At 71.1% G+C, this 113030-nt stretch carries 103 protein-coding genes, 2 tRNA genes and 1 pseudogene (2 of these 106 cut by a window edge); 43 read left to right on the plus strand and 63 right to left on the minus strand.

The window, feature by feature from the left end; genetic code table 11:
• A protein-coding gene (gene rimO, locus K3N28_RS04175; RefSeq protein WP_374209697.1) for a 30S ribosomal protein S12 methylthiotransferase RimO crosses the window boundary here: on the minus strand, positions 1 to 1225 show its 5' portion. The gene continues 257 nt to the left of window position 1, outside the view; only the first 1225 of its 1482 coding nucleotides appear in the window; its start codon is at positions 1223 to 1225; its stop codon lies off the left edge, out of view.
• A gap of 187 nt (positions 1226 to 1412) precedes the next feature.
• Here rimO and K3N28_RS04180 point away from each other — a divergent pair, with 187 nt between their 5' ends.
• Positions 1413 to 2510 (plus strand): hypothetical protein, encoded by a 1098-nt coding sequence (locus K3N28_RS04180; protein ID WP_228091212.1) that lies wholly within the window; start codon positions 1413 to 1415, stop codon positions 2508 to 2510.
• Between the two features lie 39 nt (positions 2511 to 2549).
• Here the strand turns inward: K3N28_RS04180 and K3N28_RS04185 are convergent, their stop codons facing one another.
• Positions 2550 to 5108, minus strand: coding sequence for a DNA translocase FtsK (locus K3N28_RS04185; protein ID WP_228091213.1), 2559 nt, complete (start codon positions 5106 to 5108; stop codon positions 2550 to 2552).
• A gap of 74 nt (positions 5109 to 5182) precedes the next feature.
• On the opposite strand from K3N28_RS04185, the gene K3N28_RS04190 reads away from it, so the two are divergent.
• The 3 genes from K3N28_RS04190 (at position 5183) to K3N28_RS04200 (ending at position 7600) form a co-directional block, all read left to right on the plus strand.
• Positions 5183 to 5881 carry an SDR family oxidoreductase gene (locus K3N28_RS04190; protein ID WP_228091214.1) on the plus strand — a complete coding sequence of 233 codons (699 nt, stop codon included), beginning with the start codon at positions 5183 to 5185 and terminating at the stop codon, positions 5879 to 5881.
• Positions 5882 to 6070: 189 nt separating this feature from the next.
• Positions 6071 to 6754, plus strand: a complete 684-nt coding sequence (locus K3N28_RS04195) for a hypothetical protein (RefSeq protein ID WP_228091215.1) — start codon at positions 6071 to 6073, stop codon at positions 6752 to 6754.
• Positions 6755 to 6820: 66 nt separating this feature from the next.
• Entirely contained in the window at positions 6821 to 7600 is a 780-nt protein-coding gene (locus K3N28_RS04200) for a hypothetical protein (RefSeq protein WP_228091216.1), read from the plus strand.
• A 159-nt stretch (positions 7601 to 7759) separates the two neighbouring features.
• Here K3N28_RS04200 and K3N28_RS04205 read toward each other — a convergent pair whose 3' ends face one another.
• The 3 genes from K3N28_RS04205 to thyX form a co-directional block, all read right to left on the minus strand.
• Positions 7760 to 9451, minus strand: coding sequence for a ribonuclease J (locus tag K3N28_RS04205; protein ID WP_228091217.1), 1692 nt, complete (start codon positions 9449 to 9451; stop codon positions 7760 to 7762).
• Positions 9451 to 10344: a 4-hydroxy-tetrahydrodipicolinate synthase gene (gene dapA / locus K3N28_RS04210; RefSeq protein ID WP_228091218.1), complete on the minus strand. Its 894-nt coding sequence runs from the start codon at positions 10342 to 10344 to the stop codon at positions 9451 to 9453. The genes K3N28_RS04205 and dapA overlap by 1 nt, the downstream gene beginning before the upstream one ends.
• A 168-nt stretch (positions 10345 to 10512) precedes the next feature.
• Positions 10513 to 11265, minus strand: a complete 753-nt coding sequence (thyX, locus tag K3N28_RS04215) for an FAD-dependent thymidylate synthase (protein WP_228091219.1) — start codon at positions 11263 to 11265, stop codon at positions 10513 to 10515.
• A 205-nt stretch (positions 11266 to 11470) separates the two neighbouring features.
• Here thyX and K3N28_RS04220 point away from each other — a divergent pair, with 205 nt between their 5' ends.
• Positions 11471 to 11962 (plus strand): hypothetical protein, encoded by a 492-nt coding sequence (locus tag K3N28_RS04220; RefSeq protein WP_228091220.1) that lies wholly within the window; start codon positions 11471 to 11473, stop codon positions 11960 to 11962.
• 12 nt (positions 11963 to 11974) lie between these two features.
• Complete coding sequence (locus K3N28_RS04225; RefSeq protein ID WP_228091221.1) at positions 11975 to 12796, plus strand: DUF4097 family beta strand repeat-containing protein; 822 nt, start codon at positions 11975 to 11977, stop codon at positions 12794 to 12796.
• A gap of 65 nt (positions 12797 to 12861) precedes the next feature.
• On the opposite strand, the gene K3N28_RS04230 is transcribed toward K3N28_RS04225, so the two are convergent.
• The gene (locus tag K3N28_RS04230) at positions 12862 to 13380 is read right to left on the minus strand and encodes a DUF2752 domain-containing protein (RefSeq protein ID WP_228091222.1); all 519 of its coding nucleotides are present in this window, start codon (positions 13378 to 13380) and stop codon (positions 12862 to 12864) included.
• A 326-nt stretch (positions 13381 to 13706) separates the two neighbouring features.
• Between K3N28_RS04230 and K3N28_RS04235 the strand changes: the two genes are divergently transcribed.
• Both K3N28_RS04235 and K3N28_RS04240 read left to right on the plus strand, forming a co-directional pair.
• The gene (locus K3N28_RS04235; RefSeq protein WP_228091223.1) at positions 13707 to 14402 is read left to right on the plus strand and encodes a hypothetical protein; all 696 of its coding nucleotides are present in this window, start codon (positions 13707 to 13709) and stop codon (positions 14400 to 14402) included.
• Positions 14403 to 14501: 99 nt separating this feature from the next.
• Complete coding sequence (locus K3N28_RS04240; RefSeq protein ID WP_228091224.1) at positions 14502 to 15326, plus strand: hypothetical protein; 825 nt, start codon at positions 14502 to 14504, stop codon at positions 15324 to 15326.
• Between the two features lie 107 nt (positions 15327 to 15433).
• Here the strand turns inward: K3N28_RS04240 and dapB are convergent, their stop codons facing one another.
• The 6 genes from dapB to K3N28_RS04270 all read right to left on the minus strand — a co-directional run bounded on the left by dapB (position 15434) and on the right by K3N28_RS04270 (position 21948).
• Positions 15434 to 16168 carry a 4-hydroxy-tetrahydrodipicolinate reductase gene (gene dapB / locus K3N28_RS04245; RefSeq protein ID WP_228091225.1) on the minus strand — a complete coding sequence of 245 codons (735 nt, stop codon included), beginning with the start codon at positions 16166 to 16168 and terminating at the stop codon, positions 15434 to 15436.
• Entirely contained in the window at positions 16165 to 17463 is a 1299-nt protein-coding gene (locus K3N28_RS04250) for a pitrilysin family protein (RefSeq protein WP_228091226.1), read from the minus strand. The genes dapB and K3N28_RS04250 overlap by 4 nt, the downstream gene beginning before the upstream one ends.
• Positions 17464 to 19914, minus strand: a complete 2451-nt coding sequence (locus tag K3N28_RS04255) for a polyribonucleotide nucleotidyltransferase (RefSeq protein WP_228091227.1) — start codon at positions 19912 to 19914, stop codon at positions 17464 to 17466. It lies immediately after the preceding gene.
• A gap of 350 nt (positions 19915 to 20264) precedes the next feature.
• The gene (rpsO, locus tag K3N28_RS04260) at positions 20265 to 20540 is read right to left on the minus strand and encodes a 30S ribosomal protein S15 (RefSeq protein WP_228091228.1); all 276 of its coding nucleotides are present in this window, start codon (positions 20538 to 20540) and stop codon (positions 20265 to 20267) included.
• An 86-nt stretch (positions 20541 to 20626) separates the two neighbouring features.
• Positions 20627 to 21589: a bifunctional riboflavin kinase/FAD synthetase gene (locus K3N28_RS04265; protein WP_228091229.1), complete on the minus strand. Its 963-nt coding sequence runs from the start codon at positions 21587 to 21589 to the stop codon at positions 20627 to 20629.
• Between the two features lie 110 nt (positions 21590 to 21699).
• A complete protein-coding gene (locus K3N28_RS04270) occupies positions 21700 to 21948 on the minus strand; it encodes a hypothetical protein (RefSeq protein WP_228091230.1) in 249 nt (82 codons plus the stop codon).
• 235 nt (positions 21949 to 22183) lie between these two features.
• Here K3N28_RS04270 and K3N28_RS04275 point away from each other — a divergent pair, with 235 nt between their 5' ends.
• Positions 22184 to 23296, plus strand: coding sequence for a phosphatidylserine/phosphatidylglycerophosphate/cardiolipin synthase family protein (locus K3N28_RS04275; protein WP_228091231.1), 1113 nt, complete (start codon positions 22184 to 22186; stop codon positions 23294 to 23296).
• 55 nt (positions 23297 to 23351) lie between these two features.
• Here K3N28_RS04275 and K3N28_RS04280 read toward each other — a convergent pair whose 3' ends face one another.
• From K3N28_RS04280 to K3N28_RS04290, 3 genes are all read right to left on the minus strand, one after another.
• Entirely contained in the window at positions 23352 to 24296 is a 945-nt protein-coding gene (locus K3N28_RS04280) for a carbohydrate ABC transporter permease (RefSeq protein WP_228091232.1), read from the minus strand.
• Positions 24293 to 25270: a carbohydrate ABC transporter permease gene (locus tag K3N28_RS04285; protein ID WP_228091233.1), complete on the minus strand. Its 978-nt coding sequence runs from the start codon at positions 25268 to 25270 to the stop codon at positions 24293 to 24295. The genes K3N28_RS04280 and K3N28_RS04285 overlap by 4 nt, the downstream gene beginning before the upstream one ends.
• Before the next feature lie 134 nt (positions 25271 to 25404).
• Positions 25405 to 26736 carry an ABC transporter substrate-binding protein gene (locus K3N28_RS04290; protein WP_228091234.1) on the minus strand — a complete coding sequence of 444 codons (1332 nt, stop codon included), beginning with the start codon at positions 26734 to 26736 and terminating at the stop codon, positions 25405 to 25407.
• A 330-nt stretch (positions 26737 to 27066) separates the two neighbouring features.
• Here K3N28_RS04290 and K3N28_RS04295 point away from each other — a divergent pair, with 330 nt between their 5' ends.
• On the plus strand, positions 27067 to 28413 hold the full coding sequence (locus K3N28_RS04295; RefSeq protein ID WP_228091235.1) for a GH1 family beta-glucosidase: 1347 nt from the start codon (positions 27067 to 27069) through the stop codon (positions 28411 to 28413).
• A 66-nt stretch (positions 28414 to 28479) separates the two neighbouring features.
• On the opposite strand, the pseudogene K3N28_RS23475 reads toward K3N28_RS04295, so the two are convergent.
• Positions 28480 to 28980, minus strand: a pseudogene (locus K3N28_RS23475) (thiamine phosphate synthase); the annotation flags it as partial.
• Between the two features lie 142 nt (positions 28981 to 29122).
• Between K3N28_RS23475 and K3N28_RS04300 the strand changes: the two are divergent.
• Both K3N28_RS04300 and K3N28_RS04305 read left to right on the plus strand, forming a co-directional pair.
• Entirely contained in the window at positions 29123 to 29905 is a 783-nt protein-coding gene (locus tag K3N28_RS04300; protein WP_228091236.1) for a maleylpyruvate isomerase family mycothiol-dependent enzyme, read from the plus strand.
• A gap of 191 nt (positions 29906 to 30096) precedes the next feature.
• Positions 30097 to 31377: a YibE/F family protein gene (locus K3N28_RS04305; protein ID WP_228091237.1), complete on the plus strand. Its 1281-nt coding sequence runs from the start codon at positions 30097 to 30099 to the stop codon at positions 31375 to 31377.
• Here K3N28_RS04305 and K3N28_RS04310 read toward each other — a convergent pair.
• Positions 31374 to 32294 carry a LysR family transcriptional regulator gene (locus K3N28_RS04310; RefSeq protein WP_228091238.1) on the minus strand — a complete coding sequence of 307 codons (921 nt, stop codon included), beginning with the start codon at positions 32292 to 32294 and terminating at the stop codon, positions 31374 to 31376. The genes K3N28_RS04305 and K3N28_RS04310 overlap by 4 nt on opposite strands.
• 98 nt (positions 32295 to 32392) lie before the next feature.
• Between K3N28_RS04310 and K3N28_RS04315 the strand changes: the two genes are divergently transcribed.
• The gene (locus K3N28_RS04315; protein ID WP_228091239.1) at positions 32393 to 33646 is read left to right on the plus strand and encodes a pyridoxal phosphate-dependent aminotransferase; all 1254 of its coding nucleotides are present in this window, start codon (positions 32393 to 32395) and stop codon (positions 33644 to 33646) included.
• A 48-nt stretch (positions 33647 to 33694) separates the two neighbouring features.
• On the opposite strand, the gene K3N28_RS04320 is transcribed toward K3N28_RS04315, so the two are convergent.
• From K3N28_RS04320 to K3N28_RS04330, 3 genes are all read right to left on the minus strand, one after another.
• Positions 33695 to 34042, minus strand: coding sequence for a DUF1707 domain-containing protein (locus K3N28_RS04320; RefSeq protein ID WP_228091240.1), 348 nt, complete (start codon positions 34040 to 34042; stop codon positions 33695 to 33697).
• A 177-nt stretch (positions 34043 to 34219) separates the two neighbouring features.
• Positions 34220 to 34513, minus strand: coding sequence for a 4a-hydroxytetrahydrobiopterin dehydratase (locus tag K3N28_RS04325; protein ID WP_228091241.1), 294 nt, complete (start codon positions 34511 to 34513; stop codon positions 34220 to 34222).
• 44 nt (positions 34514 to 34557) lie between these two features.
• Positions 34558 to 35163 carry a carbonic anhydrase gene (locus K3N28_RS04330; protein ID WP_228091242.1) on the minus strand — a complete coding sequence of 202 codons (606 nt, stop codon included), beginning with the start codon at positions 35161 to 35163 and terminating at the stop codon, positions 34558 to 34560.
• Between the two features lie 284 nt (positions 35164 to 35447).
• Here K3N28_RS04330 and K3N28_RS04335 point away from each other — a divergent pair, with 284 nt between their 5' ends.
• Positions 35448 to 36128, plus strand: coding sequence for a helix-turn-helix domain-containing protein (locus K3N28_RS04335; RefSeq protein ID WP_228091243.1), 681 nt, complete (start codon positions 35448 to 35450; stop codon positions 36126 to 36128).
• A gap of 17 nt (positions 36129 to 36145) precedes the next feature.
• On the opposite strand, the gene K3N28_RS04340 is transcribed toward K3N28_RS04335, so the two are convergent.
• The gene (locus tag K3N28_RS04340; RefSeq protein WP_228091244.1) at positions 36146 to 36403 is read right to left on the minus strand and encodes a D-glutamate cyclase family protein; all 258 of its coding nucleotides are present in this window, start codon (positions 36401 to 36403) and stop codon (positions 36146 to 36148) included.
• A gap of 43 nt (positions 36404 to 36446) precedes the next feature.
• On the opposite strand from K3N28_RS04340, the gene K3N28_RS04345 reads away from it, so the two are divergent.
• Positions 36447 to 37427, plus strand: a complete 981-nt coding sequence (locus tag K3N28_RS04345) for a zinc-binding dehydrogenase (protein WP_228091245.1) — start codon at positions 36447 to 36449, stop codon at positions 37425 to 37427.
• On the opposite strand, the gene K3N28_RS04350 is transcribed toward K3N28_RS04345, so the two are convergent.
• Positions 37424 to 38617 (minus strand): MFS transporter, encoded by a 1194-nt coding sequence (locus tag K3N28_RS04350; RefSeq protein ID WP_228091246.1) that lies wholly within the window; start codon positions 38615 to 38617, stop codon positions 37424 to 37426. The two genes, K3N28_RS04345 and K3N28_RS04350, sit on opposite strands and share 4 nt — an antisense overlap.
• A gap of 185 nt (positions 38618 to 38802) precedes the next feature.
• Positions 38803 to 39651, minus strand: coding sequence for a helix-turn-helix transcriptional regulator (locus K3N28_RS04355; protein ID WP_228091247.1), 849 nt, complete (start codon positions 39649 to 39651; stop codon positions 38803 to 38805).
• A 102-nt stretch (positions 39652 to 39753) separates the two neighbouring features.
• Here K3N28_RS04355 and K3N28_RS04360 point away from each other — a divergent pair, with 102 nt between their 5' ends.
• Positions 39754 to 40500, plus strand: a complete 747-nt coding sequence (locus K3N28_RS04360; RefSeq protein WP_228091248.1) for an SDR family oxidoreductase — start codon at positions 39754 to 39756, stop codon at positions 40498 to 40500.
• Positions 40501 to 40773: 273 nt separating this feature from the next.
• Here K3N28_RS04360 and K3N28_RS04365 read toward each other — a convergent pair.
• Positions 40774 to 40847, minus strand: a tRNA-Ile gene (locus K3N28_RS04365).
• 331 nt (positions 40848 to 41178) lie between these two features.
• On the opposite strand from K3N28_RS04365, the gene K3N28_RS04370 reads away from it, so the two are divergent.
• Together K3N28_RS04370 and K3N28_RS04375 are read left to right on the plus strand one after the other, a co-directional pair.
• Positions 41179 to 42303, plus strand: a complete 1125-nt coding sequence (locus K3N28_RS04370) for a hypothetical protein (RefSeq protein WP_228091249.1) — start codon at positions 41179 to 41181, stop codon at positions 42301 to 42303.
• A 175-nt stretch (positions 42304 to 42478) separates the two neighbouring features.
• A complete protein-coding gene (locus tag K3N28_RS04375; RefSeq protein WP_228091250.1) occupies positions 42479 to 43408 on the plus strand; it encodes a carbohydrate kinase family protein in 930 nt (309 codons plus the stop codon).
• 21 nt (positions 43409 to 43429) lie between these two features.
• On the opposite strand, the gene K3N28_RS04380 is transcribed toward K3N28_RS04375, so the two are convergent.
• The 5 genes from K3N28_RS04380 to K3N28_RS04400 all read right to left on the minus strand — a co-directional run bounded on the left by K3N28_RS04380 (position 43430) and on the right by K3N28_RS04400 (position 47685).
• Entirely contained in the window at positions 43430 to 44584 is a 1155-nt protein-coding gene (locus K3N28_RS04380) for a hypothetical protein (protein ID WP_228091251.1), read from the minus strand.
• Between the two features lie 85 nt (positions 44585 to 44669).
• On the minus strand, positions 44670 to 45179 hold the full coding sequence (locus K3N28_RS04385; protein ID WP_228091252.1) for a GNAT family N-acetyltransferase: 510 nt from the start codon (positions 45177 to 45179) through the stop codon (positions 44670 to 44672).
• Between the two features lie 42 nt (positions 45180 to 45221).
• Complete coding sequence (locus K3N28_RS04390; protein WP_374209648.1) at positions 45222 to 46067, minus strand: glutaminyl-peptide cyclotransferase; 846 nt, start codon at positions 46065 to 46067, stop codon at positions 45222 to 45224.
• Between the two features lie 134 nt (positions 46068 to 46201).
• A complete protein-coding gene (locus tag K3N28_RS04395) occupies positions 46202 to 47092 on the minus strand; it encodes a putative RNA methyltransferase (protein WP_228091254.1) in 891 nt (296 codons plus the stop codon).
• Positions 47089 to 47685: a TetR/AcrR family transcriptional regulator gene (locus tag K3N28_RS04400; protein ID WP_228091255.1), complete on the minus strand. Its 597-nt coding sequence runs from the start codon at positions 47683 to 47685 to the stop codon at positions 47089 to 47091. Before K3N28_RS04400 ends, K3N28_RS04395 begins: the two co-directional genes overlap by 4 nt.
• A 192-nt stretch (positions 47686 to 47877) precedes the next feature.
• On the opposite strand from K3N28_RS04400, the gene K3N28_RS04405 reads away from it, so the two are divergent.
• Positions 47878 to 50343, plus strand: coding sequence for a glycoside hydrolase family 3 protein (locus tag K3N28_RS04405; protein ID WP_228091256.1), 2466 nt, complete (start codon positions 47878 to 47880; stop codon positions 50341 to 50343).
• 56 nt (positions 50344 to 50399) lie between these two features.
• On the opposite strand, the gene K3N28_RS04410 is transcribed toward K3N28_RS04405, so the two are convergent.
• Positions 50400 to 50732, minus strand: coding sequence for a YtxH domain-containing protein (locus tag K3N28_RS04410; protein WP_228091257.1), 333 nt, complete (start codon positions 50730 to 50732; stop codon positions 50400 to 50402).
• Between the two features lie 306 nt (positions 50733 to 51038).
• Here K3N28_RS04410 and K3N28_RS04415 point away from each other — a divergent pair.
• Positions 51039 to 51114 (plus strand) — tRNA-Asn (locus K3N28_RS04415).
• Positions 51115 to 51290: 176 nt separating this feature from the next.
• Here the strand turns inward: K3N28_RS04415 and K3N28_RS04420 are convergent.
• Positions 51291 to 52793: a family 43 glycosylhydrolase gene (locus K3N28_RS04420; protein WP_374209649.1), complete on the minus strand. Its 1503-nt coding sequence runs from the start codon at positions 52791 to 52793 to the stop codon at positions 51291 to 51293.
• A 149-nt stretch (positions 52794 to 52942) separates the two neighbouring features.
• Between K3N28_RS04420 and K3N28_RS04425 the strand changes: the two genes are divergently transcribed.
• The 9 genes from K3N28_RS04425 to K3N28_RS04465 all read left to right on the plus strand — a co-directional run bounded on the left by K3N28_RS04425 (position 52943) and on the right by K3N28_RS04465 (position 65218).
• Positions 52943 to 54619 carry a DUF885 family protein gene (locus tag K3N28_RS04425; protein ID WP_228091259.1) on the plus strand — a complete coding sequence of 559 codons (1677 nt, stop codon included), beginning with the start codon at positions 52943 to 52945 and terminating at the stop codon, positions 54617 to 54619.
• A 183-nt stretch (positions 54620 to 54802) separates the two neighbouring features.
• Positions 54803 to 56365: a DASS family sodium-coupled anion symporter gene (locus tag K3N28_RS04430; RefSeq protein WP_228091260.1), complete on the plus strand. Its 1563-nt coding sequence runs from the start codon at positions 54803 to 54805 to the stop codon at positions 56363 to 56365.
• Positions 56366 to 56393: 28 nt separating this feature from the next.
• On the plus strand, positions 56394 to 57992 hold the full coding sequence (locus tag K3N28_RS04435) for a sensor histidine kinase (protein ID WP_228091261.1): 1599 nt from the start codon (positions 56394 to 56396) through the stop codon (positions 57990 to 57992).
• Positions 57989 to 58660 carry a response regulator gene (locus K3N28_RS04440; protein ID WP_228091262.1) on the plus strand — a complete coding sequence of 224 codons (672 nt, stop codon included), beginning with the start codon at positions 57989 to 57991 and terminating at the stop codon, positions 58658 to 58660. The genes K3N28_RS04435 and K3N28_RS04440 overlap by 4 nt, the downstream gene beginning before the upstream one ends.
• 360 nt (positions 58661 to 59020) lie before the next feature.
• On the plus strand, positions 59021 to 60601 hold the full coding sequence (locus tag K3N28_RS04445; protein ID WP_374209698.1) for an aspartate aminotransferase family protein: 1581 nt from the start codon (positions 59021 to 59023) through the stop codon (positions 60599 to 60601).
• On the plus strand, positions 60598 to 61875 hold the full coding sequence (locus tag K3N28_RS04450) for a lysine N(6)-hydroxylase/L-ornithine N(5)-oxygenase family protein (protein ID WP_228091263.1): 1278 nt from the start codon (positions 60598 to 60600) through the stop codon (positions 61873 to 61875). Before K3N28_RS04445 ends, K3N28_RS04450 begins: the two co-directional genes overlap by 4 nt.
• On the plus strand, positions 61872 to 62456 hold the full coding sequence (locus tag K3N28_RS04455) for a GNAT family N-acetyltransferase (RefSeq protein ID WP_228091264.1): 585 nt from the start codon (positions 61872 to 61874) through the stop codon (positions 62454 to 62456). The genes K3N28_RS04450 and K3N28_RS04455 overlap by 4 nt, the downstream gene beginning before the upstream one ends.
• A complete protein-coding gene (locus tag K3N28_RS04460) occupies positions 62453 to 64213 on the plus strand; it encodes an IucA/IucC family siderophore biosynthesis protein (protein WP_228091265.1) in 1761 nt (586 codons plus the stop codon). The genes K3N28_RS04455 and K3N28_RS04460 overlap by 4 nt, the downstream gene beginning before the upstream one ends.
• 237 nt (positions 64214 to 64450) lie before the next feature.
• Positions 64451 to 65218 carry an SDR family NAD(P)-dependent oxidoreductase gene (locus K3N28_RS04465; protein WP_228091266.1) on the plus strand — a complete coding sequence of 256 codons (768 nt, stop codon included), beginning with the start codon at positions 64451 to 64453 and terminating at the stop codon, positions 65216 to 65218.
• Here the strand turns inward: K3N28_RS04465 and K3N28_RS04470 are convergent.
• Positions 65215 to 66495: an MFS transporter gene (locus K3N28_RS04470; RefSeq protein WP_228091267.1), complete on the minus strand. Its 1281-nt coding sequence runs from the start codon at positions 66493 to 66495 to the stop codon at positions 65215 to 65217. The two genes, K3N28_RS04465 and K3N28_RS04470, sit on opposite strands and share 4 nt — an antisense overlap.
• Before the next feature lie 37 nt (positions 66496 to 66532).
• Complete coding sequence (locus tag K3N28_RS04475) at positions 66533 to 67843, minus strand: aminotransferase class I/II-fold pyridoxal phosphate-dependent enzyme (RefSeq protein ID WP_374209650.1); 1311 nt, start codon at positions 67841 to 67843, stop codon at positions 66533 to 66535.
• Between the two features lie 49 nt (positions 67844 to 67892).
• Between K3N28_RS04475 and K3N28_RS04485 the strand changes: the two genes are divergently transcribed.
• A complete protein-coding gene (locus K3N28_RS04485) occupies positions 67893 to 68507 on the plus strand; it encodes a pyridoxamine 5'-phosphate oxidase family protein (protein WP_228091268.1) in 615 nt (204 codons plus the stop codon).
• Between the two features lie 212 nt (positions 68508 to 68719).
• On the opposite strand, the gene K3N28_RS04490 is transcribed toward K3N28_RS04485, so the two are convergent.
• The 5 genes from K3N28_RS04490 to K3N28_RS04510 form a co-directional block, all read right to left on the minus strand.
• On the minus strand, positions 68720 to 69580 hold the full coding sequence (locus K3N28_RS04490; protein ID WP_228091269.1) for a ThuA domain-containing protein: 861 nt from the start codon (positions 69578 to 69580) through the stop codon (positions 68720 to 68722).
• 22 nt (positions 69581 to 69602) lie between these two features.
• The gene (locus tag K3N28_RS04495) at positions 69603 to 70505 is read right to left on the minus strand and encodes a M23 family metallopeptidase (protein WP_228091270.1); all 903 of its coding nucleotides are present in this window, start codon (positions 70503 to 70505) and stop codon (positions 69603 to 69605) included.
• 119 nt (positions 70506 to 70624) lie between these two features.
• Positions 70625 to 71422, minus strand: coding sequence for an ABC transporter permease (locus K3N28_RS04500; RefSeq protein ID WP_228091271.1), 798 nt, complete (start codon positions 71420 to 71422; stop codon positions 70625 to 70627).
• 8 nt (positions 71423 to 71430) lie between these two features.
• Positions 71431 to 72237 carry an ABC transporter permease gene (locus K3N28_RS04505; protein ID WP_228091272.1) on the minus strand — a complete coding sequence of 269 codons (807 nt, stop codon included), beginning with the start codon at positions 72235 to 72237 and terminating at the stop codon, positions 71431 to 71433.
• Positions 72234 to 73184, minus strand: a complete 951-nt coding sequence (locus K3N28_RS04510; protein WP_228091273.1) for an ABC transporter ATP-binding protein — start codon at positions 73182 to 73184, stop codon at positions 72234 to 72236. The genes K3N28_RS04505 and K3N28_RS04510 overlap by 4 nt, the downstream gene beginning before the upstream one ends.
• Positions 73185 to 73385: 201 nt before the next feature.
• Here K3N28_RS04510 and K3N28_RS04515 point away from each other — a divergent pair, with 201 nt between their 5' ends.
• On the plus strand, positions 73386 to 74429 hold the full coding sequence (locus tag K3N28_RS04515) for a fatty acid desaturase (RefSeq protein ID WP_374209651.1): 1044 nt from the start codon (positions 73386 to 73388) through the stop codon (positions 74427 to 74429).
• A gap of 180 nt (positions 74430 to 74609) precedes the next feature.
• Here K3N28_RS04515 and dnaG read toward each other — a convergent pair whose 3' ends face one another.
• Positions 74610 to 76472 (minus strand): DNA primase, encoded by a 1863-nt coding sequence (gene dnaG, locus K3N28_RS04520; RefSeq protein ID WP_228091275.1) that lies wholly within the window; start codon positions 76470 to 76472, stop codon positions 74610 to 74612.
• Positions 76473 to 77092: 620 nt separating this feature from the next.
• Between dnaG and K3N28_RS04525 the strand changes: the two genes are divergently transcribed.
• The 3 genes from K3N28_RS04525 to dusB all read left to right on the plus strand — a co-directional run bounded on the left by K3N28_RS04525 (position 77093) and on the right by dusB (position 82998).
• Positions 77093 to 80086 (plus strand): hypothetical protein, encoded by a 2994-nt coding sequence (locus K3N28_RS04525; protein ID WP_228091276.1) that lies wholly within the window; start codon positions 77093 to 77095, stop codon positions 80084 to 80086.
• A gap of 407 nt (positions 80087 to 80493) precedes the next feature.
• Complete coding sequence (locus tag K3N28_RS04530) at positions 80494 to 81774, plus strand: hemolysin family protein (RefSeq protein ID WP_228091277.1); 1281 nt, start codon at positions 80494 to 80496, stop codon at positions 81772 to 81774.
• A gap of 60 nt (positions 81775 to 81834) precedes the next feature.
• A complete protein-coding gene (gene dusB / locus K3N28_RS04535; protein WP_228091278.1) occupies positions 81835 to 82998 on the plus strand; it encodes a tRNA dihydrouridine synthase DusB in 1164 nt (387 codons plus the stop codon).
• 353 nt (positions 82999 to 83351) lie between these two features.
• On the opposite strand, the gene K3N28_RS04540 is transcribed toward dusB, so the two are convergent.
• Both K3N28_RS04540 and K3N28_RS04545 read right to left on the minus strand, forming a co-directional pair.
• Positions 83352 to 83603: a type B 50S ribosomal protein L31 gene (locus K3N28_RS04540; protein ID WP_228091279.1), complete on the minus strand. Its 252-nt coding sequence runs from the start codon at positions 83601 to 83603 to the stop codon at positions 83352 to 83354.
• Positions 83600 to 84871, minus strand: coding sequence for a GTP-binding protein (locus K3N28_RS04545; RefSeq protein ID WP_228091280.1), 1272 nt, complete (start codon positions 84869 to 84871; stop codon positions 83600 to 83602). Before K3N28_RS04545 ends, K3N28_RS04540 begins: the two co-directional genes overlap by 4 nt.
• Before the next feature lie 71 nt (positions 84872 to 84942).
• Here K3N28_RS04545 and rpmB point away from each other — a divergent pair, with 71 nt between their 5' ends.
• The 4 genes from rpmB (at position 84943) to K3N28_RS04565 (ending at position 86200) form a co-directional block, all read left to right on the plus strand.
• Positions 84943 to 85179: a 50S ribosomal protein L28 gene (gene rpmB, locus K3N28_RS04550; RefSeq protein WP_228091281.1), complete on the plus strand. Its 237-nt coding sequence runs from the start codon at positions 84943 to 84945 to the stop codon at positions 85177 to 85179.
• Between the two features lie 154 nt (positions 85180 to 85333).
• The gene (gene rpmG / locus K3N28_RS04555) at positions 85334 to 85504 is read left to right on the plus strand and encodes a 50S ribosomal protein L33 (RefSeq protein WP_228091282.1); all 171 of its coding nucleotides are present in this window, start codon (positions 85334 to 85336) and stop codon (positions 85502 to 85504) included.
• Positions 85505 to 85506: 2 nt separating this feature from the next.
• Positions 85507 to 85812 carry a 30S ribosomal protein S14 gene (gene rpsN, locus K3N28_RS04560; RefSeq protein WP_228091283.1) on the plus strand — a complete coding sequence of 102 codons (306 nt, stop codon included), beginning with the start codon at positions 85507 to 85509 and terminating at the stop codon, positions 85810 to 85812.
• 187 nt (positions 85813 to 85999) lie between these two features.
• Positions 86000 to 86200, plus strand: coding sequence for a hypothetical protein (locus K3N28_RS04565; RefSeq protein ID WP_228091284.1), 201 nt, complete (start codon positions 86000 to 86002; stop codon positions 86198 to 86200).
• Between the two features lie 72 nt (positions 86201 to 86272).
• Here K3N28_RS04565 and K3N28_RS04570 read toward each other — a convergent pair whose 3' ends face one another.
• The gene (locus K3N28_RS04570; protein WP_228091285.1) at positions 86273 to 87484 is read right to left on the minus strand and encodes a hypothetical protein; all 1212 of its coding nucleotides are present in this window, start codon (positions 87482 to 87484) and stop codon (positions 86273 to 86275) included.
• A gap of 207 nt (positions 87485 to 87691) precedes the next feature.
• On the opposite strand from K3N28_RS04570, the gene K3N28_RS04575 reads away from it, so the two are divergent.
• A complete protein-coding gene (locus K3N28_RS04575; protein ID WP_228091286.1) occupies positions 87692 to 88570 on the plus strand; it encodes a hypothetical protein in 879 nt (292 codons plus the stop codon).
• A 52-nt stretch (positions 88571 to 88622) separates the two neighbouring features.
• On the opposite strand, the gene K3N28_RS04580 is transcribed toward K3N28_RS04575, so the two are convergent.
• The 3 genes from K3N28_RS04580 to K3N28_RS04590 form a co-directional block, all read right to left on the minus strand.
• Entirely contained in the window at positions 88623 to 89999 is a 1377-nt protein-coding gene (locus tag K3N28_RS04580) for a glycine--tRNA ligase (protein WP_228091287.1), read from the minus strand.
• 264 nt (positions 90000 to 90263) lie between these two features.
• Entirely contained in the window at positions 90264 to 93365 is a 3102-nt protein-coding gene (locus K3N28_RS04585) for a tetratricopeptide repeat protein (RefSeq protein ID WP_228091288.1), read from the minus strand.
• An 85-nt stretch (positions 93366 to 93450) separates the two neighbouring features.
• Entirely contained in the window at positions 93451 to 95322 is a 1872-nt protein-coding gene (locus tag K3N28_RS04590) for an HSP90 family protein (RefSeq protein WP_228091289.1), read from the minus strand.
• A gap of 278 nt (positions 95323 to 95600) precedes the next feature.
• Here K3N28_RS04590 and K3N28_RS04595 point away from each other — a divergent pair, with 278 nt between their 5' ends.
• Positions 95601 to 96488 (plus strand): hypothetical protein, encoded by an 888-nt coding sequence (locus K3N28_RS04595; protein WP_228091290.1) that lies wholly within the window; start codon positions 95601 to 95603, stop codon positions 96486 to 96488.
• Here the strand turns inward: K3N28_RS04595 and K3N28_RS04600 are convergent.
• The 9 genes from K3N28_RS04600 to K3N28_RS04640 form a co-directional block, all read right to left on the minus strand.
• Positions 96482 to 97540: a hypothetical protein gene (locus tag K3N28_RS04600; RefSeq protein ID WP_228091291.1), complete on the minus strand. Its 1059-nt coding sequence runs from the start codon at positions 97538 to 97540 to the stop codon at positions 96482 to 96484. The genes K3N28_RS04595 and K3N28_RS04600 overlap by 7 nt on opposite strands.
• The gene (locus K3N28_RS04605) at positions 97537 to 97908 is read right to left on the minus strand and encodes an antibiotic biosynthesis monooxygenase (RefSeq protein ID WP_228091292.1); all 372 of its coding nucleotides are present in this window, start codon (positions 97906 to 97908) and stop codon (positions 97537 to 97539) included. The genes K3N28_RS04600 and K3N28_RS04605 overlap by 4 nt, the downstream gene beginning before the upstream one ends.
• Before the next feature lie 10 nt (positions 97909 to 97918).
• A complete protein-coding gene (locus K3N28_RS04610; protein WP_228091390.1) occupies positions 97919 to 98302 on the minus strand; it encodes a Fur family transcriptional regulator in 384 nt (127 codons plus the stop codon).
• Between the two features lie 26 nt (positions 98303 to 98328).
• Positions 98329 to 98646, minus strand: a complete 318-nt coding sequence (locus K3N28_RS04615; protein ID WP_228091293.1) for a helix-turn-helix transcriptional regulator — start codon at positions 98644 to 98646, stop codon at positions 98329 to 98331.
• A gap of 62 nt (positions 98647 to 98708) precedes the next feature.
• A complete protein-coding gene (locus K3N28_RS04620) occupies positions 98709 to 99608 on the minus strand; it encodes a metal ABC transporter permease (RefSeq protein ID WP_374209699.1) in 900 nt (299 codons plus the stop codon).
• Between the two features lie 157 nt (positions 99609 to 99765).
• Positions 99766 to 100581: a metal ABC transporter ATP-binding protein gene (locus tag K3N28_RS04625; RefSeq protein WP_228091295.1), complete on the minus strand. Its 816-nt coding sequence runs from the start codon at positions 100579 to 100581 to the stop codon at positions 99766 to 99768.
• A gap of 15 nt (positions 100582 to 100596) precedes the next feature.
• The gene (locus K3N28_RS04630; protein ID WP_228091296.1) at positions 100597 to 101691 is read right to left on the minus strand and encodes a metal ABC transporter solute-binding protein, Zn/Mn family; all 1095 of its coding nucleotides are present in this window, start codon (positions 101689 to 101691) and stop codon (positions 100597 to 100599) included.
• 436 nt (positions 101692 to 102127) lie between these two features.
• Positions 102128 to 102847: a TIGR03943 family protein gene (locus K3N28_RS04635; RefSeq protein ID WP_228091297.1), complete on the minus strand. Its 720-nt coding sequence runs from the start codon at positions 102845 to 102847 to the stop codon at positions 102128 to 102130.
• The gene (locus K3N28_RS04640) at positions 102844 to 103875 is read right to left on the minus strand and encodes a permease (RefSeq protein WP_374209700.1); all 1032 of its coding nucleotides are present in this window, start codon (positions 103873 to 103875) and stop codon (positions 102844 to 102846) included. The genes K3N28_RS04635 and K3N28_RS04640 overlap by 4 nt, the downstream gene beginning before the upstream one ends.
• 185 nt (positions 103876 to 104060) lie before the next feature.
• Here K3N28_RS04640 and K3N28_RS04645 point away from each other — a divergent pair, with 185 nt between their 5' ends.
• Positions 104061 to 104915 carry an ion transporter gene (locus K3N28_RS04645; RefSeq protein ID WP_228091299.1) on the plus strand — a complete coding sequence of 285 codons (855 nt, stop codon included), beginning with the start codon at positions 104061 to 104063 and terminating at the stop codon, positions 104913 to 104915.
• Positions 104916 to 104949: 34 nt separating this feature from the next.
• On the opposite strand, the gene K3N28_RS04650 is transcribed toward K3N28_RS04645, so the two are convergent.
• Positions 104950 to 105735: an isoprenyl transferase gene (locus K3N28_RS04650; protein ID WP_228091300.1), complete on the minus strand. Its 786-nt coding sequence runs from the start codon at positions 105733 to 105735 to the stop codon at positions 104950 to 104952.
• Between the two features lie 127 nt (positions 105736 to 105862).
• The gene (recO, locus tag K3N28_RS04655) at positions 105863 to 106609 is read right to left on the minus strand and encodes a DNA repair protein RecO (protein ID WP_228091301.1); all 747 of its coding nucleotides are present in this window, start codon (positions 106607 to 106609) and stop codon (positions 105863 to 105865) included.
• A gap of 82 nt (positions 106610 to 106691) precedes the next feature.
• On the opposite strand from recO, the gene K3N28_RS04660 reads away from it, so the two are divergent.
• Entirely contained in the window at positions 106692 to 107345 is a 654-nt protein-coding gene (locus K3N28_RS04660; protein ID WP_228091302.1) for an MOSC domain-containing protein, read from the plus strand.
• A gap of 138 nt (positions 107346 to 107483) precedes the next feature.
• Here the strand turns inward: K3N28_RS04660 and K3N28_RS04665 are convergent, their stop codons facing one another.
• The 3 genes from K3N28_RS04665 to K3N28_RS04675 all read right to left on the minus strand — a co-directional run bounded on the left by K3N28_RS04665 (position 107484) and on the right by K3N28_RS04675 (position 109205).
• On the minus strand, positions 107484 to 107933 hold the full coding sequence (locus tag K3N28_RS04665) for a hypothetical protein (RefSeq protein WP_228091303.1): 450 nt from the start codon (positions 107931 to 107933) through the stop codon (positions 107484 to 107486).
• A gap of 110 nt (positions 107934 to 108043) precedes the next feature.
• Positions 108044 to 108733 (minus strand): endonuclease V, encoded by a 690-nt coding sequence (locus tag K3N28_RS04670; RefSeq protein ID WP_228091304.1) that lies wholly within the window; start codon positions 108731 to 108733, stop codon positions 108044 to 108046.
• Between the two features lie 199 nt (positions 108734 to 108932).
• Complete coding sequence (locus tag K3N28_RS04675; RefSeq protein ID WP_228091305.1) at positions 108933 to 109205, minus strand: hypothetical protein; 273 nt, start codon at positions 109203 to 109205, stop codon at positions 108933 to 108935.
• 144 nt (positions 109206 to 109349) lie between these two features.
• Between K3N28_RS04675 and K3N28_RS04680 the strand changes: the two genes are divergently transcribed.
• Positions 109350 to 110453: an NAD-dependent epimerase/dehydratase family protein gene (locus K3N28_RS04680; RefSeq protein ID WP_228091306.1), complete on the plus strand. Its 1104-nt coding sequence runs from the start codon at positions 109350 to 109352 to the stop codon at positions 110451 to 110453.
• Positions 110454 to 110507: 54 nt separating this feature from the next.
• Here the strand turns inward: K3N28_RS04680 and K3N28_RS04685 are convergent, their stop codons facing one another.
• The 4 genes from K3N28_RS04685 to nirB all read right to left on the minus strand — a co-directional run.
• Positions 110508 to 111251 carry a hypothetical protein gene (locus K3N28_RS04685; protein WP_228091307.1) on the minus strand — a complete coding sequence of 248 codons (744 nt, stop codon included), beginning with the start codon at positions 111249 to 111251 and terminating at the stop codon, positions 110508 to 110510.
• 245 nt (positions 111252 to 111496) lie between these two features.
• A complete protein-coding gene (locus tag K3N28_RS04690; RefSeq protein WP_228091308.1) occupies positions 111497 to 112651 on the minus strand; it encodes a uroporphyrinogen-III synthase in 1155 nt (384 codons plus the stop codon).
• Positions 112651 to 113007: a nitrite reductase small subunit NirD gene (gene nirD / locus K3N28_RS04695; RefSeq protein ID WP_228091309.1), complete on the minus strand. Its 357-nt coding sequence runs from the start codon at positions 113005 to 113007 to the stop codon at positions 112651 to 112653. The genes K3N28_RS04690 and nirD overlap by 1 nt, the downstream gene beginning before the upstream one ends.
• Before the next feature lie 2 nt (positions 113008 to 113009).
• On the minus strand, positions 113010 to 113030 hold the 3' end of the coding sequence (nirB, locus tag K3N28_RS04700) for a nitrite reductase large subunit NirB (RefSeq protein ID WP_228091310.1). Its footprint extends 2472 nt past the window's final position; only the last 21 of its 2493 coding nucleotides appear in the window; its start codon lies beyond the right edge, outside the window; the stop codon is at positions 113010 to 113012.

Genomic DNA, 113030 nt, shown 5'->3' on the forward strand with positions numbered 1-113030 from the left:
GCGTGTGCCGCTCGGAGACGACGTCCTCGTCCACGTGCCCGTCGAGGTGCACCGCCTCGGTGCCGTCCTCGTCGGAGTAGGCGAACACGCCCGTCGAGTCCAGCCGGGCCTCCTCCAGGAAGCCCATGAGCTCCTCGACGTCCTCCTCGGTCTCGCCGGGGAAGCCGACGATGACGTTGGTGCGGGCCCCGGCCAGCGGCGCGCGCTCGCGGATCTGGGCCAGCAGCGCCAGGAAGTTCTCGGTCGACCCGAAGCGGCGCATCCGCCGCAGCACCTTCGCCGAAGAGTGCTGGAACGAGAGGTCGAAGTACGGCACCACCTTGTCGGTGCGCAGCATCGCCTCGATGAGGCTGGGCCGCAGCTCGGCCGGCTGCAGGTACGACAGGCGGATCCACTCGACGCCGTCGATCGCCGCCATGCCCTCCAGCAGGTGCTCCAGCGCCTGGGAGTCGGCGAGGTCCTTGCCGTAGGAGGTGGTGTTCTCCGAGACGAGGTTGAGCTCCTTCACGCCCTCGGAGGCGAGCCACGCGGCCTCGGCCAGGATCTCCTCGGGAGTCCGGGACACGAACGAGCCGCGGAAGGACGGGATCGCGCAGAACGTGCAGCGACGGTCGCATCCGGAGGCGAGCTTCAAGTTCGCGACGGGGCCGTCCGACAGGCGCTTGCGCACCACCGCGAGGTGCTGCGGGGCGCCCTCGGCCACGCCCGCGGCGTCGGCCTGCTCGATGCGCGTGTGCCCCGGCACGACGGCCGCGGCGCTCTGGCGCGCGGCCGGGGCCAGCGGCAGGAGCTTGCGGCGGTCCGACGGCTGGTGGGACTCCACGGCGCGGCCGGCGAGGATGTCGTCGAGCCGCGCGGCCATGTCCGGGTAGTGGTCGAACCCGAGCACCGCGTCGGCCTCGGGGAGGCTCTCGGCGAGCTCTTTGCCGTACCGCTCGGCCATGCAGCCGGTCGCGACCACCTTCGCACCGGTCGCGGAGGCGTCCAGGAGCACGTCTATCGACTCGGCCTTGGCCTGCTCGATGAAACCGCAGGTGTTGACCATCACGACGTCGGCGTTCTCGCCGTCGTCGCTGACGCGCCAGCCGCCGGCGGCCAAGCGGGCCGCCAGCTCCTCGGAATCGGTCTCGTTGCGGGCGCAACCGAGCGTCAGGAGCGCGACGCTCTTGGAGCGGTCGACGTCGTGGGATTCCTGAGAACGGGTCGAATGAGCTGCAGACACCAGGAAAGCGTACCCACCGGTGCATCGCGAACGCCCGCGCGGCGGGCAGGGCCACACCGATACCCGGCGGTACAGTGACGGACCTAACGGGCCGGGGCCCCCGGAGGGTCGATTCGGACCGTTCCCGACCCCTTTGCGCAGGGGCAACAGCGGATCACCGCCCGTTGCGCCGATACCTTAGGCTTGCCGCATGTCCCCCAAAGGCATCGCCCAAGCCGCTCCGCCCACCCCACGTATCGCGACCCGACGAACCGCCTTCGCGGTGCTCGCCATCGCCGCCGCGCTGCCCCTGTCCGCCTGCGGCGAGGTGCCCACGGGCACGCTCCACACCCGCGCCGGATACACCGTCGCCAGCGAGGAGGTCCCCGTCTCGGTCTGCCCGGCCGAAGACGAGTCCCGGTTCGCCGGCGACGAGGGCCTGCTCATCGGCCCGCACTTCGCGCTCCGCGTCGAGTGCGTGGCCTCGTTCGACGCGATCCCGGAGGGCTTCCAGCTCGAGTACCTGCTCGGCGAGGACACGAGCCTGTACTCCCCCGAGCCCGGCCACGAGTTCACGCTCGTCCAGTTCGCGCCCGACCCCGGCGTCGAGGTCCCGTACCCGAACGACGACCTTTCCGGCCTGTCCGCGACCCTCTCGATCGGGGACCGGACCTGGGACTTCGAAGGCGAGGCGCCCGTGCCGGGCGCGGTGTACTTCACCGTCGCCGAGAAGGACGCGGCCGTGACGCTCGAAGTGGTCGACAACGAGCGGACCCAGACGATGGACCTGCGCGCCCGCACCAAGGAGGGCCTGATCCAGGCGCTCTACCACGGCTCCACGTTCGAGGTGAACACCGATCCGGCGACCGGCTCCGTCGACGGCTACACCACCTCCGGCAGCTACGAGTACTGGTTCGACGACTGGAAGTACTCGACGCAGTTCACCGTCACCCGCGAGGTGTTCGAGCCGGGCACGGGCTGGGTCGCCGAGCCCGACCGGGCCGTCCTCGGCGTCGAGTTCGGGTGGCTGCATTCGGGCAGCGGCCTGGAGTGGGCCATCGACCCGCAGGAGGCCCTCAAGGTCACCGGTCCCGAAGGCGACTTGACGGCGCTCACCGCCGAGCACGTGGACGAGGAGTGGAACGGCGGCGTCTGGCGCACGTTCACCCTCAAGTACGACGTTCCCGCCGACGCGCTGGCGTTCACGTTGAACTTCCACCCCGAAGGGCCGGTCAAGTGGCCCGAGGAGGACATCTCGCTGCCGATCACCGGCGACAAGAACCACGAGATCGCCGTCAGTTTCGAATAGGCCGAGCGGGCCGGTCCGGATGGACCGGCCCGTCTCGTCTCAGCCCTGGAGCGAGGCGATGACCTCGTCGAGCTCTTCGGGTTTGACGAGCACGTCGCGGGCCTTGGTCCCTTCGGAGGGGCCGACGACGCCGCGGGTCTCCATGAGGTCCATGAGCCGCCCGGCCTTCGCGAAGCCGACGCGGAGCTTGCGCTGCAGCATCGAGGTCGAGCCGAACTGGGTGGTGACGACCTGCTCGATCGCCTGGATGAGCAGTTCGAGGTCGTCGCCGATGTCGGGGTCGATGTCGCGCTTGGAGCCCGGCGGCGCGGTGACCTCGTCGATGAACTGCGGCTCCATCTGCGACTTCACGTGGGCGACGACCGCCTCGATCTCATCGTCGCCGACCCAGGCGCCCTGGATGCGTTCGGGTTTGGACGCGCCCATGGGCAGGAAGAGCCCGTCGCCGCGGCCGACGAGCTTCTCGGCGCCCGGCTGGTCGAGGATGACCCGCGAGTCGGCGAGCGACGAGGTCGAGAACGCCAGCCGGGACGGCACGTTGGCCTTGATCAGGCCGGTCACGACGTCCACCGACGGCCGCTGCGTCGCGAGCACCAAGTGGATGCCCGCCGCGCGCGCCAGCTGCGTGATGCGGACGACCGACTCCTCGACGTCCCGGGCCGCGACCATCATGAGGTCGGCCAGCTCGTCCACGATGACGAGCAGGTACGGGTGCGGCCGCAGCTCGCGGCCGGACGCGGGATCGGTCTTGAGTTCGCCCGAACGGACTTTGCGGTTGAAATCGTCCACATGCCGCACTCCCGCTTTGGCGAGGTCCTCATAGCGCATGTCCATCTCCTTGACGACCCACTGGAGCGCGTCGGAGGCCTTCTTCGGGTTCGTGACGATGGGATGGACGAGGTGCGGCACGCCTTCGTACGTGGTGAGCTCGACCCGCTTGGGGTCGATGAGCAGCAACCGGACCTGCTCGGGAGTCGCCCGGACCAGCAGCGACACCAAGAGTGTGTTGATACAGCTCGATTTACCCGAACCCGTGGCGCCGGCGATGAGCAGATGCGGCGTCTTCGTCAGGTTCGTGAGGATGTAGCCGCCCTCGATGTCCTTGCCGAGGGCGACGATCATCGGGTGGTCGTCCGACCGGGCCAGCGGCGACCGCAGGACGTCGCCGAGGGACACGTCGTCGCGGTCGACGTTCGGGATCTCGACGCCGATCGCGCTCTTGCCCGGGATCGGGTTGATGATCCGGATGTCGGAGCTCTTGACGGCGTAGGCGATGTTCTTCGACAGCTGGATGATCCGCTCGACCTTCACGGCCGGGCCGAGCTCCACCTCGTAGCGGGTCACCGTGGGACCGCGGGTGAAACCGGTGACGGCTGCGTCCACGTTGAACTGCTGGAACACCTCTTGCAGCGCGGCGATGACCTCTTCGTTGGCTTTGGACCGCTTCTTGGCGGCCGGGCCGGTCGGGAGGAGATCCATCGACGGGAGGCGATAGTCGCCGTCCACCGCCGCACCGCCGTCGGAGAGCGTCGGCTGCTCGACGCGCTGGGGCGGCGGCGAGTGCTTCGGCGGCTCGCGCACGGGCTCCGGCTCCGGTTCGGGCTCCGCCTCGGGCTTCACGGTCTCGCCGTTGAGCTCGGGGACCTCTTCGGGCGAGAGGCGCGGCAGGACCGTGGTCGGGCGGTGGATGCGGCGGGACTCCTCATCCTTGAGGCGCTTGGCTTCGCGGCTCTCGGCGCGCGTCATGCGCGGCTCGGCGCCGCCCTCGTCCTCGTCCTCGTAGGCCTCGACCTTGCCGGTGGCCAGGCCCCACAGGAGCGCGAGCTTCATCGGCACCTGGTTGAGCGGCGTCGCCGTCGCGACCAGGACGCCGAAGAGGAGCAGCAGCACCAGGAGCGGGAACGCCACGTACGCCGAGACGCCCATGGCCAGGCCGCCGCCGACGAGCCAGCCGATCTGGCCGCCCGCGACCATGCGCTCGTCCATGTCGGACGGCAGGCCCGACATGAGGTGCAGCAGACCGAGGCTGGCGAGCCAGATGCCGCCCCAGCCGACCAGCGACCGGCCGTGCGCCTCCTCCGGCGGCTCCTGCCGCATCACGCGCAGGCCCCACAGGACGAGGAGGACCGGGAGGGCGCGGGTGGCGAGGCCGAGGAGCCAGTCGAGGATGAACGCGAGCCGCTCGCCGACGGGGCCGGCCACGTCGAACCAGACCGCGCAGGCGAGGACGATCGCGAGGGCGATGAGGAGGAGCCCCAGGCCGTCGCGGCGATGCGCGGGATCGAGCTCGCGGGCGGTGGCGGCCTCCTTGCCGACCGAGCGGGCCATCCAGCCGGTGGTGCGGGCGGTGCCGACCCACAGGCCCCGTATGCCCATGCCGAGGGCTTCGAGCGGTCCGGGGACCGCGTCGAGGCGGCCGCGCTTGGCGGGCGCGGCCTTCTTGGCGGTCCGCTTGGCCGCCTTCTTCGCGGTCTTCTTGGCGGGAGGCTTGCTCGCGGCGGCGGCGGGCTTGCGGCGCGCCGCGGGCGCGCCGCTCTTGCGAGCCGTGCCGCCCTTGCGGCCGTTGCCGCCGGATCTGCCGCTCGTCCTGGCCATCATGCCCCATACGTTACCGCCCTCATGCCGAGCCGAGTCGGCCCGAAGGCGACCGCGGATGCGACTAATGTGACGGCATGTCGAAAACGATTCTGGTGACCGGCGCAGGCCGCGGGCTCGGGCGAACCCTGGCCGCGGAGCTGACCGCACGCGGCGACAGGGTGATCGCCCACGCTCGAAGCGAGTCCGCTCTGGAGGGTGTGCCGCACGAGGCGAAGCTGATCCTCGACCTGGCCGAACCCGCCGCGATCGCGGACGCGGTGCGGGGCATCGGCCGCCTCGACGCGATCATCCACAATGCCGGGATCGCGCACATCGCGCCCGTGGCGGAGCAGCGCCTGGAGTGGTGGGAGCGGACGCTCACGGTGAACGTGACGGCCCCGGCCGAGCTGACGCGGGCGCTCCTGCCCGCGCTGCGGGCCGCGCGCGGCCACGTCGTGTTCGTGAACTCCGGGGCCGGGCTCACCGCCGGACCGAAGTGGAGCTCCTATGCGGCCAGCAAGCACGCCCTGAAGGCCCTGGCGAACGCCCTGCGCGGCGAGGAGCAGGGCAACGGGGTGCGGGTGACCAGCGTGTACCCCTCGCATTTCGACACCGACATGCAGCGCAGCGTGCGCGAGCAGTACGGCTCGGACTACGACCGGACCCGCGCGACGAGCCCCGAATCGATCGCGAAGACCATCGCGGACCTCCTCCACGCCCCGGAGGACATGGTGGTCAACGAACTGCGGATCGAACCGCCGAACCCGCTGCCGATCCAGGCGAGAAGCCAGTGAATCCGCATCGCTCGTGAGGGAGCCGGTCTCGGCGGAGCCCGCGAGCAGGTCCCGAGCACCGCGCGGGGTGCGGCACTGCGTCGCGCCCCGCGACCGCGAAGCGCGCTCACTGTGGCATGGACCTCTTAGGATTCGGAGGCGGAATCCCCTGTCCCCGAAACCGACGCAGAGTTAGGTGTGATCCCTCCCTTGAGCGACAACGCCGCGCAGCAGCCGCAGTACTCGCCTCATCCCCAGCCCGGCCCTCCCGTGCAACCCGGTCCGGCCGCCCAGCCCGCCCACAGCCGGCTCCTCCCGAGCGGCCCCGACCGCCCCACGCCCATCGGGCTCGGCCTCGCCGGGGCCGGCCTGCTCCTCCTCGCGATCGGCTCCCTGATCCCGCAGGTCTCCCTCAGCGGCGACGACGCCGAAGAGGCGGGCGTGCTGTTCGTCGTGTTCGCCGGGGTCCCCCTTCCCGGGCTCGCGCCCGCGCTGATCCTCCTGGTCCTCGTCGGTTGGGCCGCCGCCGGCGTCAAGCCCGGCCTCCAATGGGCCGCCAAGCTCGGCGGCATCGGCCTGGCCGCGCTCACCGCGGCCGCCGCGCTTCACCCGGTCATCGAAATCAGCAGCGCCTTGGACGCCGAGGCGTTGGAGGACGCCGACATCGAAGCGAGCGCGGGCGGCGGGATCTGGCTCTACATCCTCGCCGCGGCCCTGCTCGCCGCCAGCATCTTCCTGATGCGCTGGGCGCCGCCGCAGCAGCCCGCGGCCCCGCAGTACGCCCAGCAGCCGTACCAGCAGCCGCCGCCGCAGCAGGGCCAGCCCGTCCAGCCGACCGCGCAGCAGCCCGCGCAGCAGCCGGACAACGGCTGGCCCGGCCACTCGCAGCCGTAACGCCCGCAACGGCACCGGGGCCGCGTCCGATCGGGCGCGGCCCCGTTCGTCCATCGGCCCAGGCCGATGCGCAGCGGACACTACCTGCGGTACCGGGCCAGTAGCATGGCGCTGGTGTACGCCGACGCTCCGCAGGAGCCTTCCGTCCCATCGGTTCCGCCCGGGCAGCCGCAGATGGCGCCGCCGCCCGAACCCGGTCCGCCGCCCCAGACGGGTTCGCCGCAGATGAGCCACCCGCAGATGGCCCCGCCCCAGTACGCCGCTCCCCGGCCGATGCCGCCGCCCCCGCCCTCCGACAGGCCCTCGCCCGTCGGCCTGGCCGTGGCCGGAGTGGGCCTGGCACTGCTGTGCGTCTCGATGCTGCTCCCCCGCATCAAGATCGACGACGTCGAGGGTGACTTCGGCTTCTACTCCCTCTCCGGGATCAACGGCACCAACGGGTTCGGCATCGACGCGTCCAGCGTCGTCCTGTCGATCGCACTGCTCGCGGCGGTCGGCGTGAGCGCCCACCGCAACCCCGCGCTGCGCTGGCCGGCCCGCCTCAGCGCCATCGGCACCGCTGCGCTGCTGGCGGCCTTCGCCTACCACCCGGTCACGGTGCTGCGCCAGCTCATGGCGACCTTGGAGGGGGACAACGACGAGTTCGACGACGGCTCCTCGTCCGTCTCGCAGATCGACGTCAGCGCCGACAGCGGCGTCTACCTCGCCTTGGTCGGTGCGCTGCTCCTGGCGGTGAGCACGTTTCTCATGCAGACGAACCCGCGCAGGAACCAGTCCTTCCTGTCGGCCCAGGACATGCAGCCGCCGCCGGGCGGCAACCCGACGGTCACCGTCCACCCCGGCTGACGACCGCAGCGCGGTGGGGCCGCGCCCGATCGGGCGCGGCCCCACCGCGTTCCACGTGACTGATCGGCCTTCGCGGCCGAGTCGCACGCCTGCCTGCAGACTCCGAGGCGGCGCTTCCCGCGTCCTCTCAGACTTCGAGGCGGCGCTTCCCGCGTCCTCTCAGACTTCGAGGACGTGCGGCACGATCATCGGGCGGCGGCGGTAGGTGTCGTTGACCCACTTGCCGACCGTGCGCCGCAGGATCTGCTGGAGCTGGTGCGCCTCGGTGATGCCGTCCTGGGCCGCGCGCTCCATCGCGTCGTCGATGAGCGGCAGGACCCCGTCGAAGGCCTTCGGGTCCTCCGAGAAGCCGCGCGCGGAGACCGTGGGGCCGCCGACGACCTTGCCGTTCTCGGAGTCGATGACGACCGTCGCGGCGATGAAGCCGCCGTCGCCGAGCATCCGGCGCTCGCTGAGCACCGGCTCGCCGACGTCGCCCACGGAGAGCCCGTCGACGTAGACCAGGTTGTTCGGGACGTGCCCGACCAGCCGCGCCCGGCCGTCGATCAGGTCCACCACGTCGCCGTTCTCGATGACGATGACCTGGTCTTCCGGAACGCCGGACTCGACGGCGAGCCGCGCGTGCGCCTGGAGGTGCCGCGCCTCGCCGTGGACGGGGATCATGTTGGACGGCTTGACGACGTTGAGCACGTACAGCAGCTCGCCCGCGGGGGCGTGGCCGGAGACGTGGACCTTCGCGACGTCCTTGTGGATGACGGTGGCCCCGGTCCGCGCCAGGCGGTTGATGACGCCGTACACGGCGGTCTCGTTGCCGGGCACCAGCGACGACGCGAGGATGACGGTGTCCTCGGCCTCGACGGTGATGTGCCGGTGGTCGCCGGAGGCCATGCGGCCCAAGGCGCTCATCGGCTCGCCCTGCGAACCGGTGGACATGTACACGATCTCGCCGGCGGGCAGGCGCACCGCCTCGTCCATGCTCACCAGGAGCCCGTCGGGCACCTGCATGAGCCCGAGGTCCCGGGCGATCGCCATGTTGCGGACCATCGAGCGGCCCACGAAGGCGACCTTCCGCCCGTGCGCGTGCGCGGCGTCCATGACCTGCTGCACGCGGTGCACGTGGCTCGCGAACGAGGCGACGATGATGCGGCCCTTGACGTCCTGGAAGAGCTTGTCCAGGACCGGTCCGATCTCGCGCTCGGAGGTCACGAAGCCGGGGATCTCGGCGTTCGTGGAGTCCGAGAGCAGCAGGTCGACGCCCTGGTCGCCGAGCCGGGCGAACCCGGCGAGGTCGGTGATGCGGCCGTCGAGCGGCAGCTGGTCCATCTTGAAGTCGCCGGTGTGGAGCACCAGGCCGGCCTCGGTGCGGACCGCGACGGCCAGCGCGTCGGGGATCGAGTGGTTGACGGCGAGGAACTCGCAGCCGAACGGGCCGAGCTGCAGGGTCTCGTTCTCGGCGACGACGATCCCGGCGGGCTTGATGCGGCGTTCGCGCAGCTTGGCCTCGACGAGGGCGACGGAGAAGCGGGATCCGACGACGGGGATGTCGTGCTTGTGCTCCAGGAGGAACGGGATCGCGCCGATGTGGTCCTCGTGGCCGTGGGTGACGACGATGGCCTCGATGTCGTCGAGGCGGTCGAGGATCGGCGTGAAGTCCGGCAGGATGAGGTCGACGCCGGGCTGGTCGACGTCGGGGAAGAGCACGCCGCAGTCGACGATGAGCAGTCGCCCGTCGTACTCGAACAGGGTCATGTTGCGACCGATGGCGCCGAGCCCGCCGAGCGGGACGACGCGGAGCGCGCCCTCGGGAAGTGCTCCCGGGGCGCCGAGGTTCTTGGGTCGAGTCAGGGCCATCAGGCCTCCTTCAGATCGGCGAGGGCGGTGGCGATGTCGGCGGTGAGCGCTTGGTCCCCGGGCAGGATCGGCAGGCGCGGGTCGCCGGCGGGCAGGCCCAGGCCCTTGAGGCCGGCCTTGACGGCGGCGAGGCCGGGGCCGCGTGTCATGAGGTTGGTGACGGCGGGGAGGATCCGGTCGTTGATCGCCGACGCCTGGGCGGTGTCGCCGGCGTCGTACGCGTCGAACATGGCGTTGATCTGCTTGCCGAGGAGGTGCGCGACGACGGAGACGACGCCGACCTGGCCGGTGGCGTAGGCGGCGAGGTTGAGCTCGTCGACGCCGCAGTAGAAGGCCAGGCCGGTGGCGACGCGGACGCGGTGGGCCTTGGCGAGGTCGCAGGTGGCGTCCTTGACGGCGATGATGCGCGGGTGCTGGGCGAGGCGGTCGAAGGTGGCCTCGGCGATGCCGACGACCGAGCGCGGCGGGATGTCGTAGAGCATCACGGGCAGCTCGGCGGCGTCGGCGATGGTCGTGAAGTGGGCGGCGATGCCGTCTTGGGTGGGCTTGTTGTAGTACGGGGTCACGAGGAGCAGCCCGTGCGCGCCGGCCTTCTCGGCCGCTTGGGCGAGGCGGACGGAGTGGCGGGTGTCGTAGGTGGAGGCCCCGGCGATGACGTGGGCGCGGTCACCGACGGCTTCGATGACGGTCTCGATGACCTGGGCCTTCTCGGCGTCGGTGGTGGTGGGCGATTCGCCGGTGGTGCCGTTGACGACGAGGCCGTCGAGGCCCTGCTCGTCGACGAGGTGTCGGGCGAGGGCCGCGGTGCCGGGGACGTCGAGCTCCCCGGAGGGCGTGAACGGCGTGATCATGGCCGCGAGTGTCCGCCCGAAGGGGCGCGTTGCGTTGCGCATGTGCTTTCACCAATGCTGGTTCCGGCGGCCGGGGCGCCTGCGCCCGGCCGCTCGCTGTGTGTAACTGTCTCAAGTCTCCCGCCACGGCGACGCGTGCGAGCCGTGAATCGGCGGAGTCGCGCGCGGCCCGTCGGGCCGTGTCGCTCGGGCGGTTCGGTGCCTGCGGCTCTATCCCTCGGTGACGTAGGGGCTGGAGGCGACCTCGGTGCCGTCGTCGAGCTTCGTGATCTGGAAGTCGGCGAAGACGTTCGCGGCCTTCTCTTTGAGCTGCTTGAGGCACTCGACTGCCAGTGCCCGGATCTCGACGTCGGCGTGCTCGGAGGCGCGCATGGCGATGAAGTGGCGCCAGGCGCGGTAGTTGCCGGTCACGACGATGCGGGTCTCGGTGGCGTTGGGGAGTACCGATCGCGCCGCTTGGCGCGCCTGCTTTCGGCGCAGCGTGGGGTTCGCGACGTCGGCGAACTTCTTCTCGAGTCCTTCGAGGAGGTCGTCGTAGGCGCTCTGGGCGGCTTCGGCGGCGGCGAGGAAGCGCGCGTGCAGTTCGGGGTCGCCGGCGATCACTTCGGGCTCCACCATGTGCGCGTCGCGCTCGGGGACGTAGCGCTGCGACAGCTGGGAGTAGGAGAAGTGCCGGTGGCGGATCAGCTCGTGGGTGAGCGAGCGGGAGATGCCGCTGAGGTAGAAGCTGACCGAGCCGTGTTCGAGCACGGAGAGGTGTCCGACTTGGAGGATGTGGTCGAGGTACCCGGCATTGGTGGCGGTCTTGGGGTTGGGCTTGGTCCAGGACTGGTAGCAGGCGCGTCCGGCGAATTCGGCGAGGGCCTGACCGCCGTCGGCGTCGGTGTCCCAGGGGACGTCGGCCGGCGCCTCGAAGTGCGTCCAGGCGATGAGTCGGACGTCCATCGGTACGATTTCGGGCATCCCCGCTCCCCCTCGTTCGTGTTCGGTGCCTGCTAGTGCTGGTGCTCGACTCCCTGAGGGTACTCGGCAGCGGACTGTGGCCCTGCACGCGCCCGGCCGCGGGCGGCGGCGCGGCGGGCGGTATGCGGCGGTGGCGGTTCGGCTCGCACAGTCTGGATTCAGAACGCCGCTTGACAGACGTCAGAAATGATGTCATCATGGTGTCATGGACTTGACGCCGTATATCGAATCGCTCCGCCGGAGCCTCACCGCCGCCGCAGCGCCCGGTGGCGAGGACGCCGCGCGGACCGCTGAACTGCTGTCGGAGGCGCTGGACGCGGGGGCTCGCCTGGCGTTGATGGAGGCCCTCTCCGAAGCCGCCGCCGAGATCACCGCCGGCCTCGACCAGGCCGGCTCCCCGGCGTCGGTCGACCTGCGCGTGCGCGGCCGGGAAGTGGACCTGCGGGTCAGCGGCGGCGAGACCGCCGAGGTCGCGCCGCCTCCGGCCCCGCCCGTGGACGACGACGTCGCCCGCATCACGCTGCGCCTGCCCGAGTCGCTGAAGGAGGACGTCGAGAAGGCGGCCTCCGCGGACGGCGCCTCGGTCAACGCCTGGCTGGTGCGCGCGATCAACAACGCCGTCCACGCCTCGCGGACCTCGGGTCCCACCGGCGGCGCGAAGTACAGCCAGCGCATCACCGGCTACGCCAGGGCTTAGAGGAGCACCGAGATGAACGAGTACACCGAATTCACCCATGACGGGCCGATCACGGCGGCGATCACGCTGGCCGACGGCTCGGTCACCGTCACCGCCCACGAGTCGGACACGGTGCTGGTGGAGATCAAGCCCGCGCAGCGCCGCTCCGAGGGCGACGCCGACGCCGCCGACCTCGCGCGCGTCGAGTTCGAGAACGGGCACCTGCGCGTGGTGGCCCCGGAGAAGCCGCAGAACTGGTTCTTCCGCAAGGAGATCGGGGTGCACCTCGCGGTGAAGGTCCCGGTCGGCTCCGAAGTCTCGGTGAAGACCACCGCGGCGCCGATCAGCCTGCACGGCAAGCTGGGCGCCGTCTCGATCAACACGGTCGCCGGATCGGCCACGGTGGAGAGCGCCACCTCGGTGCGCGCCAACACCGTCTCGGGTTCGATCAACGTCATCGACGCGACCGACGACTTCCGCGCCAACACCGCCTCGGGCCAGGTCCGGGTCGACCACGTCGGCGGGGAGTTCTCCGCCAAGACGGTGGCCGGCTCGATCGCGGCCGAACGGCTCGACGGCTCGGCGAATGTGAACACCCTCTCGGGCGGGATCGAGCTGAGCGCGGTCAAGTCCGGCAGCGTCAAGGCCAACACCGTGTCGGGGCGCATCAGCCTCGGCGTGGTGCCCGGCACCGACGTGTGGGTGGACCTGGACGCGAAGGCCGGAACGGTGACCTCGGAACTGGCCACGGGCGACACGTCGCCCGCGCCGGCCGGAGGCGGCACCAGCCTGGAGGTGCGGGCCCGCTCAGTCTCGGGCGACATCTACCTGCACCGCGCCAGCGCTTACGCGTAAGACTGCAATCCCAACACCCGTGAAGAGCCCGGCCGCCGCGGTGGCCGGGCCTTCTCGCGCGGGGGTCACACGAAGAAGAACGTGAACGGCTCCCACGGGAGGTTGCGCGCGATGAAGAAGACCCCCCACGCGATGAGGAACGCGGTGAGCGTGCCGGGGGCGAGGTGGAACGTCGGGAGCCGCCAGGTCCGGCGCGCGAACAGGCGCGGGAGGGCCCAGGCGAGGTACATCCAGACGATGAACGGGGCGGCGAAGACGGCGACGGCGTGGTGCCGGGCGGCCTCGGGCAGGTTGAGGGTGACGAGGTAGTAGAAGGCGCGGGTGCCGCCGCAGCCGGGGCAGTCGAAGCCGGTGGCGATCTTGAACAGGCAGGTGCTGGGGCCGGTGTTGTCGGTCGGGTCCGTGGCGACGACCCCGGCGGCCGCGGCCGAGAAGCAGCCGAGGACGGCGAGCGGCGCGAACCACGGATGCGCGAACACCGCGGCGAGCCATCGCTGCACCGGGTTGCCGCGCTCGGGCTCCGGCGGGGTCTCGCCGGACCGGTCGGGCTGCGAAGCCAGGGCGGCTTCATCGACTGCGCACACATCGCCTCCTCGGCTCCCAGCCTAGCGGGAGCGGACGACCGGACGGACCCGGAGGATCCGGCGCCCGAACGGGGCCCGTCCGCGGCGCCCGTCACCGGGAGGGTCCGGCCGTCCGCTCGGCACGGACTCGGGCATGGCGAGGAGGGAACGACGCTCCCCCTGCGCGCGGAGTCCGGTCGTGAACCGAGGACGTCGGCCGCGCCGGCGACGAGGACCGGAACGGTCAGCCGCCGCGGGGCCCCCGGCGCCGAGGAGGCGCCGACATTCGGTTCCGGGGCTCGGTCGAAAGCGCTGATTCGCGCCTTTTCCGGGCCTAGGCTCGGGGCATGCCAGGACTCGCTCATCCGATCGCCCGCCGCGCGCTCGCCGTCTGCGCGGCGCTCGGACTGCTCGTCACCGCCTCCGGTTGCCTCCGCCTCGACCTCGGCCTCCAGATCCGCTCCGACGACACCGTCGGCGGCACCTTCACCGCCGCCTGGAGCGAGGAGTTCCTGGAGCGCGCCGACGAGGAGGGCCTCGACCGGGCGCAGCTGGACGCGTTCCTCGACGCGCTCCTGGACGGCGTGCCCGGCACCGAGCGGACCGCCTACGACGAGCACGGCTACGTCGGCCGGACCGCCACCTTCACCGACCGCCCGCTCGCCGAGTTCGCCGAACTCGGCGGCGACGAATGGGGCTACCTGCGACTCGACCACACCGGCCGCCATTACGAGCTGGAGGGCCACTGGGATCTGCGCACGGCCGGGTTCCTCGACCCCGAGACCTTCGACGACGCCGAGATCCTCCTCAGCGTGAACTTCCCCGCCCGCGTCACCGAGCACAACGGCGCCCTCGACGGCCGCACCGTCACCTGGACCATGACGCCCGGCGAGGAGTACGAGCTCTCGGCCGTCGCCGTGGAGAACGACGGCAGGGCCTTCCTGATCGCCGGGGTCGCGTTCGCCGTGCTCGCCTGCGCGCTGCTGTGGCTCTGGCAGTGGACGCGCCTGCGCCGGTACTCGGTCGGCGACCGGCCCGACTGAGACGTTAGCTCCGGCACAAACGGTAGGCAGCGCCTATACGCGTCGTATCTTTGTGAGTCGGTCGGCATAACGAATCCATAACACCAGTGAGGAGGGCCGGTGACTCAGTACCAGTCGGACAGCAAGGGCTCCAAAGACAAAGACCCGAGCTTGGAACTGAGTATCGGCCAGATCCTGGCGGCTTCGGGGGCCACGGTCCTCGGCGCGGTCCTCGCCAAGGTCCTCAACCTCTGGGGCACGATCCCCGGCACGGCGTTCCTCAGCGTCTTCTCCGCGATCGGGTCCGTGCTCATCCTGCGGGCCATTCGACGCACCGGCGACCGCGTCAAGGCCCAGATCCAGGCGCTGGCCCCGCGGGACCAGACCAAGGGCACCGCCGTCACCGTGCGGCTCCACCCCGACAGCGTCACGGCCACCGCGAAGATCCCCGAGGCGGACCAGCTCAAGGCGGTCAAGGACGCCACGGTCGAGATGCCGGTCATCGACCCCTCGCCCGCAGGGCACGTCACCGACACCAAGTCGGGCAAGCGCACCCTGCTCGCGATCGTCGCCACGAGCGTCCTGGTCTTCGGACTCACCATCGGCGTCCTGTACGTCCTCGGCGCGATCTCCGGCGACCCCGGCCGGCTCATCACCACCGAGCCCGACGAGACGGCGACCGTCATCATCACCGAGACGCCCGCCGACGGCACCGGCGAGCCCGAGGTCGAGACCTCCGCCGACGCCGTCTCGCCGAGCGAATCCCCCTCACCGACCGAGGCGCCCAGCGAGAGCCCCTCCCCCAGCGAGTCCCCTTCGCCCCCGGCCACCCAGGAGCCGAGCGAAGCGCCCACCACCGACACCGGCCAGGGCGGCTCGGAGGAGACCCCGAGCCCGGACCCGGAGGCGCAGGACGACCTCACCGAAGCGCCCACCGCGAGCTGAACGCGAACGACGACGCCCGCCGACCTGCACGGTCGGCGGGCGTTCATTCATGCTGCGGCCCGGTCGTTCCCGGGCTCAGTCGTTCAAGAGCTCAGTCGTTCAAGAACTCAGTCCAGCAGGTCGTCGATCCCCACGGTCAGCCCCGGGCGCTTGACGACCTCGCGGACCGCCAGGATCACACCCGGCATGAACGAGGCCCGGTCGAGCGAGTCGTGGCTGATCGCGAAGCGCTCGCCAGGACCGCCGAAGCGGACCTCCTGGCTCGCGACGTACCCGGCCGAGCGGATCGCGTGGATGCGCACCCCCTCGACCTCCGCGCCGCGCGCGCCCTGCGGGTCCGCTTCGGTCGCGTCCGGCATGCCCGGCAGGTCGGCCTCGGCCCGCGCCGCGGCGATCAGCCGCGCGGTGTGCACGGCCGTCCCCGACGGCGCGTCCACTTTGCGCGGGTGGTGCGCCTCGATGATCTCGGCCGAGTCGAAGTGCTTGGCGGCCTTCGCGGCGAACTGCATCATCAGCACCGCGCCGATCCCGAAGTTCGGGGCGATGACCGACCCGACCTCCGGGTCCGCGGCGATGATCTCGCGGGCGGTCTCCAGACGCTTCGCGTCGAAGCCCGAGACGCCGACCACGGTGTGGATGCCGCGGTCCACGCACCACGCGAGGTTCTCCATGACCACGTCCGGCAGCGTGAAGTCCACGGCCACGTCGACGCCTTCGAGCTTGTCGAGCGGCTCGTCGCGACCCACCGTCGCGACCAGCTCCAGGTCCTCGGCGGCGTCGACCGCCTCGCACACGGCCCGGCCCATGCGGCCCCGGGCGCCGAGCACACCCACCTTGATCATGCGAAATCCTCCTGGTCGAACGGCCCCACGGCCACGGTCGTCATCGGCTGCGCCAGGATCTCGGCGGCCACGGCGCGGATCTGCTCCGCGGTCACCGCCTCGATGTCGGCCAGCTCCCGCTCCAGGCTCAGATGCTCGCCGTAGAGCAGCTCGGCCCGGCCCAGCGCGTTCATGCGCGAACCGGAGTCCTCCATGGACAGCACCATGCCGCCCCGGCTCATGCCCTTGCCGCGCCGCAGCTCCTCGTCGGTGACGCCCTCGGCGGCCACCTTCGCGAGCTCGGCGAACACCAGTTCACGGACCTGCGGGACCTTGTCCGGGTTGCACCCGGCGTAGACCCCGAACATGCCCGTGTCGGCGTAGTACGACGTGAACGAGTACACCGTGTACGCCAGGCCGCGCCGCTCGCGCACCGTCTGGAACAGCCGCGAGGACATGCCGCCGCCGAGGATGTTGTTGAGCACCTCGAAGGCGTCCTTGCGGTCGTCGTGCCGCGCGAACGCGCGGCAGCCGACCACCAGGTGCGCCTGCTCGGTGTCGTGGCGCTCCACCAGCAGCGGCACGGGCTCGGGCAGCGGCTCGTCGTCGTGGCGGCGCGGCCGCGGCACGCCCGCGCCGCCCAGCATCGGCGCGAACGCCTCGCTGACGAGCTTCACGGTCTCGCCGTGGTCGACCCCGCCCGCGGCGCACACCGTCAGGTTCGGCGCCTGATAGTGCCGCCGGTAGAAGTCGTAGATCTGCGGACGCGTGAGCGCCCGCACCGTGGCCGGGTCGCCGGCGATGTCCCGGCCCAGCGGCCCGTCGCCGAACAGCGCCCGCGCGAACAGCTCGTGCACCACATCGGACGGTTCGTCGGCGGACGCGGCGATCTCTTCCAGGATCACCTCGCGTTCGACCTCCACGTCGTCGGGGGTCACCAGCGAGGAGCACATGGCGTCGCCGAGCACGTCGACCGCCATGGGCAGGTCGTCGTCGAGCACCCGCGCGTAGAAGCACGTCAGCTCCCGCGCGGTGTACGCGTTGGACTCCCCGCCGACGGCCTCGATGGCCTCGGCGATGTCCGTGGCCGAACGCTTCGCGGTCCCCTTGAACAGCAGGTGCTCCAGGAAGTGCGAGACGCCGGCGAGTTCGGGGGTCTCGTCGCGGGCCCCCACGCCGACCCACACGCCCACCGAGGCGGAGCGCATGGTCGGGACGGATTCGGTGAGCACACGCAAACCGCCGGGCAGCACGGTCAGTCGGACCGTGCCGCCCAGCGGATCGTCGATGAGCGTGTGAGTCTGGGCTCGACTCATCTACTCTTCCGAGCCTCCACCGTCTTCGGAGCGACGGGTGCGGCGGCGGCGGCGCTCGCCGTCGCTCGAACCGCCGCGGTCGCCGCCGGAACGCTCGCGGTCGCCGCCGCCGGAAGCGGAGCGCTCGCCGCGCTCGCCGCCGCCGGAACGCTCGCGGTCGCGGCGCGGGCCGCGGTCACCGCGGTCGCCCCGGTCCCCGCGGGACTCCTTGCGCTCGGCCGGACGGCCCTTCTTGTACCCCTCGGGCTCCTGGCCCTCCGGGTACACCTTGTCCAGGTAGATCTTGCCGCGGTTGTCGATGTCGCCGATCTCGACCTCGACCTTGTCGCCGACGCTCAGCACGTCCTCGACCCGCTCGACGCGCTTGCCGTCGCCGACCTTCGAGATGTGCAGGAGCCCGTCGCGGCCCGGCGTCAGCGAGATGAACGCGCCGAAGTCGGTGGTCTTGACGACCGTGCCCAGGAACCGGTCCCCCACGTTCGGGAGGGTCGGGTTCGCGATGGCGTTGATCGTCTCGACCGCGGCCTGCGCGGCCTCGCCGTTCTCCGCCGACACGTAGATCGTGCCGTCGTCCTCGACGGTGATGTCCGCGCCCGTGTCGTCCTGGATCTGGTTGATCGTCTGGCCCTTCGGGCCGATGATCGCGCCGATCTTGTCCACGGGGATCTTCAGGGTGGTGATCCGCGGAGCGGTCGCCGCCAGCTCGCCCGGCTCCGAGATGGCCTCGAGCATGACGTCGAGGATCGCGTGGCGGGCGTCGTTGGCCTGCTGGAGCGCGTGCGCCAGCACGTCCGACGGGAGCCCGTCGAGCTTCGTGTCCAGCTGCAGGGCCGTCACGAACTCGGACGTCCCGGCGACCTTGAAGTCCATGTCGCCGTAAGCGTCCTCGGCGCCGAGGATGTCGGTCAGCGTGACGTACTTGGTCTCGCCGTCGACCTCCTCGGAGATGAGGCCCATCGCGATGCCCGCGACAGGGGCCTTGATCGGCACGCCGGCGGCCATGAGCGACATCGTGGACGCGCAGACCGAGCCCATCGAGGTCGAACCGTTCGACGCGAGCGCCTCGGAGACCTGGCGGATCGCGTACGGGAACTCCTCGCGGCCCGGCAGCACCGGGACCAGGGCGCGCTCGGCGAGCGCGCCGTGGCCGATCTCGCGGCGCTTCGGGGAGCCCACGCGACCGGTCTCACCGGTCGAGTACGGCGGGAAGTTGTAGTTGTGCATGTAGCGCTTCTTGCTGACCGGCGACAGCGTGTCGATGGCCTGCTCCATGCGCAGCATGTTCAGCGTGGTGACGCCCATGATCTGGGTCTCGCCGCGCTCGAACAGGGCCGAGCCGTGCACGCGCGGGAGGATCCCGGCCTCGGCCGCGAGCGGCCGGATGTCCACCGGGGAGCGGCCGTCGATGCGGACGCCCTCGCCGATGACGCGCTTGCGGACCAGCTTCTTGGTGAGCGAGCGCAGCGAGGCGGCCAGCTCCCCTTCGCGGCCTTCGAAGTCCGCGCCGAGCTTCTCGAGCATGACCTGCTTGACGCGGTCGAGCTCGTTCTGGCGGTCGGTCTTGTCGGCGATCTGCAGCGCCTGGTCGAGCTCGGCCGAGACGGCCGACTCGACGGCGGCGAACGCGTCGTCCTGGTAGTCCAGGAAGCGCGGGTAGTCGGCGACCGGCTTGGCGGCGACGGCGGCCAGTTCGGCCTGGGCGCGGACCAGCTCGGCGATGACCGGCTTGACGGCCTCCAGGCCGTTCGCGACGACCTCTTCGGTCGGCTTGGTGCCGCCGGCCTCGATGAGGCTGATCGTGTTGTCGGTGGCCTCGGCCTCGACCATCATGATCGCGACGTCGCCCGACTCCAGCACGCGGCCGGTGACGACCATGTCGAAGGTGGCCTTGGCGATCTGCTCCAGGGTCGGGAACGCGACCCAGGCGCCCTCGATGAGGACGATCCGCGTCGAGCCCAGCGGGCCCGAGAACGGCAGCCCGGCGAGCTGCGTCGACATGGAGGCGCCGTTCATGGCGACCACGTCGTACTCGTCGCGCGCGTCCACGGAGAGGATCGTGCCGATGACCTGGACCTCGTTGCGCAGGCCCGACACGAAGGACGGGCGCAGGCCGCGGTCGATCAGGCGGCAGGTGAGGATCGCGTTCTCGCTGGGGCGGCCCTCGCGGCGGAAGAACGAGCCGGGAATGCGCCCGGCGGCGTACATCCGCTCCTCGATGTCCACGGTCAGCGGGAAGAAGTCGAAGTGGTCCTTCGGGTTCTTCGAGGCGGCCGTGGTCGACAGGACCACGGTGTCGTCCATCTGGACGATCGCGGAGCCCTGGGCCAGCTTGGCCAGGCGGCCGGTGCTGAAGACGATCTCGCGGGTGCCGAAGGCGCCGTTGTCGATGACGGCGGTGGCGTGGTGCTCCCCGAGGTTGAAGGCCTCGGGTGTCCGTTGGTTATCGGACATAGAGTGTCGATCTCCTTTTGCAGTCGCTAGGTACTGCGTAGTACGGAAAGCGCCGCTCGCCTACGCGCTTTCCGGTCTTCGATCGAAGCACTCGGAAGCCCGTCCCCGCTTCGCGCGGGGCGTTCCGGATGCCACTACCGAGGACCGGGGCGGTCTCTGGCGAGCCGCGCCGCGCCTCTGCGAGGCGCTGCGGTCGAGCGTGGTGCTCGACGCCAAGCCTACGTTACCCGCCCGACGCTGCGGCGCGGGCGAAGGAAAAGTGAGCCGTGATAGACGCGAAGAGGGAAGCGTCGGGGCCGCGTACGACGAAGGGAGCGGCCCGTTCGGGCCGCTCCCTTCGCAAGTCTCAGCTAGGCGTTGTCACGGATGCCGAGGCGCTCGATGAGGCCGCGGTAACGCGTGATGTCTTCCTTCTTCAGGTACTTGAGGAGACGGCGACGCTTGCCGACCAGGAGGAGCAGGCCACGACGCGAGTGGTGGTCGTGCTTGTGCTCCTGGACGTGAGCGGTCAGCTCCTTGATGCGCGCGGTCAGGATCGCGACCTGGACGTCGGTGGAACCCGAGTCGCCCTCACTGGTCGCGTACTCCTTGATGATCGCGGCCTTCTTCTCAGCGTCGAGCGCCATGTTCGAACACCCTTTCTGTAATGCGGCCAGTCCGCGGTGTCGGGCAGACTGGTCGATCGAATGACCTGCCCAGGTTAACAGGGGCGTTACTCCAGCTCCAAGGCCCGGCGGGTGTCTGCGACATCCGTCTCGATCTGCTTGATCAGCGGTTCGATCCCCGCGAAGGCGACCTGGCCGCGCAGGCGCGCGGTGAAGTCGAGGCGGACCCGCTCGCCGTAGAGATCGCCGTCGAAGTCGAGCAGGTAGGCCTCCACTGTGCGATCCCGGCCCTCGAAGGTCGGGTTCGTGCCGACGCTGATCGCGGCCGCGTGCCGGTGCGAGTCGTGGTGGAACCAGCCCGCGTAGACGCCGTCGGCCGGGATCGCCGTGCCCGGCGCCCATTCGATGTTCGCCGTCGGGAAGCCCAGGGCCGTCCCGCCGCGCCCGGCCCCGTGGACCACGGTGCCCTCGATGCCGAAGTCCCGGCCGAGCACGTCGGCCGCGCCCGCGACGTCGCCCTCGGCGAGCAGGCGCCGCACGCGGGTCGACGAGAAGGCCTCCTTCGGCGGCGCCGGCGAGCCGTCGAGGGGCGCGGCGTCCGCGCTGAGCGTCTGCGGCAGGACCTCGAAGCCGAACGCCTCCCCCAGTTCCGCGAGGCGCTCGACGTCCCCGGCGGCCTTGTGGCCGAACCGGAAGTTCTCCCCCACGACCACGGCGGTCGCGTGCAGGCCTTCGACGAGCACGTGCCTGACGAAGTAATCGGGACTGAGCTGCGAGAGCTCCTCGGTGAACGGCAGCACGCACACCGCGTCGACGCCGAGCGCCCCGAGCAGCTCGATCCGCCGCTCCACGCTCGTCAGCTGCGCCGGCACCGCGTGCGGGGCGACCACGGCGGTCGGGTGCGGGTCGAAGGTCACCACGACACTGCGCGCCTCGCGTTCGGCGGCGGCCTTCGCGGCGGTGCGGACGAGCGCGGCGTGGCCGCGGTGCACGCCGTCGAACACGCCGATGGCGACGACGGAGGCGGGCCAGCCCTCAGGGGTCGCGTCTATTCCACGCCAGGTTTCCACGGCCACGATCTTGCCACTCCGGCGAGCGGGACGACAGCCCGATGGGGCCGCAGTGATGTGGCCGCATCCCGTGCCGCGGTGAGCACCGGTCCAGTGGATCCGCTCGGGCGCTAGAGCATCATCGACTCGTCCGCGTTCCCGCCCGACGCGAAGAGGATCAGCATCAGCACCCCGACGCCCACGGTCAGCAGGAGCCCGACCAGCAGCCAGCCGGTCCCGTCCGGCTCGGCCTCGCGCAGTCGGCGCTCGCCGAGCGCCTCGGCGCGCTCGGGTCCTTTTCGGTCATGCTCCTCCGCGAGCGCGGGATTGGCGAACGGGGGGAACTGTTCGGGCAGTTCTTCAGCAGCGCTGGCGCTCATGGCGACTCCTGACGGCGGGTTCCGGTGGGGATCTCCATTAATTGTCGAGAGATCGTCGGGTATCCGACGCCGGTTTCGCGGAAACCACCTGACAACACCGGCATTTCGGCTTAGAGGGGAATGACACCGCGGTGACCGTCCGCCCGCGGCGAACCTCGCCGAGCCGCCGAAACGGCTGCCGATTCACGGCGGAGATGGGATCTTCGAGGGCACCACGACGGATTGGAGTAGCACCATGCATCGCAGCGCTCTCGCCATGGCCGCCGCGGGGGCGGTCCTGGCGACCCTGACCGTTTCCGCTTCCGTTCCGGCCGCCGACACCGCGGCGATCGGATGCGTCCGCTCCGGCGACTACACCGTCTGCCGGACCGATCCGGGAGGCGGCGAGGACACGACGATCGTCGCCGAGGTCGTCCGTCACGTCGGCACGGCCCAGGAGGGCGACACCGTCCGGGCGGCGTTCTTCCAGCTGACCCTCGAGGAGCAGGTCGCGCCGGTCACGGAGGTCCTGGTGGAAGCCCAAGGGCGCGGCGCGGACGTCGGCGTCGTCGTCGGACGGGGCGAGAGCGAGCCCGACGCGAGCGCCGCGGCGGTCGCGAAGCTCGAAGACGCCGGCGTGACCGTCAGGGAATGCGAGGGCGCGTGCCTGCCGACGCCCTCCGGCGAGGGCCGCGGGCCGCATCACAACCGGTTCTTCCTCATCGACCGGGGCGGGGAGCCGACGGTCCTCGTGACGAGCTTCAATTTCAAAGGGGCGCATGCGGAGCAGGCGCACAACCTGCTCGGCGTCCACAGCGATCGGGAGCTGTTCGACTTCTACCGGGGCTTCTGGGACCGGCTCCACCGAGGCGAGTGGGACGGCTGGGGCCCGGAGGACCGGCACGCCGCGACCGATCGGGCCCGGGCGTGGGTGTTCCCGCGCACCGGCGACCCGATCGTGCAGGGGCTCGAGCAGATCACCGGCTGCGAGCAGGGCGACCGGGTCCTGGTGGGCCACGCGAACTTCCAGTCGAACCGGCCGGCGGTGCGCGACCAGCTCGACCGGGTCCAGGGGCTCGGATGCCAGGTGCGGGTCGTGCTGACCGATAAGGACGAGAACGCTCCGGCCTGGATCGAGCGGGCGCTGGGCGACGCGAACGTGCGGATCCACGGGGCGCACCGCAACAAGTTCATCGTCGTGGAGGCGCAGTTCGGGGACCGGCGCCAGGCCCTGGTGTGGACCGGCACGCACAACCTGACCGCGAACTCGCTGCAGCAGACCGACGACAACATCCTCCAGGTCGCCGACCAGGAGGTCGCGGAGCTGTACGCGCAGTTCTTCCAGCGGTTGTGGCAGGGCGCGCGCTGACGCGGGACGGGGAGGGGCCGAGCGGCCCCTCCCCGTCTGCGTGTTCGTCCGGTGCTCAGCCCTTGACCGAGCCTGCGAGCAGCCCGCGCACGAAGTAGCGCTGGAGCAGCAGGAAGACCACGAGCGGCACGATGATCGCGATGAAGGCCGCGGCGGGAAGCCGCGTCCAGCCGAAGCCCCAGGTCCCGGCCATGTCGCCGAGGACGGCGGTGAGCGGCCGGGTGGCCTCGCCGGGGGCGAAGGTGCGGCCGACGAGGAAGTCGTTCCACACCCACAGGAACTGGAAGATCGCGATGGACGCCAGCGCCGGGGTCACCAGCGGCAGGACCACCTTGCGGAATATCTGCGAGTGGGTCGCGCCGTCGATGCGGGCGGCCTCCATGACGTCTCCGGGAAGCTCGCGCATGAAGTTGTGCAGCAGGAAGATCGCCAGTGGGAGGCCGAAGATCGAGTGCGCGATCCAGACTTGCACGATCGTGTAGACGCCGTCGAGGTCCCATGCGGGCATGAGCGTGAAGTCGCCGATGTGCAGGCCGCGGCTGAAGATGGACAGCAGCGGGATGAGCGCCATCTGGAGCGGGACGACCTGGAGGGCGAAGATGCCGATGTACAGGGCGTTCCGACCCCGGAAGTTGATCCACGACAGGGCGTAGGCGGCCAGCGCGGCGAACGTGACCGGCACGAGCACGCCGATGATCGTGATGACGACCGTGTTGATCAGGTTGACGAAGAGCCCGCCGCCCTGGGAGTCCGAGTAGAGGACGTAGTTGTAGTTGTAGAGGCTGATCTCGGGATCGGTGAAGAAGGTCCACCACCCGGAGGTGCGGATCTCCTGGTCGGGCCGCAGCGAGTTGATGAACAGCCCGAAGGTGGGAATCGTCCACAGTACGGCGATGAGGAGGGCGACGACGCTGGCGACCCGGCTGGACAGCATCCGGCGCAGGCGGTCGCCGCGGGTCTCGCCGATGCGTGCGGCCTGCTCGCGTGCTGCGGCGGTCATCGGGCCTCCAGTTCTTGGCGCCGCATGTTGCGCACCTGGTAGATGACGACGGGGACGACGAGCAGGAACAGCAGCACGGCCAGGGTGGCGCCGCGGCCGTCGTTGTTGAGGCGGAAGGCCTGCTCGACCATGTTGTGGGCGAGGACGTCGGTGCCGTAATGGCCTTGGGTCATGGCGCGCACGATGTCGAAGAGCTTGAGCGTGGCGATGAAGACGGTGACGGCGACGACGACGATGGCCGAGCGGATCGAGGGGACCGTGATGTTCCAGAAGATCTGCGCGGGTTTGGCGCCGTCGATGCGTGCGGCCTCGATCATCTCGATCGGCACGCCCTTGAGCGCGGCGGAGAGGACCACGGTGGCGAAGCCGACCTCGATCCAGATGAGGACGACCATGAGCAGGAAGTTGTTCATGGGGAACTCGGTGAGCCAGTTGACCGGCTGGAGCCCGAGGCCGCGGAGCACCGCGTTGAGCAGGCCGATCTGGTTCTCGCCGGTGCCGCTGTACTGGTAGACGAACTTCCAGATGATGGAGGCGCCCACGAAGGAGATGCCCATGGGGAGGAAGACCAGGGCCTTGTAGACGCGCTCCCCGGTCCGGCCGTCGATGAGGACGGCGTAGACGAGGCCGAGCGCGGTCGACAGCAGCGGGACGACGATGATCCACAGTGCGGTGTTGATGAGGATCTGCAGGGCGTCGGGGTCGCTGACGGCCCAGGCGTAGTTCCGCAGGCCGACGAACTCGTCGCCCTCAGATCCGAAGAAGGACATGGCGAAGGTGCGCACGGCCGGGTAGACCAGGCCGACGAGCAGGAAGAGCACGGCCGGCGCGAGGAATACGGTGGCGACCGCTCGGTTGCGGTCGCGTCGGGAGGCCAGTTCGGCGAGTCCGTAGAGGGCCATGAGGATCGCGACGAAGGCGATCAGGCCCACGGCGAGGAGGCCGAACCGATCGAGATAGGCGGAGATGTCCACGTTTGAGTGACTCCAGTCGTCTGTGCCAATGTACGGCTCGCGAGCGTCACCGAGGGGGCAATGGGCCGAGCGGGGCCTGACCGGCCCCGCTCGGCTTCTCGATTGCTACACGGGTCTGCTACACGGGCCGGATCCTACGGCCAGGAGGCTTCGATGTCGTCGGCCATCTGCTGGGCGGTCTTGTCGCCGCTGACCCACTGGACCACGCCGGTCCAGAAGGCGGAGGCGCCGACTTCACCCGGCATGAGGTCGGAGCCGTCGAAGCGGACGGTGACCTCGGGGTCGATCAGGATCTCGGTCGCGAACTGGTTGATCGGCGTGGTGGCGTTGGACGGGTCGACGCCCTGGTGGGCGGTGCTCCACGGGCCGGTCTGGAGACGGGCGTTGTGGTAGAGCTCCGAGGCCAGGAACTGGCGGACCATCTCGGTGGACTCGGAGTCGTCGAACGCGGCCACGAACTCGCCGCCGACGAGCATGGTGTTGTCGGTGTCGTTGGTCTCCGGGAAGCGGAACGCGAAGACGTCGCCGTCCTCGGCCACGTTGGTGCCCTCGGGCCACATGGCGCCGTAGAAGGACGCCTGGCGGTGCAGCGCGCAGCCGCCGTCGAGGATCGGGTAACCGGCCTCCTGGAAGGCGGTGGCGCTGATGGTGTCGGTGCCGCCGTAGACGTACTCGTCGTTGGTGAGGATCGTGCCGGCCTTCTCGATGGCGGTGACGATCTGCGGGTCGTTGAACGGGATCTCGTGGTTGACCCACTGGTCGTACAGGTCGGTGCTCTCGCGGAGGACGATGTCCTCGATCCAGTCGGTGCCCGGCCAGCCGGTGGCGCCGCCGGACTCGAAGCCGACGCACCAGGGCTGGATGCCGTCCGCGACCATCTGGTCGGAGAGGGCGATCAGCTCGTCCCACGTGGCCGGGACCTCGTAGCCGTTGTCGGCGAAGTAGCCCGGCGAGTACCAGATGAACGACTTCGCGTTCGACGAGTGCGGGGCCGCGTAGAGCGTGCCGTCGATGGTGGCGTAGTTGAGCCAGTCCTCGGACCAGCCTTCGGTGGCGAGCGCGCTGACCTCTTCGGAGGCCGGCACCAGGTCGGCGGCGAAGGCGGACATGAGGCCCGGCTGCGGGAACAGCGCGATGTCGGGGGCGTTGCCGCCGTCGACGCGGATCGCCATGTCGGCTTCGAACTCGCCGGTGCCCTCGTATTCGATCTTGGCGCCCGTGCAGGATTCGAAGTAGCTCCAGGCCTCCATCATCTCGTCGGCCTCGGTGTCCCGGATAGAGCCCAGAATCGTGACGGTCTCGCCTTCGAGGTCGCCGTACTGCTCGTAGTTGGCGCAGTCGGTGGCGTCGTCCGGGACCGCGCCGCGGTCCTCGCCTTCGTCCTCGGGTGCGCCGCACGCCGCCGCGGCGAGCGCGATCGCACTGGCGGCAGCCGCAAGGCAGGAGATTCTTCGTGTCTTGCTCATCGGGGTTTCCCTCTCTTCGCTGGTTCCGTGCTCCGGACGAGTCCGACTGCCTCCCTGCCCCGACCCTGCGCGGAACCGCTCTCACCGGTTCCGCCCCTGGTGGGACTGCCTCACCCGCCTTGGAGCAACGCTGGCAATGGTGCTCTGGGTAACACTCAATGTCAAGTGTGCATTGCCGAATCGTTACTGGTTGGCATTGGATCGATATCTCTCGGCACCGATGTCATGGGAGCGATACCAATGACGTATCATTCCGGGGCCCGGCAACTCGTTTCCGTCCGCGTCTGCGACGCCTGCTCGCGGACGCACCGCCGAGAAAGGTGTCATCCGATGACGCAGCTGACCTTCCCCGAGGGCTTCCTGTGGGGAACCGCCACGGCCTCCTATCAGATCGAGGGCGCTGTCAGCGAGGACGGACGGGGTCCCTCGATCTGGGACACGTTCGCCGACACGCCGGGCAAGACCTGGCGCGGCCAGACGGGCCGCGTCGCCTGCGACCACTACCACCGCGTCGACGAGGACATCGCGCTGATGACCTCGCTCGGCGTCGACACCTACCGGTTCTCGATCGCCTGGCCGCGCATCCAGCCCGACGGCACCGGACCGGTCAACCTCCGGGGCCTCGACTTCTACGACCGGCTCGTCGACAAGCTGGTCGCCGCCGGCATCAAGCCGATGCCGACGCTCTACCACTGGGACCTGCCGCAGGGCTTCGAGGACCGCGGGGGCTGGCCCGAGCGCGAGACCGCCGAGCGCTTCGGCGACTACGCCGCGATCGTCGGCGCGCGCCTGGCCGACCGCGTCCACACCTGGTGGACCCTGAACGAGCCGTGGTGCTCGGCCTTCCTCGGCTACGGCAACGGCCACCACGCGCCGGGCCGCACCGAGCCGGTCGCGGCGCTCGCCGCGGCCCACCACCTCAACCTCGCCCACGGCCTCGCCGTGCAGGCGCTGCGCACCGCCGGGGCCGGGCAGATCTCGATCGCGCTCAACCCGACCCAGTGCCGCGGCGACGAGGAGGCCGTGCGGATCGTCGACGGGCTCGCGAACCGGGTCTTCTTCGACCCGATCCTCAAGGGCGAATATCCCGCCGAGATGATGGAGCGGACCGCGCACCACACCGACTGGTCCTTCGTGCGGGAAGGCGACCTCGACCGGATCCACCAGCCGATCGACCTGCTCGGGATCAACTACTACAACCCGACCTGGCTGCGGATGAACCCGGACGCGCCCGAGTCGGACGTGCAGCCCGGTTCGGCCGGCATCGAGACATGGACCCCCGAGGAGCTGCCGGTCACCGACATGGGCTGGCCGATCGAGGCGTCCGGCCTGACGGACCTGCTCGTGCGCATCCACAAGGACTACGGCGTGCCGACCATGGTCACCGAGAACGGCGCGGCCTATCCGACCGGCCCCGGCGAGGACGGCGAGGTGGACGACGTCGAGCGCGTCGCCTACCTGCGCGGGCACATCGCCGCGGTCCACGACGCGATCGAGGCCGGCGCGGACGTGCGCGGCTACACCGCCTGGTCCCTCATGGACAACTTCGAGTGGGCCTTCGGCTACGACAAGCGCTTCGGCCTCGTCCACGTCGACTACACCACCCAGCGGCGCACCCCGAAGGCCAGCGCCGGGTTCTACGCCGACGTCATCGCGAAGCACGGCCTGGAGCGGTAACGCCAGCGCGGCCCGGAGCCCGCGCACCGCGCGCTCCGGGTCGGCGGCGCGCATGACCGCGCCCATGACCGCGACCCCGGCCGCACCCGCCTCCCGTGCGGCCCGGGCCCGGTCGGGGCCCTGCACGCCGCCGAGCGCGTACACCGGGACCGGGCTCGCCGCGCACACCTCACCGAGCGCGGCGAGCCCGATCGCCGGCCCGTAGCCGGGCTTCGACTCGCTGGCCCAGACGGGCGAGTACGTGCAGTAGTCGAGGCCGGGGTCGATCGGCTCCCCGGCGTGGACGGAGCGCCCCAGCAGCGCCGGACGAGGCTCCGGCACCGGGAACCGCGCCGAGAGGTGCGCGGCGGCGACGGGTTCGAGCGGATCGGCCACGATGAGCAGGCCCCCGGCGGCGTCGAGCAGCGGCCGCAGCGCTGCGGCCAGCATGGACCGCTCCTCCCACGGCAGGTGCTTGTCGCGCAGCACGAGCGCGAACGGCCCGCCGCGCAGCGCGAGCGCCACCTGCGCGGCCGGCGGCCTGGGGCACCGCGGAAGGTCTGAGACGACGAGCAGCCGGTGTTCCACGCCCCGACCCTAGCCGCGAGCGGCCGGTGGGGCGGAAGTTCCCTTGCGCCCGGCTCACCGTTGCCTCCCGGTTTTAACGCTTATGTATCGTTCCACGTCCTGAACTTGCGTAATTCACGACACAGGTGCGAAACTTCATTGGATGAACATCGGCGATCAAATCAACGTGCTGCGCACCGAAGGGGAGCGGATCGCTGTCGCTGGTGGGGAACTCGCGCTCAACGCGGGCGTGCCCACCTGCCCGGGCTGGAACGTCAAGGACCTCTTGACCCACATCGGGACCGTCCATCGATGGGCGGCGGCGATCGTGGGCGAAGCGTTGCCTTACGATCCACGGAAACAGGACTTCCAGCGTCTGGTGGGGCCCTACCCCCACGACGACCTGCTGGTCGACTGGGTCCGCGAAGGGCTCCTGCGGCTCGTGGCCACCCTGGAATCCGCACCCAGCGGACTCCAGTGCTGGCAGATGTTCCCCTCCGAGTCCGCGCGCCGCTTCTGGGTCCGCAGGCAGGCCCACGAGACCACCATCCACCGCGTCGACGCCGAACAGGCCCGAGGCGACGAGATATCACCGGTCGGCCCCGAATTCGCGGCCGACGGCATCGACGAGCTGCTGCTGGGCTTCCACGGCAGGCCGTCGAGCCGGGTGCGGGCGCTGCGTCCGTCAGTGCTCCACATCCACGCCACCGATCTGCCGCCGGGACGCGGCGACTGGTACATCCACCCCACCGACACGGGCCCGCTCGTGACGTTCAGCGAGGTCGAGACCCCGCACTGCGTCATCGAGGGCCCGGTGGAGCTGCTGTACCTGGCGCTGTGGAACCGACTGCCGTTCGACGACCTGTCCGTCCAAGGAGACCCGGCACTGCTCCACTTGTGGCGCAATTACTCCGCGGTCCGATGGGTCGATCCCGTAGACGTATGACTGATGCTGACACACCGCGACTGGAGCGCAACAGTATGAAGCCGCAGCTGAACGACCACTGAACATCCGAATTGTCCGCCCTGAACCGTGCAGGGCGCCTCAGGCGCTCTGCACCGCCCCGTGGACGTCGTGGCGCTCGACGGCGCACCGGTTCCGCCGAAACCGGTTCGGGAACTCGTAAGCTCACCAACGTGAACCAGGCCTTCGTGAAGCACAGTCATGCCGTTCCGAACGACGCCGTCCCCCGCGCCGCACTGTGGATCCTGGTCCCGGCCGCGGCCCTGACGGTCCTCGGGCTGATCCTCCTGTGGCCCCAGGGGGTCGAGGACGCCACCGCCCCCGACGCCTTCGGCACCGAGGTGGACGGCCACGTCCTCTCCGTGCACGAGACCGAATGCGACGAGGCGGACCCGGCGCTCAACGAGCAGCTCCAGGCCACCGTCTGCGGCGACGTGGTCGTCCGGATCACCAGCGGCGAGCAGTCCGGCGAGGAGACCGTCGTCGACATCCCGACCGGCCCGGGCGCGCCGGTGGTCGAGCCCGGCGACGACGTCATCCTCATCTACACGCCCGACTCGGTCTCCGGCCAGCAGTACCACATCATCGACCACGACCGGGCCGGCGCGCTGTGGGCGCTCGCGGTCGCGTTCGCGCTCGCGGTGGTCGCGTTCGGCCGCTGGAAGGGCCTGCGGTCCCTCGCCGCCCTGAGCGTGACCTTCGCGGTGGTGCTCCTGTTCATGGTGCCGGCGATCCTCGACGGGTCCTCGCCGATCCTCGTGGCGGTCGTCGGCTCGGCGGCGATCATGCTCGTGTCCCTCTACCTGGGCCACGGCTGGAACCGGACCACGACCGTGGCCGTCGTGGGGACGCTCGCGTCCCTGGTCGTCACCGTGCTGCTGGCCGAGGCGGCCGTGCGGCTCACGATGCTCAACGGGGTCCTGGACGAGAACACCACCAACCTGGCGCTCCAGTACCCGATCGACATGTCCGGGCTGCTCCTGGCGGGCATCCTCATCGGCTCGCTCGGCGTCATCGACGACGTGACGATCTCGCAGGCGGCCACGGTCGACGAGGTCGCCAAGGCCAACCCGAAGTGGGGCTCGGCGCGCCTGTTCACCTCGGGCATGCGGGTCGGCCGCGACCACCTCACCTCGGTCGTGAACACGCTCGTGCTCGCGTACGCGGGCGCGTCGCTGCCGCTGCTGGTCCTCATCGCCGCCGCGAACCGGCCCCTGGAGCAGGTGCTCACGAGCCAGACCATCGCCACCGAGATCGTGCGGTCCGTCGCCGGCACGCTCGGCCTCATCGCCGCCGTCCCCATCACCACGTGGCTCGCCGCATACCTGGCGCGCCGGCGACCGAAGCCGAAGGGCCCCAAGGAGAAGGAACCGAAGCGCCCCCGGCCCGAACCCGACGCGGTGGCCTCGTGGGACGAGGACGAGTCCCCGTACCCGCCCTCGCACCTGCGCTAGAAGCGCTCGGCCGCGACCATGAGCTTCCGGGCGGCCTGGTGCAGCGCCTGGAGCACCGTCATCACCGCCGGGCGGCCCGTCGAGGCCGTCCGGTGGACCACGTAGACCTCGCGGCCGGGCATGTCCTCGGCGATCCGGCGCACCGCCACGTCCCGGCGCTCGGCCGCGGCCATCCACGGCGCGACCGTGACCCCGAGGCCCTTGGCGACCAGCGTCAGGATCGTGTCGAGCCCCTCGAACTCCGAGACCGGCGCGCTGATGCCCTCGGCCCGCCACAGCCGCGCCAGCGCCATCCGCGAGGGCTCCCCCTCCGGGGACGCGATCCACGACTCCCCCGCGAGCTCGTGCGCCGACACGACCTCCTTGGAGGCCAGCGGATGCCGCGCCGGCAGGGCCGCCACGAGCGGGTCGTCCACGAGGTGGTGGAACGTCAGCGGCCCGGCGGTGGCGGGGCGGCGCCGACCCGACCAGTCGTCGATGAGGGCCAGGTCGATCTCGCCCGAGCGCACGCGCGCCAGCGACTCGGAGACGGTGAGCTGCTGGCGCAGCACCATCGTGAGCTCGGGGTAGCGGCGCAGGCGCCGGACGATCGGCCCGGCGAGCGCCACGGCGACCGTGGGGAACGCGGTGAGCGTGACCCGGCCGCGCGGTTCGCCCGACTCGGCGGCGAGGTCGGTCTCGGCCGCGTCGATGGCCTCCATGATCCGGGCGGTGTGGGCGACGAGGCGGCGGCCCGCGTCGGTCAGCTGCGCGGACCGGGCGGTGCGTTCGAGGAGGGACACGCCGGTCTCCTTCTCCAAGGCGGCCAACTGCTGTGAGACCGCCGAGGCGGTCTGGCCGGTCGCGGCGGCAGTGGCGGCTATCGATCCCTGGGCGGCGAATTCGTAGAGGAGCCGCAGGCGGCGCACATCGAGCATAAGGAAATCTTATCCTCGGCGAAAGGTAGAAATACTTGTTTTGATGCTCGATTCAGGGAACTCTGACTCCGACCACGACCGTCCGACAAGGAGTCACCGTGACCGTCTCCGCCACCCTCGCCGTCAATGAGGCCATCGCCGCCCGTCGAGCCGCCGGGCAGGAGGTGCTCGCGCTCGGCTTCGGGGAGGCCGGCATCCCCGTGCACCCCCTGCTGTCGCAGCGGCTCGCTCAAGCCGCCCCCGCGACCGCCTACGGACCCGTCGCGGGGATCGCCCCGGCCCGCGAGGCCGCCGCCGGGTACTGGACCCGGCGCGGCCTGCGGACCGACGCCGCGAACGTGCTGCTCGGGCCCGGGTCCAAGCCGCTGCTGTTCGCCCTGCTGCACGCCGCCGGGGGCGACGTGGTGCTGCCGAAGCCCGCGTGGGTCTCGTACGCGGCCCAGTCGGAACTGCTCGGCCGCGAGCCGATCCGGGTCCCCGTGCCGCCCGGGGAGGGCGGCGTGCCGGACGCCGCGGCCATGGACGCGGCGGTGCGCGAGGCCCGCGCGGCGGGCCGCGACCCGCGGGTCGTGGTGGTCACGCTGCCGGACAACCCGACCGGGCGGCTGGCGTCCGAGGCCTCGGTGAAGGCCGTGTCCGAAGCGGCCCGGGAGCTGGATCTGCTCATCGTGGCCGACGAGATCTACCGCGACCTCGTCTTCGAGACCGGCGCCCCGTTCCCCTCCCCCGCCTCGTGGGCGCCCGAGCGGACGGTGACGACCACGGCGCTGTCCAAGAACTACGCGCTCGGCGGCTGGCGGATCGGCGCGGCCCGGTTCCCCGACTCCGAGCTCGGCGCGCGCCTGCGGGACTCGGTGCGCGGCATCGCCTCCGAGCTCTGGTCGTCGACGCCGATGCCGATGCAGCACGCGGCCGCGTACGCCTGGTCCGACCCGGACGTGCTGATCGACCGGTTGGCGGCGGCGCGGCGGCTGCACGGCGCGGTCGCGCATGCGGTCGCCGCGGTCTTCGCGGACGTCGGCTGCGCGGTGCCGGCCCCGCAGGGCGCGTTCTACGTGTGGCCGGACTTCGCGCCCCTGCGGGAGGCCCTGGCCGAGTCCCGAGGCGTCCGCAACGGCGAGGACCTGGCCCGGCTGCTGCTGGACGAGTACGGGGTCGCGGTGCTCCCGGGGTCCGCGTTCGGTGACGATCCCGCGTCCCTCACGGTCCGCGTCGCGGTGCCCGGCCTCTACGGCGAGTCCGACTCCGAGCGCCTGGCGGCGCTCGTCTCGGACGAGCCGTTGGAGATGCCGTGGATCGCGGCGTCCTTGGAGCGGTTGCGGAGCAAGCTCGAGGCCCTGCTCGCGGAGTGAGCTCGGGTGCGGTGGAGCCGGCGGCGGGGCCTCGCGCCCCGCCGCCGGCTAACGCCACTGCTCGTAGAGGGCGATGACCGCGTACACGCAGGCCACCACCACGAGGAGGGCGAGACTGAGGAACATCACGCCGACGAAGCGCTGGATCTCGAGTTCGCGTCCTTCCTTGACGGGCCCTCTCCAGCGGCCGTAGCGCCAGTGGTCCCGGCTGTGCTGATCGTCGGGGACGTCCTGCAGGAGCGACTGGAGTTCGGCGAGGCTCTGGGCCTGTTCGGCCAGCCGCCGCCGCAGTCGGTACTCCCGGGTGTCGATCATGCCCTTGCGCCGGGCCCTGGCGAGACGGTCGAGGGCGATGCGCTTGTCGGCCCTGGAGGCCTTGGCGGCGTATGCGTCCATGACGTGCTCCCACCTGTGCTGTCTCCATCATGACAGAGACGAAGGATCGATACGTTCCCCGTTTGCGCAGGTCGTACACATTGAACACGCTCACGCACCACGGTGCACAGCAGCCCCTTCCGGCGGACACGCCGACGAGGGCCGCCTCGGGCGGCCCTCGGGTTCGGCGTCAGGCGGTCAGTCGAGGAGGAGGTCGGAGACCGCTCGCGCCAGGTCGGTGTCCTTGGCGGACACCTTGTTCCCGGCGGAGTGGGTCGTGACGGAGACGCGGAGCTGGTCGTAGTTGATCGTCAGGTCCGCGTGGTGGCCCTGCCGCTCGTTGAGGTGTCCGACGGCGACCGCGGCGGCGAGGGCCTGGAGGTGGCCTCCGCAGCTCCAGGTCCGTTCCAGGCGGTCGCCGACATGGCTCCACCCGGGCAGGTCCGACAGGGCCAGTTCGATCTCGGCTTCGGTCAAGGGTTGATCGCTCATCCCCCGATTCTGTCAGTCCCCTCGCGCCGCGTCTCGCGCTAGCGCTAGCGCTCCTCGATGAGCGTGACTTCGCCGGTGTCGAGGTCGTAGGCCGCGCCGACGACGAGGACCCCGCCGAGGCTTTCGCGGCGGCTCAGGTCGGCGACGGTGCGGCGCACGTGGAGGCGCATCGCGTGCGAGGCGACGTCCTCGCCTTCCTCCGTCTCGTCGAGCGCCTGGGACGCGGGCTGCCACAGCTGCTGGACCAGGTAACCGGGGTCCGTGGCCCCCTGCTTGACGGCGCTGACCGCCGCGTTGACCGCGCCGCACCGCTCGTGGCCGAGGACGACGACGAGGGAGGCGCCGAGCTCGGCGGCGCCGAACTCCAGGGACTCGATCGCGGCCCGGTCGGGCACGTGCCCGGCGGTGCGCACCACGAGGATCTGACCGAAGTCGCAGTCGAAGACGGTCTCGGGCGGCACTCGGGAGTCGATGCAGGTGAAGACGGCGGCGAAAGGCCGCTGCCCGGGCGCGGCCTCACGGGCGGCGGCGATGTCGCGCTGGTAGCGGGGCTCGCCGGCGACGAACCGGCCGTTGCCTTCGAGCATGCCGGCGAGCGCGGCGCCGGCCTGGTGTCGCTCGACGAGCGAGGAAGCGGTCAAATCTGGCACGCACTGAATGGTGCCGTACGATCGGCGCCGCCGCAAGCGCGACCGGCGGACCGACACGCACCTTTTACACACCGCACGTTACCGTTCCGAGATGTGCCGGTCATTTACCAGGACTTGCTGCTCGCACAAGCGAACTTTATGATGAACGTGAACTACCGCAACGGTTCTCACCAGTGGGTTCAAGTCCCGATCCGCGGGCGTGCCGTGGAGCCGTCCGGCCCCGCCGCCTGGCTGCGCTGGCGAACCGTCGCTCAACGCCGTCCATCGATCCAGTGGAGGAACCGGTGCGCACCTATGGCGAGGGCTGCCCGGCGGCCCATGCGCTCGACATCGTCGGCGAGCGCTGGTCGCTCCTCATCGTCCGCGAACTGCTCCTGGGACCCAAGCGTTTCACCGATCTCCGCGCCGGCCTCCACGGGGCCAGCGCGAACGTGCTGTCGCAGCGGCTGCGCGAACTCGAGTCGCACGGCGTGGTCTCCAAGCGCCGCCTCCCGCCGCCGGCCGCCTCGAAGGTCTACGAGCTCACCGAATGGGGCCGCGACCTCGAACCGGTGATCGTGTACCTCCTGCGCTGGGGCGCCCGGTCGGCGGCGATCCCGCTCGACGCGCCGATGGGCGCCGACGCGCTCATCCTGTCGATGCGGAGCCTCTTCATCCCCGTGGCGGCGCAGGGCTTCGACGCGGCGTTCGAGCTGTGGGTCGGCGACCGGCCCTTCATCGCGGAGATCATCGACGCGCAGCTGATCCTCGCCCCCGGCCGGCCCGAGCACCCGCACGCGGTCATCCGCACCGACGCCGAGACCCTCAAGCGCCTCACCCTGGGCGGGCGCAGCCTCGACGTGTCGCTGCACGCCGGGCGCGTCACCGTCCAAGGCGACCAGGCGATGGCCGAGCGGTTCCTCGGCATGTTCCGCCTGCCGGAGCCGGCCCCGGCCTCGACGGGCACGGCCCCCGCCGGCATGTGAGCCCCGATCAGCGGATCTCACCGGCGTCGTCGGAGGGCGCGGCGGTCGGCGGTGAGCACGTGCCCCGGCGGGTGGGTGCTCGCGACCGGCGGCTTCGCCCGGACCACGGTCTCCTGCAGGGTCATGCCGCAGGCCTCGGACACCGGGACGTCCGCGAACGCGACGCGGTCGCCGAACGCCTCCGCGAGGCCCGGGAGATCGACGCGGCCCTGGCGATCGACCCGCACCGGGAACCGTGACCGGTCGAGCGACGGATGCGGCCCCAGTCGTCCCATCCCTACAGTGGGGTCCACACCCACCGTAGAAAGCAGGGACGACATGCACGCGATCCGCCACCACGAATTCGGCGGCCCCGAGGTCCTCGTGTACGAGGAGGTCCCCGAGCCGGTCCCCGGCCCCGGGCAGCTCCGCATCGCGACGCGCGCCGCCGGAGTCCACCTCCTCGACACCACCTTCCGCAGCGGGGATCCGAAGGGCCCCTATCCGCTGCCGGACCTGCCGATGATCCCCGGCCGCGAAGCCGCCGGCGTCGTCGACGCCGTCGGCGAGGGCGTCCCCGACTCGTGGATCGGCAAACGCGTCGTGGCCCACCTCGGATTCGCCTCGGGCGGCTACGCCGAGAAGGCCGTCCGCGAGGTCGAGCACGTGCACGAACTCCCCGACGACGTGGACTTCGCCGCGGCCGTGGCCATGATCGGCACCGGCCGCACCACGCTCATGGCGCTCGCGGTCGGCCCGGTCGCCGCCGACGACGTCGTGATCGTCCCGGCCGCCGCCGGGGGCATCGGCACCCTCCTCGTGCAGGCCGCCAAGAACGCCGGGGCGCATGTGATCGGCCTCGCGGGCGGACCCGAGAAGGTCGGGCAGGTCGCCGCCAACGGCGCCGACGCGGCGATCGACTACCAGGCCGCGGACTGGACCGCCGTCCTGGACCGGGCCCTCGAAGGCCGCCAGGCGACCCTCCTGTTCGACTCCGTCGGCGGCGAGACCGGCCGGGCCGCCTTCGACCGGCTCGGCCCCGGCGGCCGCATGATCGTCTTCGGCTGGTCCGCCGGGAAGCCCACCGAGGCCACCGTCGAGGACATCGTCGACCGCGGCCTCACCGTCTCGGGCGCGCTCGGGCCGCACCTCCTGGCGAAACTCGGCGGCCTCAGGACCTTGGAGGAGCGCTCGCTCGCCGAACTCGCGGCCGGGAACCTGCGACCGGCCGTGCACGCCTTCGAACTGTCCGAAGCCGCCGAAGCCCATCGCGCCCTGGAGCACCGGGGCACGACGGGCAAGGTGGTCCTCGTCCCCTAAGAGGCGGTGACCAGTTCGGCGGTCTCGACGCTCGGCACGACGACCGTGGCGGTGTGCGCCCGCGCCAGCGGGACCGACAGGGCCAGACCGGCCAGCGCCAGACCGACGCCGACGAGGATCGGCGCGGTCAGGCTCAGCCCGGCCGAGAGCGCGAGACCGCCGAGCCACGCACCGTTCGCGTTCGCCAGGTTGAACGCCGCGTGGTGCAGCGACGACGCCAGCGACGGCGCCTGACGGGCGCCGTCCAGCAGCAGCCGCTGCATGACCGGGCCCACCAGCGACGACGAGGCGGCCATGACGAACACGCCGCCGATCGCCAGCGCCGGGTTCGACATCGAGAAGAACATCATGAGCATCACGGCCGCGATCGTGGAGAACGCGGCGAACAGCCCCTGGATCGGAGCCCTGTCGGCGACCTGGCCGCCGACGACGTTCCCGAGGGTCAGGCCCACGCCGAACACCGCGAGCGTGATCGCGACGGCGACCGGGCCCAGGCCGGTGACGTCCTCGAGGATCGGCGTCAGGTAGGTGTAGGCCGCGAACATGCCGCCGAACCCGACCGCGCCGGTGACGAGCGGCAGCAGCACTCGCTTGGAGCGGATCGCGCGGATCTCGTCGGCGGCCTTGGTCGGCACGATGACGCCCCGGGTGTCGGGCACCGTCAGCCAGATCGCGACCGCGGCCACGACGCCCAGCGCCGCGACGGCGCCGAAGATCCAGCGCCACGAGAAGTGGCCGATGAGCAGGGCGCTCACCGGGACACCGACGATCGTGGCCACGGTGAGGCCCGACATGATCCCCGAGATCGCACGGGCGCGACGCTCATAGGACACCAGGCTCGCGCCGACGACCGCCGCGGCGCCGAAGAACGCGCCGTGCGGCAGACCGGCGACGAACCGGGACGCCAGCAGCGAGGCGAAGTCGGGGGCCAGCGCGGTGGCGAGGTTCGCGACCGCGAACGCCCCCATGAGCGCGATGAGCAGCGGCTTGCGAGGCACGCGGGTGGTGGCGACGGTCAGCAGCGGGGCGCCGAGGACGACGCCGATCGCATAAGCGGACACGGCGAGGCCGGCTTCGGCGAGCGAGATGCCCGAGGAGGCGGCCATCTGGGGCAGGATCCCCATGATGACGAACTCGGCGGTACCGATGCCGAACGCGCCGATGGACATGGCGAACAGAGGCATGCGCATGGAAAGCAGCTCCGGAAGGAAATTAGGAGGGGGAGGACGCTGAGGCTGTCACCGGCTGCGTCCTTGCCTTACCGGTCGCTGTTCAAGATCGGGCGGCTCGCGCCGCCGGATCAAGCATAAGAACACTCGCCGCCCGAGTAAAAGTCCCGACGCCGAATTCCGGCGTGATTCCGATCGCCGTCCCCTCACGCCCCGCGCACCGGGTCCTCCACCGTGACCGCCGTCAACGCCGCCAACGAGGCGAATGCCTCCGCCGTAGGCGAACCCGGCTCCGGCACATGGATTATGAGCCGCAACGCCGTCCCCGGCACCTCGAGCACCTGACACTCGAACTCCAGCGCCCCGAACTCCTCATGCTCCACCCGCTTCTTCTGGACGCGCCGCACCGCCACCTGATGGTCCGCCCACATCTCCCCGAATTCCGGACTCTCCCGCAGCAGCTCCTCCACCAGCCCCCGAAGCTTCACATCCTTCGGGCTCCGCGCGAGCGAAGCCCGCAGATCGGCCACGCAGTCCCGCAGGAACGCCACCGTCTCCGGTTCGGCCAGCAGGTGCGACGCGAGCGGCCCTGTGAAACTGGTGCGCAGCATGTTCCGCTCCTCGGAGCCGAGGCGGCTCAGATACCCCATCAAACGATCGGCCGAGGCGTTCCACGCGACCACGTCGTAACACGCGTCGATCGCGAAGGCGGGAAAATCGTCCAGCCCGGCCAGCAGAGTCCGGATCGTCGGCGGCACCTCACGGTTCGATTCCGACTCGGGCAGCTCGTCGAGAAGATGGAACAGGTGCGCGCGCTGGTCGCGATCGAGCATCAGCGCCCGCGCGAGCGCGCCGAGCACCTGCCGCGACGGTTTCGGCCCCCGAGCCTGCTCGAGCCGGATGTAGTACTCCACCGAGATCCCCGCGAGCTGCGCGACCTCCTGACGCCGCAGCCCCGGCGTCCGGCGCCGCGGCCCCTCCGGAAGCCCGACGTCCCCCGGCCGGATGGCGGCACGGCGGGACTTGAGGAACTCGGCGAGCTCGATGCGATCCATGCGACCAATCCTCCTCCGTTTCCCGCCCGCGAGCCAGGCACCGGCGGTACCACCATAAAGCGTCCTCTTTGCAGGCCCTCGAACCGCGCGCAAGATCGGTTCATGACCAAGAACATCGCCATCATCACCGGCGCCAACAAAGGCATCGGCATCGAAATCGCCCGCGGACTCGGCAAGCGGGGCCTCACCGTCCTCGTCGGCGCCCGCTCGGCCGAACGCGGTGAAACCGCCGCCGCAACACTCCGTGACGAAGGCCTCGACGCGCACTTCCTCCACCTGGACGTCACCGACGAGACCATCGTCGCCGCCGCGGCGAAGCAGGTCGAGGAGCAGTACGGCAAGCTCGACGTCCTCGTGAACAACGCGGCGATCGCCCTCGCCGACGGGGACTGGAACACCAGCGAACTCACCGTGGCGACCGCCCGCAAGGTCTTCGAGACCAACGTCCTCGGGGTCGTCGCGGTGACCAACGCGTTCCTGCCGCTGATCCGCAAGTCCGATGCCGGCCGGATCGTGAACGTCTCCAGCGAGATCGGCTCCCTCAGCTTCATGACCGACCCGAGCAAGCCGTTCTACACCCAGCAATGCGGCGCCTACGGCGCTTCCAAGTCGGCGCTGAACATGCTGACCGTGTCCTGGTCGAAGGAACTCGAGCCCACCGGCATCAAGATCAACGCCGTGACCCCGGGCTTCACCGCCACGGACCTGAACGGCAACCAGGGCACGCGCCGGCCCGTGGACGCCGCGGCCGTCGCGGTCGACATGGCCCTCATCGGCGACGACGGCCCGAACGGCGGCTTCTTCCACAAAGGCGTCGAGTACCTCGATTCCCCAGTGGTCCCCTGGTAGGCAGCCGGATGCCGGCCTGGTGGGGCCCGAAGAGTTCCCCGGGCCGGCCCGGCGTCTCCGCTCCCGGCATGAACGGCGAATCGAACCTGCGCCTCTACAAGCGCTCGGGCCACACCGCCTGCATGCGATCCCTCGATATCGACCTGGTCCACCTGGAGCAACCTGCGCCGAGCCATCGGCGGCGCGGCGGGCGGCACCGGTGCGCCGGGCACGCCGGACGACCTACGCCCGCGCCAGGACATGAAGAAGGCCCTGCGGCAGCAGGGCCCTTCGTAGGGCAGGCAGGACTTGAACCCGCGACCCAGGGATTATGAGTCCCCTGCTCTGACCAGCTGAGCTACTGCCCCAAGCGCCCAATATCCTCTCACACCCCGTCGCTGCACGGTGGCCCCAGGGGCACGGGCGCGGAGTTCGGTTACCGCAGACCGTGGAAGTCAACGAGATCCGAGTCACGACCCAGGGCGGCCGGGCAGGTCGTGGCAGGACCCGTGACCACACCCGCTCCTGTTCGCGATGGGGCCGCGACCTTCCCGATCGGGCATGGCGATCGGGGGTCGAAACGGTTGCGGGGACGGGTCTTCGGCGGCGTTCGCTCCCCCGCCGCGCTCCCCCGCTCGGGGGAGGCGGTTCGCCCGCTCGCGGGAGGGCATCGGGGCGGAGCGTTGCGAATCTGGAGGCATGACGACGCAACTCGCCCCGCGGCCGCCTCAGGCGCGGCTCACCCGCTTCGGACGCTGGACCGTCCTGGCCGCGTTCCTCTGGTCGCTGCTGGCGCTCCCGATCGGACTCTGGCACCTCCTGGACCCCGAGCACGGCCCGTACGGGCACGAGTTCTTCGAGCCCACGTTCCGGCTCCCCCAGTCGGTTCCCGATTGGATCGCGCCCGCCGGTCTCATCGCCGCCGGCCTGGCCGGGGTGCTCATCGCCCGCCCCAAGCCGCGACTGTGGCCGCTCACGGCGCTGTTCGCGGTGGTCTTCGGCCTGCTGCTGACGACCACCACGCCGATGGCCTTCACCGGATATCTGGCCGCCTTCGCGATTCCCGTGGCGTTCGTCGTCGGCCCGGTCCTCCTGGCCCGCGGCGCCGCCGCCCGGATCGTCGTCGGCGCCGCGATCGCCGCCCTCCTCGCCGCGCTCATCGCGACCGGCGTCCTCGACCCGGGCGTGTTCACCGGGTTCCTGGGGAGTTTCGGCGGCGCCGTGGCGGGGATGTGGGCGTTCCTGGCCGTGCAGGTGTGGACCGTCGTAGGCGGTGCGATCTGGACGCTGCTGACCCTCCAGCTGCTGCTGATGCGCCGCGAGGGCGCGCCCGAGCGCGCCTGGCTCGCCCCTGAGCGGGCCGCGAAGTGGGGCCGGACCGCGAGCTGGATCGCCTTCGCCTGCGCCCTGCCCTACGGCCTGGTCCGGATGACCTGGCTGACCCCGTGGAGCTGGTTCGGCGGCCCCCTCAACCCGGACATCGACGCGGCCACCCGCGTGTGGGGCATAATGCTCGGCTTCGCCTGCATCGGCGGCGGCGTGCTGTGCCTCGGCATGACCCAGCGGTGGGGCACGCGCTGGCCGTTCTGGATGCCCGTGGTCAAGGGCCGCCCGGTCCCGCCGATGGTGCCGATCGTCCCGGCGACGGCCGTGGCGGCGCTGTTCACGTTCATGTCGGTCCCGTTCGTGGCCTTGAGCATCCGCCAGGACGCGTTGGAGATGGTCTGGGCCTTCCCCTTCTACGTCTGGGGTCCGGCGCTGGGCGCGGCGACCCTGGCCTACGCGATCCGCCGCGGCGTCGTCACGACGCGCCCGAAAGCCTGAGGAACACCGCCACCAGGGCGGCGGCCGTGCGGCCGCCGCCCTCTCCCGTGCTCAGGGCACTCCGGTGAGGCGGCATGGAACCGACGGGCTTGACCGATCGCCGCCCGAGCCTTAGGGTCAACGTCTGCAAAGAATTCCAGACATTGCTGCAAACTCTTGCAAAGGAAGCCACCACATGCTCGACATCCTGGTCGTCGGCGGCGTCGGCGTCGACACCATCGTGCGCGTCCCCGAGATCGCGATCGGCGACGGCGACTCCTCCCACGTGGAGCCGATCCGCGACTACGTCGCGCACACCGGCAACGGCGTCGCGCTCGGGTGCCTCCGCCTCGGGCTCGCCACCCGCTTCATCGACTTCATCGGCGACGACGACCAGGGCGCGCTCGTCCGCCGCCACTACGAGGCCCACGGCCTCGACTTCCGGTACCGCATCTCCGAACGCGGCACCTCCCGCTCGGTGAACCTCGTCGACGACCGGGGCCGCCGCTTCTCCTTCTACGACTACCGGCACGACCCCGACCTGCGCATGCCCGCCGAGTTCTACGCCCCGCACCTGGCCGAGGCCGCCCACGTGCACGTCTCGATCACCAACCACACCCGCGACGCCCTCGCGGCCGTCCCCGACGACGTGCCGGTCTCCACCGACCTGCACGGCTGGGACGGCGAGGCCGAGCACCAGAAGGCCTTCGCGCTCCGGGCGGACCTGGTGACCATGTCGGCCGCGCGGCTCGCCGACCCGGAGAAGACCCTCCGCCGGGTCCTCGACCACGGCCGGGCCGACCTGGTCGTCGCCACGGACGGCGAGCACGGCGGCTGCTTCATGGAGCGCGGCGGCTCCTTCGAGCGCTACGCCGCGATCGACCCGGTCGCCGACCTCGGCGCCGCCCTCCCGGCGTGGGCCTCGTGGCGGCCGGTGGACTCCAACGGCGCGGGCGACGCGTTCACCTCGGGCCTGCTCTGGGCGCGCCGCAACGGCGCGGACACGAAGGCGATGATCGACGCCGGACGCCTCGCCGGCGCGTACGCGTGCGCCACCGAAGGCACCAGCACGTCCCTGATATCGGAGGCATTGCTCACTGAAAGCCTTGCGGCGCTTCCGAAGTGACGGACGGGATCCGGCTCGTTCCTACCGGTTCTCGGTCATGGCCTTCGCGCGGGCGATCACGTCGTCGAACGGCGAGGGCTCCACGGGCGCCTGCCGGACCACCTCGCGCCGCTCGGGCTGGACCACGAGCATGAACAGGCCGCCGACCGCTGCCGCGACGATCGGCGCGCCGAGGCCGATCTCCACGGCGGGCCAGGCGTCGGTGGCCGAGCCGGTGGCGATGAGGAACGCGGCCCAGACCGGGACCGCCCACGCCCCCGCGAGCACGAGCAGGTCGCGGCGGCGGCGCAGCTCGGGGCGGACCAGCCAGACCAGGAAGTCCAGCCACACCCCCGAGAGCAGGAAGACCCAGACGTACCCGCCGTACGCGAACCCCGCATACGCACCGGCCATGATGGACGGATAGACGAACGCGACGGTGAAGAACCCCAGCGGCAGCCGGAATCGGCCGGTCGCCAGCACCGCCAGCGCGAGCACCAGCACCGTGGTGGCCACGATGCCCGCCAACGGGAGTCCGTCGAACGCGTGCGGGCCCTGCAGGGCGGCGGCGACGGCGAACGGCGAGTTCGTGTAGGGCACGAGGTAGGCCAGGAACAGCACCAGCGCCGTGACGACGAAGCCGAGCGAGAGCGCGGGCGCGGCCATGCGCGCCTCGAACGGGACCGGCTCGGGCTCGGCCGCGAGCGCCTCGCGCCGCCACGCCGAGAGCCAGGGGGCGGCGACGATGAGGATGCCGCCCGCGGCGAGGCCGAGATGCGAGGGACTGAACAGGATCGCGAGGCTCGTCTCGACGCCGAGCACCTCGTGCCAGACCATGTCGGCCACCCCTGAGACGAGGAACAGCGGGATGCCGATCATCGCGGGACCGTAGCCGTGGGGCACGGCGGCCATGCCGGTGCGGCCGTCGGCGCGGTGGGCGCGCACGCAGATCCAGGCGATCCAGGCGGCGGTCGCGAAGTAGCCGGTGTAGAAGGCCAGGTGCCACCAGGTGAAGAAGGACTCGGCCCAGTTCCGGGCGTGGGCGTTGACGTCGAGGATGAGGCCGCCGAAGAACCATGCGGCGAACGCGGCCGTGATCAGATCCTGCCACCAGGCGGCGAAGACGCGGGGCTGCCGGGAGTCGGTCAAGAGGTGCATCTTGTATTCCAGCAATCGATCGAGGGGTGTGACGGCCATGACCTCATCATGGCCTACGCGAACCCCCCGCGCAATTCCCGCTCACGCGCGGCGCTGTTCACTCAGGACACGCCGCGGCGGTCCCCTACGACCCCGGGCGGCGGCGTGTCAGCACCTTGGTGACGGTGCCGTCGTCCTCGATCTGGTCGCGGACGTGCTCGAAGCCGAGCTTCTTCATGACCGCGAGCGACGCGGCGTTCGCCTCGGCGATCGTGGCGTGCACTTCGGACAGTCCCAGCCGGTCGAAGCCGTAGGCGCAGATCGCCTCGGCCAGCTCGGTGCCCAGGCCCCGCCCCCAGGCGGCGTGCGCGAGGGCGTAGATGAGCTCGTGGCCGCCGGACTGCTCGGTCGGCTTGATCTCGGCGTGACCGATATAGGCGCCGTTCTCGCGCACGGCCCACACGTCGAACTTGCCGACGGCGTAGACGTGCGTGAAGACCCGATGGAACAGCGCCCGGTTGGCCTCCTCGGGCTCGGGCCCGTCGCCCATCCACTGCGAGACGCGGGTGTCGCCGAAGAACGCGACGAAGTCCTCCTCGTCCTCGGGGACGTACGGTTCGAGCACGAGTCGGGCGGTGCGCAAGGTGGGGGTCATAGCCGTGGATCCTGCCACGGCGCCGCACCGGCCGCAAAGGATTTAGGCCGGGACGAACCTGACGAGGAACAACTTCGGCCAGAGCTTCCCGGTGAGGTAGAACGTGCCCTCCGCTTCGGCGGCGGCGATGCCGTTGAGCACGTCGGCTCCGGCGGACTCGTCGGCGCCGAGCAGCCCCGAGGCCTCCACGACCGCGCCGACCTCGCCCGTGTCCGGGTCGATGCGCACGATCTGGTCGGTCTGCCAGAGGTTGGCCCAGACCTGGCCGCCGACGCACTCGAGCTCGTTGATCTGGAAGACCGGCTCGCCGTCGAGGGTCACTTCGACGCTCCCCGTCTCCTCGAAGGTGGCCGGGTTCCGGAACCTCAACGTCGACGAGCCGTCGCTCATGACGAGCCGCGCACCGTCGAAGCAGATCCCCCAGCCTTCGCCTTCGTACTCGACCGTCTCGACGACGTCGAGCGTGACCGGGTCCCGCCGGTGGGCCACGTGCTCCTGCCAGGTGATCTGCCACAGATCCCGGTCGGTGAGGGTCAGGCCCTCGGCGAACTGCTCGGCCGGGAGGTCCTGGGCGACGAGCACCTCCCCCGTGGCCGGGTCGGTGATGCGCACGTCCGACTCGCCGTAGAGGCCCGCGCTCTCGTAGAGGACCGTGCCGAACTCGGGGTGCTCGGCCAGTTCCAGGCCCTGCGTGAACGAGTCCGGGTCGTGGTCGAAGGACTCGACGACCTCGACCGCCAGCTCCTCGACGCCCGCGTCCTCGGGCACGCTCACCTGCTCCTCGGCTGCGGCGTCACCCGTGCTGCACCCGGCCAGCGCGAGCAGTCCGACGGTGCCGAGCGCCAGGCCGCGCCGGGCCGCGCGATTCTCATCGAACACTGATCTCATCTCCAGCCGGTTCAGGGGTGCTGTTCGTACCGTACTGGTCATGACAAACGAGGACAAGTGCTCGAACCAGGGCATGCGTCCCGATCCGGGGGGGATGACCGAACCCGGTGGCGCGGAGGATTCGGGCAGGGGCTCTAGGAGCCCTTTCCGCGCCACCGGGTCACGGTCGCGGCGACCGTGACCTCGACCTTGTCGGGCAGCGCGGCCACGGCCGCGGCGAGCGCGGCGGGGTCGAGGTGGCGGGCGCTCGGGCCCATGCCCACGAGCTTGAGGATCTCGGTCCGTCCCAGTCCGATCGGATAGTGAAGCTCGTCGGTCCGCTCGGCTTCGAACATCGAGCCGAGCTGGTCGGCGGTCCGCTGCGGTTTCGCGGGGTCGACGCTCAGCAAGTCCAAGGCGTCGACGAGTTCGCGCAGGTGGTCCTGCCGGGGGGTCAAGACCACCAGCACGCCTCCAGGGTGGAGGATGCGCGCGATCTCGTCGGCGTTGCGGGGGGCGAAGACGTTGAGGACCGCGGCGGCGGCGTCGTCGCGTATCGGCAGTGTCCGCCACGCGTCGGCGAGCACCGCGGCGAGTCGCCATCGGGTTCCGGCGGCTCGCCGCGGTTCGTCGTCCCCGGTCAGGCGTCTGGCGCAGCGCCGCAGCGCGTATTTCGACGTGTCGAGTCCGATGCCTTCGCGCGACGCGTCGGCCGCGAGGGCCGCCGCGAGGTAGTGCCCGGTCCCGCAGCCGGGTTCGACGATCACCCCGGGCGCGTCGGTGAGGGAGGCGTTCGCGACGGCGGCCATGAGCGGGTCGTACACGCCCGAGCCGAGGAAGTCCTCGCGGGCGGCCACCTGGTCGGCGGTGTCGCCGGTGGTCGCGTTCGACCCGGGCGCGAGCAGGGGCGCGTAGCCCTGCTTGGCGAGGTCGAAGGAGTGCCCGGCCGGGCAGGACAGGCGTCGGCCGGCCTGGTCGAGGGCCTGGCCGCAGTTGGGGCAGGCGAGCGCGGCGAGCGCGGGCAGTGTCTCTGGACCGTGTGTCAAGATGCCATTTTCGGATCGAGGAGGCGCACGAACGCGCGGAAGGCCGCGGGCATGTCGAACGTCTCGGGCTCGTGGAGCCACTGGAACTGGAGACCGTCCATGATCGCGATGACGAGCGGCGCGGCCTCCTCCGGGGTGAGTCCGGACGGGAGCCGGTCACCCCATTCCTGCCGGAGTGTGGCGGTCAGCGCCTCGCGGACCCGGCGGTAGCGGGCCCGGAAGTACTCCGCGGCCGGGTGGTCCTCGGTCACGGACTCCCCCAGCAGCGCCGAGAAGGTGCGGACGATCGCCTCGCGGTGCGCGTTCGCCTCGACGACGCCTTGGGTGGCGGCCATGCTCATCGGTTCGGCGACGATGTCGCGGCCTCCGGTGTCGGTGCGCTCGCGGAACTGGAGGACGCCGATGAGCAGGTCCTCTTTGCTCGGAAAGTAGTGCAGGAGGCCCTGCTGGGTGAGGCCCACCTTCTCCGCGACGGCGGCGAGGCTCGCGCCGCGGTAGCCGCGCTCCGCGATGACCTCGATCGCGGCCCTGACGATCTCGTCGCGGCGGACCTGCCCGCGGGCGCTGTGCCGGGTGCCGTGCTGACTGGGCATGGGTGCCTCTCGGGTCGGTGCCGGTCGTCCTCGAGCCCCAAGCATAGAAGGTCTCAATTCGGACACGGAATCTACCGATCGATCGGTAAGCATGTCAGACTCCAGTACGTGACTCCCCGCGCGCGCCGCCGCGGCCGCCGCGGCGGCGCGCGACCCCGCGGGGCACCCGATGCGAACGAAAGGAAGGGCGCCATGAGCGCATGGACCTTGCCGGCCGACCGACCCGAGTACGACGAGGCCGTGGAGGCCGCGCTCGGCAGGCTCAGCCTCGAGACCAAGGCCGACCTGCTCGCCGGCATCGACATGTGGCGGACCCTCGCGGTCCCCGAGGCCGGCCTGCGCTCGATGACCGTCTCCGACGGCCCCATCGGCGTCCGCGGCCGCTTCTGGACCGCCGCCGACCCGTCCCTCGCGCTGCCGAGCCCGACCGCGCAGGCCGCCTCGTGGGACCCGGTCCTGGTGCGGCGCATCGGGAACCTGCTCGCGGACGAGGCCCGCCGCAAGGACGTCGACGTCCTCCTCGCGCCCACCGTCAACCTGCACCGCTCCCCGCTCGGCGGCCGGCACTTCGAGGCGTTCAGCGAGGACCCGTACCTGACCGGGCGCATCGCCCAGGCCTACGTCGCCGGAGTCCAGGAACGCGGCGTCGCCACCACCATGAAGCACTACGTGGGCAACGACGCCGAGACCGACCGGTTCACCGTCGACAACGTCATCGGCGAACGGGCCCTGCGGGAGCTGTACCTGCGGCCCTTCGAGATGATCACCGCCGCCGCGCGCCCGTGGGGCGTCATGACCGCCTACAACGCCGTCAACGGCCGCACCATGACCGCCCACCGGGAGCTCATGTCGATCCTGCGCGACGAGTTCGGCTTCGACGGCTTCAACGTCTCCGACTGGGCCGCCGCCCGCCACACCGTCGAGGACATCGAGGCCGGGCTCGACCTCGCCATGCCCGGGCCGTACACCGTCTACGGCGGGCACCTCGTCGAAGCGGTCCGCGACGGCCGCGCCGCCGAGTCCGACGTCGACGACGCGGTGCGCCGCATGCTCAAGCTCGCCGCCCGCGTCGGCGCGCTCGAAGGCGTCGAGGCCGCCGTCGACACCCGGCCGGCGCCGATCGAACACCCCGAGGCGCTCCTGCGCGAGATCGCCAGGCGCTCCTTCGTCCTCGCCAAGAACGACCCGCCCGCCGGCGACGAGGCGGCGATCCTGCCGCTCCACGCCGACGCCGTCCACCGCCTCGCGCTCATCGGCCCGGCCGCGGCCGAGGCCCGCGTCCTCGGGGGCGGCTCCGCCACGGTGTTCCCGAAGCAGGTGGTCGCCCCGCTCGACGGTCTCCGCGAGGCCCTCGGCGACCGGGTCGCGTACGCGCAGGGCGTGGACCTCTTCGAGCAGATCCTGCCCGCCGCCGCTGGCTTCGAGCTCACCGTGCGGCCCGTCCGCGTCGACGGCGCGGAACTGCCCGCCGAACCGCTCGCGAACGGCGACGTCAAATGGATGGGCTACCTGCCCGGCGACCTCGCCCAGGACGACTTCCACCACGCCCTCCTCGAAGGCGTCTTCACCGTGACCGAGACCGGCGAGCACGTCTTCGGCACCCGGGGGCTCGGCCACCACAGGCTCGTCGTCGGCGACGAGGTCCTCTTCGAAGGCGACCAGCCCGTCGCCGGCGACGACCCGTTCGAGGCCTTCTTCGGCCCGGGCGTCGAGCAGGCCCGGGTCCACCTCGAAGCCGGGCAGCGGGTCCCGGTCCGCCTGGAGTACGCGCCGTCGGCCTTCCCGCCCGGCTTCCCGCCGTCGGTCCTGTTCGGCCTCATGCACACCGCCCCGCGCCCCGACGAGGACCGGCTCATCGCCGAAGCGGTCGAAGCGGCCCGCGCCGCCGAAGTCGCCGTCGTCGTGGTCTCCACGACCGACCTCACCGAATCCGAGGGCTTCGACCGCCGCGACCTGCGCCTGCCCGGGCGCCAGGACGAACTCGTCGCGGCGGTCGCCGCGGCGAACCCGAACACGATCGTCGTCGTCAACACCGGCTCGCCGGTCGAGATGCCGTGGGCCGACGACGTGGCCGCGATCCTCCTGACCTGGTTCCCCGGCCAAGAGGGCGGGCACGCGCTCGCCGACGTCCTCTTGGGCGCGGAGCCGGGCGGCCGCCTGACGACGACGTGGCCGAAGCGCCTCGACGACGCGCCGGTGGTCCAGGTCGCCCCGAACGAGCGGGGCGAACTCCACTACGAGGAAGGCGTCTTCATCGGCTACCGGGCCTGGGAGCGCCACGACGCCGAACCGGCCTACTGGTTCGGCCACGGCCTGTCGTACACCGACTGGGAGTACGTGAGTCTCACGGCCGAAGCGGACTCGGTCCGCGTCCGAGTCCGCAACCGGGGCGCCCGGGCCGGTCGCGAGGTGGTCCAGGTCTACCTGTCCCCCGAGCAGCCGGACGTCGACATGGAGCGGCACCGCCTGGCGGGGTTCGCGTCGGTCGGCGCCGAACCGGGCGAGACCGTGGACGTGGTCGTCCCGCTCGAAGCGCGCTCGTTCCAGGTCTGGGACGAGGAACGCCGCGCCTGGGCCGCGGTGTCCGGGACCTGGACGGTGGCGGCGGGCCGGAGCGTGGGCGACCTGCGGCTCGAAGCCGACGTCAAGCGGGCATAGCGAAGCGGCGGGCGGGACCGAAGTCCCGCCCGCCGCTCAGTCGTCATCTCAGGGATTCAGAAGCCTGGCGAGTCCTCGCGGATCGCGCGGTCGTTTCGGGCAGGGGTGGTGACCCCGGCCGAATCCCAGGGCTCGGCCTTCGGGGGCTCGTCGGCGTTCGTCGTGAAGTTGTCGACGATCTCACCGAATTTGGTGCCCTTGATCTTGTCCTGCGCCGCATCGGCGACCTTGTTCGCCTGGGTGCGAACCGACGTGGCGACGTTCTGGACCCGATCGTCACCGGTCACGCGTCGCGTGTAATCCACGATCTGGTCGTAGCGTTCACGCCCGGCCTTCGCCCCAAGGACGTAGCCGACTGCGAATCCGGCTACGAGATACCACTTCCGCATACTTGCCTCCCCCGGCCGACCCAAGGGCCGAACAGTGCTCGGTTGTTCCTGCTCTGAAGTTAGGGTGCAGCGCCGCACCTCGCGGCCATTCTGCCCCATACGGGGATGCCCCGGCGGCGCATGACGGAAACGCGTCCGAAGAAACCGCTCCTCGCCGAGGGAGCGACACCGCCGGGATCCGACCGTCAGGAGCCTCCGGTCCGCCCCGAACGGGGCCCACGCCACAGCCACCCCGGTGGCACCCGCCTCCCCCGGTCCTGTACGCTCATATCCGGTTCGCACGGTGGAAGCCGAGCTAGAACCCCTTCCCCAATAGCTCAATTGGCAGAGCAGCCGACTGTTAATCGGCAGGTTCTTGGTTCGAGTCCAAGTTGGGGAGCCACTTTGAGACAGTGGAATCGGCCCGGACGGTGAAAGCCGTCCGGGCCTCTTCTGTTCCTGGCCGCCCCCGGCACGCACGGCGCCGACTGCACCGCTGTGCAGAGCGGTCGCCTTGCGACCGCGGGATCGGCACAGTCCTCGGTCCGGGCCTCTCCGGGGGTCCGCTCCTCCTTCGGCTCAGAGGGGTTCGATGCCCTCCAAGGTCGGCACGACGGGTCGGATGGTGCCGTCGGCGTTGAAGTGGAGGCGGTCGATCATGGTCTCGCGGTGGGTCCCGTCGCCGTTCGGGATCGCGAACCGGTGATAGGCGATGTACCACTGGTCGGTGCCGGGGACCTGGACCACCGAGTGGTGCCCGGTGCCCTTGATGCCCTGGCTCAGGTCCTTCTGGAGGATGACGCCGACACGGCTGCTCCATGGCCCGGTCGGCGAGGAGCCGGTGGCGTAGGCGACCCGGTAGTCCTCGGAGCGGGTGTCGTTCTCCGACCACATGAAGTAGTAGGCGCCGCCGCGCTCGACGACGAAGGTGCCCTCGTTGTAGTTCGCGGGCTGGTAGGTGCGCACCTGCGAGGCGTTGAACGAGACCATGTCGGTGTTCAGCGGCACCTGGTGCGAGGAGCCCTGGCCCCAGTACAGGTAGGACCGGCCGTCGGCATCGGTGAACACGGCCGGGTCGATCATCTGGCCCGCGTAGGTCCCGGCGGACACGAGGGGCCGGCCCAGGGCGTCCCTGAACGGGCCGGTCGGGGAGTCGGCCACGGCCACGCCCAAGTGCTTGCGGGTGTCGCCGCCGGCCTTCCCGGCGGAGAAGTAGAAGTAGTACTCGCCGTTCCGCTCGGCGATGCCCGGAGCCCAGGCCGAGTTGTCCGCCCATGCGATGTCCGCGGCGACGTCCAGGATCACGCCGTGGTCGGTCCAGTGCACCAGGTCCTTCGAGGAGAAGGCGCGGAACCGGGTGCCGGACCAGCCCGCGAAGCCGTCCGTGGTCGCATAGAGGTAGTAGGTGTCGCCGAACCGCACGATGTTCGGGTCCGCGAACAGCCCCGGGATCGCGGGATTGGAGACCAGGTCGAGCTCCCACTGCTGGTCGGTCCCGGTGCCGCAGTCCCGCTGCTGCAGCCTGGCCCCGTTCGCGGTCGAGGCGCTCGCCACTTCCAGGCACTTGCCCGAATGGCGCGCCGTCAGGCGCGTGTGCCCGGTGCCGGTGAGCTCGATCCGCCACTGCTGGTTGGTGCCGCTCGAGCACGGCCATTGGATCACCTTGGCGCCGTTGGCCGTCGACGCGCCGTCGACGTCGAGGCACTGGTCGGAGTGGCGGGCGGCGAGCTGCACGTAGCCGTTGCCGAGGTCGCGGATGCGCCACAACTGGTTCAGGCCGCCGTTGCAGGTGTACTGGCCGACCTCGGCCGCATTGGCCGTCGAGGCGCTGACGACGTCGGCGCACTTGCCCGAATGCCGGGCGATCAGATTGACCGAGCTCCCGTCGGTCAGATGGTGGGCGGCCGACGCCGGGGCGGCGCCGACCAGGAGCAGGACGGCGGCCAGTGCCGCCGTCAGCGCCACCGAGATCGTTCGTCGCATGATGGATCCCTCCTTGCGGGCGGGCGGCACCCGTCGAAGCCGGGGTTCGCGTTGCGGCGCAACGCCTGTGACGCCTCGTCGATGATATCGATAACACATCTACATAGTCAAGCTCTTCAATATCTAGGGACAGCGGACCTCCCTGCGATCTCCCGGAGCGGCACTCGTCTTCGGCGCGGGGGCGCATTGTCGCTTGCCGGGCGGCTAGTCCACGGTTAGGGTCGGGCACTGGATTGGGAAGGGTGATCATGGACGATCCTCGGTTGGCCGCGCTCGCGGAGCGGTACTTCGATCTCCACTTGGCCGACAATCCCACGTCGGCCAGTTTCTACGGCATCCCCGGCTACGACGACCGGCTGCCGGACCCGAGCCGGGAAGGCGATCGGATCAGACTCGCGCACCACGCGGAGGTGCGCGCCGGCCTCGACGCCATCGACGCGGGGAGCCTGCACGGGCAGGACCGGATCACCTACTCGATGCTCGCCCGCCTGGTCGCCGACCAGACCGCGAGTGTGCACGCGGCGCTCAGTGAAGTCGGGCTCTCCAACACCATCACCGGTCCCGTGTCCACCATGCTGTCCTCGCTCCCCCGCGTCAGCCTCGACTCCGAACAGCGCAGCCGCGACTACCTGGTCAGGCTCGGATCGCTCGGCGACTACTTCAACGCCGTCCTGGAGCGGTACCGGGAGGCCGGAGCCCAAGGCCGGCACCAGACCCGGCACGGGGTCCTGGCCGCCATCGCCCAGATCGACGACTACCTGGCGACCGACGTCGCCACCGATCCGCTGGTCGCGCCGACTCCTACGGGCGTCGACAGCGACGCCTGGCGCGCTGCCGCGCAGCGGCTCGTCTCGGAGCGGGTCCGGCCTTCGCTGGACCGGTGGCGGGCCGTGCTGGAGGCCGAGCTCCTCCCCGTCGCCCGCGGCGACGCCCAGGTCGGGATCTGCCACGTGCCCGGTGGAGAGGTCGGCTACCTCGCGGCTTCCCGGCAGTTCACCACCACCGATATGACGCCCGAGGAGATCCACCGGATCGGCCTCGAAGAGGTCGAGCGGCTGCGCGCCGAGTTCGCAGCGGTCGGCTCGAAGGCGCTGGGCACCGGCGACGTCGGGGAGATCATCGACCGCCTCCGCAACGACCGCTCGCTGCGGTACGAGCGCGCCGACGAGATCGTCGCGGACGTCACCGAGGCCCTCCACCGGGCCGAAGCGGCGCTCCCGCAGGCGTTCCTCGACTACGAGTTCGCCCCCTGCGAGATCCGGGTCATCCCCGAGGCCTCGGCCAAAGGCTCGGTCCTGGGCTACTACACCGTCCCCGCCGAGGACGGGTCCCGGCCGGGAGCGCACTGGGTCAACACCTACGACCCCGCGAGCCGGGCCCGGTTCGAGTACGAGGCGCTCGCCTTCCACGAGAGCGTTCCCGGGCACCACCTGCAGTTCGCCCTCGGACAGACCCTCACCGGGCTCCCGCGGTTCCGCCAGTTCGCGTACGTGACGGCCTTCGGCGAGGGCTGGGGGCTCTACGCCGAGCGCCTGAGCGACGAGATCGGGCTCTACAGCGGCGATCTCGCGCGCCTCGGCATGATCTCGTTCGACGCCTGGCGCGCCTGCCGACTCGTCGTCGACACGGGCGTGCACGCCTTCGGATGGTCGCGCGAGCGCGCGATCCAGTACATGCGCGACCACACCGCACTGTCCGAGGTGAACATCGCCAACGAGGTCGACCGGTATATCTCCTGGCCCGGGCAGGCGCTCGCGTACATGATCGGCCGCAGGCACATCGAGTCGCTGCGGACGCGGGCCGAGCGGCGGCTCGGCGACGCCTTCGACCTGCGGCGCTTCCACGACCGGATCCTCACCAACGGCTCGATCCCGCTCGAGACCATGACCGAGGTCGTCGAGGCCTGGATCGCCGAGGCCGACTGACGCCCGTTCGTCGCTGCAGCACCGACGCCAGGTCGATCGGGCCGAGGCCGCGGGCCCCGGCGCGCCAGGAGATATTTACCGAGACCAATACGACCGAAATAGCGACAAGCCATGTGACTGATGCCACCGTTCGAGTGCGGCCGCACGACGGCCGATGGAACTCGAGGTTGCAAAGGAGCAATCATGGCCCTCGCATCGCCCCTCGCCGAGGAGCAGCACCCCTCGGCCGGACCCCCGCCCGAAACCGACGAGGAACGCCCGCCCACCGCCCGGGTCTGGACCGGCCGCGTCCTCGGCCCGGTCCTCGCGCTCGTCGCCTACTTCGCGATCCCCGCCGACCAGGCCCTCACCGAGCCCGGCCGCATCACCGCGGCCGTCGCCCTCCTCATGGTCGTGTGGTGGATGACCGAGGCGATCCCCTTGTCCGCCACGGCCCTGATCCCGATCGTCGCACTGCCGCTGCTGGGCATCATGGACGCCGAGACGGCCGCGGCCCCCTACGCCTCGCCCACGGTGTTCCTGTTCATGGGCGGCTTCGTCATCGCCCTCGCCATGCAGAAGCACCACCTCCACATGCGCATCGCGCTGGTGACGATGCGACTGGTCGGCACCCACCCGCGCCGGCTGGTCCTCGGCATGATGACCGCCACCGCGTTCCTCAGCATGTGGGTCTCCAACACGGCCACCACGATGATGATGCTGCCGATCGGCCTGAGCGTCCTCGCCATGGCCTCCAAGGGCGTCGACGGCGACGAGCAGAACGCCGCCGCGGCCAAGAGCTTCGGCACGCTGCTCATGCTCGCCATCGCGTTCGCGGCCACCATCGGCGGCCTCGCCACCCTCATCGGCAGCCCGCCCAACCTGATCCTCGCCGGCTTCGCCGAGCAGGAGTACGGCATCGCGATCAACTTCGTCGACTGGATGATCGTCGGCGTCCCGCTCGCGGCGGTGTTCCTGTTCATCACCTGGCTGCTGCTGACCCGCGTGTGCTTCCCGGTCAAGATCGACCGGATCGCCGGAGGCCGCGCCGTCATCACCGACCGGCTCAAGTCGCTCGGCCGCATGTCCCGCGGCGAGTGGATCGTCGGCGCGGTCTTCGCCGCCACGGCGACCCTGTGGGTCGGCCACACCTTCGTCGCCGAATCCGAGGCGATCGTCTCGGCGCTGCCGTTCGTGGCCCGCATCGACGACGCCTCGATCGCGATCCTCGCCGCGGTCGCGCTGTTCCTCATCCCCGTGGACGCCAAGCGGCTCGAGTTCGCGATCGACTGGAAGACCGTCCAGAACGGCATCCCGTGGGGCGTCCTGCTGCTGTTCGGCGGCGGCCTCTCGCTCGCCGCCGCCGTCAAGGAGACCGGCCTGAGCGAGTACATCGGCACCCGCGTCGAAGGGCTCGGCGTGCTGCCGACGATCCTCATCGTCGCGGGCGTGTGCGCGATCGTGCTGCTGCTGACCGAGCTGACGAGCAACACCGCCACCGCCGCGACGTTCCTGCCGGTCCTCGCCGGGGTCGCCATCGGCATCGGGGTCGACCCGTTCCTGCTGCTCGTCCCGGCCGCCCTGGCCGCCACGTGCTCGTTCATGCTCCCGGTCGGCACCCCGCCGAACGCGATCGTGTTCGCCACGGGCCAGATCTCGATCGGCCAGATGGCCCGGACCGGCCTGTGGCTCAACCTCATCGGGATCGTGCTGATCACCGCGGCCGTCTACCTCATCGGCGTCCCGGTCCTCGGCATCGAGCGCTAGTCCCGTCCCGGGCTGCGAGAATACCGCGGTGAGCAGCAGACCGACCCGGCCGTCCGTGGCGCGACAGATCCTCGCGCTGCAGGCGGCCGTGGTCGCGTTCCTGCTGCTCGCCGGCGCCACCCTGGTCTTCCTGGAGGCCCGCCGCGGCGCCGAGGCCAAGGCCGCCGCGGAGGTCGAGGACCTCGCCGTCGCCCTCGCCGCGCTGCCGGAGGCCCGCGACGCGTACGAGGCCGCCGAACCCGGCCCGGCCCTGCGCGCCATCGCCGAACCGGTCTTCCGCGCCACGGGCGTCGACTTCATCGTCTACATGGACACCGACGGCGTCCGCTACACCCACCCGAACCCGGACGTGATCGGCGAGCGCTACATCGGCACGATCGAGCCGGCCCTCGATGGCGCGGTCCACACCGAGACCTACACCGGCACGCTCGGCCCCTCCGTGCGGTCCATCGCGCCCGTCGAGGACGCGAACGGCGCGGTCGTCGGCCTGGTCGCCGTCGGCATCCTCCAGGAGAACATCAGCGGGGAACTGCGCCGCCGCCTCCCGCAGCTCGCCGGCATCGCGGCCCTCGCGGGCCTCATCTCCGCCGCCGGGACCTGGGCCATCGGCCGCCGCCTCCACCGCCAGACCCTCGGCCTCGGCCCGGCCGAGCTCACCCGCATGTACGAGCACCACGACGCGATCCTCCACTCCGTCCGCGAAGGACTCGTCGTCATCGACGACGGCCGCCTCGTCCTCGCCAACGACGAGGCGCTCCGCCTGCTCGACCTCCCGCCGGACTACGAAGGACGCTCCGTCGGCGGACTCGGCCTCACCGAGACCCTCGCCGGGCTGCTCGCCTCCGGCCGCGCCGCCGAGGACGAACTGCACGTCGTCGGCGACCGGGTCTGCGTCGTCAGCCAGCGCCCCGCCCGCAGGGGCGACCGCGAACTCGGCACCGTCGCCACCCTCCGCGACCAGAGCGACCTCCAGGCGCTCTCCGGCGAACTCGACTCGGTGCGCGGCTTCGCCGAAGCGCTGCGGGCGCAGGCGCACGAGTCGGCCAACCGGCTCCACGCCATGGTGACGATGATCGAACTGGGGAACGCCGACCGGGCCGTCGAGTTCGCGACCGCCGAGCTGGCGGCCTCGCAGCAGCTCGTCGACCGGATCGTCGCCCGCGTGACCGAACCGGCCCTCGCCGCGCTCCTGCTGGGGAAGGCCCATCAGGCGCACGAGCGCGGCATCGCGTTCGTGATCGACGACGAGACCGAAGCGGACGGCGCAGGCGTCGAACCGCGGGATCTGATCACCTTGGTGGGCAACCTGATCGACAACGCGATCGACGCGGCGCTGGCGGGCGAGGCGCCGCGGCGGGTGGAGGTGTCGCTGTCGCAGGACGAGGCGGGCCTGACGCTGCGGGTGGCGGATTCGGGGCCGGGGCTGGCGACCGATCGGCCGGAGGCGATCTTCACGCGCGGATGGTCGACCAAGGCCGGCGACCGGCTGCACGGGCGGGGTCTCGGTCTGGCGCTGGTGCGGCAGGTGATCGACCGCTACGGGGGGACGGTGGCGGTGGAGCGGGAGCCGCATACGGTGTTCCGGGTGCGGCTGCCGCGCGGGGGCGAAGGAGGCGAGGGGTCGTGATCGAGACGCTCATCGTCGAGGACGAGCGGCTGCTGGCCGAGGCGCACGCGCAGTACGTGGGCCGGGTGCCGGGCTTCGGGGCGGCCGGGACGGTGCACAGCGGGCGCGCGGCCCTGGAGGCGGTGCTGCGCGGCGGGATCGATCTGGTGCTGCTGGACTTCCGGCTGCCGGACATGACGGGCCTGGACGTGTGCCGGACGCTTCGTGCCCAAGGGGCGGACGTCGACGTGATCGCGGTGACCTCGGCGAGCGACGCGCAGTCGGTGCGGGCGGCCGTGGCGCACGGCATCGTGCTGTACCTGATCAAGCCGTTCGCGTTCGCGGCGTTCCGCGAGAAGCTCGAAAGCTATGCGGCGTACCGGGAGCGCCTCGGCGCCGACGGCGAGACGGCGCAGCACGAGGTGGACCAGGCGTTCGCGGCGCTGCGCACCAGCAGCGGGGGGCCGCTCCCGAAGGGGCTCAGCCACGACACGCTCGCGATCGTGGTCGAGGCGCTCAAGGCCGCCGGAGCGGAGCGGTCGGCGGGCGAGGTGGCGCAGGCGGCGGGCATGGCCCGGGTGACGGCGCGCCGGTACCTGGAGCTGCTCGCCGACCGCGGCGTGGTGGAGCGGCGTCCGCGCTACGGCGGGGCCGGGCGTCCCGAGCACTGCTACCGGTTGACCGGCTGAATCCTCGCTTGAGGACGGTGCAGGTGCGACTCGGCCGCCCGTTGTCGGGTTGACGACAGCCCGGGTCGCGCCGGTCCCGCACGATGGGGGCGCGGCGGCGACTCCCCCTGGGCGCCGCCGCGACCCGGCTGCCGCGACGAGCTTCTTCTGATTGCGCCGCAACGTTATTGGGCCGGGTCCTTGAGAGACTGCGTGTCGGCGGCGCCTCATCCGAATGCCCTATCCGGTCATACATTGCAAGGATTCGTGGAGAACGTCACCATTCGAGATCGGCCCTTCTGCGCCACGGTGATTTAGGTTAGCCTAACCTACACGTTCCCCGGTATCCGCGACCGTCCCTCCGCGAAAGGACACTCCGTGCTGACACAGGCCGATCTTCGTCCGGCTCCCGCGCCGCTCACCAGTGCCGACCCCCCGGCCCTCCTGGGCCGCGACTCGGCCGCCGCCTACCGCGGCCTCATCGCCGACGTCGCCGGGCGCCTCGCCGAACGGTTCGCCACCGTCGACAAGCCGTGGACCGGTCCCGCGCCGACCGCGATCGCCCCGGCCGTCGCCGCCGTCGACCTCGACCGGCCGCTGACGTCCTTCGAGGACGCGTTCGACGAGATCGGCGAGCTCTACCTCAAGGACGCGGTCTGGTTCCACCACCCGCGCTACCTCGCCCACCTCAACTGCCCCGTCGCGCTCCCGGCCGTCGCCGCCGAGACCGTGCTCGCCGCCGTCAACACCTCGGTCGACACATGGGACCAGAGCGCGGGGGCCACCCTCATCGAGCAGCACCTCATCGAGTGGACCGCCGCCCGCGTCGGCCTCGGCCCCGACGCCGACGGCGTGTTCACCTCCGGCGGGACGCAGTCGAACCTGCACGCGCTCCTCCTCGCGCGCGACGAAGCCGTCGAACAGGTCCTCCTCAAGCACCGCGTCGAGGCCGGCACCCCCCTGCGCGGCGTCGAGGTCCTCCCCCGCCTCCGGTTCTTCGCCTCCCCGCACTCGCACTTCTCGGTCGTCAAGGCCGCCAGACTCCTCGGCCTCGGCGAGGACGCCGTCATCACCGTCCCCGCCGACGACTGGTTCCGCATGAACCCCGCCGCCCTCGACGCCGCCATCGAGACCAGCCGCGAGCAGGGCCTCGTCCCCGCCGCGGTCGTCGCCACCGCCGGCACCACCGACTTCGGGTCCGTCGACCCCCTCGGCCCCATCGCCGAGATCACCGCCGCCCACCGGGTCTGGTTCCACGTGGACGCCGCCTACGGCTGCGGCCTGCTCGTCTCCCCGCGGCACCGCGGCCTGCTCGACGGCGTCGAGCAGGCCGACTCGGTCACCGTGGACTACCACAAGTCGTTCTTCCAGCCCGTCAGCTCCTCCGCGCTCCTCGTCCGCGACCGCTCGTCCCTGCGGCACGTCACCCACCACGCCGACTACCTCAACCCCGCCGAGGCCGCCTTCCCGAACCAGGTCGACAAGAGCCTCCAGACCACGCGCCGCTTCGACGCCCTCAAACTCTGGATGACGCTGCGCACCTTGGGACCCGACGCGCTCGGCGCCATGTTCGACCGGGTGTGCGCGCTCGCCGACCAGACCTGGGACTGGATCGCCGCCGACTCGCGCTTCGAGGTCGCCGCCCCGCCCTCGCAGCTGTCCACCGTCCTGTTCCGCCTCGCCGGGGCCGACGACGCGACGCACCGCCTCGCCCGCGAAGCGCTCGCCGCCTCCGGCGAGGGCATGGTCGCCGCCACCAGAGTGGAGGGCCGCATCGCCCTCAAGCTGACGCTCCTCAACCCCGACACCGGCCTCGCCGACATCGTCCCGGTCCTGGAGGCGCTCGCGCGCCACGGCAAGACGGCGCAGGAGGCGGCCGGCATGACGACCGTCCCGGCCCCGTCCGCGGCTCCCCGTCGTCGCGACCACCGGGGACCTGCTCGAGAAGGCAGGGCGGCGTGACCGTCCGCGACTTCATCGGCATCGGCCTCGGGCCGTTCAACCTGGGCCTCGCGGCCCTGACCGCCCCCATCGAGGACCTCGACGGGATCTTCCTGGAACGCAAGCCGAACGTCGACTGGCATCCCGGGATGCTCATCGAGGGCACCACCATGCAGGTCCCGTTCATGGCCGACCTCGTGACCCTCGCCGACCCGACCTCCGAGTACTCGTTCCTCAACTACCTCAAGGCGAGCGGGCGGATCTACCCGTTCTACATCCGCGAGTCGTTCTTCCAGCTCCGCACCGAGTTCCAGGACTACCTGCGCTGGGCCGCCGAGCGGCTCGGCAATCTCCGCTTCGAGCGGAACGTCACCGCCGTGACCTGGGAGGACGGCGTCTACGCGGTCCACTCCGAAGGACCCGGCGGCGCCGGCGTCGACCGCGCCCGGCGACTGGTCCTCGGCACCGGCACCCCGCCGTGGATCCCGCCCGCCTGCAGGGACCTCGAAAGCGACACCGTCTGCCACGCCTCGTCCTACCTGGAGCACCGCGAGCGCCTGAAGGACTGCGGCTCGATCACCGTGGTCGGCAGCGGCCAGAGCGCCGCCGAGATCTACCGGGACCTCCTCGACGGGCTCGAACCCGGCGGCTACGAACTCAACTGGATCACCCGCTCGCCGCGGTTCTTCCCGCTCGAGTACACCAAGCTCACGCTGGAGATGACCAGCCCCGAGTACGTCGACTACTTCCACGCCCTGCCCGCCGCGAAGCGCGACGAGCTCAACACCGAGCACAAGAACCTCTACAAGGGCATCAACGCCGAACTCATCAACGAGATCTTCGACCTGCTGTACCGCAAGCGGTTCGAGCAGGGGTCCGTGGCGACGCGCCTCTACACCAACTGCACCGTGGAGAAGGCCGCCGCCGGCGGCGGCGTCCGCCTGAGCGTGCGCCAGCACGAGCAGGACCGGTCCTTCGAGATCCAGACCGAAGGGCTGGTCCTGGCGACCGGATACAGTTACCGCATCCCCGACTTCATGAACGACGTTCGCGACCGGTTGCGTTTCGACGCGACCGGCCGCCTCGAGGCCCGCCGCGACTACAGCGTCGACGCCGCAGGCGAGGGCGAGATCTTCGTGCAGAACGCCGAACTCGCCACCCACGGCTTCGTCTCGCCCGATCTCGGCATGGCGGCCTACCGCAACTCCTGGATCATCCGGTCCCTGACCGGCCGGGAGGTCTACCCGATCGAACGCCGCATCGGCTTCCAGGAATTCGGAGCGCCAGAGCAATGACTTTGAAGGCCCCCACCAGCTTCTACCATCTGCACGACCGGCTGGGCGACTTCGGGCTCCGCCCGGTCGACCCGCCCACCGACTCGCCGCTGCTGCACGAATGGGTCACCCACCCCAAGGCGAAGTACTGGATGATGCAGGACGCCTCCGTGGCCGACGTGCTCGCCGAGCACGAGGCCATCGAGGCCGACCCCGGCCACTTCGCGTACATGGGCCTCTACCACTACCGGGCCCGGTTCCTCGTCGAGGTGTACGACCCCGCCCGCTCCGAACTCGCGGCCGTCTACGACCCGGCCGCGGGCGACGTCGGCATGCACGTCCTCACCGCGCCGAGCGACCGGCCGATCCCCGGGTTCACCAAGGGCGTCATGACCACGGTCATGCACCTCCTGTTCGACGGGTTCGGCGCGAAACGCGTCGTGGTCGAGCCCGACGTCGGCAACGAGGCCATCCACCGCCTCAACGAGTACGTCGGCTTCCAGTCCCACAAGGCCGTGCAGCTCAAGGACAAGCAGGGGCTCCTGAGCTTCTGCACCCGCATCGACTTCGAGCGGTCCGCCGCGAAGGGAGTGCCCGCGTGAGCGCCATCGACCATCTCACCCCGGACCTGTGGCAGCGGGCCACGAGGAACCTCCTGGCCAAGGCCATCGGCGAGTTCGCCCACGAGCGGCTCCTCGTCCCGGTGAAGGACGGCGAGGGGTACGCGCTCGCCGCGGGCGCCGAGCGGTACCGCTTCACCGCGCACCGCTTCAAGCTCGACCACTGGGTCGTCGACCCCGCCTCGATCGTGCGGACCGACGCCCACGGCACGGCGCTGGAGCCGGACGCGGCCGCGTTCTTCCTGTCGTTCAAGGCCGAGCTGGGGTTGGACGACGCGGTCCTGCCGGTGTACCTCGAAGAGGTCGCGGCCACGGTCAACCGCGGCGCGTACCAGCTCGGCGAGGACCAGCCGCGCGCGGCCGACCTCGTCGACGCGGGCTTCCAGGCGATCGAGGCGGCCATGACCGGCGGGCACCCGTGCTTCGTCGCCGGATCCGGGCGGCTGGGCTTCACCGCCGAGGACTACCGGGCCTACGCGCCCGAGACCGGCGCGGGCGTGCGCCTCATGTGGCTGGCGGCCCGCCGCGAGCACGCGATGTTCGCGGCCTCCCCGGAGCTGGACTTCGGATGGCTCCTCGACTCGCAGCTCGACGCCGACTCGCGCGAGTACTTCGCGTCCATGCTCACCGACCAGGGATTGTCCTATGAGGACGTCTACTTGATCCCGGTGCACCCGTGGCAGTGGCGCAACAAGATCGCGGTGACGTTCGCTCCCGAGATCGCCGCGGGGCGGCTGGTGCCGCTCGGCGAGAGCCACGACGAGTTCCAGGCGCAGCAGTCCATCCGCACGTTCTTCAACCGCAGCCGCCCCGAGGCCGACTACGTGAAGACCGCGCTGTCGGTGCTCAACATGGGCTTCATGCGCGGCCTCTCGACCGAGTACATGGAGGTCACGCCCGCCATCAGCGACTACGTGGCCGACCTCGTGCACGGCGACCCGACCTTGAAGAAGACCGGCGTCACGGTCCTGCGCGAACGGGCCGCCGTCGGCTACCGGCACCCGGCCTACACCGCGGGCGCGCCGAAGGGCTCGCCGTACCGGAAGATGCTCGCGGCCCTGTGGCGCGAGAGCCCGGCGCCGAAGCTCGCGAAGGGCGAGAAGGCCGCGACGATGGCCTCGCTGCTCCATGTGGACGCCGACGGCAAGCCGTTCGCCTCCGCGCTCATCCGCCGCTCGGGGCTGCGCCCCGCCGACTGGCTCCGCGGCTACCTCGACGCGTACCTGGTGCCGCTGGCGCACTGCCTGTACCGGTACGGCCTGGTGTTCATGCCGCACGGCGAGAACGTGATCCTGGTCCTCAAGCAGGGCAGGGTGGTCCGGGTGTTCCTCAAGGACATCGGCGAGGAGTGCGCGGTCCTCGAACCCTCGACCGAGGTGCCCGAGGCGATCGCGCGCCTCCGGGCCGACGTCCCCGACGACGTGCGGGCGCTGTCGATCCTCACCGACGTCGTGGACTGCTTCCTGCGGTTCCTGGCCGGGCTCCTGCACCTCGACGGGGTGCTCAGCGAGGACGAGTTCTGGCGCGTGGCCGCGGAGTCGCTCAAGGCCTACCAGGCGGCGCACCCCGAACTGGCCGGGGCGTTCGAGCGCTTCCCGCTGTTCGAGGACGGCTTCACGCTCTCGTGCCTGAACCGCTTGCAGCTCAAGAACAACCAGCAGATGGTGAACCTGGAGAACCAGGAGGAGAGCCTCATCTACGCCGGCAGGCTCGACAATCCCCTGGCGCCCTGGCGCTGACCGGCCCCGGCCTTCGCGTACGCGGCCGGGCCGGTCCCGGCCACCGCCGACCGCGCCGGGCCCGCGGCGCCTCCGCAGGGTGCCGCGCCGCTGCGGCCCGCGCCCTGCCGTCGGGCGCCGTCACCGCCGTCCCGGCCTCGTGACCCGCACCCTGGAGAGCACCGCGGGGCCGACCGATCCGGTCGGCCCCGCGTGCGTTTTCCGGACGGGTCGACACGGCAGGCCATTATGTAACGTATGCATCTGAACAGCCCTGTCCTCATCACCGGCGCCAGCCACGGTCTGGGTATGGCCACGGCCTCGGTGCTCGCCGCCGAAGGCGTGCCGCTGGCGCTGTGCGCGCGGAACGCCGCCCCCTTGAACGAGTTCGCCGAGAAGCTCCGCGCCGAGCACGACGTGCCGGTCGCCACCCGCGCGCTCGACGTCAACGACGCCGAGCTGGTGGTCGAGTTCGTGCACGAGGCCGGCCGCCGCCTCGGCGACCTCAGCGGCGTCGTCGCGAACGTCGGCGGCGCCCGCGGCCGCGGCCTCCTCGACACCCGCCCCGAGGACTGGACCTACACGCTCGGCGTCAACGTGACCAGCGCGATGACCGCCCTCAAGGCGGCCCTCCCGCAGCTGCGCCGCACCCGCGGGGCCGCGGTCCTGGTCTCCTCGATCTCGGGGACCAAGCCCTCCCCCGGCCTGGCCTACGGCTCGACCAAGGCCGCGTTGAACCACGCCGCGACGATCCTCGGCCGCGAGCTGGGGCCCGGCGGCGTCCGCGTCAACGCGGTCGCCCCGGGCTCGATGCTCATCCCCGACCGCAACTGGGACCGCCTGCGCGCCGCCGACCCCGGCCGCTACGAGGCGTTCCTCGAGGAGTTCCCGAACCGGGAACTCCTCGATCCGCGAGACGTGGCCGAAGTGATCGCGTTCCTCCTGTCGGACAAGTCGAAGGCGATCAACGGCGCGGTGGTCCCGGTCGACGGCGGCCAGAACGCCCCGAGCGCCTACGGGTACTAGACGGCCTCCTCGACGGGCACCGGCGTCGGCGCGGCCGGCCCGGTGAGCCGCCCCATGATGAACGGGAACACCAGGAGCGCGACCACCGCGCAGGACAGGCACAGCACGCCGTAGCCGGCGTACTCGACGATCGGCCCCGAGGCGATGCCCGCGCCCATCGCGGCCAGGCCCATCACGAGGTCCGAGAACCCCTGCGTGGACGGCCGCTGGGCCGGGCTGACCGCGCCGGTGACGAGCGCGGCCGAGGCGACGGTCATCGCCGACCAGCCGAGGCCGAGCAGGACCAGGCCGATCGAGAGGCGCACGTGGTCGTCGGCCGGGGACGACCCGGAGACGGCGCACGCGGTGACGAGGATCGCGGTGCCGCCGATGAGGACCGGGCGGGCCTCGTACCTGTCGACGAGGCGGCCGAACACGGGCGCGAGCGCGTACATGCCGCCGATGTGGAGTCCGAGAATGACGCCGACCACGGTGAGCGCCTCCTCGGGGTCGGCCATGCCGTGCCTGATGTGCAGGGCGGTCATGGCCATGACACCGACCATGACGAAGTGGCCGAGGGCGGCGGCGACGACGCCGGTGCGGACGGCGGGGTTGACGCGGGCCATGCGGAAGCCGTCGGCGATCGAGCGCTTGGGCGCGTCGGTCTCGCCGCTGACCTCGCGGGCGGTCAGGAGCGGGTCGGGACGCAGGAGCAGCCCGATGATCGCGGTGGTGACCAGGCAGATCGCCCCGATGGCGACCATCGAGCCGATGTAGGCGGGCCCGCCGAACCAGCCCTGCCAGAGCCGCTCGGCGACGCCCGCCAGCGAGGGCCCGGTGACCGAGCCGAGGGTGGTGGCCCACACGATGAGCGAGAGGTGCGAACCGCGCTTCGCGGCGGGCGCGAGGTCGGCCGCGGCGTACCGGGACTGGAGCCCGGCGAAGGAGGCGCTGCCGAGCAGGAAGTACCCGGCGACGGCCACGGCCGGGTTGTCGAGGTGGATGGCGGCGATGACGACCAGGGTGCCGAGGACCGCGCAGGCGTACCCGAAGGCGAGGCCGCCGCGGCGGCCGTAGCGCTCGGTGATGCGGACCGCGGGGATGACGACGAGGGCCGAGCCGCCGACGAACAGGCTCTGGCCCAGTCCCGCGTAGGTGTTGGAGCCGGTCATGTCCGAGATGAGGAGCGCGCCGACGGCGATGCCGATGCCGACGGCGAGGCCGCCGAGGATCTGGGTGCAGAAGAGGGTGCGCAGGACGCGTCGTTGCAGGGCGGTGGTGTCGATGAGCGTGGTCACGGAGGGTCCTTTCTGAAGTTGTGCAGGGGGGTCGAGGTCAGACCGGCGGCGCTGCCGGTCCCGACGCGGCGGCGACGGCGTCGGCCACCGCCGGGGCGAGGGCGGGGTCGAGAGCGGCGGTGCTCACGCGGATGCCCTGGTCGCCGTGGAAGGAGTAGGAGCGGCCGGGGGCGACGGCGAAGCCGGCGTCGCGGAGGGACACGACCGCGGCGGTCTCGTCGCTGACGGGGACCCAGAGGTTGAGCCCCGAGCGGCCCCACGTCTCGATGCCGCGCTCGGCGAGCGCCTCGCGCAGGGCCCCTTGCCGTTCGGCGTAGACGCGGCCGGCTCGGTCCACCCGGGCCTCGACGTCGGCGTCGGTCCAGGCGGCGATCACGAAGTGCTGCAGGATGCACGAGACCCAGCCGTGCCCGATCGCCATGCGGCCCTGGACGCGGGCCTTCGTCTCCGGGTCGGCGGCGACGAGGGCGCATCGCAGGTTGGGGCCGTAGGGCTTCGACGTGGACCGCACGAACATCCAGCGGTCGGCGGCGTCGGCCACGAAGTGCAGCGGGATCTGCGAGAGTTCGGCCCAGTGGTCGTCCTCGATCACGAACACGCCCGGATGGCGGGCGATGACCTCGCGGAGCGCGGCGGCGCGCTCGGCGGAGACCGCCGCGCCGGTGGGGTTCTGGCCGCGGGAGGTGAGGATGAAGGCCCGGGCCCCGGCGGCGAGGGCGTCGTCCAGTTCGGACGGCAGCGGGCCTTCCCCGTCGATCGCGACGGGGGTGACCTGGTATCCGGCCGAGAGCAGGAGGTCGCGGCCGTTCGACCAGGTGGGCTCCTCGACGGCGACGGTGTCGCCGGGTTCGAGCCGGGCGGCGAGCCCGCGTTCGAAGGCGTCCAGGGCGCCGGAGGTGACGGTGAGCTCGCCGTGGACGCCGTCGGTCGCGAAGCGGTCGCGCCCGAGGTCGAGCAGGTCGGGGCAGGGGCCGCCGTCGCGGTAGTTCCCGTGCGTCACCTCGACGACGGGCTTGAGCGCGTCGAGGTCGGGCAGCAGCGACGGGTCCGGTTCCCCGGAGACGAGGTCGACCACGCCGGCGGGGACGGTGAGCGTGCCGGCGGGGGTGAAGGCGGAGCGCTGGCGGATGAAGGTGCCCGCGCGGCCGCCGGTCTCGACCACACCGCGTTCGCGCAGGCGGCGGTAGGCCGAGGCGACGGTGCCGGGGGCGACGCCGAGGTCGGCGGCGAGCTTGCGGACGGGGGGCAGGGTGCGGCCGGGCGCGAGGTGGCCCGCGCGCACGCCGGACTCGACGCTGGCGGCGATCTCGCTTGCCGACGAACCGGTGATCTGATACTGTACTGACATAACGACAAGATTGTATCAGTACAAAAATCGTCGATAGGAGCCACCCCCGATGTCCGCCCTCGAAGCCCCCGTCGACCGGTTCGAGCAGACCGAGCGCACCACCCCCAGGCGCTCCCGCGAGAAAGTCGCCTACGAGCGGTCCGACGCCTATCAGGTCCTCGACGAGGCGCTGTTCTGCGACCTCGCCTTCGTCGGCCCCGACGGGGCGCCGCGGATCCTGCCGACGTTCCATGTGCGCGTGGGCGACACCCTCTACGTGCACGGGTCCACCGGCGGCAGCATGGGCCTGGGCGGGAAGGAGGGGTTCGACGTGAGCGTCGGCGCCACCATCGTGGACGGACTCGTGTTCTCCAAGTCCTGGTTCCACCACAGCATGAACTACCGCAGCGTCGTCGTCCACGCCAAGGCGACGCTGGTGACCGACCCCGAGGAGCGCTGGACCGCGATGCGCGCGCTCATCGACCGGCTCGCCGAAGGGCGCTCCGCGCGTTCGCGCGAGCCCAGCGAGAAGGAGAACGCCATGTCGGCGCTGCTCGCGATCCCGCTCGAAGAGGTCTCCGTCAAGCAGCGCCAGGGCCCGCCGGTCGAGGAGCCCGAGGACGAGGACCTGCCGTTCCTCAACGGCGTCGCCCCCGTGACCACGGTCGTTGCGGGGCGGCTCTAGACTGCGATCCGCGCGGTGCCGGACCGGACTCGGCCTTCAGGCGACAGGAAAGCCCGAAGAGTGGGTCGTGGGAACTTCCCTTTCGAAGCCGGTTCGGCACCGTTGCGCACTGGAGGTTGTGCGCGCGGATCGCGAACGATCGGGCGGGCCGAAGTTCGAGACGGCCCGCCCGATCACTGTTCGCGTGGGCTTACGATGCGGCTCGCAAGGGCTTACGCCGCGGCCTTGACCGGCTCGGCTTCACCCGCGGTCTCCGCCCGGTCCAGGCGCCACACCGCGATCGAGCCGCCGCCGGCGACCGCCACCACGAACGTCACGAACGTCAACGTGTACGGCCAGGCCGGCGCGGCGTCCTCCGTGTTCTGGACCAGCGCGCCCTCCTCGCCCGCGGCCCACCAGATGCCCTGGCGTATCAGCTGCAGGAAGTCCCGCTCCCCCCACGTGTCCCCCGAACCGCCCGGCGAGGCGTAGAAGGCGCGGTGGGTCTCGCTGGTCCAGGCCACCGGCTGCCCCGAGCCGAGCTCGGCGAGCACCGTGGAGTCCGGTTCCGCCGGCGCGGGATCGAAGGAGTACCACCGCTCGGTGACCTCGAGGTCCTCGTCCAGGCCCTCGGTGATCGGCGAGCCCGCGTTGAAGCTGACCTCCTGCTCGGCGGCCGGCTCGGCCGGCGGCGACAGCGCCGTCGCCCCGAGCAGCTCCTGGTACCAGTCCCACTCCGGTTCGCTCGCGGCCGCCGAATGCGTCGCGACGAATCCGCCCCCGCCCGACACGAAGGAGTGGAGCGCGGCCTGCTGCGCGTCGTCGAGCGGGTCCGCGCCCGTGTTGAGCAGCATGACCACGTCGAAGCCGTCGAGGTCCGTCAGATCCTCCGGCTCGCCCTCGACGAGGGTGAAGTTCCAGCGCCGGGCCTCCATGTGCAGGCGCTCCACCGCGTAGTCGGCCACGTCCTGCGCCTCGTTCCCGGTCGTGATGACCAGTACCTGCGGCCCCCCGGCGGCATGGGCCGCCGAAGGGGCGAAGGCGGGCGCGCAGGCCAGCGCGACGATCGTGCACAGTCGCAGCAGGGTTCTCACGCGCCCAGACTAGCGATAGGCGTCAGCCGCAATGGCTCCAGGCGCTCGTCCAACTCGTCGAGCCGACCGATCCGCCCCACTTGACGCACTGGTTCGCCGCCGACTTGCGGATCGGTCCGGCGTAGTAGGAGAAGTTCCCCGAATCCCGGGTGACCGTGCCGCCTTCGACCTGGAGGCTGGCGGAGACCGACGAGGCGGTGCCGACGCTCTGGTACTTCAGGGTCACGACGCAGTTGTAGCCGTTGGAGCTGTTGTACATCAGGAAGACCGCCCCGGCCGAGCCGAGCGCGTGCTGGTTGATCTGGCTGTAGCCCGAGCCGCAGACCTCGCCGGCGGTGTACGGGTTCCCGCCGGAGCAGCCGTTCGAGGAGGTGATGGCCTTCTTGGTGCCCAGGGGGACCTGGACGCCCTCGACGACGGGGGTCACGACGGAGCCGGAGGAGTTGCGCTGCTCGTAGTGGAGGTGGGGGGCGGTGGAGCCGCCGGTGGACCCGACGGTGCCGATGACGGTGCCCTGCGAGACGGACTTGCTGGTGCCGGCGGCCTGGACCATGGTCGCCAGGTGCGCGTAGCGGGTGCGGGAGCCGTCGGAGTGGACGATCTGGACCCACTTGCCGTAGCTGGTGCTGCCCGCGTTGTAGAAGTAGGCGGTGCCGCCCGCGGTGGCGCGCACGTTCTCGCCGTTGATGGCGTCGGAACCGTAGTTCTGCCAGTCGATGGTGTTGCTGGGGTTGTGCCCGCCGGTCCAGTTGTTGGCGTTGAAGGTCTTGTTGCAGTTGAACGGGCTCTTGTGGCTCACGGCCTGGGCCGAGACGTCCTCGGCGCTCGCCGTGAGGGCGGGGACGAAGGCGGCTGCCGCCGCGGCGATGAGCGCCGCGGTGAACAGTGCGATGCGCTTGAAGCGCGGGTGGAGGCGCTGGCTCATAACGGGACGATATCGAAGATTTTCTTCGTTGTGAAGATCACATTTGAAGAAATTCTTCTTAAAAGCGAGGAACGGCCGCGTTCCCGTCGAGGGAACGCGGCCCGCTGCTCGACCGTTCGCTACTTGTACAAGGCCTTCGCCAGCCGCTTCTGCGCGATCCACATGCCCACCAGGCACAGTGCCAGCAGATAGCCGATGTGCACCAGCATCATCGGGCCGATCTGCCCCAGGCTCAGGCCGCGCACGAGCTCGATGCCGTGGAACAGCGGCATGGCGTAGACGATCGGCTGCGCGAACGCCGGATACGACTCCACCGGCGTGAACGTCCCGCCGAACAGGAACATCGTGAAGACCACCGCGTTCATCCAGTCGAAGTCGGTCCACTCCCGGAACAGCGTGGCGAGGGTCAGCCCGATCCCCGCGAACGCGAGCGCGATGAACACGCACGCCGGGACGGCCAGGAGCGCCCACCACGAGTCGAGGAGCCCGAAGAGCCCCATCACGATCACGAACGCGCCGATGTAGGTGAACCCGCGGATGAGGGCCCACCAGACCTCCCCGAGCGCGAGGTCCCACGGCCGCAGCGGGGTGTTGAGGATGCCGTCGTAGACCTTCATCCACTTGAACTTGGCGAACACGTTGATCGAGGTCTCGGCGAGCACGCCCATCATGGCGGCGTTCGCGAGGATCGCGGGCGCGACATAGGCGGTGTAGGAGACGGCGGTGCCGTCGGGGAGCGTGATGTCCCCGACGAGGGCGCCCACCCCGAACCCGAAGGCGAACAGGAAGAGCAGGGACTCCACGGCGCCGGAGACGACGAGGATCCAGGCGCGGCGCATGGCGACCCAGTTGCGGTTCAGCAGGGCGCCCGAGGAGCGCAGGCTCGCGCGGGCGGCGCTGTAGGCGATGACGGACACGCGGGCTCCTAGAAGTTCAGTCGGCGCTGGATGACGTGCCGGGCGGCGAACCACCCGGCGACGGCCAGCAGCAGCAGGTAGGCGACGTGGGCGATCGGCGGCAGCACGGGCGCGACGCCCGCGGTGGCGGCGCGGGCGAGTTCGGTGCCGTGCCACAGGGGCGAGATCCACACCAGCGGCTGCAGGAACCAGGGCATCTCTCTCGCGGGGAAGAACACCCCGGAGAACAGCGAGATCGGGATGACGGCGAACCGGAAGATCATGTTCAGGTTCGCGTCGTTCTTGAGGCTGGAGGCCCAGAAGTGCAGCCAGGGCGCGAGCGAGGCCGCCACGAGCGCGGCGGCGAGCACCGCGAGCGCGGCCCACCAGGAGGTGTAGACCCCGAAGAAGGCGAGCACGATCGCGACGACGGTGCAGTTGGTGAAGGGCCGGAAGACGACCGCGTAGGCGAGGTGGCCGTTGAGGATGTCGACCGGCCGCAGCGGGGTGGCGCGCTGGGCGAGGTAGTGGCCGCCCCATTCGGCGTAGCCGCCGAAGACGGGGAAGACCATGTCGTTGCCGAGCATCATGACCGCGACCGAGCAGATGAGGCCGGGGGCGATGAACTGGGCGTACTCGATGCCGCCGAGGGCGGCGGGGTCGATGTAGGAGCCGACGCCGATGCCGATGGAGACCATGTAGAGCAGGGGCAGGAGCACCGAGGTGAAGACGGTGCCGTGCCAGACGTGCCGGTACAGGGCCAGCTGGAGGCTGAAGGCCCGCCAGCCGCCGACGAGCGTGCTCGGCGCCGAACGGTCCACAGTGGTGGTGGTCACTCGTCCTCCACCAGGGCGCGGCCGGTGAGGCGGAGGAAGACGTCCTCGAGGCTGGCGCGGCGGGCCAGGACCGAGGTCGGCCGGATGTCGCGGGCGTCGAGGGCGGCGTTGGTGTCGTCGGCGTCGTCGGTGTAGACGAGGATCTTGTCCGGCAGCGCCTCGATCTGGGCGCCGATCCCGTGGAGCGTCAGGGCCAGCTCGGCGAGCTCGGCGGTGTGGGCGGCGCCGAAGCGCAGCTCCACGACCTCCTTGGTGACATGGGTGTCGATGAGCTCGCGGGGGGAGCCGGAGGCGATGATGCGGCCCTCGTCCATGACCACGAGGCGGTCGCACAGCTGCTCGGCCTCGTCCATGTAGTGGGTGGTGAGCAGGATCGAGACCCCGCGGTGCTTGAGCTGGAACAACCGCTCCCACACCAGGTGCCGGGCCTGCGGGTCGAGGCCGGTGGTGGGCTCGTCGAGGATCACGAGGTCGGGGTCGTTGATGAGGGACCGGGCGATGGCCAGGCGGCGCTGCATGCCGCCGGAGAGCTCATTGACCTGGTCCTTGGCGCGGGAGGAGAGCTGCACGAACTCGAGGAGCTCGGCGGCCTTCTCCCTGGCGGCCTTCTTCTTGATGCCGAAGTAGCCGGCGTAGACCACGAGGTTCTCGAACACGGTGAGCATCCCGTCGAGGGTGTTGTCCTGCGGGACGACGCCGAGGCGGGCGCGGATCACGGCCCCGTGGGTGCGGGGGTCGTGGCCGAAGACCTCCAGGGCGCCTTCGGTGGGCTCGGAGACGCAGCCGATCATCCGCATGGTGGTGGACTTGCCGGCCCCGTTCGCGCCGAGGAATCCGAAGGCCTCGCCGCGGCGGATCTCGAAGTCCACTCCGCGTACGGCTTCGTGCTCGCCGTAGCGCTTCCGCAGGTCATTGGCTCGCATGAGGATCTCGTTGTCATGTGGCATGGAGTCACACTAAGCCCCCGCTCCGACATGAGGCCAGTTCTTTTCGAAGGAGTTGCTTCACATTAATGGTCTGCGGTGCGGAAAAGGTAGGGCAAGCACTACCCCCATTGACGGGTCAGCAGTAGCGACAAGCCGCCGCTGAGGCGGGAGGCTTAAGAGGTCGACAAGTTTCCCGACAGAACGGACGTATCCATGACTCTCATGGCCGAAAAGGCACCGCCCGCCGCCGAGCGACCGCGGACCGGCAGCGACTTCGCTGTCCTTTCGCGTCGGATCAACGAGGCCGGGCTGATGCGCCGTCGCCCCGGGTACTACGCGATCCGCTTCACGCTCATGGCAGCAGTGTTCATCGGTACGTGGACCGCGTTCGTACTCATCGGCAACACCTGGCTCCAGATGTTCACGGCCGGCTTCCTGGCCCTCGTGAGCGCCCAAGTGGCGATGCTCGGCCACGACCTCGCCCACCGCCAGGTGTTCCGCTCCCGCTCGACCTCCGAGAAGGTCGGCTGGTTCACCGGAAACCTCGCCAACGGCATGGGCTACGGCTGGTGGAACGACAAGCACAACCGCCACCACGCCAACCCCAACCACGAGGAGCTCGACCCCGACGTCTCACCGGGCCTGTTCGTCTGGTCGAAGCGCCAGGCGGGCTTCGCGAAGGGCATCACGACCTGGTTCGGCAAGTACCAGGCGCAGCTGTTCTTCCCGATCCTCACGCTCGAGGGCCTGAACCTCAACGTCTCGGGCATCAAGTCGGTCCTCAAGCCGGGTCTGAAGCACCGCGGCCTCGAAGCCCTCTTCCTGGGCCTCCACTGGGCCGCGTACCTGACCGTGATCTTCATGGTCCTCTCCCCCGGCAAGGCCGTGGTGTTCATCCTCGTGCACAAGGCCGTCTGGGGCGTGTACATGGGCTCGGTCTTCGCGCCGAACCACAAGGGCATGCCGACCTTCGTCGGCGACACCGAGCTGGACTTCCTGCGCAAGCAGGTGCTGACCTCGCGGAACGTGAAGGGCGGCTGGCTGACGAACTTCGCGCTGGGCGGCCTGAACTACCAGATCGAGCACCACCTGTTCCCGGGCATGCCGTCCGTGCACCTGGCGAAGGCCCAGCCGATCGTCGAGGAGTTCTGCAAGGAGAAGGGCATCCCCTACCACGCGACGGGCCTGATCCAGTCCTGGCGCGAGGCGCTGACCGAACTCCACGCACACGGCGAACCGCTGCGGAACCCGCAGCCCGCGAAGTGATCACACGTCCGATCCGAAAGGGCCGTCCCGAATGGGGCGGCCCTTCGGGCTTCGCACTCCTCATAGTCGACGATGCGGGCGGTGACGGGGATCGAGACGGAGCAGCGCCCGGACCCCGTCTCGCTGCCGATGGAGCACCGGTGCTCCTCCGAGACGGACTCGTCCTCGAACCGCATGCCGCTACTCGACGGCGTTGGCGGCCTGGTCTCGCAGCGACCGGGCGTGTTGTTCCAGGCCCATGAGTTGGCCGAAGAGCTTCATGTACTCGTCTTTGTCGGTGCTCGGGTTGATCCGCTGCAGCCGGCGCTTCAAGTCCGCCACCTCTGCGTCGACCACGGGCCTTTGGATGCGGGCCAAGATGGTGCGCACGTAGAGCGGATCGGGTTCGCCCGCGATGCGCAGTTCCTCCACCGCGAGTTCGCTCACCAGCGCGCTCGCCGCGATCTCCTTGCAGGCGTTCTGCACCGCGGCGATCCAGTTGGCGCCCGCTGCGGCCTTCGCCGCTCCCCCGGCCGCTTCCACGGCCTCGCGGACCGCCCGGTAGTTCGGATCGGTGTACGGGGTGGCGTCGACCGCGTCGAAGTACGGACCGGCGATCTGGGGCTGCTGAAGGGCCACTTTCAAGACCTCCCGCTGAGCGCGCAGCTGGGTCGAGTCGGCTCGGGGCTCGCGCCTCGGTCCTGCGGGGGCCTCGGGTTGCCGGCCTGCGGTCGCGCCCTGGACGGCGCGGCGCAGTTCGGCCTTGTCCTTGCCGAGCCTCCCGGCGTAGACGCCGAGGTACTCCTCGACCAGGCCCCGGTCCTTGACGCGGGCGAGGAGCGGCGCGATGGCGCGGGTGGCGTGGAGGCGGCCCTCGGCGGTGTCCAAGTCGTGCTTGGCGATCGCGCGTTCGAGCGCGAACTGGACCAGCGGCGTGTGCCGCTCGATGAGCTCGCGCACCGCCACGTCGCCGGCGCTCTGACGCAGCTCGCACGGGTCCTGCCCGCCGGGCGTGACCGCGATGTAGGTCTGGGAGACGAACCGCTGCTCCTCGTCGAAGGCCTTGAGCGCGGCCCGCTGGCCCGCCTCGTCGCCGTCGAAGGTGAAGATGATGCGCCCGTCCGCGGTCTCGGAGTCGAAGAGGAACCGCCGCAGGATGCGGATGTGCTCGGGCCCGAACGCGGTGCCGCAGGTCGCGACCGCCATGGGGACGCCGGCCAGGTGGCAGGCCATGACGTCGGTGTAGCCCTCGACGATGACCACTCGGCCGGTCTTCGCGATCTCCTTGCGGGCCAGGTCGATCCCGTAGAGAACCTGCGACTTCTTGTACAGGGGGGTTTCGGGGGTGTTGAGGTACTTGGGGCCCTGGTCGTCGTCGTAGAGCTTGCGCGCGCCGAAGCCGATCACCGAGCCGGACGAGTCGCGGATCGGCCAGACCAGGCGGCGGCGGAACCGGTCGATGAGACTGCCGGTGCGGGAGGGCTTGGCGAGCCCGGCCGTGGTCAACTCTTCAGCGGTGAAGCCCTTGGCGCGCAAGTGCTTCGTGAGCGCGTCCCAGCCGTCGGGGGCATAGCCGCAACCGAAGGTGGCGGCGGCCTCGCGGTCGAAACCGCGGGTGGTGAGGAACTGGCGGGCGGTGAGCGCCTCGGGTGAGAGGAGCTTCCCGGTGTAGAACTCGGCTGCCGCGGTGTGGGCGTCGAGCAGGCGCTGCTTGAGGCCCGGCTGGCCGGAGGGGCCGCGCTGGGGGCGGCCGTCGATGTCCTCGTAAGTGAGCTTGAGCCCGGCGCGGCCGGCGAGTCGTTCGACCGCCTCCACGAAGGTGAGCCCGTCGAGCTCGGTGAGAAAGGTGATGGCGTCGCCGCCGACGCCGCAGCCGAAGCAGTGGTAGACGCCGCGTGCGGGCGTGACGTTGAAGCTCGGCGAGCGCTCGTCGTGGAACGGGCACAGGCCCTTGAGGTTGCCGCCGCCCGCGTTGCGCAGGGTGACGCGCTCGCCGATGACCTCGGCGATATCCACCCGTTCACGCACCAGTTGGATATCGGCGTCCCGGATTCGCCCCGCCACTGTTCACCTCTTCTCGCTGCCACTGTCATTCTGCCCGGTCGGTACGACAGCGCGCCCGCAGACGTCGCCCGGTGTGAGCCCGCTGCTGAGGCCGGCCTCGGCAGGGCCGGGACGGGCGAGAGGAACAGGGGTCGAGCGGTGACCGGATTCGTGTGGCCTGTGACTTCAGAAGGGGCCAGGGCGGGTAGACGGGCAGAGAGTCATCAGAGGCAGGACTGGGAGCGGCGGGGGTGGGGAGTCGCGGATCTGGGCTGCTGCTTCGGACGTGTCGCGAGACGGGCCGATGCGGGCGGGACCCGGGGTCCATGCGTTCGCCTTGGCCTTCCGCTCGAGAAGGTCGACTCCGAGATCGGCGCTCGTCACCCGACCTCGCCTCCGAACGCGCTCAGGCGGCCGGACACGTCCGGTGATCGAAAGCGGACCGCGCCGAACCCGAAAGGCGGCCTCCCCATCGAGCGTCGGTAATGTCACGTGTCACATCTCTTCGCGAGGCCCGTTCACGGAACGCATTGGCGCTGAAGACGATCGCGATGCCGGAACCGCTGTACCATGTGTCCCGTCAGCACCTTTCCCGACCACGCCTCACGGATGCGCGGTCCGATCCGCTAGAGTCGCCTATCATGCCGGACCCATCGCCCGAGCAGCCGCCCTCCTGGCCTCCCACCAGTGAACCGGCGGCCACACCCACCAATCCGCCCCGAATCACCGCGCGCGGGGTGGGCCATTTGCCGTCCACCGCGCCGGAGGACGAGCCGTCGGCGACCGACCGGGCTCAGCGTCCGCCTACGGGTGGCGTCTACGGCGAACCGGCACAGCAGTCCGGGCCGTACGAGGAGCTCGACCCCGACTCCCGCCCGAGTGAATGGGGCGGCGCCTTCGGCGACCCGACCCCGGGCGTACCCCAGCAGCCGGGACCCCAGCAACCGCAGAGCACCCCGGACGCCGGCCCCGGCTCCGCTCCGAACGCGAACTACGAGGCCCCCGCTCAGCAGAACGAGTGGGGCGAGGCCCCCGACTGGCCGCCGAAATCGAGCCAGGACTGGATGGCCCAGCAGTCGCAGACCGGCTGGGGCCTGACGAACGGCGGGGCCGCGTGGCCCGGGCCGAGCCCGGTGCCGCCGGCCGAATCTGCTCCGCAGACGCCCGCCGACCAGTCGTTCCCTCCTGAATCGGGTTCGGCGCCTTATGGTTCTCCGACTCCCGGGACCGCATTCGCTCCGCCGCCCCAGGACACGCCGCAGCAGGCCGGCCAGGAGGCGAGCGGCGGGAGCCTCGAGTTCCCCGAGCTGCGCGCCGACCCGTACGAGGCCGACGTCTACGGCCACGCCCAGTATCGCGGCGAGGCCGGGGGCCAGGACCTGTACCAGTCGGACCCGTACCAGGCCGATCGGCTTCAGGCCGAGGCCGAGCGGGCACGCCAGGAGTACCAGGCCCAGCAGCAGAGCGGCCCGTTCCCGCCCGCGCCGCAGCAGGACCCCTACGGCGAGGCCCCTGCGGGCCGGCAGGGCGCTCCCGGCGCCTACGGCACGGGGGCGGACGCCTACGCCGCCGAGCAGCCGTATCAGCCCGAGGCGCAGGCGGACCCTTACTTCGGCGGACAGCAGTCCCCGGAGGCGCCGCAGAACCCCTACTTCCCCGACCAGCCCTCCTATGAGGACCAGTCTCGCGGCGAGCAGCCGTTCGGCGAAGCGCCCTTCGCCGACCACGGATACCAGGCCCAGCAAGGGCAGCAGGCGCAGCAGGCGTTCCAGAGTCAGCCGGGCCAGGCCTTCCAGGATCCGGCCTCCGCGGACCAGGCCTTCCAAGAGCAGGGCGTCCAGGACCCGGCACACCAAGACCAAGCGGGCCACCGGGGCCAGGCCTTCCAGGATTCGTCGGTGCAGGTCACCGGCGGCGACACGCTCCCGTCCGAGGCCGTGCCCGCGCAGCGCAGCGGCGAGGAGAGCGCGGCCCTCGAGGCTCCGGCCCGACCCGAGTCGCGCGACGCCCGCGTCTCCCCGCCGACCCATGTCGGCGTCCGCTACGCCATCTACGGCATCGGCGGCCTCATCACGCTGGGCCTGATCATCGGCATCGTCATCATGCTCGGCGCCACTCCCCCGGAGGAACCGGGCCAGCAGGGTCAGAACTCCGAAGGCGACACCTCCAACGAGAGCCCTGCCGCCGACGACGCCCTGACCCCCGAGCGCTACGCCGAACTCGCCGCCGCCGCGGGCACCGCCGAATGGTTCTCGTGGCGCTACGGCGATGCCGGCGAGAACAGCGCGGAAGAGCTGCCGCAGGCGAGCGGCGACGCGGTCGCCACCGAGCCGCTGCTCGACGGGGCGGCCGACCGCAGCATCCAGGGCCAGCTCGGCTACGTCACCGACGAATCCGGCCTGTCCGGAATCGACCACGTGACCGCCGTCGAGACCACCGACACGCTCCTCGGCATCGCACCCCGCGCAGGCGGCAAGTTCACCGAGGACGGCGCGCCCGAACTCGAACTCCAAGAGGGCGCCACCGCGGACTGCCTCGCAGGGCTCGGCGTCGAACTCGGCGAACCCGTCGCGCTGGCCCGCCCCGAGCAGAGCGAAGAGGTCAACGCCCACTCGGTGATCGCGTTCTCCTCGGGGGTCATCGCCACCGCGGGCATCAGCGGCGCGCAGGGCGGCACCTGCCTCCAGCTCCCGGCCGGGCAGGTCCCGACCGACGTGGCCCTCACCGACGGCAACGAGCTGGCGCTGGTGACCACCTGGACGCCCGAGTCGCAGACCGGTTCGCTCGTGGTCATCGCCCTGGGCGACAAGAGCGGCTCGTACCAGTCGAGCTGGTCGGAGTCCTACCCCGGCCTGCCGAACCCCGGCCACTTCGCCGCCGCCGAGATCCTCGGCACTGTCGAACTGCCGTTCAGCGCACCGACCTCGGTCGACGCCTGGTCCGACTCGGGCGGTTCGCTCGCCGACCAGCGCGGCACCGTCGAGGACGGGGCCGGCCGCGACAACGTGGCCGGCGCCGGTTACGCCATCGTCGGCGACCTGGACGCGAGCCAGGTCGCGGTCGTGGACCTCGCCTCGACGTTCCAGGGCCTGGCCGCGCGGCACTACGACGGCGCCGAGTTCGCGTTCGACGCGACCGCCGGCGAGGCGGTCGCCTTCGACGGCGGCGTGGCCGACGTGGCCGCGACCGAGGGCGCCTCGGCCGTCGCGACCGGCGACGGCGTGGTGCACGAACTCGACGGCGAGCTGAAGGAGACCGCCGCGACCCAGGTCGGCGCGAACCCGACCTGCCTCGTGGTGGGGACGCAGAGCGGCGCGTTCATCGCGACGAGCCGCGGCGAGGCCAAGATCAGCTGGGTTTCCGGCGGCGCGATCGCCAAGGAGCTCGCGGACTCGCGCATGACCGACCCGATATGCGCCTCGGAGACCCCGGCCCTGGACGCGAAGGGCTACGACGGCACCGCCGCAGTGGTGCTGGTCGCGGACTACGAGGGCCAGCGGCTGCACGGGTACCTGGACGGCGAGGCGTCGATCCCGGGCGGTGCGACCGTGGGAGGCGACGGCTTCACGTACGGCGGCGCCTACGAGGTCGCGGGCAAGCCCTGGGGCGTCTCGGTGACCGTGGACCTGGAGTAGCCGGAGCAATGAGCTGGAACAGCTGAACAGGGCTGAACAGTCAGAGCAGCTGAGACTGCACCTGCGATGAGCGAGAGAAGGCCGCCCGGCGATCGCCGGGCGGCCTTCCGCGTACTTCGCGTACGGCGTTGGGCCGCAAGCGGACGCTCGGGCGACTGACACGAAGGCCCGCGCCGACCGTTGTGGGCGCGAGCGGAGTTTGTGACTGTTTCGGTTGTGCCCCATGTCTTCTGCGCTTCGATCATGAGGGACGGTTCACGGCTCGTCGCGCGTTCGTCGACGACCGGGTACGTTGTGCTGACCCGATCGAGATCCGGGCGGGCAAGCACGTACCAGACGGCGCAGGGCCGCAGAGGACTGCGAGGGCGGTACAGGAACCATGGAAGGCAGAGGCGACACAGGCGGTCATGGACGGTTACGGTTTCAATCTCGCGCTCGTCGGCGTGCTGGTGCTGCTGAACGCGCTCTTCGCGGGGAGCGAGATGGCGCTGGTGTCGCTGCGCGAAGGGCAGTTGCGCACGCTGGAACGCGAGCAGGGCAAGGGCGGGGGAACGCTGGTACGGCTCGCGCGGGACCCGAACCGGTTCCTGGCGACCATCCAGATCGGCATCACCCTCGCCGGATTCCTCGCCTCGGCAACGGCCGCGGTGTCCCTCGCCGAGCCGATCGTGCCCGCATTGCGCTTCCTCGGCGGCGCGGCGGACATGGTGGCCGTCGGCCTCGTGACGGTGGTGCTGACGTTCTTCACCCTGGTGTTCGGCGAGCTGGCGCCCAAGCGGCTGGCCATGCAGCACTCGCTGCGGTGGGCGCTCCTGGCCGCCAAGCCGCTCGACGTCCTGTCGGCCTTCGCGCGCCCGGCCGTGTGGGCGCTGAGCGCCTCGACGAACCTGGTGGTCCGCGTCTTCGGCGGCGGCACGGCGACCGATCCGGAGCAGATGAGCCCCTCAGAGCTGCGGGAACTCGTGTCCGGGCAGCGGGCGCTCAATGCGGAGCAGCGGGAGATCATCGTGGGCACGCTGGAGATCCACGCCCGGCGTCTGCGCGAGGTGCTGGTGCCGCGCCGCGCGGTGTTCACACTGCCGTCCGACATGGAGGTCGCCGAGGCGCGGGCGCGGTTGGCGGCGTCGGGGCACTCAAGGGCGCCCGTGACCGGACCGACGGGCCTGGACGACGTGATCGGCGTCGTGCACCTGCGGAACCTCCTCGACGATGGGTCGAGCCTGACCGCGGCCATGCGCCCGGCCGTGGTGTTCCCCGATTCACTGCGCGTCTCGGACGCGCTGCGCCGGTTCAAGGCCGACCGCCAGCAGTTCGCGGTGGTCGTGGACGAGCACGGCGGGATCGACGGGATCGTCACGCTGGAGGACCTGCTGGAGGAGGTCGTCGGCGAGATCTACGACGAGACCGACCGGGACGTGATGGGCGTGGTCCGCCGGGAGGACGGCATGATGACCGTGCCGGGGACGTTCCCGATGCACGACTTGGAGGACTTGGGCGTCGAGCTCGTCGACCGGCCCGAAGGCGGCTACACGACGGTCGCGGGCCTGGTGCTGGCACGGCTCGGCCGCCTGCCGGAGGCCGCGGGCGAGACGGTGCGGGTCTCGGGCTGGGACTTCGAGGTCGCCGGGGTCGAGCAGCACGCGATCACGACGGTGGGGATCCGCCGGGCGCCGCGTTCAGAGCCATGAGGTCCGTGCGGCGCGTCACCGGTGGGGGCGGTGCCGCGGGTCCGCTGGAATAATGGACCGGTGACCGACTCGCTCTCGCTCGCGGGGAAGCCCGTCTCCCCGCCCGTCGTCCTGGCCCCCATGGCCGGGATCACGAATCTGCCGTTCCGCAAGCTCTGCCGTGAGCAGGGGGCGGGTGTCTACGTGTGCGAGATGATCACGACCGTGGCGCTCACCGAGCGCAACCCGAAGACGATGCGGCTGATCGAGTTCGATCCCGAGGAGGAGACTCGCAGCCTCCAGCTGTACGGCGTCGACCCGGTCGGGATGCGCAAGGCCGTGCAGATGGTCGTGGACGAGGATCTCGCCGACCACATCGACCTCAACTTCGGCTGCCCCGTGCCGAAGGTGACCCGGCGCGGCGGCGGCTCGGCGCTCCCGTGGAAGCGGCGGCTGTTCCGCGAGATCGTGACCGCGGCGGTCGAGACGGCCGCCGTGAGGGACCTCCCGGTCACCGTCAAGATGCGCAAGGGCATCGACGACGACCACCTGACGTATCTCGAAGCGGGCCGGATCGCCCAGGACGCGGGGGTCGCGTGGGTGGCGCTGCACGGCCGCACCGCCGCCGAGCGCTACTCCGGCACCGCCGACTGGGACGCCATCGCGGACCTCAAGGAGCACTTGGACGTCCCGGTCCTCGGCAACGGGGACGTCTGGGAGGCCGACGACGCGCTGCGCATGGTGGAGCAGACCGGCTGCGACGGCGTCGTGGTCGGCCGCGGCTGCCTGGGCCGGCCGTGGCTCTTCGGCGACCTGGAGGCCGCGTTCCGCGGCGGGACCGAACGTCGGATGCCGACGCTGGGCGAGGTCGCGACGGTCATGCTGCGGCACGCGCAGCTGCTCGTGGAGTGGATCGCCGGGGCCGAGTCCTACGAGGCGCGTCGGAACATCTCGGCGGAGGAGCACGGCTGCAAGGAGTTCCGCAAGCACGTGGCCTGGTACTTGAAGGGCTTCCCGGTGGGCGGCGAGCTGCGGCGGGCACTGTCGATGGTGTCCTCGCTGAACGAGCTGGAGGACCTCCTCGGGAAGCTCGACGCCGACGCGCCGTTCCCGGAGTCGACCATCGGCAAGCCGCGGGGCCGCACCAACAGCCCGGGCAAGGTGACGCTGCCCGACGGCTGGCTGGACGACCGCGACGACGTCCAGGTCCCCGAAGGCGCCGAGATCGACTCCTCGGGGGGCTGAGCGGCTCCTGTACGGGCTCTCCATCGAGGCGCGTCCCGGGTTGGACGCCGGAAGGCGGGGGGAGCGGCGTTCGGCGGACGGGGAGCGTCGGTTCTCTCAACGCCGCGAGAAGGCGCAGAGAGAGCTCAGAGAACGGCAGAGAAAGAGGGACCTCCGGTGCCGGGAGGTCCCTCTTGCCCTTAGTCGGCGGCCCTCATTCGCCAAGGGACTGCCCGCCTGCGTCCGGCGGCGCTACGCCGCCGTGCAGGAAGCGGCACTGCGCCGCGTTGAGGCCGGCAGTATCGCGCCGTCTCGAGGCCGGCGGCATCACGCCCCTCGAGACCAGCAGCGCTGCGCCGTCTCGAGGCCGGTCGTTACTTGGCCTCTTTGCCGTACTTCTTGTAGAACTTGGCGACCCGGCCCTCGTCGTCCAGGACGCGGCTCTTGCCGGTCCAGAACGGGTGCGAGGCCGAGGAGATCTGCACGTCGATCACCGGATAGGTGCGGCCGTCCTCCCATTCGACGGTCTCGGCCGATGAGACCGTCGACCGGGTGAGAAAGGCGAAGTCCGCGCCGCGGTCGCGGAAGACGACGTAGTCGTATTTCGGGTGGATGCCTTGCTTCATTCCTGGTTCCTCTCCTTGCTCTCGAAACAACCTGCGAAGGGGTCGGGGTATTCCCGCCAGGCCTCCCAGCCCTCGGCGAGCTCGGCGTCCGTCACAAGGCAGGCGTCGAGCACCGCCGCGATCTCGTCGGCCGCGAAGTGCAGTCCGACGAACGCGAGCTGGATCTCGCGGTCGCCGAACTCCTCGTCCCAATGCAGGTCCGCGTAGACGCGCCGCTCAGGGCTCGACGCCTCCCACTCCTCGTCGGGGGTCGCGGCGAGCCAGCGGCCCATGTCCCCCATGGAGACGCCGCCGCCGCTGGACTCCCAGGCCACGATGTGGTCGGGCTGCCCGGCGAGCCAGAGGTGGCCCCGGCCGCGCAGGGTGCTGCCGGTGAGGACGGAGAGGGCCTCGTGGAGGCGCTGAGGGTGGAAGGGGCGGCGGGCCCGGTAGAGGGAGGCCACCACACCGCAGTCGGGCTCGGGTTCATGGCAGCCGACGGCGTAGCCCTCCAGGCCGCGTCCGTAGGGCTCGGGCGCTTCGGGGTCGAAGCGGCCGCTGCGGCGGATCCGGGCGGACAGCCAGACGGGCTCGGGCAGATCGACGAGGAGGTGCCGGGCCCAGGGGTTGAGGCGCTCGAGGAGGACGGCGAGGCGAGTGCGCTCGAAGCCGTCGACGGCGTGGTCGGCGCCGGTGCCGGGAGTCCAGAGGATCACGGTGTCGGCATATTCGATCTGGCGGGCGGCGACCTCGGACACGGAGCGGGTGTCGTCGTCGGCGGCCTGCACGCGGCGGTCGGCGAGGTCCTGGTCGGAGTCGAGCGTCTCGAGGAGGGTGACCGGGTCGCAGACGGCGACGACGGAGTCGATGCGGAGCGCGTCGGTGACGGGCGCGCCGTCGACGTGGCACCACGTGCAGGCGGCGGCGACGGTCTCGGGCTCCATGGCGGGCGGCAGCACGAGCGCGATGTCGCTCGCGGGCCGGCTCCGGGCGAGGCGGACGAGGGCCGGGAGGAGGTCTTCGCGGACGGTGCAGGAGATGCAGCCGTGTTCGAGCGTGAGTTCCGACTCCTCGATGAGGCCGCGGCCGTCGCGCACGGTGCGCCGGACGGTGCCGCTGACGAGCAGTTCGGCGAGGTCGTAACCGACGACGATGAGGGCCTTGTCGGCCTTGACGAGCAGGTCGGCGGCCTCTCGTGTCGCCTCGGGGGCGAAGCCGGTCAGCAGGGTCAGCGCGGGACGCAGGTCCGCGACGGACTCCGTGGCACCGGGCTGGGCGAGCTGGGACATGAGACCTCCGATCTAGTTGAAAACGATTGTCATTATACTAGGGTCATCGAAGGTACGAGAGGAGGACGACCTTGTCCAGAACATGCGACGTGACCGGCGCCGGTCCCGGCTTCGGCAACAACGTGCCGTGGTCGAAGCACAAGACCCGGCGCCGGTGGAACGTCAACCTGCAGAGCAAGCGGTACTTCCTGCCGAGCGAGGGGCGGCACGTGCGGCTCCGAGTGTCGGCGAAGGGGATCAAGATCATCGACCGCGACGGCGTCGAGGCCGTCGTCCAGCGGATGCGGGCGGCGGGAAAGCAGGTCTGAAGCCCGTGTCCGGGACGAGGATCGGCGGGGCCGCCGAAGGCGATGAACCGCAGGCCGGGACGGGAATCCGCGCCGGAGCAGAAGGCGATGAGCGGAAGACCGGGACGACGACCCGCACCGCGGCAAAGGGCAATGAACGGAAGGAAGGCCTGACATGGCGAACAAGAGCACCGACATTCGGCCGGTCATCAAGCTGCGCTCCACGGCGGGCACCGGCTTCACGTACGTGACCCGGAAGAACCGCCGGAACGACCCGGACCGGATGGTCCTCAAGAAGTACGACCCGGTCGTGCGCAGGCACGTGGAATTCAGAGAGGACCGTTGACGATGGCCAAGAAGAGCGCGATCGCCAAGCAGCACCGGCGCGAGGTCCTCGTGGACCGGTACCGGGAGCGGCGGGCCGAGCTGAAGCGGCTGGTCGCCCACCCGGACACGGACCCCGAGGTGCGCGCGGAGGCCGTGCGGCGACTCCAGAAGCTGCCTCGGGACTCCTCGGCCGTCAGGCTGCGGAACCGGGACGCCGTGGACGGGCGTCCCCGCGGCTTCAACCGAAAGTTCGGACTGTCGCGTGTCCGACTCAGGGCGATGGCGCACCGCGGCGAATTGCCCGGTCTGCGCAAAGCGTCCTGGTAGGAACCTCCACAGAATCGGGCAAAGGACACATCGGAGTTCCGTCCCCTTGCGATACGACGACACGAAACCGGCATGCGAACGTCGCAGGGGGACGCTAACGTGGGCGTTGCGAGTGCGCTGTGAGACTGCTCTCATGTCCGGAACCATGTGAGCCGCTCCTGCGTTTGACTCAGTGAATGAAGGAGTCATGACAGCGATGGTCCAGCAATTGGAGACGGCCCCGGCCGAAGCGAGCGAACCTGCCGCCGAGGTCCCGCAAACCGATGTGCCCACCAGCCCTGCGTCCCTGTGGGCGTCTGAGAGCCGGGTCCACTACTCCATCACGCACGTCGAGCAGCGCGACGCCCGCGCATGGGTCGACTGTGACTGCGTCATCCACAGCGAATAGCCCGCTCGCGGCGAGCGGGGGCACCGCAGCGCCGTATCGCGCGACCACGGCGCTCCTCCGCCGAAGCGGGCTTCAGTCGACCTCGATCACCGAGCGGCACCGCTCCGCGGCCGCCTCGCCGTCGTCGCCGACCGACGCGCCGCCTTCGGCGTCCAGTCTCGCGTAGAGGCCGTCGACCCAGATCGGGCAGCTCACCATCGCGGTGCGCTCCTGCCCGTCTTCGACGATCCGCGCCGACACCTGCGCCTCCCCCGGCACGGCCGTCTGCAGGCGGTAGCCCAGGCCGTACTCGTACCAGAGCTGTTCGGCCGACACCTGCGGGTAGACGGTGACCTCCCAGACCGCGCCCGGCGCCAGAGCGAGTTCGCGCTCGGGGTCCTCGGGGAAGGCGAACGGGCACCCTTCGCGGGAAGGGTCCGCGGCGCAGGCGTCGTAGTGATCCCGGAGGGCGGCCTCCACGGCGTTCGCGCCCTCCTCGGTCACCGACGGCCAGGGCGCCGGCATCCACTCTTCGGGGACCTCGCCGCCGAGCGGGAGGAACGCGTCGCCCAGCACCAGCATCCCGGCGGGGTCGTCGATGCCGACCGTGGGCGGCAGGTCCGGGTAGAACTCGTAGAGCCCGGGCAGGAGGTAGACGTGCGCGAAGCCCGCGTCCGGGTTCATGTCGAGTCGGACGCCGTTCATGTCGAGGTACTCGAAGGCGCCCCAGGCCTCGGCTATGGGGATCGCCCCTTCCAGCTCGGCCTTCCCGCGCTCGACCGCGACGTGGTACCGGTGGCCGACGCGGGTCCCGTCGTAGGCCTCGATCTCGGCGTAGACCTGCGCCACGGCCCGGCCTTCCTGCACGCTGTGCTGGAAGCCGACCTGAGCGACGGTGACGATCTCCCAGCGCGGGTCGAGGGCCTCGGGCACCAGGTAGTCGGCGCGGGTGGCGCCCCAGGCCGGGCCCTCGTCGGAATCGGATTCGGGCTCGGGATCGGCGATGTCGGCCTGGTTCGTGTGCGAGAGCGCTTCCTGCACGTCGCCGTCGCGGACGGCTTCCAGGAACGAGAGGACCGCGGCCTCGGCGACGGGCCGGTGGAGCGGGGACCATTTCACCGCCGTGACGGCCGCGGCGACCAGCGCGATGGCGACCGCGGCATAGGCGAGGGCGATGTTGGGGACGTACCGGTACCGGCGCGGGGGCGAGGGTTCGGGGATCCGGTCCGCTACGGGCCCTTCGACGGCGCCGAGGTCGATCGCAGGGGCCTGCTCCCAGGGCTGCGGCGAGGCGGCATCGGACACCTTCGCTCCCGTCGCTCGACTGCTACCGTGGTTGGGAAAGCCCTGCTGTGCAAAGTGTAGCGTTCCCGGCCGGCCTTCGAACGCCCTCGATGCGGCGGTTGCGGCAAGCTCGGAGGCAGGCGGCCGAGGTAGAACGGTCGAAGAAGAACGGTTGCGACAAACACTGGAATAGAGCGGTCGAGGAAGCGCTGGGATAGAGCGGTTGCGATGAAGCGGTTGATCAGGCGCGGTGCCCGCGCCGTGCGGGAGGCGGTGGCGCGCGCGCACCTGCGGGCCGATCTGCTCCCGCGGCTTCCCTTCGGCGTCGCGATCGCCGTGGCGGCGGTGGCGCTGGTCGTGGCCCTCGAGCACGATCCGCGGACCGACGAGAACGTCGTCACGGTCGAGGAGCTGCCGTCCGGTCCGCCCACGCTCTACGAAGGCGAGTACTTCGAGGAGGAGGCGGAGCTGGAGCTCCTCGAATACGGGTTCAGCAAGGTCACGGACGCGCATGGCAGGGAGCGGATCCTCGCCGCCGCGGTCGTGCGCAATCCCCATGACGCGCAGCTGCTGCCCGGCGGCCTCTCGATCCACACCGAGACCGCGAGCGGCTATCCGCGCACGCTGGAGGACATCTACATCGGCATCATGGCGCCCGAGTCGACCGCCGCGGTCGGTTACGTGGTGCTCGCCGACGTGGACGGCATCGAGCCGGAGGACTTGCAGCTGAAGGCGCTGGATTCGACCATGCTCTACCCGAATGTCTCATGGGAGACCGAGGAGGTCTTCGCCCCGAATCCGCTGCCCGAGGTCGAGTTCGTGCGGACCGAGCCGCTGACCAGTCCGGACGGGTATCGGGTGCACTTCCGGACCGAGTCCGCCGCGGCCGCGGTCGACATGCACCTCTCGGTGCTGTTCCGGGACGGCGAGGGGCGGCTGCTCGGCGGGATGCCGGCCACTTCGGATCCGATGTCGATCGAGAGCGGCATCGGCGGGGCGTACCGGGCCGTGCCCGCGGGCGAGTCGTTCCAGCACTTCGACCTGCACGCGTCGTGGATACCGGACGGGGCCGACCTCGATCGGATCGAGATCGGCCCCAGTCACTGATGTCCGCGAGGCGCGGGGACGCCGGTTCCCGGTCTCGTCGTCCCGTCGGCGGTTACAGCCGCTGCAGGAGGAACTGCTCGACCTGGTCGATGGCGACGCGCTCCTGCTTCATCGAGTCGCGGTCGCGGATGGTGACGGCCTGGTCTTCGAGGGTGTCGAAGTCGACGGTGATGCAGTACGGCGTGCCGATCTCGTCGGCGCGGCGGTAGCGGCGGCCGATCGCGCCGGCGTCGTCGAAGTCGACGTTCCAGCGCTTGCGCAGCTGCGCGGCCAGGTCCTTCGCCTTGGGCGAGAGGTCCTCGTTGCGGCTGAGCGGCAGGACCGCGGCCTTGACGGGGGCCAGTCGCGGGTCGAAGCGGAGCACGGTGCGCTTGTCGACGCCGCCCTTGGTGTTCGGGGCCTCGTCGACGTCGTAGGCCTCCAGCAGGAAGGCCAGGACCGAGCGGGTGAGGCCCGCCGCGGGCTCGATGACGTACGGGGTCCAGCGCTCGCCCTTGGCCTGGTCGAAGTACGACAGGTCGGCGCCCGAGTGCTTGGAGTGGGTCGACAGGTCGAAGTCGGTGCGGTTGGCGATGCCCTCGAGCTCGCCGAACTCGCTGCCGGCGAAGTTGAAGCGGTACTCGATGTCGACGGTGCGCTTCGAGTAGTGGGAGAGCTTCTCCTTCGGGTGCTCGTAGCGGCGCAGGTTCGTCTCCTTCAGGCCCAGGTCGACGTACCAGTCCCAGCGGGTCTGGAGCCAGTACTCGTGCCATTCCTCGTCGGTGCCCGGCTCGACGAAGAACTCCATCTCCATCTGCTCGAACTCGCGGGTGCGGAAGATGAAGTTGCCCGGCGTGATCTCGTTGCGGAAGGACTTGCCGGTCTGCGCGATGCCGAACGGGGGCTTGCGCCGCGACGCGGTCATCACGTTGGTGAAGTTGACGAAGATGCCCTGGGCGGTCTCCGGACGCAGGTAGTGCGTGTTCTCGGAGTCCTCGGTGGCGCCGAGGAAGGTCTTCATCATGCCGTTGAACATGCGCGGCTCGGTGAAGGAGCCGCGGGCGCCGCAGTGCGGGCACGTGAGGTCGGCGAGGCCGCCCTCGGGCTCGCGGCCGTCGTGCTTCTCCTGGTAGGCCTCGATGAGGTGGTCCGCGCGGAAGCGCTTGTGGCAGGACTGGCACTCGGTGAGCGGGTCGGTGAACTCCTCCAGGTGGCCGCTGGCGACCCACACCTGGGGGTTGAGGACCACGGCGGAGTCGAGGCCGACGACGTCGTCGCGTTCGCGCACCATCGCGTTCCACCATTCGCGGCGGATGTTCTCCTTCAGCTCCACACCGAGCGGACCGTAGTCCCAAGCCGAGCGGGTGCCTCCGTAGATCTCCGAACTGGGGAAGACGAAGCCACGACGTTTGGACAGGCTGATGAGCGCTTCGGTGCGGTCTTGGGACACGATGATTCCTCTCGATCCGGCTGGCGGTCGGTGAGACTGCGGATACGTTCTCGGTTGAGATCCTCTGAACAGATCGTCCAGACCGGCGGACTCCCGGTCGACCCGGTTTCAGTGCCGAATCGACGCTCGGGATGCACGCGAAGTGCGGGTCCGCCAGTCAGCAAGCGTACCTCGCGATACAGGTCGCACCGTTGCCGCCCCGCTTCGCGAGTCGCGCCGGTCAACCTTCCGCGGGGCCGGTGCGAGGGGGGCGAGCCGGCCCGGTCAGGACTCCGCGGCGCTCTGCCTGAGGTCGGCGAGGTGCTGTTCGAAACCCTCCCTGGCCTCGGTGTGCTCGGGGGCGGCGAGCCAGGTCAGGGCGTCCTCCCCGATCTCGATCGCGCCCTGCGTGTCGCCGAGTTCCGACAGGAGCCACATGGTCTGGTGCGCGGTCAGGCTCGCGCGTTCCAGCAGCAGCGTGCCCTCGCGGAACACCACCAGCGCCCGGCGCTGCAGGTCGAGCACCGGTTCGGCCTCGTCGCGGCGCAGGCCCGCTTCGCCGGCCTGGCTCTCCAGGAACTGGTAGGTCAGCAGGGCGTGCTGGCGGTAGGTCTCACCGAGCTCGAAGCGGGCGGCCTCGCGGAGCCCTTGGGGCGCTTGCGGGTCGGCGCGCACGGCGTGGAGTCGCGCGGCGATCTGCGCCATGGTCTGGAGTCCGTCGCCGAAGGCGTTGTCGCCCATGATGGTGCGCAGCAGCCAGGCGCGGGCGCGGCTGACGCGGGTCCAGGAGGTGAGGTCGCCGAGGGCGTCGGCGGCCTCGACGGCCCGGGTGTAGACCTCCAGGGCGTGCTCGTGCTCGCCGAGCTTCTCCAAGAGCTCCCCGGTGAGGAACAGCGTGTCGGCGTAGAGGGTGACGAGGTGGTCCTCGTCCGCGGCCTCCATGAGCGCGAGGGCGGCGAGCCCGTGTTCGACGCCTTGGCGGGCGTCGCCTTGGCGGTCGTAGCACTCGGCGAGGTTGAAGCGGACGTTGCAGACCCGCCACAGCTCCTGGTCGGGGAGGTCTTCGAGGGCGGCCTCCAGGAGCGGGACGGCTTCGGCGCGGCGGTCCTGCTCGACGAGCGCCACGCCCATGAGGTGCCGGGCGACGGCGGCGGGCACGGTCATGCCGGCGGCGTCGCAGTGGATGGAGGCGGCGAGGGCGTGCTCGTAGGTCGCGGGGTGGTCGGCGGCGCGCATGGTGAACTCGGCGGCCTGGAGGTGGAGCTTCGCGGCGATGGTGTGGGAGGGCTCGTCGCCGAGGGCGGCGAGGCCTTCGCGGGTGATGGCGAGGGCGCGGTCGAAGTCGCCGGTGAGGCCCACTTGGTCGGCGAGGTCGGCGCTGGCGCGGGCGATGGCCCACCCGGCGCCGGAGGTGCGGGCGACGTCGAGCCCGGCGTTGAGCAGGGCGGTCTTGGCGGCGGGGTCGGGTTCGAGGCGGGCGCGCAGGTCGATGAGGTCGCAGCGGCGGATGAGGGCGTAGCGCTGCCCGGCGCAGTCCGCGAGCTCGGCTTCCAGGGCGCGGACGCGTTCGCCGAGGTCGGCGGCGAAGGTCTGCGGGTCGGCGGGGAGGTCCGGACGGCCGGCACCGGCCGGGCCGCCTGAACCGTCCAGGCTGTGGGGACCGCTCGGAACGCTGAGGTCGCCGGCCTCCTCCTCGTCGCCGAACCCGCTCGGGCTGCTCGGGTCGCTGGGGTTGCGGGAACCGCTTGCGTCGTCGGGGCCGCTTGGGCCGGTCGGACTTGCGAAGAGGGTCCCGGCAGTGCTCGCGGCGAGGTATTCGGCGCGCATGGCGAGGACCTGGCAGGTGTGGTAGCTGCGGTCGTCGATGCGCTGCTCGGCGCGCAGGGCCCGGGCGGCGGCCACGATGCGCGCGGCCCCCTCGCGGGTCTCCGCGAACTCGGCCTCGGCGCTGTGGATGAGCAGGAACGCCTCGGCGACGAGGGCCCGGCCGGGCTGCCCGGCGACGTTGAAGAGCTCGACGGCGCGGCGCAGGCCCGCGACGATCTGCTCGGGGTCGTCGGCTTGGGCGGACTCGGCGTGGGCGATCTCGGCGCGGTGCTCGGCGATGAGCTCGATGCCGAGCGCGTCGGCGAGCGCGCCGACCTTCAGCCAGGCCTTCCAGGTGTCGGGCGAGCAGTCGTCGAAGGCGGCGTACGCGGCGTCGATCGCGGCGTCCAGGTCCGGTCCCCGCACGGGGCCGGGCACGGGCGGCTCGTCGGGCCGCTTCGGTTTGAGTTCCTTGAGGCCCAGGTGGACCGGCTGCTCGTAGGGGGTGGAGTCGATGACGCATTCGGACATGGCCGAGTGGTGGTCGTTGCCGTTGCGGGCGTCGAAGCGGGCGCAGATCGCCTGGCGTTCGGCCTCGGCCCAGTCGTGGAGGGTCTCGGCGGTCCAGTCGGCGCCCGAGGGGCCGGGCATCGCGTTGTCGGTGAAGCCGAGGGCCTTGAGGCGGCGGCAGGTGAGGACGGTGACCTCCATGAGGCGCTGGCGGTCGCGCACGCCGAGGTCGAGGTCGTAGAAGCGGGCGTGGTCGGCGAGGATCTCGACGGCGCGGTGCTCGTTGCCGGTGAGGGCGCAGAACTCGACGTGGAGGGTGATCATGCCGATCATGTCCTCCTTGCCCTTGCACATCTGGTAGCCGCGCAGGTGATTGGCGCGGGCCTGGTCGGTGCGGCCGAGTTCGACGAGCGGCAGGAGGGAGAGCGCGAGCCCGTAGTGGGGTTCGTGGGCGCACGTGTACTCGCCGGAGAGGACCGGTTCGAGCATCTCCATGGCGGCGTCGGCGGAGTCCTCTTCGGCGTAGAAGACGATGGTGGCGAGGGAGGTGTACTGGCAGGCGGTGCAGTCGGACATCTCGTCCTCTTCGGCTTCGCCGAGGGCCTCGATGGCGGCGGCGACCCGGTCGTAGTCGCCGACGTGGTAGGCCAGCTGCATCTCGTACGCGGCGGGGGCGTGCATCGAGTAGCCGGCCTCGGCGTAGCGGCGGCGCATCTCCTGGAGCCAGTGCTCGATGGATTCGAGGGGGACGTCGGGCTGCTCGATCATCTTGTCGACGATCCACTTGAACGTCCAGTACAGGGACCGGGTCAGGTAGGCGTCGAAGTGCTCGGGCTGGGAGTCGAAGTTGCGCAGGAGCCTCGCGAAGGGCACGAGGAGCCGGGTCGAGTCGCGGGAGAACTCGTACGCGTTGACCAGTCCGTTGAGCGCGTAGTTGGTGAGCTCGGGGTCGCCGACGGCGTCGGCGGCCTCGACCGCGCGCTCCAGGGCCGCGACCTTCGCTTCGCTGGCCTCTTCGAAGCGGGCCTCGTTGAGCAGTCGCCAGATCTCGTCGGGGTCGGGAGTGGCCATACCGGTCCTTACTGTCCTGTGAGGAGTGAGCGCGGTCCCTTGGTCGAGGAGTGAGCCGGGGACGGGCGGGGCGACGCTGAGCGGCTCATTCCTCCCGTTCGTCGTGCTCCCGTCGAGGGCTATGGGGGCCCTCGGGGGCGCTGGGGGTCTGCGTGACGTGTCCGAGCAGGTTCATGAAGGACCGGTTGAGCAGCGCGGTGTCGGCGCTGCGCAGCGGCCGGTGGCTCATGAGGAGCGCCTGCCCGTAGAGGGACTCGACCGCGGTGCCCGCGAGCTCGGGATCGCCGATGGCGCTGACACGGCGGACGGTGGGGTTGCGGTGGTTGAGGACCAGCTGGGCGCGCGGGGCGTGCCGCTTGATCGAGGCGAGGATCCCGCCCCACAGGTCGTCGGCCTGGGCCTCGGCCTCGGCGCGCTGGCGCTCGCGGCGGGCATCGCGGTCGTCGAGCAGGAGCGCGGGCACCGAGACGGGGTTGAACTCGCGGAGCACGACGTCCACGTCGACGGTGTCGAGGCGGGCGCGGGCGGCGTTCAGGAAGCCCTGGAGCGCGAGTTCGGAGCGGGCGTCGAGGGGGTCGAGGCTCGCGGAGATGACGCCGGGCTGGAGCGACTCGACCTTGGTCTGCGGGTCCAGGCGCGGCAGCGCCTGCACGAGTTCCGCGTCGTAGGTGTAGCCGCCGTTGACGACGCCGATGCCCTGGGCGGAGGCGATCTGGGCGACCTGCCGGTACTCGTCCACGGTGGACGCCAGGTAGATCGGCTGGTAGGCGCGGGCGAAGTCGAGGAGGTTGGTGTGGCCGGCGGTGGTCTCGAAGCGCAGCCACGGCAGCATGGCCGCGAGCAGGTCGGCGTCGTGGCGCGCGAGGGCCTTGACGCCGAGCTCGTGCACGGCGAGGAAGGACTCGAGACGGGTCGGGTCCTCGGCGGCCAGGCGTGCGATCCACTCGCGGATCTGCGCGCCGATCGCGTCCCGGGCGACCGCGAGGGCCTCGTCGTCGTAGAGGGACTCGCGGGAGGCCGTGGGGCGCAGGGAGTCCGTGTCGACCACGCAGCGCACGAAGAAGGCCCACTCGGGGACCAGGTTGTCGGCGGTGTCGGTCAGCAGCATGCGCTTGAGGTGCACGCGATGCGCGGGACGGGCCGAGGGCGAGGTCGCGTGCGGGAGGACGAACGCGACGCCCTTGATGCCGGCGAGCGGCACGTCCAGGTCGACGACGTCGAGCGGCGGGAAGCCCATCACGGACTCGCAGTACTCGTTCAGAGCGAGGCGGCGCGCGGTCGGCGTCGGGTGCGCCCGTTCCCACGGCGGCGGCGTGTCGGTGATCTGGACGGGCTCGCCGCCGTCAGAGACCGTGATGCCGATCGGCAGGAGCGAGCCGTACTCGCGGGCGAGGTCGACGACCCGCTTGGGCTGCAACCAGTCCTCGCCGGGACGGGCCACGAGTTCCACGGTGGTGCCCGGCTCGGGGTGCTCGGCGGTCGGCGCTTCCGTGACGGTGTAGGAGCCGTCGTCGCGGGCGGCCCAGCGGACCACCGGGGCCGCGGGGTCCTTCGCCGAACGCGAGGTCACCGTGATGACCGAGGCGACCGTGAAGCACGCGAGCAGGCCGATGCCGAACTGGCCGAGGAAGTCCCGGCGGGCGCCCTCGATCTCCTCGTCCCGTTTGGAGGAGCCGCCGATCGTCGCGAGCAGTTTGTGGACCTCTTCGAGCGTGAGACCCACGCCGGGGTCGGTGATGCGCAGCCGCTTGCCGTCCGCGACGATCCGGACCTCGCAGGGGGCCGCGGCGTCGAAGCCCGGGTCGACGAGGCGGCGGGCCGTGACGGCGTCCACGGCGTTCTGCAGCAGCTCACGGACGTAGACCTTCGGCGAGGAGTACAGGTGGTGCGACAAGAGGTCCACCAGGCCGCGCAGATCCACCTGGAAGGTATGGGAAGTGGGCGTTGTCTCAGCCACGGCGCGTCCTGCTTCGCTCGGAGGTCCTTCAGCAGCAGTCAGACTAGCAAACCGCCGCATCCCGGGAACGCGTGAAAAGGCTCCTCAGTGCGAACGAGGACGCGAAGCCCTTGGGGCCCTTCCGTGTCCGCTCGCACACGCCCGGAGTCGGAGTAAACCGCGCGAAAGCCGTCGAATCCGCGCGAGCCGGCCCGTACCGGCTCAACGGGCCCCACCGGGACGGGCACCGTCCGGTAAGGTGACCGCTACCGCATCCCCAGTCCCGAGGACCTCGCCCCATGACCATGCCGCCCCCGCCCCCGGACCGCATGCACCTCCAGTACCGGCCGGTGCCGCCGCCTCCGCCGGGGTCCCCCCGGCCGCAGACGGCGGGCCCGGGCGGCGCGTACGGCCCGCTGCAGCGGCCGATGGGCGGCATGGCCGCAGGCGGGGCGGCCGAACCGCAGCGGCCTGCGGCGCGCCCCCGCGCGGTCGCCATCGCCGCGATCGCACTCGGCCTCCTCGCGGCCGTGGCCGCCTGGCAGATCTGGCTGTACATCGAGGACATCCTCGGCTACCTCGAGTGGGCCCGGGAGAACGGTTCTCGGAACCCCGAGTCGTACACGCTGGTCGGCGAGCTCTTCAGCGGCACGTTCCCACAGCCCGGGGCGTGGGTCGCCGCCTACGCGGTGGTCCTCGTCTGCGCGGTGATCACGATTCCCGCCCTGCTCAAAGGCGCGGCATTCGGTCGGATCTTCGGACTCGTCTGGTCGATCCCGGCGATCGTCACCGGCGGATACGCGTTGTACCGCTCCATCGACGTCTACAACGAGTTGTTCGCCGTCACCGGGATGCCGCTGTTCTCAGGACCGGAGCCCTACGGCTGGTATCTGGCCGCCGACACCGCGTTCCTGACCGCCGCGCTCGCGGTCTTCGTCTTCACGCTGGTGCCCGGGGTCAGGGCCTGGACGCCCGTGAAGCCTTCCGGTCCGATCCCCATGATGGTCCCCATGGGACAGCCCCAGGTCCAGCAGCAGTACCAGCAGTACCAGCCGCCGCAGCAAGGCGGGCCGCCTCCCCGGCACGGTCCCGCGCCGCAAGGAGGGCCGGGCCCGCAGTCCGGCCCGTACGGCGGACCTCAACAGGGGAATCAGGCGCCGCGGCAGCAGCCGTACGGGCCTTACTGACCCGTCGAGGACCGCCAGCCGCAGACCCTCGTGTCGAGCGTCTCGGAGGACTGCTCGATCTCGATGCTCAGGTCGATGGCGGTGCCGTCGTCGAATTCGACCGTGACCGCCGTGTCGCTGGTGCTCATCGGCTGGACTTCGGCGCCCTCGGCGTCCCAGGACTCCCACTCGGCGAGGTACTCCTCGACGGGGCGGTCCCGGTAGTCCTCGCAGAGCATCGCGTAGGCCTGGTCCCAGTCCTCCTCGGCGATCGCGCCGATGAACTCCTCGGCGGTGGCCTCGACCTTGTCGGCGACCGAGTTCGCGAAGACGACGAACGCGGCGATCACCGCGACGACGATGCCGATGAGCAAGAGCGCGCCGCCGCCGATGCCGAGCCCCAGTTTCAGGCCGAAGTTCCGGGAGCGCTCGGAAGGCGGGACCGCGAACGGGACTCGGGTGCCGGTGGGCTGCGGCGGGGCCGAGGGCGCGGGAGGCGGCTCGACCTCCTTGGTGGTCGGCGGCAGCGCGAGCGTCTCGGCGGTCCCGGGTGAGACCGAGGCAGGGGCTTCGGCGTCGGGCGCGACCGGTTCGGGCATGGACGGCTCGGGTTCGAGCGGGATCGGGGGCGCCCCGGGGTCGGGCGCGATCTGGGCGGGGGCGGCGGGGTCGGCGACCGCTTCGACGGACGTGTGCGGCTCGGCCTCGACCGGCGCCCGATGCGGCGACGACTCCGGCTCGGGCGGGGGCCCGGCGGTCGAGGACGGCTGCGGGGAGTCGGCCTGCGGGGACCCGAGCGGAATCGGTTCGTTCGTCGCGGTCTCGATCGGCACCGGTTCGCCGGAGGCGGGTTCGTTCCGGGCGGGCCGGTCGGTCGCGATCGGCGCGGGCTCGCTCAGTGCGCCTTCGCTCGGTGCACGGCCGCCCGTCGCGGGCGGCGCCGCCGCTGACCGGTTCGGCGTCGGTTCGTCGGGAGCCGGCTCGCGCGGCGCGGACCGGCCCGGATCGGGGTCGATCGGCACGGGCTCGGACGGGCCGCGTTGCGGTTCCTGAGGATTCGGCCGATCGGTCATCGGGAGGCCTCCCGGCGGGCTTCGTCGGGGTCCGGGGTGCGGTCGGAGCCGGTGCGCCGCGGCTCGCCGCCGGGCTCGCACTCGGCGAGGACCTCGAAGCCGGAGGCCTCGGGGAGGGCGCGGGACAGGAGCGGCGTGGCCATCTTCACCTGGAAGTTCGACAGGGCCCGGCGATAGGACCCGACGCCGTTCCACTCGGTCCAGAGCATCCAGGTCGCGGCCTCGGCGCCGAAGTCGTCGATGGCGCGGCCGAGGCCGCCGCGCAGGTAGCCCTCGCAGGAGGCGAGCGCCGCCAGCGCGCCCTCGGCGTCGCGGGCGAAGGTCTCCGTCTCGCCTTCGCTTACGGCGAAACGATATAGAACCAGCACGGTCCCAACCCTACTTGGCGCAGTCGGCGCACAGGCCGTGGAGTTCGAGCGTGTGTCCGACGTCGGTGAACCCGTGGTCGGCGGCGACCTTGTTGGCCCAGCGTTCGACGGTGGGCCCGGCGACCTCGACGGTCTTGCCGCACGAGCGGCACACCAGGTGGTGGTGGTGTTCCTCGGCCGAGCAGAGGCGGTAGAGGTGGTCGCCGCCGGGCAGGCGCATGACGTCGACGATCTCGGCCTCCGCGAAGGCCTGGAGGGTGCGGTAGACGGTGGTGAGGCCGATCTTGGACCCGGCGTCGCGGAGGATGGCGTGGAGGTCCTGGGCGCTGCGGAAGGCGTCGTCGTGCTCGAGCAGTTCGAGGATCGCGGTCCGCTGCTTGGTGGACCGGGCCATGTTCTCGGCGGGAGGCTTCGAGGCCACTAGCGTTCCTCTCGGGCGTGGTGGACGGCGTCGGTGACGATGTGGGCGATGTGGTCGTCGATGAGCGAGTAGGAGATCTCGCGCCCCGACCTGGTGCCGCGCACGATACCCGCTCCCCGCAGGACCCGCAAATGCTGTGAGACCAGGGGCTGGGTGACGCGGAGGGTCTCCACGATCTGGTGCACGTACTTCGGTCCCTCGGCCAGTTCCATGACGATGGCGATGCGCAGGGGTGCGGCGAGGGCGCGCAGGAGCTCCCCCGCCGCTTCATAGTCGGCTGGGGTGGACTCTTCGGCTAGCTCGGTCTCGGTCCGCACCCCGCAAAAATATCGCGTCTCGGTTCCATCTGCGGGTTCAGGTGCCGCGGGTCCCGTTCGGATCATGCGCTCGGGGACGGCTGCGGGCCGTCGGGACGGCCGCCGGACGGCCGGGAACCGGGGAGTTCGACTTCGAGCGGCTCGCCTTCAGGCGGGAGGTGGCCGCGTCCGGTGCGGCGCAGGCCGCGGACGAGCGCGGCGGCGAGCGCGGTGGCGACGAAGACGGCGACGCCGATGAGGACGATCGTGGAGCCGGGCGGGACGTCCTTGGCGGCGGAGGCGAAGACGCCCGTGCCGGCGATGAGGAGGCCGGCGGCCATCGCGCTGAACATGGTGGCTTTGAACGAGCGGGTGAACTGCTGGACGGTGACGACCGGGATGACGAGGAGGGCGCTCACGAGCAGGAGGCCGACCGCGCGCATGGAGACCGAGACGGTGACGGCGGTGGTGATGAGGAGCAGCAGGTTGAGCGCGGCGACGGGCAGGCCCGAGACGCGCGCGTACTGCTCGTCGGCGCAGATGGCGGCGAGCCAGGGCCGGAGGACGAGCATGAGGGCGGCGACGAGCGCGCCGCCGATCGCGATGGTCCAGACCTCTGCCCATCCAGCGGTCAGGAGCGAGCCGAAGAGGTACTGCTGGAGGTTGGCGACGCCTTTGTCGGAGGCGATGCCGGTGAGGTAGACGCCGCCGGCGATGCCGCCGTAGAACATCATGGCGAGGGCGACGTCGCCGGAGGTCTTGGAGTGGCTGCGGAGCAGTTCCATGACGATGGAGGCGGCCACGGTGACGGCGAGGGTCGTCCACATGGGAGCCGCGCCGGTGATGAAGCCGATGGCGACGCCGGTGAGGGCGATGTGGCCGAGGCCGTCGCCGATGAGGGCGAGGCGCTTCTGGACGAGGAAGACGCCGACGGCGGGCGCGCAGAGGCCGACGACGAGCGCGCTGATGAGGGCGCGCTGCATGAACTCGTACTGGAAGTAGTCGAGGATCGACAGGTCGAGGTTCACTTGCCGCTCCGGGGGTCGGGGTGGGCGGGAGTCGACGGCTCGGCGGCCGCGGAGGCGGTTCGCCGCCGGAGGAGTCGCCGGCCTCGGGAGTCGACGGATCGGCGATCGGTGCTCATTTGCCGCCCCAGAAGTCGTCGGTGCCGTCGGCGTTGCCGAAGGAGATCCGGGGCGCGGCCCCGTCGAGTTTGGGGCGCGGGTGGGGCGAGGGGTGGGGGTGGACGTGCTGGTGGGCGGGGTCGGCGTGCTCGCCGACGGGGCGCGGCGGGGCGCCGTCGTGGACGACTTCGCCGTCGGCGAGGACCACGGCGCGGTCGAGGCGGTCGGTGAGCGGCCCGAGTTCGTGGGTGACGAGGAGGACGGCGCATCCGGCGTCGACGCGGTCGGCGATGACCTTCGCGAGGGCGGCCTGGGTCTCGGCGTCGACGCCGACGGTGGGCTCGTCCATGATGAGCAGTTCGGGGTCGGTGGCGAGGGCGCGGGCGATGAGGACGCGCTGCTGCTGGCCGCCGGAGAGGGTGTCGACGGAGCAGTGGGCGTGCTCGGCGAGGCCGACTTCGGCGAGGCTGCGGACGACGGCGTCGCGGTCGGCGCGGCCGGCGGGCATGCCGAGGAAGCGGTGGGCGAGGCGGCCTTGGGAGACGACTTCGGCGGCCGTGGAGGGGACGCCGGAGGCGGCACCGGTGCGCTGCGGGACGTAGCCGATGCGTTTCCAGGCGCGGAAGCGCTTCTGGGGGGTGCCGAAGAGCTCGATGGCGCCGTTCGCGAGCGGGACGAGCCCGGCGACGGCCTTGATCAGCGTGGACTTGCCGGAGCCGTTGGCGCCCATGAGGGCCACGGCCTCTCCGGATTCGACGGCGAGGTCCACGCCGCGGACGACGGCGCGACCGCCGTAGGAGACGGTCGCGCCGCGGACGTTGAGGACGGGCATTCGTCTAATGCTGCCCTACGCCGCACCGAGGGCGGTCTGCAACTCGGCGAGGTTCTCGCGCATCACAGTGAAGTAGTCGGCGCCGGCGTCGACCTGCTCGTCGGTGAGGCCTTCGAGCGGGTTGAGGACGGCGGTCCGGGCCCCGGTCTCGGCCGCGAGCGTGTCGGCGATGTCGGGCGAGACGAGGGTCTCGAAGAAGATCGTGGTGACGCCGTTGGCCTCGACGTATTCGGCGACCTCGGCCATGCGCTGGGTGTCGGGCTCCTGGTCGGGGCTCAGGCCGGAGATGGCGACCTGGTCGAGGCCGTAGCGGTCGGCGAGGTAGCCGAAGGCGGCGTGGGAGGTGACGATGGCGTCGCCGCCGCGGGCGGCGAGGCCGTCGGCGATCTCGGCGTCGAGGGCGGTGAGGTCGTCGGCGAAGGCCTGCGCCGCGGCCTCGTAGTCGTCGGCGTTGGCGTCGTCGAGTCCGGCGAGGCCGTCGGCGATGGCGGTGCCGATCGCGGCGTAGCGGGTCGGGTCGAGCCAGACGTGGGGGTCGGTGCCTTCGAGTTCCTCGTCGTGGTCGTGGCCCTCTTCGCTGTGCTCGTCCTCGGAGGGGTCGGCTTCGGCGGAGGCGTCTTCGGAGGCGGTGGCTTCTTCGCTGTGCTCGTTTTCGGCGTGGTCGTGGCCGTCTTCGGAGTGCTCGTCCGTGTGCTCTTCCTCGGTGTGCGCTTCCTCGGCGTGGCCGTCTTCGAAGACCTCGGTGGAGTCGTAGCCGAGGGTGTCGACGGCGGTGAGCACGTCGAGGGACTTGTCGGCGGCGTACTCCTCGATGGCGGCGTCGAGTTCGGGGATGAAGCCCTTGAGGTAGACGACGTATTCGGCCTCTTCGATGGCCGCGATGTCGGAGGGCGAGAGTTCGAGGTCGTGGGGTTCCTGGCCGGCCGGGGTCAGGTTGGTGACCGAGACGTGGTCGCCGCCGACCCGCTCGGTGGCGAAGGTCAGGGGGTAGAAGGCGGTGACGACGTCGATCTCGCCGTCGGCGGCGTCGTCGCCGCCGCCGCAGGCGGCGAGGGCGGCGGCCGCGGCGAGTCCGGCGATGGGCACGAGGATGAATCGGGAACGGCGCATGATTGAACTCTGCCCAGTCATGACAATCATTGTCAACACCTAATATGTGCGGCGTGGAGCGAAGCCATGGAGATGACCAGGGCAAATGCCGTTCGCGCGGAGGCACGGCGACACGAGCGGATGACAGGTATCACCTGGCTTCTGCGCCGACCCGGCGCCGAATCACACGAACGGAGGAATCCCGAGGCCGCCGGGCCCGGCTTGTCGTACCCCTCGGGCACCGTTGAAAACCGGGGGCCCAGCCCGCCGGCTCCCGTGAGTGTCCGACGTGCCCGGCGGCCGGAGGCGCCGACCGGCTCCGCGGAGCCGACGCCGGCAGCCGACCGCAGCGGGCGGCCGGCTCGGCGGGATCGGCGCGGGCGGCCGATCCCCGCGCGTTTGGCGGCGCACCGGCTCCACCGGGGCGGCGGCGGCCGACCCCGGCACGGTCCGGGGCCTACTGGTACTCGTTCTCCGGGCTCGGGATCTCGGTGATCGACTCGACCTCGATGTACGGCACGAGCGCCCCGTTGATCTCGTCCCGGCCCTGCTGGGGCGAGTACTCGCCGATGACCTCCACCCACTGGTCGGGTTCCAGGCCGGACGGGATCTCGCCGTCGAAGCCGATCTTCACCGGCCGCGCGTCGGCCGCGCAGCACGAGACGACCATGCGCGCCAGCTGCGGCTCGTCGCCGTCGTAGAGGATGAACCCGCGCAGCTGGATCCGGTGGCCTTCGAGCGTCTCGCCCTCGTCGAAGATCGCCCGCGCGGCGTAGTCGAGCAGGGTCAGCGGCACCGGGTCCACGTCGTCCGGGAGTTCGGGGTAGGTCGAGCGGTTCTCCTCAGCGCCCAGCACGGTGCCGGTCCGCTCGGCCTCGTAGGAGCCGAGCGCGTCAGGAGCCACCAAGAGCATCCCGATCACGGGCGCGAGGAGGAGCCACGCGACCTTCGGTTCGCCGTGGCCGTCGTGGCAGCCGTCGGCGTCGACCGCCTCCTGCTTGTCGCGCCAGGCGTTCCAGCCGGTGATCGCGGCGACCGCGACGAGGATGATCCCGGCCGGGACGATGAGCCAGAACGCGTAGGGCTTCACGTAGTTGAGGTACTCCCCCGTCCAGGCCAGGCGGAGCATGCCGCCGCCCACGAGAAGCAGGATGACCGCCTGCGCATCGCGTCTCACAGCCAGATCACTCCCATCAGGACGCTCGCCGCCACGGCCGCGCAGAACGCGGCCGGCGCGAAGCGGGCCGCGAAGCCGCGGCCGAAGGTCCCGGCCTGCATGGCCGCGAGTTTCACGTCGATGAACGGCCCGACGACCATGAACGCCAGCTTCGCGGTGGGCGAGAACTGCGTCAGCGAGGCGGCCACGAACGCGTCCGATTCGGAGCAGATCGAGACCAGCACCGCCAGGACCGCCAGCGCGAGGACCCCGAGGACGGGGTGCTCGGCGATCGGCGCGAGCCAGGTCTCGGGGACGAGCGTGTTGAGGCTCGCGGCGATGGCGGCGCCGATGACGAGGTAGCCGCCGGCGTGGAGGAAGTCGTGCCGGATCGCGGCCCAGAACGCGGCCCATCTGCCGTCGTCGTGGTGGCGGTGCTTGGGGAGGTTGAGCCATTCGGTCTTGCCGAGGCGGGCCCAGAGCCAGCCGATCGAGATGGCGGCGGCGAGCGAGGCGGTGACGCGGGCGGCGACCATCTCCGGGTCGCCGGGGAAGGCCACGAAGGTCGAGACGACGACGATCGGGTTGATCGCCGGGGAGGCGAGCATGAAGGTGAAGGCGGCGGCGGGGGCGACGCCGCGGCGGACGAGGGCCCCGGCGACGGGCACGGACGCGCATTCGCACGCGGGCAGGACGGCCCCGGCGACGCCGGCGGCGGGGACGGCCAGGACGGTGCGCTTGGGGACGACCTTGTGGAAGAAGCCGGCCGGGACGAACGCGGCGATCGCGGCGGAGAGGACGACGCCGAGGACGAGGAACGGGAAGGCCTGGACGCAGACGGCGACGAAGCGGGCGGCCCAGGCCTGAGCGACGGGGGCGGCGAAGATCTCGGTGAGGCCGGGCCGGGCGGTGAGGCCGAAGATGAGCAGGAGCGCGAGGGCCTCGATGGAGGTGAGCCCGCGCCGTCGCCGGGGCGCGGCGAGGGGCGGAGACTCCGAAGAGCTCTCTGGGCTGGCGAGGTCGGCGCTCACGCTGTCATTGTGCGGCATGGACCGCGGTGCGTGCACGTCCGCCTCTCCGTCTCACCCGGCGCACGCGGCGGCGCGGTCGGCATGGTTCGAGCAGGCGCCCGCTCAGCTCCGCCGCCCTCCGGCGGCTTCACCGCGCGGTGTCGGACGTGCGCATCCCTTACCTCTGCAGCTGGGAGCGTGCCAGGACTCATTACTCTGATGCGGTGCGTGTTCCCACCCTAGGTACCGACCCGAGCCGCGTCCCCGCCGCTTGCAGGGCCCTCTTGGCCCACCGGCGGTTCCAGATGCTGTCCATGTCGGTGATCGTCCTCAACGGGGCGGTGCTGGGCGCGATGACGTTCCCGGCCGCGGTGCGGTCGGCCGAGGAGTTCCTCCTCTGGGTCGACCACGTGTGCCTGGGGTTCTTCACGTTCGAGGTCGTGGCGGGGATCCTCTCGTTCGGGCGGCGGCCGTGGCGGTACTTCCGCGACGGGTGGAACATCTTCGACTTCGCGATCGTCGCGGCCTCGTTCCTGCCGGGGGTGCGGGAGAACGTGACGATCCTGCGGATGCTGCGGCTGGCGCGTGTGGTGCGGATCTTCCGGAACATGCCGTCGCTGCGGTTGATCCTGGTGGCGGCCGGGAAGGCGCTGCCGAAGTCGGCGGGCGTGTTCGCGTTGACCGGGCTGGTCATGTACCTGTGGGCGATGATCGGCTGGATCGCGTTCAGCGCTACCGACCCCCAGCACTTCGGCACGGTGGGCAGGGCCCTGCTGAACCTGTTCCAGCTGGTGGCGTTCGACGACATGGGCAACGTCATCCGCGACAGCATGGCCGAGAACGTGTGGACGCTGCCGTACTACATCGTGTTCATCCTGTTCGGCGCGTTCATCCTCGTGAACATCATGATCGGCGTGGTGCTGGCCTCGATGGAGGAGGCGCAGAAGCTCGACGACGAGGACGGCCAGGTGTCGGCCGACACGGCGCTGCTGCTGGAGCGGATCGACAGTCTTCAGGTCGCGGTCGACAAGCTGACCGCGAACCAGGAGCGGGCGCGCGAGTACACGCCGTTCCGGTGAACGGCGTGAGCCGACGCCCGCCGGCGCTGCGAGCTCAGGTCGCCACCGGGTTGGGCTCGGCTCCGCCGAAGCGGCGGTCGCGGCTGGCGTAGACCTCGCAGGCGTGCCAGAGGTGGCGGCGGTCGAAGTCCGGCCAGAGGACGTCGAGGTACACCATCTCGGCGTACGCCGACTGCCACGGCAGGAAGTTCGAGGTCCGCTGCTCCCCCGACGGGCGCAGGAACAGGTCCACGTCCGGCAGGTCGGGGTTGTAGAGGTAGCGGGCGAAGGTCTTCTCGGTGACGCGCTCGGGGTTGACCTTCCCGGCCTTCACGTCGCGGGCGAGGGCCGCGGCGGCGTCGGCGAGCTCGGCGCGGCCGCCGTAGTTCACGCAGAACTGGAGCGTGATCTTGTCGTTGTGCTTCGACATCTCCTCGGCCACTTCGAGTTCCTTGATGACGCTCTTCCACAGTCGGGGGCGGCGACCGGCCCAGCGGATGCGCACGCCCATGGCGTGGAGCTCGTCGCGGCGGCGGTGGATGACGTCGCGGTTGAAACCCATGAGCCAGCGGACCTCGTCGGGGCTGCGGCGCCAGTTCTCGGTCGAGAACGCGTAGGCCGAGAGGGTGCCGATGCCCATCTCGATGGCGCCTTCGATGGTGTCGAAGAGCGAGGCCTCGCCCATGGTGTGGCCTTCGGTGCGCTTGAGGCCGCGTTCCTTGGCCCAGCGGCCGTTGCCGTCCATGACGAGCGCCACGTGCCGCGGGACGAGCTCGCGCGGCAGCGCGGGCGGGGTCGCACCCGAGGGGTGCGGCTTGGGCGGCTCGTACGTGCGGCTCACTGGACCTCCAAGGCGGACAAGTCGTCGGCGGGGCCTCGATCGTAGACCGGTCGGAGCGGCGGTCGAGCGCACCTCCCGTGCGAAGGGGCGGCCGCGAACCGGTGATCCGCTCGGGTTCGCCTCGGCCTCAGGTCTGGTGCGGCACGTACTTCAGCGTCTTCAAGGGACGCTCCGAGTGCCACTGGAAGTGAGCGGCGATCAGGCCGGCCGCCTCGGTGCGCTGGCGGGGGTCGGCGGCGGTGGCGTTCGACCAGTCGCCCGCTTCGAGGGCCCGCATGAGTTCGAGCGACGCCGGGGCGGGCACCGTCGCGCCGCCCGGGCGGCAGTCGCCGCAGACCGCGCCGCCCGCCGCGACCGAGAACGCCCGGTGCGAGCCGGCCTTGCCGCAGCTCGCGCATTCGCTCAGCGACGGCGCCCACCCGGCGGACTTCATGCCGCGCAGCAGGTAGGAGTCCATGACGAGCACCGGCGGCAGGTCCGTCTCGGCCAGCGCCCGGAACGCGCCGAGCGTGAGCTGGAAGACGTCGAGGTCGGGCTGATGGTCTTCGGGGACGAGCCGCTCGGCGGCCTCGGCGATGACGCACGCGGCGGTGTACGCGGCCCAGTCGGAGCTGATCGCACCGCCGGAGAGGTGCAGGCCCACGGCCTGGGTGACGGTGTGGAGCTCGCTGCGACCCTCGATGAGCTGGAGGTCGACGTGGCTGAAGGGCGCCAGCCGTGCGCCGAACTTGGAGGAGGTGCGGCGCAGTCCCTTGGCCATGGCCCGGTAGCGGCCGCGCTGTCGGCCGAGGAGCGAGACGATCGCGTCGGCTTCGCCGAGTTTGAAGGTGCGCAGGACCACCGCGTCGTCGCGGAACAGCTTTCGAGTGCTCACCCCCACGTGGCAAGCCTAGCCGGAGGGCCCGACACCGCTAACTGGGTTGAGGCCCGACGCCGGGCTCGTTAGGCTCCGGCAGATGGAGATCCTCTCGGTGAACGTGGGCAGGCCTCGTGACAATCCCTGGAAGGACGCGCCGAAGACGTACATCGACAAGCGGCCGGTCGAGGGGCCGGTGCAGGTGACCGCTCCGGGGCCGAAGGGCGACGGGTCGGTCGGCCTCGCGGGTGACCGGGTCGGCGACGTGGAGCACCACGGCGGCACGGACCAGGCCGTGTACGTCTACGCGAGTGAGGACTACGGGCGTTTCGGCGCGTTGGTGGGCCGCGAGTTCGGTCCGGGCGCGTTCGGGGAGAACCTGACGACCGCCGGGTACGACGTCAACGGCGCGCGGATCGGCGAGCGGTGGGCGGGTCCGGGCGGGCTGGTGCTCGAGGTGACCGGGGCGCGGATCCCGTGCTCGACGTTCCGGGGCTGGATCGCCGAGCGCGGGTGGCTGAAGACGTTCACGCGGGAGGCGCGGCCGGGCCCGTACATGCGGGTGGTCGAGCCGGGCCATGTCGAGGCGGGGGCCGCGCTGGAGGTGGTCCACCGACCCGACCACGAGGTGACGGTCGCGCTGTTCTTCCGGGCCGCCATGGGCGAGTCCGAGCTCATCCCGGGGATCCTCGAAACACCCGGGCTGCCGCCGGGCGAGGCGGCGTTCCTCCGCGAGCGGTACAACGGCGGATGAACCGAACGACGCGAGCAGCGCCCCGGCCGTCAGGTCGGGGCGCTGCGTCGTTCAGGTCGAGGCGGGGGCGCACGGCGCTCCCCGTGCGTGAAGCGCTTCGGGGCCGCCGTGCTCAAACGGTTCGAGGGGCCTCGCGGCTCAGGCGGTCACGAGTTCGGGCTTGCGGAAGAAGCGGTTGGCGCTGGGGCTGAACATCAGGCCGGTGGCGAGGAGGACGGCGGCGATGTGGACGAGGCGGACCACGAAGAACGCGATCGCGAAGTCGCCGTCGCCGCCGACGGCGGACACGAGCGACGCCCCGTCGCGCAGCTGCATCGCCGCGGGCACGACCATCGCGGCGAGGCCGACGACCGAGAGCAGCACGGTGAGCGAGCCGCGGGCCCAGCGGCGCCCGCCGGCGAAGTTCGCCACGAGCACGAGCGCTCCGATGTAGATCACCGAGCGCACGCCGACGTTCATCCAGACACCGGCGTCGAGCCCCGAGTCCCGCGCGATCGCGCTGACGGCGAGCACGGTCTCGATCATGCCGGCCGCGATGGCGGTGGTCCACAGGAGCGCGGCGTGTTTGACGGTTTCAGGCTTTTCCATGGGGAAGACGGTAGGGCTGCGCGGCAGCGGAAGCCATCCTGTGAGCGCCACTGCCGGAGGTAGGGACGGCCCTACCTCGCGGCGCTTCCCGAACGACCCGGACCGCGCGGCTACCCGGCCGCGGCGAGGCGCTTGCGGCCGAGTCGGTCGGCGGCGCGGATCGGTTCGGGGAGCCGGTAGCGCGGGGCGAGCTCGAGCACGAGATCGCGGGCCGTCGCGAGGGTGCAGCGGTGGCCGACCGAGACGTAGACGGGCTTCACCTCGTCCTGGGTGCGCACGGCGCAGCCGACGGTCTCGCCGCTGGCGGTGATCGGGGTCCACTCGCCGCGGATCGGGCCGGGCGCGTCCACGGGGAGGTGCGGCGGGTTCTTCGCGACGCCGATCGCGGGCGCGTCGAGGACGACGCCGAGGTGGCAGGCCAGGCCGAAGCGGCGCGGGTGGGTGAGGCCGTAACCGTCGCAGACGTAGAGGTCGGGGGTCACCGTGAGCGCCTCGATCGCCTGGAGCAGCAGGGGAAGCTCGCGGAAGGCGAGGAGGCCGGGAACGTACGGGAAGTCGGAGACGCCGTGGACGACGGCCTGGTCGAGCACCGTCAGGTCGTCGCGGCGCAGGACCACGGCGGTGGCGACGGCGGTTTCGCCGTCCTTGTCGTAGGCGATGTCGAGCCCGGCGACGGTCGAGACAGGACTGTCGTCGTCGGCGACGACCACGCACCCGGCCAACTCGGCCTGCATCGTCACCGCTTCGGCTTCGTCGCTGGGCAGACGGGCGTAAGCGGCTCGGGGATTGTCGTCAGTCACAACGAGAGCCTAACCAACGGGCGGGGCCGCGAATGCCGCCCCGACCGGAACGCGATCGGACCGGCGCGTCGCGGCCTCTCACGCCGACCGACGCGGTCCCGGGCTCGGTGCACGCCCAAGGAACCGCGCCGACGATGGGACGGATGCCGACGCCCGCCCGAGGACCGCCCTCGAGGGAACCGGCGGCCGGCCGGTTCGGTCAGCCCTCGCCGCCGAGGTCGAACGGGAAGTCGTCGGCGTCGACGTCGGCCGCCTCGGTCTCGAAGCTGCCGTCGCTCTCGGCCTCGTAGAAGATCTCGTCGACGCCGTCGCCGACGTCGAGATCGAGCGCCTCGTCCGGGACGAGGTCCTCGGCGACCGCTTCGGAGGGGTCCTCGTCGGGTCCGGCTTCGAGCGACGAGAAGAAGGCGTCGTCGAAATCGGCGCCGTCGTCGTCCGCGCCGCTGTAGAGGCCGGCACTGTCGTCGGTCATCGCGGCCTCCACGTCCCCTCGGTCGCCGCCTTCGGCTCCTCCTTCCACCATATTGCGCGGGTGCGACATCCGCATCGCCCTCGCGCGATCCGCTCCAGGCGAACAGCGGTTGCCCGCCGCCCCGCGGGGGTCCATCCTGACGGGATGAGCACCGGAGCGAACCGGGTCCTCGTCCTCGGCGGGACCGTCTACCTGTCACAGACCATCGCGCGCCTGGCCGTCGAACGCGGCCACCGCGTCACCGTCGCCGCCCGCGGCAGCAGCGGCGCACCCCCGCCGGGGGTCGAGTTCGTCCGCATCGACCGGACCACCGGCGAGGGATTCGACGCCCTGCGGGGCGGGGACTTCGACGCCGTGTTCGACGTCGCGCGCATTCCCGCGCAGGTCGGCCCGGTCCTCGACCTCCTCGCCGACCACGTCGGCCACTGGTCGTTCGTGTCCACGATCTCCGTCTACGCCGAGTTCGGCGCGGTGTCGGACACACTGCTGGAGCCGACCGCGGCCGACTCCGCCGACCCGGCCGTCGAGCGCTACGGCGCCAGCAAGGTCGCCTGCGAGCAGCTCGTGCGTGAGCGGCTGGGCGACCGGGCGCTCATCACCCGGCCCGGCCTCATCATCGGCCCCCGGGACCCGAACGACCGCATCGGCTACTGGCCGCTGCGCTTCGCCGAAGGCGGCGAGGTGCTCGCGCCCGGCGACCCTGAGCGACCGGTCCAGTGGATCGACGTCGAGGACTATGCGGCCTGGCTGCTCGACGCCGCCGGTCTGGCCGGCACCGATGCCGACGGCACCGGTCCCGACGGCGGCGCCGCCCTGACCGGGACGCTCGACGCGATCGGCCCGCCGGTCGGGATGGGCGCGTTCCTGGACGGGATCGCCGAAGCGCTCCTGGACATGGGCGTCATCGCGGAGCGGCCGACGCTGACCTGGGTGCCGCAGGAGTTCCTGGCGGAGCAGGGCGTCAACCCCTGGGCCGGGCCCGACTCGCTCGGCATGTGGGTGCCCTCGCCCGACTACGACGGCTTCCAGAGCCGCCCCTCGGACCCGGCGGTCGAGGCCGGACTGCGGCTCTCACCGCTGGGCGACACGATCGAGCGCTGGTGGCGCGCGAAGGCCGACGCGCCGAAGCTGGACTCCGGGCTGTCCCGCGAGAAGGAGGGGGCCGTGCTGGGGGCCTGGCACGACCGGGAGCGCCGGTTCACCGTGCCGGAGCGGCCGGAGGAGCCGGAGGACTCAGCGGCTTCGTGACGCGGACGATGCAGCGCGGCGGCCCCGCCCTCCGGCGGGGCCGCCGCGCTGTCGCTACTGCTGGGGCGGCTGCGGGCCGGGCGGCTCGGAGCCCGGCGGCTGCTCGCCGGGCGGAGCCTGGCCCGGTTGGCCCGGCTGCTGCCCGTAGGGCGGCTGGCCGTACGGCGGCTGGCCGGTGTACGGGCCCATGGCGGTCTCCTCCTTGCGGAAGAACTCGTTCGAGGCCGGGACCGCCAACAGGATGATGATGAGCAGGGAGCCGAGCGTCAGCGCGACCGCCACCGCCCACGACAGGGCGTTGAGCCAGCCGGGAGTCGCGTCCAGAAGGGACTGCGCCATCTCGTCCTGGTAGGGGTCGCCGGAGTTGACGCTCATGGCCGTCCCGATCTGGGACAGCAGCGTGTACGGTCCGCAGCAGACCAGCGCGATGCCCGAGAGGATCCAGCTGAGGATGCGGGCGGGCCGCTTGGCCTTGTTGTTCAGCAGTCCGAGCACGATGTAGAAGGCCGCGAAGACCACGAACGCCACGGCCACGAACACGAAGCCGACCGTCACCGCGTTCGAGATGTCCGACTCGGTGAGGCCCGAGGTGTCGTAGTTCGGGTCCCGCTGCAGCTCGGTCAACACCGCGTCGCTGACCGCCGACTGCACCGAGAACATGCCGAGGCCGGTGAGGATCAGCAGCGCCGCCGTGGCGAACTGGGTCCACACCGCGGCGGTGACGACGCCGGGCCGGGTCTTCGGCCCCTGCGACGGTGGCGGCTGTTGCGGGTACTGCGGCGCCGGCGGATAGGTCATGGGCGGCCTCCGATTCTCACTGTTGGATCTGGTCGGGCGAAACGGTCTCAGACCCCTCATCGTACGGAGTCCCCGGCGCCTCGCGCCACGTATCCTCAATGGCCGGAAGCCGCAGGACCGCCACCGCGCGGATGTCGAAGCGGGACTCCGGGAGACGGCGAACGCCCCGCCGGGACCGGCGGGGCGACGCGAGCGGCGCTCGACCGCGGGCGGGCGCCGATGCCGGCGATCGAGCGGGGCGGGCTTCAGACCTCGAGGTTCAAGCGGTAGCCGCGCTTGATGACGGTCTCCACGCAGGACCGGAGCTGGACGGCGTCGCGCAGACGCGTCACGGCCATCTCCACGGCGTGCCCGTCCGCGCCGCGCGGCAGGTGGCCCAGCAGCTCGGTGCGCGAGAGGACCTTGCCGTTCGCGGTGGCCAGGGCTCTTATGACGGCCATCGGCGCGGGCGGCAGCTGGAACGGCTCGTCGTCGAGCAGGACCATGTGCCCGCGCAGTTCGATCCGGTGGCCCGTGGCGAGCCGGAGCTTCCGCGAGCGCCGCGGCAGCGCCGAGGCCACGGTGCGCACCAGCGCGCCGAGCCGCGCCCGCTGCGGCTGGACCGACTCGACGCCGAGCCGCGTCAGCGGCGCGGCGGTGACGGGGCCGACCGAGACGGGGAGGACGCCGTTGTCCTCCGCCGAGGCCCGGAACGCCTCCAGCATGTCGGCGGCCTGGTCGCCCGCGATGCGCAGCAGCGCGTTCGCGGCCGGGGCCGAAGTGAAGGTGACCGCGTCGATCCGGCGGGCGCAGATCGCGTCCACGAGCCGCTGGACGGGCGTGATGTCGGTGGGCAGGGTCCAGCGGTAGACCGGGACGGGCACGGCCGCGCCGCCGCCGGCGCGGACGGTGCGGATGAAGTCCTCGGCCGGGTCGCCGTGGAGCTGGATCGCGACCCGCTGGCCGGAGACGCCGCGGTCGCGCAGGTGCTCGACGACTTCGTCGCCGGTCTCGCTGGGCGCGGTCCACTCCTCCGTGAGCCCGGCCGCGCGCACCGCGCCGAGGGCCTTGGGCCCGCGGCACAGGATCTTCGCGCGGCCCATCACCCGCAGGAGGTCCTCGCCCATGCCCCAGCCCTCGGCGGCTTCGAGCCAGCCGCGGAAGCCGATGCCGGTGGTCGCCACCACGAGGTCGGGGGCCTCGCGGATGAGCTCCACGGTGGCCGCGCGCAGCGCCTCGTCGTCCGGCAGCGGGACGATGCGCAGCGTCGGGGCGACCACCGTGCGGGCGCCGCGGCGCTCCAGGAGGGTCGCCAGCTCGTCGGCGCGCCGCTGCGCGGTGACGGCCACGGTGTAGCCGGTCAGCGGGGCGAGCGCCGACCGGGCTTCGGACTCGCGGATGGGGGCCCCGGCGCCGGCCATCAGGCGCCCGCTTTCACTTCCGAGACCGCGCCGACGCGGACCGCGCCGTCGACGACCTCGACGGCGAAGACCTCCAGCGCCACGGTCTCGTCGTCGAGGCAGACGCCGCTCTTCAGGGAGAACGCCTGCTTGAGCAGCGGGCTGGTGACGACCGGCTCGCCGCCGCGGTCGCCGACGATGCCGCGGCTGATGACGTTGGCGCGCATGAACGGGTCGCGGTTGGACACGGCGTACAGGCTGTCGTCGTGGAGGCGGAAGACGGCGACCTGGGTGCCGTCCCCGAGCAGGGCCGCGGCGCCGCGGCCTGGGATGAGCAGGTCGAAGTCGCAGATGGATTCGAAACGAGGCTCGGTCATCGCTACTTCCCTTCTGAACGGAG

It is taken from the genome of Glycomyces sp. TRM65418, assembly GCF_019710475.1.
In the GTDB taxonomy this organism is placed as follows: Bacteria; Actinomycetota; Actinomycetes; order Mycobacteriales; family Micromonosporaceae; genus Glycomyces.

What these genes read in the sequence shown, in the direction of transcription:
- K3N28_RS04340 (WP_228091244.1), bottom strand. Translation starts at nt 36,403, where the DNA reads ATGGGACGACTGGGGCCGCATCCGTCGCTCGACCGGTCACGGTTCCCG.
- K3N28_RS04325 (WP_228091241.1), bottom strand. Translation starts at nt 34,513, where the DNA reads ATGAGCGATCAACCCTTGACCGAAGCCGAGATCGAACTGGCCCTGTCG.
- K3N28_RS04255 (WP_228091227.1), bottom strand. Translation starts at nt 19,914, where the DNA reads ATGTCCGATAACCAACGGACACCCGAGGCCTTCAACCTCGGGGAGCAC.
- K3N28_RS04205 (WP_228091217.1), bottom strand. Translation starts at nt 9,451, where the DNA reads ATGGCCCTGACTCGACCCAAGAACCTCGGCGCCCCGGGAGCACTTCCC.
- rpmG (WP_228091282.1), top strand. Translation starts at nt 85,334, where the DNA reads ATGGCGAACAAGAGCACCGACATTCGGCCGGTCATCAAGCTGCGCTCC.
- K3N28_RS04275 (WP_228091231.1), top strand. Translation starts at nt 22,184, where the DNA reads ATGCATCGCAGCGCTCTCGCCATGGCCGCCGCGGGGGCGGTCCTGGCG.
- K3N28_RS04300 (WP_228091236.1), top strand. Translation starts at nt 29,123, where the DNA reads ATGAACATCGGCGATCAAATCAACGTGCTGCGCACCGAAGGGGAGCGG.
- K3N28_RS04345 (WP_228091245.1), top strand. Translation starts at nt 36,447, where the DNA reads ATGCACGCGATCCGCCACCACGAATTCGGCGGCCCCGAGGTCCTCGTG.
- dapA (WP_228091218.1), bottom strand. Translation starts at nt 10,344, where the DNA reads ATGCGCAACGCAACGCGCCCCTTCGGGCGGACACTCGCGGCCATGATC.
- K3N28_RS04665 (WP_228091303.1), bottom strand. Translation starts at nt 107,933, where the DNA reads ATGGAAAAGCCTGAAACCGTCAAACACGCCGCGCTCCTGTGGACCACC.
- K3N28_RS04540 (WP_228091279.1), bottom strand. Translation starts at nt 83,603, where the DNA reads ATGAAGCAAGGCATCCACCCGAAATACGACTACGTCGTCTTCCGCGAC.
- K3N28_RS04180 (WP_228091212.1), top strand. Translation starts at nt 1,413, where the DNA reads ATGTCCCCCAAAGGCATCGCCCAAGCCGCTCCGCCCACCCCACGTATC.
- K3N28_RS04385 (WP_228091252.1), bottom strand. Translation starts at nt 45,179, where the DNA reads ATGACCCCCACCTTGCGCACCGCCCGACTCGTGCTCGAACCGTACGTC.
- K3N28_RS04225 (WP_228091221.1), top strand. Translation starts at nt 11,975, where the DNA reads ATGAACGAGTACACCGAATTCACCCATGACGGGCCGATCACGGCGGCG.
- thyX (WP_228091219.1), bottom strand. Translation starts at nt 11,265, where the DNA reads ATGCCCGAAATCGTACCGATGGACGTCCGACTCATCGCCTGGACGCAC.
- K3N28_RS04380 (WP_228091251.1), bottom strand. Translation starts at nt 44,584, where the DNA reads ATGGCCGTCACACCCCTCGATCGATTGCTGGAATACAAGATGCACCTC.
- K3N28_RS04430 (WP_228091260.1), top strand. Translation starts at nt 54,803, where the DNA reads ATGGCCCTCGCATCGCCCCTCGCCGAGGAGCAGCACCCCTCGGCCGGA.
- rpsO (WP_228091228.1), bottom strand. Translation starts at nt 20,540, where the DNA reads ATGGCGCTCGACGCTGAGAAGAAGGCCGCGATCATCAAGGAGTACGCG.
- K3N28_RS04690 (WP_228091308.1), bottom strand. Translation starts at nt 112,651, where the DNA reads ATGGCCGGCGCCGGGGCCCCCATCCGCGAGTCCGAAGCCCGGTCGGCG.
- K3N28_RS04660 (WP_228091302.1), top strand. Translation starts at nt 106,692, where the DNA reads ATGGAGATCCTCTCGGTGAACGTGGGCAGGCCTCGTGACAATCCCTGG.
- K3N28_RS04405 (WP_228091256.1), top strand. Translation starts at nt 47,878, where the DNA reads ATGAGCGCATGGACCTTGCCGGCCGACCGACCCGAGTACGACGAGGCC.
- K3N28_RS04485 (WP_228091268.1), top strand. Translation starts at nt 67,893, where the DNA reads ATGTCCGCCCTCGAAGCCCCCGTCGACCGGTTCGAGCAGACCGAGCGC.
- K3N28_RS04625 (WP_228091295.1), bottom strand. Translation starts at nt 100,581, where the DNA reads ATGCCCGTCCTCAACGTCCGCGGCGCGACCGTCTCCTACGGCGGTCGC.
- K3N28_RS04630 (WP_228091296.1), bottom strand. Translation starts at nt 101,691, where the DNA reads ATGCGCCGTTCCCGATTCATCCTCGTGCCCATCGCCGGACTCGCCGCG.
- K3N28_RS04220 (WP_228091220.1), top strand. Translation starts at nt 11,471, where the DNA reads ATGGACTTGACGCCGTATATCGAATCGCTCCGCCGGAGCCTCACCGCC.
- K3N28_RS04515 (WP_374209651.1), top strand. Translation starts at nt 73,386, where the DNA reads ATGGCCGAAAAGGCACCGCCCGCCGCCGAGCGACCGCGGACCGGCAGC.
- K3N28_RS04640 (WP_374209700.1), bottom strand. Translation starts at nt 103,875, where the DNA reads ATGCCGCACAATGACAGCGTGAGCGCCGACCTCGCCAGCCCAGAGAGC.
- K3N28_RS04420 (WP_374209649.1), bottom strand. Translation starts at nt 52,793, where the DNA reads ATGTGTTATCGATATCATCGACGAGGCGTCACAGGCGTTGCGCCGCAA.
- K3N28_RS04310 (WP_228091238.1), bottom strand. Translation starts at nt 32,294, where the DNA reads ATGCTCGATGTGCGCCGCCTGCGGCTCCTCTACGAATTCGCCGCCCAG.
- K3N28_RS04425 (WP_228091259.1), top strand. Translation starts at nt 52,943, where the DNA reads ATGGACGATCCTCGGTTGGCCGCGCTCGCGGAGCGGTACTTCGATCTC.
- K3N28_RS04675 (WP_228091305.1), bottom strand. Translation starts at nt 109,205, where the DNA reads ATGACCGACGACAGTGCCGGCCTCTACAGCGGCGCGGACGACGACGGC.
- K3N28_RS04595 (WP_228091290.1), top strand. Translation starts at nt 95,601, where the DNA reads ATGACCATGCCGCCCCCGCCCCCGGACCGCATGCACCTCCAGTACCGG.
- K3N28_RS04510 (WP_228091273.1), bottom strand. Translation starts at nt 73,184, where the DNA reads ATGCCACATGACAACGAGATCCTCATGCGAGCCAATGACCTGCGGAAG.
- K3N28_RS04680 (WP_228091306.1), top strand. Translation starts at nt 109,350, where the DNA reads ATGAGCACCGGAGCGAACCGGGTCCTCGTCCTCGGCGGGACCGTCTAC.
- K3N28_RS04465 (WP_228091266.1), top strand. Translation starts at nt 64,451, where the DNA reads ATGCATCTGAACAGCCCTGTCCTCATCACCGGCGCCAGCCACGGTCTG.
- K3N28_RS04685 (WP_228091307.1), bottom strand. Translation starts at nt 111,251, where the DNA reads ATGACCTATCCGCCGGCGCCGCAGTACCCGCAACAGCCGCCACCGTCG.
- K3N28_RS04495 (WP_228091270.1), bottom strand. Translation starts at nt 70,505, where the DNA reads ATGAGCCAGCGCCTCCACCCGCGCTTCAAGCGCATCGCACTGTTCACC.
- K3N28_RS04280 (WP_228091232.1), bottom strand. Translation starts at nt 24,296, where the DNA reads ATGACCGCCGCAGCACGCGAGCAGGCCGCACGCATCGGCGAGACCCGC.
- K3N28_RS04390 (WP_374209648.1), bottom strand. Translation starts at nt 46,067, where the DNA reads ATGAGATCAGTGTTCGATGAGAATCGCGCGGCCCGGCGCGGCCTGGCG.
- nirD (WP_228091309.1), bottom strand. Translation starts at nt 113,007, where the DNA reads ATGACCGAGCCTCGTTTCGAATCCATCTGCGACTTCGACCTGCTCATC.
- K3N28_RS04585 (WP_228091288.1), bottom strand. Translation starts at nt 93,365, where the DNA reads ATGGCCACTCCCGACCCCGACGAGATCTGGCGACTGCTCAACGAGGCC.
- K3N28_RS04370 (WP_228091249.1), top strand. Translation starts at nt 41,179, where the DNA reads ATGACGACGCAACTCGCCCCGCGGCCGCCTCAGGCGCGGCTCACCCGC.
- K3N28_RS04200 (WP_228091216.1), top strand. Translation starts at nt 6,821, where the DNA reads ATGCGCAGCGGACACTACCTGCGGTACCGGGCCAGTAGCATGGCGCTG.
- rpsN (WP_228091283.1), top strand. Translation starts at nt 85,507, where the DNA reads ATGGCCAAGAAGAGCGCGATCGCCAAGCAGCACCGGCGCGAGGTCCTC.
- K3N28_RS04410 (WP_228091257.1), bottom strand. Translation starts at nt 50,732, where the DNA reads ATGCGGAAGTGGTATCTCGTAGCCGGATTCGCAGTCGGCTACGTCCTT.
- K3N28_RS04575 (WP_228091286.1), top strand. Translation starts at nt 87,692, where the DNA reads ATGAAGCGGTTGATCAGGCGCGGTGCCCGCGCCGTGCGGGAGGCGGTG.
- K3N28_RS04455 (WP_228091264.1), top strand. Translation starts at nt 61,872, where the DNA reads ATGACTTTGAAGGCCCCCACCAGCTTCTACCATCTGCACGACCGGCTG.
- K3N28_RS04530 (WP_228091277.1), top strand. Translation starts at nt 80,494, where the DNA reads ATGGACGGTTACGGTTTCAATCTCGCGCTCGTCGGCGTGCTGGTGCTG.
- K3N28_RS04190 (WP_228091214.1), top strand. Translation starts at nt 5,183, where the DNA reads ATGTCGAAAACGATTCTGGTGACCGGCGCAGGCCGCGGGCTCGGGCGA.
- K3N28_RS04250 (WP_228091226.1), bottom strand. Translation starts at nt 17,463, where the DNA reads ATGAGTCGAGCCCAGACTCACACGCTCATCGACGATCCGCTGGGCGGC.
- K3N28_RS04235 (WP_228091223.1), top strand. Translation starts at nt 13,707, where the DNA reads ATGCCAGGACTCGCTCATCCGATCGCCCGCCGCGCGCTCGCCGTCTGC.
- K3N28_RS04185 (WP_228091213.1), bottom strand. Translation starts at nt 5,108, where the DNA reads ATGATGGCCAGGACGAGCGGCAGATCCGGCGGCAACGGCCGCAAGGGC.
- K3N28_RS04525 (WP_228091276.1), top strand. Translation starts at nt 77,093, where the DNA reads ATGCCGGACCCATCGCCCGAGCAGCCGCCCTCCTGGCCTCCCACCAGT.
- K3N28_RS04350 (WP_228091246.1), bottom strand. Translation starts at nt 38,617, where the DNA reads ATGCGCATGCCTCTGTTCGCCATGTCCATCGGCGCGTTCGGCATCGGT.
- dapB (WP_228091225.1), bottom strand. Translation starts at nt 16,168, where the DNA reads ATGATCAAGGTGGGTGTGCTCGGCGCCCGGGGCCGCATGGGCCGGGCC.
- K3N28_RS04295 (WP_228091235.1), top strand. Translation starts at nt 27,067, where the DNA reads ATGACGCAGCTGACCTTCCCCGAGGGCTTCCTGTGGGGAACCGCCACG.
- K3N28_RS04620 (WP_374209699.1), bottom strand. Translation starts at nt 99,608, where the DNA reads ATGCAGCGCGCCCTCATCAGCGCGCTCGTCGTCGGCCTCTGCGCGCCC.
- K3N28_RS04400 (WP_228091255.1), bottom strand. Translation starts at nt 47,685, where the DNA reads ATGCCCAGTCAGCACGGCACCCGGCACAGCGCCCGCGGGCAGGTCCGC.
- K3N28_RS04565 (WP_228091284.1), top strand. Translation starts at nt 86,000, where the DNA reads ATGACAGCGATGGTCCAGCAATTGGAGACGGCCCCGGCCGAAGCGAGC.
- K3N28_RS04375 (WP_228091250.1), top strand. Translation starts at nt 42,479, where the DNA reads ATGCTCGACATCCTGGTCGTCGGCGGCGTCGGCGTCGACACCATCGTG.
- K3N28_RS04475 (WP_374209650.1), bottom strand. Translation starts at nt 67,843, where the DNA reads ATGTCAGTACAGTATCAGATCACCGGTTCGTCGGCAAGCGAGATCGCC.
- K3N28_RS04355 (WP_228091247.1), bottom strand. Translation starts at nt 39,651, where the DNA reads ATGGATCGCATCGAGCTCGCCGAGTTCCTCAAGTCCCGCCGTGCCGCC.
- K3N28_RS04320 (WP_228091240.1), bottom strand. Translation starts at nt 34,042, where the DNA reads ATGGACGCATACGCCGCCAAGGCCTCCAGGGCCGACAAGCGCATCGCC.
- K3N28_RS04600 (WP_228091291.1), bottom strand. Translation starts at nt 97,540, where the DNA reads ATGACCGATCGGCCGAATCCTCAGGAACCGCAACGCGGCCCGTCCGAG.
- K3N28_RS04290 (WP_228091234.1), bottom strand. Translation starts at nt 26,736, where the DNA reads ATGAGCAAGACACGAAGAATCTCCTGCCTTGCGGCTGCCGCCAGTGCG.
- K3N28_RS04610 (WP_228091390.1), bottom strand. Translation starts at nt 98,302, where the DNA reads ATGGCCCGGTCCACCAAGCAGCGGACCGCGATCCTCGAACTGCTCGAG.
- K3N28_RS04360 (WP_228091248.1), top strand. Translation starts at nt 39,754, where the DNA reads ATGACCAAGAACATCGCCATCATCACCGGCGCCAACAAAGGCATCGGC.
- K3N28_RS04270 (WP_228091230.1), bottom strand. Translation starts at nt 21,948, where the DNA reads ATGAGCGCCAGCGCTGCTGAAGAACTGCCCGAACAGTTCCCCCCGTTC.
- K3N28_RS04545 (WP_228091280.1), bottom strand. Translation starts at nt 84,871, where the DNA reads ATGTCCCAGCTCGCCCAGCCCGGTGCCACGGAGTCCGTCGCGGACCTG.